Origin of the sequence: Couchioplanes caeruleus (assembly GCF_003751945.1) — a bacterium.
GTDB lineage: Bacteria > Actinomycetota > Actinomycetes > Mycobacteriales > Micromonosporaceae > Actinoplanes > Actinoplanes caeruleus.
Genome location: NZ_RJKL01000001.1, coordinates 6215872 through 6326787, shown reverse-complemented (window position 1 = coordinate 6326787; position 110916 = coordinate 6215872). Strand labels below are relative to the sequence as shown.

The following is a 110916-nucleotide window of genomic DNA, read 5'->3' as shown; positions in this document are numbered from 1 at the left end:
CGGTTGCGGCGCGGTGATGCGCGGCGCCGGGTCGGCGGTCGGGGTCGGGGCCGGGATCCGAACGAGGTTCGGGACGGCCGGGACGGATACGGATGCGGTGTGCGTGTGGGTGACGGTGGCCAGCAGAGCACCAGCCGACATGACCATCAGCCCGTCGACAGCGAGCGGGCCGAGCACACACACGACAGGCTCTTCGCCGTAGAAGTCGAGCAGCCCGGACAGGTGCCGGTACGACACCAGCGCAGCCACGACGGCGACAGGCAGCATGCCCGCCCAGCGCAGCAGTTGCCAGACATGCCCGAACGGCCAGGCGACCCGGGTCAGGATCTCGGTGGTCACGAACAACGCGACCGGCCAGAACACGGCACCGATCACGGCACCGAGGTTCGGGCTCCACCCGTCGGTCGCACTCGCAGGTGGGACGTAGGAGTGGGCGATGTTCGCCGCGATCGACACCGTGCCACCGAGGGCGGCACCGATGTAGGCCCAGCCGCGGCCGGTAATGGTCATGATGACCGTGTCCGGCGTCGGTCGGCCAGGTCGTTACGCAGCAGGGTGAACCCGACGATCATCGGGTTGCTGAGGTGGTGCGTGGTGCGGGCCCACTCCTGGACGTCCTTGACCTCGTCCATGGTGGTGATCCGCCGGGAGAGGTGGACCTCGATCTGCATGGTGCGCAGGCCCCGCGGTTCCATCGACATGATGGCGACGAAGTAGTGGAACGGCCGAGCCGGATCGCTCTGCCCGGTCGTCTGGGAGTGGTTGGTGCTGGTGTGGGAGTGGTGGTTGGTCATGGCGCTGGGTCCTTTCCAGAGAGGTCGAACAGTGCTGCGGGTCGGTCCGGAATCAGCGCGGTGAAGACCGCCTGCCGGACCGCCGTTGCCCGAGGGGATCGGGGCTTGGTGGTGAGCAGGTCGGCGAACTGGACAGGGGACAGTCGTGCCACCGCGTCGTCGTCTTCGTGGCGGCGCCGGCGCAGGATCGGCCGGACGGTGGCGGTGGTGGGGCAATCACTAACCCCGTCGGGGTAGCGGTAGCCGCAGCCCGGACACACGCTGGCGGCCGGACTACCGGGGTGATGGTCGACGAACACCTGCACCAGGGTCGCCACGCTGACGCCCAGACCGGTCTCCAAGAGCCGGCGGTCCAGGGCGCCGCGGTCGGTTCGGTCGCCGTAGCGCATCTGCGCGGCCTGCTTGGACACGCCAAGCCGGTCGGCGATCTCGGACCACGAGTAGGAATACGGAGCCATACGCAGCCCGGCCACGGCCAGGCGGGTCACCGCGTCGACCTCGCTCGACAACTGGGCAAGTGAGCGCAGCGCCTCGACGTCGCCTGCGGCGACGCGGCGGGCATAGGCCCGCAGAATCCGGCGCACGAACGCGTCGAACTCGGCGTTCTCCACCGCACGCTTCGACCGCTTACGCGGTTTCGGCGTCAAGGCAGGCTTGACGGTGTTCTTGTCCATCAGGCCTCGCCGCCGTCGGCCGAGCAGAACGCGCAGCCGTCGGTGTTGCCGTCACTACAGCGCGCGCAGATCGCAGCCTCAGCGCAGAAGCACCCGGCCTGACACGCCGGACAGTCGGACAGCGCACCCGGCTGGTGCGGGTAGTGGATGTGCTCAACCTGTTGCGGCTTGTCAGCCGTCTCGGCCCAAATGCCGCAGGGCGTGAGCAGCTGCGCCAGCGCAGCCATGTCGGCGTTGCGAGCGTCGATGACGCGCAGGGCGTCGATGAGTTCCTCGGCGGGGCGGGCCGCGGCCTTGCGCAGTTGGTCCGTGACCATTGCGACGGTGCGGCCCTGGGCGTCGTTGAACTCGTACGCTTGCGAGCCGTCCTCGACCAGCAGATAGCGGTCCAGGTGCAGCACGGCCTCTTCGAAGTCGAGGAAGCCGGGATCGTCGAAATGCTGCGCCGGGGCTTCGACCGGGAAGCCATAGCAGGCCATACCGATCGCCCCGACCATGCACGCCGCAGGCGTGAACGACGCGGCAGTGCTGTCGTAGTAGGCGCCCTGGATCCAGCCGTGCCGCTCCAGATACAGCGCTGCGGAGCGCAGCACCGACGCAGCGGTACCGGGAGCCTCCGCGGTGTCGGCCAGGGCTTGCAGCCCGGCGTCGGTGACAACGTAGCCGTCCTCGGAGCTGGCCTGCCGGTGGCACCAGGCGGTGAAGCCGTCGGCGGTGGGCACCCGATCGTGGTCGAGTTCGTTCTCCGCGTAGTACTCGGCTGCGGCCTCGGACTCTCGCAGGTCGAAGAACCTACGATCGATCGCCGTTTCGGGCTTGCCGTCGAAACGGCGGGTGGGTGCAGGGCAGGCTCCGCCCTGGGGTTGGGTAGCGTGCATGATGCTGGCTCCTCTCCAACGGGATGGGTCAGTGCTTGAGGGCCAGCGGCACCGGATCTGCTTTCGTAGGGCCGTTTCCGGTGTCGCTGGCTTGCGTGAGTAGGGACAGAGACAGGTTCGGTGGCCACATGGCCGTCAGTGCCAGTGCTGCACGACGGTGATGCAGCGGTGACCGCCGACCGCGAGGGCGGCGATGATGGCGATCAGTACCGGCACGGCGAGGGCGCCGAGGCCGATGCCGGTCCACAGCAGCCAACCCGCCGCGATGAGCAGGCCGAGGACGGCGAGGCCGAGGACGGCGCCGAAGCCGAGCCAGAAGTGGCGGACCTTGCGGTCGCGTTCGGCGATGGCCTTCTGCCGGGCCTTCCACTGGGCGTAGAGGGCGTCGTGCTGGCGCTGCCGGGCGGCGAGCTGGGCCGGGTTCATCGGGTAGGCCAGCTCGGCCGGGGTGGACGGGTCGACGTAGTGGATGATCCGGGGCATGGGCGGCCGGGTGGCCGGGAGACGCTTGACCATGGATTGATCTCCTTCGATTGATGTGGATGGATTCCAGCCCGCACCGGTTGCGGGGTGGTCAGGGTGGCGCGCGTCAGGCCGCGGCGGGGACCGCCCGCAACGCGCGACGGTCGGCGGCGGTGACGGTGGCGCGCAAGGAAGCCGCGTGGGCGGCGATGGCCGCGCAGGTGCGGTCATCCAGGTAGGCGGTCTTCACGAGCTGCGGGCTGCCGCCTTCGGCGATGAGCAGCCCCGCGCCGGGGTTGTTAGGACTGATCGAGTTGGCCGACCAGTTCTTCTGCGCCCAGCCGTGCCCGAGGACGATGTCCGAGCTGCTGTCGTTGGTGCAGCGCCCGGCGAAGCGCCACGCGAACAGGTCCCGCAGCGACGTCGGGATGATGTCCGAGGATGGGCGTTGGGTGGCGGCGATGACGATGATGCCGACCGCCCGGCCCCGGGCGACCAGGTCGCGCAGCAGCGCGGCGAACTCTTCGCGCTGCTTCTTGTCCCCGGTCGTGGCTGAGTAGTAGGCGATCTCGTCGATCGCGACCACGTAGGGCAGGAACGCGTCCGGTACCCAGATGATCTCCCCGGTGATCGGTGAGAGGGTCTGGATCTTCTCGACGACCTTGCGGCGTTCGCAGTCGAGCAGGAACGCGTACCGGTTGTCCATCATCTTCTGCAACTTGGTCAGCAGGACCAGTGCTTGGACGATGTTCGGGCCGACGAACGCGTCGGCGCATTTGCGCCACTGGCCGAGTTCGACCTGCTTGCCGTCCAGCAGGATCAGCTTGCAGTTCAGGCACAGCGCCGCGTAGGCGACGAGTACGTTCAGCAGCGCCGACTTGCCCGCGCCGGGCTCGCCGCCGATCAGCAGGTTGCGCCAGATCAGCCGGATCAGTACCTGCATGCCGAACTCGTCGATCCCGATCGGGATCGGGTCGAAGATTGACAGGGGCAGGCCGGGCTTGACCGGCCCCAGTGTGGTGTTCGCAGCGAGGACGGGTGGCACAGCTCAGCCCTCAGGCCGCCGACGCCGAAGCCGGAGCGGCGATGCTCCAGGCGTCGTCCTGCGGCGCGTCGGGGATGAACCCATCGTTCTTGCTGCTGCGGTTCATCCGCTGCACCTTGGCCTGAGCAAAGCGCAGGCTCGGGCCGATCTCATCGACGTCCAGGCCGTACGCCGAGCGCTTCTCCTTGGTTTCTTTGTCCTCCCACCGCGACAGCTTCAGACGGCCGGTGACGATGACCCGGGTGCCCTTGGTCAGCGACTCGGCGATGTGCTCGGCCAGGTCGCGCCAGCCGGTGCAGGTCAGGAACAGCGGGTCGCCGTCCTTCCACTCGCCCGACTGACGGTCGAGGGTGCGCGGCGTGGACGCGATGGTGAACTTCACCATCGCGGTGCCATTCGGCAGGAACCGCAGTTCGGGGTCGGCGGTGAGGTTGCCGACCATGGTGATCGTGGTTTCGTTCGCCATCTCAGTTCTCCTTGTCGGTGATGGCTTGCCACTGCACTTGCGCAGGCACCCGGACGCGGGAGGTCATCGGCGACCACCACGCGGCGGTTCGGGTGCCGGGTCTTCGATGTCGGCCAGCTCAAGGCCGACCGGCGGCATCGCCGGCGACACCGGCACGTCCGCGTCGGTGTCGCGCAGGCTCGGGATCAGTAGCGCCAACGGCGACTCCACCCGCCCCGCCAGCGGATCCCGGCGGGCGATGTCGACCCGCAACAGCGCGGCGTACCGCTCCGACGCGGCCGTAATACGGACTTGCTTGGCGATACACGCCACCGCGATCAGCGGCGCCTTGCCCTCCAGGGCCTCCAGCGCAAGGCCGGGACGAAGCCACAGCCACACGCGCTCACCCGCAGGCGTCGGCCGCGCCCACAACAACAGCGGCAACGTCACCGGACGCGAACCACCGGAACGCGCGGCACTGCGTACAAGCGTGGCGAAGTACAACCGCAGCCGGTGACGCACCACCAGACACCACCACCACGCCCACACGAACCGGCGCACCCGGACCGGTGCCAGCACCCCAGCAGCGACCGCGAGCAGAACCGCCGAAGCGATCCACCAGGAACTCAAGTGCGCCAGCGCGACCCAGCCACCGACCACGACTACCGCAGCCGTGCTCTCGATCGACCACCACCACAGCACCCGCAGCACCGGCCAGACTCGCACCAACACCGCCGCGACTAACGCGCACACGAGACCGGTCAGCGCGCCCAGCACCACCGCTAGCAGCAGCGGGCAGAACACGCTCAACACCGCCGTCACCAACGCGTCTGACGCCAGACCCACGACCAGAGCCGCAGTTCCGGCACGCCGGGCATACCACTGCGACACCGGTGGCTCCACGATCGCTACCGCACCGACGGACGAACGGTCGAACAACCTCCCTTTCACGGTGCTCACCTCCTTCATCTAGTAACTGGACTATACCACTTACTGGATGGTGGACTATGCCACTTTGTTTAGAGCTCGGGTAGCAGGGTCTTCCGACATTTCAGGCCTCGATGGGGTACTCCTGTTCGAGGCTCCACACGCCTGGTGGGTAGACCGCCTCAGCGAACTCCAAGATCTGATCCGCCGAGTCGTACACCGTGTGCCGGTAGGCGAGGACCGCGGCCGGAGCGTCGCTTAGCTGAAGGAGCTCCGCTTCTTGAGTCGTCGCTAGCCGGGCAGAGACCTGGTCGCGGGCATATGACGCTTTCCTGCCTGTCGCCGACTCGACGTAGCGGACGCTTCCGATTCCCCCGAGCGAAGCCGGCTCTAACAGTCGAGGGGCATGCTCTGCCAAGGATGCAGGCCACCATGATGTCGAGATCTCCACCGGCCCGACGCCCTCGCGGGAGATCAGCCGGTGCCGCGTCATCACGCGGGCCGGTCGAGCCAGATTCAGTGCCTCTGCCACATGGCCGGGCGCGTCTACGATCCCCACGCCGAGGAGTTCCATCGACTCGTCTTGGGCGTATTGCGCGCCTTGAGCAAGGTAGCGGTGGTACCGATGCGAGGCACGCCGATGGGTGCGAACGTCGCGTACCCGTGTGCCTGATCCTTGCTGTGATTCGATGAGCCCTTCCCGCCGGAGGGTGTCCAGCGCGCGGGTCGCAGTGGGCCGAGCCACCTTCCAGACTTCGGCGATCTTGCGCTCGCTGTCCACCTCATCGCCCGGTTGAAGGTCACCTCGAAGGATCTGATCACGGATATGTCCCGCGATCTGGAGGTACTTCGGAAGAACGACTTTGATCTCAGGCACAGAAATACGCAATCTGGTAGATATCGCCTCTTGTATAGGCCACTGGCCACCTTCAGCTTAGCGCCGTACCGTGGGACCAGTGACTACGACACTGTCCGTCGCAGCAGGCGGCGGAGGCGACGCCCTGGCGGCATTGATCGCCGATCGTGTTCTGAACCCCGGGTCGTCCGAGCAGATAGTCGCCAGCTTCTCGTGGGACCGATACATCCTCGACCCGACACCGGGCCCTAGGACAATCCAAGACTTCGAGGGCCTGGTTCAGCACACCCGGCATGTCTGGGAAGTAACTGCGACAAGCCAACTGCGCACAGGCGGAATCTCTGGTCTAGCGATTCTCGCGCAACACACCGAGGGGCGATTCTTCCTCCTCGACCCCTCACGCGGCGCCGACGGCATCCGGGAGCAGCTCGCCGACCTGGCCGCGTTAGCGTCAGCCTCATCTGTGACCCTGGTCGACGTCGGCGGCGACATCGCCGCGAGCGGACTGGAACCAGAACTGTCCAGCCCGCTTGCCGACTCCCTAGCCCTGGCTGCGGTAGCCGGCCTTTCCCTTCCTGGACAGGTGGTCGTCGGCGGCCCGGGACTCGACGGAGAACTCTCTGGTGACTACGTACGCGCAAGGATGGCGAGAGCGGGCGCAACCAATCGCCGAGTAACCTCACCCGACGTCAAGGCGTACGTCTCCGTCCTCGACCGACACCCATCCGAGGCAACCGCCTTGCTCTCCGCGGCAGCACTCGGAATCGAAGGGCAAGCCGAGATCCGCGACAGCGCGGCACTTGTCCCACTCGACGCCGCCAGCGCTGATCTCCTACTAGCGGACTGCCGCGCTGTCCTCGCCATCAATCAGGTCGCCCAGGCGCTCGCCGGCTCCCGATCGTTCACCGAGGCAGAACACGCGACCCGAGAAATCTGCGGACGAACTGAACTCGACCACGAACGCCGCAAAGCCGCGACACTCACACGAACCGCCTACCGTGCACCCACCGCCACTGAACTTCAAGACCGGATAACTGCACATCGCCTCCGAGCGGTCGAACGCGGCGCCACACTCACAAGCCTCCGCAGGCTAGGCGAGGTAGCTGGGCTGCGCACCTACGAACCGAAGCTCATCCGAGCCGCAGCCGGCGACCTCGCCTACGACGACGTCCCGCTCTGCCGGTTATAGGACGCGCCCAGCCAACGCCTGGCAATCGACCGCAACCTCTTCGTGTCAAGGAACGATCATGGCGTTCTGAGCACGGCATCCGGCACTTCTGAACTGCGCGAACCGTCCATGAGCGTCCACGATCGTCCGACCCTCGGCGCCCGTTGTCACGCAGTTAGTCACCCGCGCCGTGGACTCAAGCTCACCGGTCAAGAGCCGGCCCGTGTCGTCATTCACGACGAGGACAACGACTGAGCCAGGCTCAGGCCAACTTCCGTACACGAGCCGAGCCCAGGGCGATCGCACTTGCGATAGCCATGATGAGCGATCCGGCTATAAAGGGTAGTGCGGAGTTGCCAAATTCGGCCGCGAACCCAGTAGCGAGTTGCGCAAGGGGTTGCAACGATAGGCCCGCAACAACTGTCAGAGCCATCACTCGGCCAAGAAGACGCGGCTCGGTGTAATCATGAATGACGCCTAAATACAACACCAAGGCTACGCCGTTCAGTGCAGCCATTAGCGCCAGTAGGGCCGTGGACACAACGATGTCCGTGAAGGCGATGGCGCCGAGCAAGGGAGCCTGGGCGAGCTGCAGCCAGCAGATCAGCAGGCCGCGTCTGCGTTTGATTGGAGGCACGACTGCCATGAGAACCAGGCCGAGGATTGAACCCGCGCCGAAACCACCGAGCAGGATGCCAAAATCGGCCGCGTTGCCCCTTTCGTGCGCCAGGATCGGCAGGCCCACGGCGAGCTGGCCTGCGGTGGCGAAGTCAATGACCATATCCATGACCACTAACACAGTTAAAGCACCGTGACGAGCGAGGTAACGAATTCCATCCCAAGCTTCACTCATGATCCGCTGGCCCGACGCGGCAATGCTGGCCGTCATGCGTGGTATGGCGAGGCAGGAGATGGCGGAGATGATGAACGAAACGGCGTTGATTATCAGCGCTGTGGAGGGACCGTAGGCAGCAACGATGAGAGTTCCGACCGGAGCTCCGATGAACATGGCGAGTTGGGGGTTGATCTGCATCAGAGAGTTAGCTGATTGCAGGTTGTTGCTATCGACCAGGCTCGTAACAACCGAGCGGCTAGCAGGCAAGAAGGCGCCGCCCGCCGTGCCGGCGATCGCTAGGACAATAGTGATCAGGGTGGTAGAGCCGTTGGTAGCGGCAAGTACTGCCAGCGCGGCGGCGGAGAGCGCACGGACGATATCAGACCAGAACATAACGCGGCGAGGGCTGTACCGGTCGGATATGACGCCGCCAAACAGCGCGGCTAGGGCGGAGGGCACGGCGAAAGCCACCACTACCTGGCTGAGCAGTAGAGGGTCGCCGTACTGGGACAGGATGATGTAGACGATCGCGATGCGCTGCAGTGGATCACCGAAGCAGCTAAGCGCCTGCCCGAACCAGACTGTGGAGAAGCGCCAGTTTCCGTGTAACGGTCCGGTTGCCTGCCTTAATCGGCCTGAAACCGATTGGGCCACACTCATACCGCTTGCTCCTTTTGGTGAGCCGATTCAATCGGCCGGGTAGTGTGCCAGCACGAGCAGACTCAAGGGCTTCGCATTACTATGCTGTGGGCCTGACTGGATGGATTTTTGCATGATCTCGCCGAGCTGGCCGATCAAGTCTTCGACCGTGCGGCGCTCGTCGGGGTTGAGCCAGGTACTTTCATGCAGAATCCTGATGTGCACATGCTGATTTGGATGTTGCGTGACTGCGGTTTGCAGGTCTTCTTCTGCAGCGACCAACGCCGATGAGGCCACTGCGGCCTGCTCTGGCATGGCGGAGAAGTCGGCGACCAACTTAAATCTCAGCGCCACTGCTGCGTAATACTTCTCAATAACGCTGCCGTGGGGGGCGGTATACACTAGTTTAATGAGACCCGCTCGCTCCAGTTCGCGAATGTGGTGATAGATGCGTGGAGGAGTTTCGCCCAACGCGTCGGCAACCTGCTTGTTTGTGCAGGGACGCTGCACTAGTACCCTCAGAATCTTCTGTCGGGTGGCATGAGAAAAGGCCGATATCTGTTCACTGGTAGTGATTTCAAGTTGCGCCTGAGGAACATAACTCTGTGCAGGCATAGCAGGCCCCTGGGATGTTGGTCGACTGAGGTCGGCCCCGATAAGGGGGACCTTATCAGGGTGTCGGATTGTCGTCTACCCCGGTATAGACAAACGGTTGACCAGTGCAAACCTTATGGACAGGGGATCCCGCCAGGGGCTTAGCACTCCGGCGGAAGGTCCGTCTCCGGTATCGGCGACACCAGCTAGTGCTTTACCAGACACTCGACCACCGACCGCGGATGGCGGCGGGCGCATCGGCGTAGTCCTGGCCAGCCAGCGGGCCATGAGTCCGTCCACGGCTTGTTGGGATCCCACACGTTGATCGCCAACAGCACAGCAGTTGCTCCCCGCTGTCATCCCAGTGCCGATCAGCCCGATTTCCAGCGCGAAGACGCTACTGCCCGAAGCCGGCTCGCCGAGCACCGCCCACGGTTGGCGCGGCAGAGCCCGGAATGCAGGCACGATCTCCCGAATGATCGTGCTGGCCTGTCCGGGCAGCGGGGCCTCGGTCTGCCCGCGTAGCGGAAACTGCCGGCAATCACGCCTAACGCGTCATCCAGCACCGTCTCCCCGCTGGCCGCCGATCAGCCCGTCGAAGACCAGGGCGTCCGCAGCGGCCGCCCTCCTGCACACCCTCCGGGTTGCCGCATTGTCTGTCGCCCTCGCGACAGGCCGTCCGATCGGAGGAGGCGTCGATCCTCAGGTCCTGCTGACTGACCTGTCACCACGTGTAGTCGAGTTTACTGCCAGCACGGATTGACGCCGAAAGCCCGGAAACATGCCACTCTCGCTAATTGATCAAGGCAAATACCCTGCTCACGGTATGGCTCGCAACGTGCTGCGGATGGTCGCACCATCCCCCTGAAGGCCCATCGCCAAGCGGCTCGAAAGTCGTTCAGATCGCGCCGTCGTCCTCATTCTCGAAACAGGGAGTAATCGCATTCCAGGCCCCGAACCTGAGCATGTAACTAGTCTTCACCCAAGGTGCTGGCGCATGCGCTTCCCTCGATGCGTTGACACCAACGAGAACGTCCTTATAAGGTTTTGCTTAGCGATCGGGACAAGCCGATCGGACAAAGGAAACCCTTTCACGGAGGTGCACCATGGCTGTTCTCAACAAGGCTGTCAAGGAAGCTCGGGTTGCCGAGAAGACCATCACTGCCTGGGCTTTCGCGTCCTGATTTCAAACCCGTGAAACCCTCCGCCCTGGGCTGCCTTTTGCCCGGGGCGGAGGGTTCGGTTTTACCATTCAACCGACCGGATAGCGAGAGAGTGGTGGCTGACAATCATGCCGGGAATTGATACCTACATCATCAAGACGGTTTCGTGGTGCAACCTGAACTGTTCCTACTGCTACTACTACAACGGCGCCGACACCTCCTTTATGAATCGTCCTAAATACATGGACCGCTCGGTGGTCGAAGCCGCGATTCCCAAGATGATTGATCATTGCCTACGTCGCGGTGTAGACAATATCGAAATCACCTTTCATGGCGGAGAGCCCCTCCTGCAGCCCAAGGAGGACTGCCGGTGGATGATGGAACAGTTCGATCGCGTTGACCAAGCAGGCATCCGAACCCTAAGAAAGATGCAAACCAACGGCGTTATGTTCGATGACGGGTGGGGGGAACTACTCTCGCAGTGGCGTACACGCCTCGGTTTCAGCATCGACGGCCCCAAGATTGCGCATGACCGCTTTCGCGTCGACCATGCCGGCAAAGGCAGCTACGATCGCGCCGTCCGAGGGCTCCAGAAGGCTCTGACCTGGGCTGATAAGGGTCTCCAGGTGGGCGTGGTAAGCGTCGTGGACCCCACGCTATCCGGAGACGTAGCCTACAAACACCTCCGCGAGCTCGGTGTTGGCAACCTCAATTTCCTCTTGCCCGAGGGAAACTATGCCCACCCGCCGTACGAGTTCACCTTCGACAACCCGGAAACGCCGTACGGGAGATTCTTCGCCGAGATCTTCGACGCGTGGGTCGCAGAGAACAACGATGAAGTACGTATCCGCTACTTCGTCGAAATCATGAAAGGAATGCTTGGCCAAGCCCCTTCGACCGACCAGGTCGGCAACGCGCCCGTACAGGTAGCCGTCATCGAGACGGACGGATCAATCGAACCGACCGACAACTTCAAGTCCTGCACCGACCGGCTTACCGACCTCGGCCTCTCCATCTTTCACAACTCCTTCGACGACCTCTACGAGCACGAATTCTTTCAATACTGCACCGACACATCCTCAATCCTGCCGAACGAGTGTCAAGCTTGTCCGTTTCTTGACAGCTGCGGCGCAGGGCGGATATCTACTCGATACAGCGAGGAAGACGGGTTCTCCCGTAAGACCATCTATTGTGCAGACCTGCTGTACCTCTATCGTCACGTACAAAACACACTCGTAGAGAACGGGCACCTATAGACACATGGACGTGAGCCGCACCTGCGGCAGCTCGAATCCTTGTATCCGGTGATCAATGAACCAGGGAAAGATGAGGAACAGCAGAGAAGATCGTGTTCGCTATATGGCGATTGTTGATGATATCCGTGTGGATATCAAATCGGGGCGCCTCAACGAGGGTGACCGCATACCGTCGCAGTCCCAACTGATGGCACGCTACACGGTCACCCGCCAGACAGTGCAAAAGGCCGTGGCGGCGCTTGTGGCCGAAGGACTCTTAATCACCAGGGTTGGCGCTGGAGCTTATGTGCGCGGATTCAATCCGATAGTCAGACATAATCTTGTCAGCCCCGACGATCCCCATGCGGTTCACACCAACAGCGACACCGAGACAACCCTCGATGTCGACCTTGACCTATCACCGCCGCCGACCGTGGTAGCCGCTTTGAGCCTGAACAACGGCGACCCAGCCCTTCGCCACCACCGCCGCGTTACGACCGACGGCCGCACCGTGCGCCTGGCTACAAGCTGGTACCCGCATGACCGCGGAGCCAGCGTCGTCGGGTCCTGCGCCTTCGCGGACCGCCACGCAGCGGATGGCAGGAACGCCGATCGACGTCACCAACCCGTGCGCAGCCGTGAGACCGTACGCTGCCGAATGCCAGATACCGCTGAGCGCGACGCCCTTAGCTTGAGCCCCGGCACACCAGTTGCCGAGATCACACGCCACACCTATGACGAAGCCGGCCGCTGCATTGAGGTGCACGAAATCGTGCTCGACGGATCAGCTCACCTACTCGTGTACGAACTACCGCTTGAGCCGCTTCGGGAGCCGACTTCCGACACTCAAACGGTTGGAGTCAATTGTGACCGTGGGTGACGCTGATCCATGGGCGCAGGCTCTGAGCACGAGAGTCAAGTGCTTGCGTTAGAACGCATGTTCGATTTGATCAAGATTGAGTGCAGAGCCGTGCTCGTCAGCGACAGCTCGAGCCTGTCAGGTCAATCACCTCCGCCCCTTGACGCTTGGGCTCGCGGAGGGAGTCAGAGTCATGGCGGGATGCCGGGCAGCAGCCACCGGCCGGGCTGGAGCTGAAGCCGTTGCACTTCGTCCTCCGACAGCAGCTCCGCCATGACGGAACGTTCGATGCGTTGACTGAAGTGGCCCGACCGCCAATACCACGCACTATCGCCGATGATCTCCACCTGAGGATCACTCCCGGGATTCCTCAACCACATCTTGAACCGCACGTCAGACCTCACCTCCTACTAGGCACACGCTCTTAGCGTATGACGCTAGCGAGCGTGCTTAGTTTCCGTGAAGTCGTCATGCGACCAGCAGGCACACGCCTAGCCTGCGATCATGGCCACCAAGAAGCTCCGGCTCGTTGGGGCACACGAAATCCGCATGATGCTCGGCGGGATCAGCCGCCAGCGCGTGTACCAGATCACCAGCCGCCGCGACTTCCCCACCCCGGTCGCCGAGCTGGCAATGGGCAATGTCTGGCGCACCGAGGACGTCGAAGCATGGATCGCGTCGCGACCCTCCCGGGCGGGCGCCGAGGACTAGCCGCGCGACACCTGTTCAGTCGACAGGCTCAGCGTTTCCGCACCCCGCCGGCCTGGTGATCGCTAGCGTCGCGGGGTGTTCAGACCACCGGTCGAGCCGATGCGAGCGGTGGGCGTCACCGAGTTACCCGAGCCCACAATGTGCCGCGGCGGGTGCGCATACGAACCGAAGTTCGACGGCTTCCGCAGCCTCGCCTTCATCGACGACTCGGGCATCTACCTACAGAGTCGCCAGGCCAAGAACCTCACCCCGTACTTCCCCGACATCGCCGCCGCACTGCATAAATCCGTCGCGCCCGGCACGGTCCTCGACGGCGAGCTGATCGTCTTTGACACGGTGACCGGCCGAACGTCATTTACGGATCTACTCGCCCGTGTCATCGCCGGCCACCAGCTCCTTCGGAGGGCCGCGGCCCGTCCCGCCACCTTGGTGGTGTTCGACGTGCTCGCCGACGCCGGAACCGATCTGACGGGTCAGCCGCTGCAGGAACGCCGCGCCCGGCTCGAACGACTGCTGGCCGCCGCGCCGCCCGCGGTCGCGCTGTGCCCCCACACCACCGACGTGGCAATGGCTCGGACCTGGTTCGACGAGCTCGCCGTAACCGGCGTCGAGGGCCTGGTCGTCAAGGACCTCGCCAGCCGCTACCAACCCGGCCGGCCCGGCTGATGGAAGTACAAACGCCGGACCACGGTCGAAGCCATCATCGCCGGCGTGACCGGCTCCATCGAGGCCCCCCGCACCCTGTTGCTCGGCCGCCTCGACGACCGCAACCGACTGCGCTACGCCGCTCAGACCACCCCGCTCAGGCCCAGCCAACGCCAGGAAGCCGCCCGACTCCTGATCCGGGCTGCCGACAATCACCCGTGGCCACACCCGCTGCCTCCCAGCTGGCTGGGCCAGCTCGACCAGCGCGAAGCGCAGCAGTACGTTCAGGTCCAACCGCTGCTCGTGGCCGAAATCGTCGTCGACCAGGCCTACGAACACGGACGATTCCGCCACGCCGTGCGACACCTGCGCGTCCGCGTCGACCTCCGCCCGGCCGGCGTCGAGCCCTGGCACCCACAACCACCGACCTAATACCTCGACATCGCCGGGCCGCTGACGACCAGTGATGTTGCTACCGTGCTGGCTATGGCGAACCGACGACGGTGGGGCAAAGCAGCGGCCGAAAAGATGTCGCCGGAGGAACGTCAGCAGGTAGAACACGACACCCGGCTGGCGATCTACCGGTTCCAGACCGACGCATACCGGAACCTGCGGTACAGCATCGCCACTGCGATCATCATCTTTGGCCTGTTCGTCGGTTCCGATGTCTTCCTCGGCAACGCCGACGGTGCGCGGCTCTGGCCATGCCTGGTCTTGTTGTTGTCCGCCGCCCTCAGCGCGGGCCACTTCGCGGCGTCCGGCACGCGGCCGCGGCTGGCTTTGCAGCTACTGCTGGCCGCGGTCCTCACGACCATCGTCGGCGTGATCCTCCTAGTCGCCGTCAGTAGCGGAGCCCGCTGATGGCGCTGACGGTGGAGCCGGCAGCGCTGACCGGATACGCGAAGCAGCTCGAAGGCGCGGCCGAGGACATGACCGCCATCAAGGGTTATGTGGCCACTCATGCCAAAGAGGTGACCGGTGGCGAACTGATCCAGATCGCCTCGGGCAGCCACCAGTAGGCGATCACCACGGTGAACGCCACGCTGACCCGCCTGGACGCAACCGTCCGCGCCTCTCATCCCGAGCTCACGGCAGCGGCTCGGTACTACCTCGCCACCGATCACCAAGCCGCGGCCGTCGTCGACGCGTCCCTGCCGACCGCGCTCGGGCAGTGCCAGACGCCGCTGGAGTACGAGTTCAACGCGATCGTGTGCAAACCGGTCCCGTTCACCGACCCGCGACAGGTGACCGATCGTCTCACCGCGCCACCGGAGCCGGAGAATCCGTCGAACTCGCTCGGGTTCATGGACTACCTCAGCCCGACCTCGTGGGCCATGAAGGGTTTCGACATCGTCCTGGGCTTCGACCCGATCAGCTGGCTCCAGGAACGGTTCTCCGGCGACTGGGAAGCCGTAGCGACGATGGCACCCGTTCTCAGCAACACCAGCGCCGCCCTGCACGACCTGGCCCTCAATATCCAATCCGGCGCCACCACGTTGCGCCCGCTGTGGCAGGGCAACGCCGGCGACGCCGCGTACGACTACTTCACCGACCTGTCCACCGGCATCGTCGCCCTGCAAGAGCCGCTGCAGCAGATGGCCACCGAATACACAGCCTTGGCCGACGCGGTCTGGGCAGCCGGTGAGGCCCTCGGCGGCATCATCAAAGGCATGGTCGACGCTGCCATCATCGCGGGCATCGCCGCCGCCGCGGGCACTGCCACGTCGTGGACCGGCGTGGGTGCCGTCGCCGGATACGGGGTCGCCGGCCTCGAAGTCGTCAACCTGCTCAACCTGTGGGGCAAGGCAACCGAGCTCTACCAGCTCGCCGGCGCGGCCGTCGCCGGCTTCCGAGCCAAACTCGGATCGGCGCTGAACGACCTCGACACCATCACCCTGCCTACCCTGCCCGGCGGTACCGGCTACCAGCACCCGGTAGCAGAGGTGGCCGCATGAACCCCGAAATCCTCGACATGGCCGGCGGCGACTCCTACCGCGCCCGCGCCATCGACCGGCTACTCGCCTCGATTGCCGACGGACCCAACGCCGTACTTCGCGAGATGGCGTCCGGCGTCCGCAAAGGCGACCTCTCGCTTCGAGACGCCGCCTCAAGCTCGATCTACAGCGAGGCTCTCGCAGATCAGTTCGACACCTTCTGGCAGCGATACCAGACACTCACAGCAGAGGAACAGCAAGACCTGCTCGCAGAAGGTCACCGGTTCATCGAGCAGTCAGAACCAACGGAGCCCGACGAAGCTGGCGGTATTACTCCGTGACGTCACACCACGGCCGTCCGACATAGTCGCCACCGGTTGTCACCCGCTTAGACACTCACGGCGCGGGCGTTCAGAGTCGGTTCGCGCTGCTTGACCTCTAGTCTCGTCTGGTGACTCCGTGGTGGGCAAACTTGATCAGTGTTGCGATCGGCGCGCTCGTTGGTGGTGGGGCAAGCCTGTGGGGTGTGAGGATCGTTCAGGATCGTACGGATGCACGTGAGCAGTATAGAATTGAGGTTGAAAACGAGAGAGAACGGCGCAAACTTGCCTCGGAGCGTCCGTCTAGGTTGCGGCCAGACCGCATCGCGAACCTTTACGAGATCGGCAACCTGCTGCACGATATTAATGCTTCCCTCGCGATTCTCTTTGGCCGCAGCGAGCATGATGATTCGTACGACTGGGACTCAGTAGCCGCCCGCGCAGCAAGTCACGCTTCAACGGCCCGCCTCATGGATATTCGCATTCGCTTGCTCTTCCAAGGTGACGAGCTGGTGGACGAATGGAACAGTTTGCATGCGGCCTTGCTGAGTTTAGAGGGCGCTGTGGAACACGGATATCAGTTGGTGCCGGCTAAGTGGTTCACCGAGGAGAACGAACGCCAAACCTGGGGCTTGATTGTTGACGCAGGCAGGAAAGTCGACGCTTCGGCCACCGATATCGACCGCGCTATCAGGAAGGCGATGTCGAAGATCGACAACGAGTAGACAGGACTGACGCATGCTTGAGGCCAACCCTCAAGGTAGGACCTCTTGCCCCCAAGCCCCTCTTGATCTTGGCTAAGCTGGCGCGTTTGCTGCACGAGCTTCGAAGGTCGGTCCGCCCGCGCCACGGACTCAAGCCGGGCACCCTCATACTCGCCTCATGCCAGGTGAAGTGTTCCGAGACGTAATCTTCCCGTTTGAGGACGATCGCTTCCCCCAACACCTCGGCGCGGTGATTCAACGCACCGTGCTCACGGGCCAAGAGCCGGCCCGTGTCGTCATTCACGACGAGGACAACGACTGGCTCGTCGGGGATGGAGTCAACGACCCGAACGACGGAGCGAGCGTCGTGGCCTGCATGAAGCATCTCGCGGATACCGACCCAACCGTCGCCGAACTCGCGAGTCTTCCACTCGGCCACATCGCAGAGCGCGACGAACCGCTCCATCCATGGACCATCAGCGTTCACCAGTGGCCCGACGAGTAGATCCCTCGCTTGTAAGTCCTGAGCGACTCGTCCGGCGCGGTCCGCCTGTGGTCGTGAGCTGGGACAGCCGTACGTGGCTGCCCCGCTCAAACCGCGCTCGTCCGGGCCGGTTGCTGTCATCGTTGCTGTCAGGGCTACCATCCGGCACTGACCGCAGGTACTCGGAGCCCGCTATGTGATACCTCTGCGTCGCACAGCCAGGCACCCAAGATCGAAGCTGCGACCGAGGGACTTGCTGGCTGCCTTGCAGCGTCCGGACTCAGTCGCGGCTCGCCCAGCCGCGGTTACGTGAGCGGTTGCCGGTCAACCCGTACCGTCGGAGGACGTGGCGTCCACGTGGCACTTCCTTGGGGCAGCAATCGAAGCAGACTGGCTGGAGGCATGGGCCGCCGCGGTTGGCTCGGTCGGCACGGTTGGCACTTTAATCTATGCCGCAAGGGGATTGAAGCGCGAACGAATCGCCCGTGAAGCCGATGTATCAAGACTTAGAAACGAACAGTTGAGCAAAGAGGAGGCTCAGGCCCGCACGGTCATTGTTCATCAGCCTGTGTGCAGTGGCATCCAATTTCAGAAGATCGACGAAGTTGTGGTGTCGATTAACAACTATGGCGACGCACCGATCTTGTCACTGACGGCTCGTATTTGGTGGGAAAATATGCCCTACGGCGAGGGCGATTGGCGGCAGCAGAAGTATCCGGACACCATTCGAGTCATTGAGGCCGGCGGCGACACGCGGCTCGCCTGGAGCGTCGAAATTCCGTGGCCGGAGGGCGTGTCCCTCGAGTCCATACAGCGAGGTATCAACTGCGAGGTGACGTACACCGACACGCACGGCCTCATGTGGACCCGCGGGGAGCAGGGCGACCTCCGGCGCGTCCACTAAGCCAGCGGTGGCGTAGTTGAGCCGGTGAGGCCGGCGCGTGTAAGACCCCCGTCGGACGAGGAGCGGTCCCGACCCCTTCGCCGCCGTTCACTCGGGCAGCTTCGCGCGCAACTGCCGGCACGTCCGGAGGATCTCGTCTCGGTTACCGGCCGCCTTGATCCAGGCAGGAAGTTTCTCGAGCAGGCTGGTGAAGGAGCGTTCCGGACCGCGCTCACGCTGCCGAGCACGGACATAGTCCTCGATAAGGTCGAGATGTTCGCCGTGATACGCCCACAGGGTCTTCCCTCCGCAGCAATTGGCCCGCAACCACAGCGGCTGCTGGAAGAACGGATCGATCGGACCTTCCCAGTACCACGGGCTGGATGAGGTCCATGAGTCGTAGTAGGCGCATCCGGTGCAGGTCAGCCGTCGGGGCCAGAACATCGAATATCGAGATCCGTCCGAGTGCGGCCGCACGATGGCAGGGCCAGCGCAACGAGGGCAAATGACGATGACGTCACCGGACGCGAGGGTGGCGAGGTGGGTCCGCGGGTCGCGAAACCGATGGCCGTCGGACGGCAGCGGCGCGGTCATCTCATCATCATCGCGGCCTACATGACCAACTCGGCGGAGTCACCCTCTACGCCGCGCCGGCTGGAGTCCTTCGTCCCGAACGAATGATCATGGAGGGTTTGCCGGCGGTGTGACCACTTCTGAGCTGCGCAGACGGTCCGTCGGAGTCCGTGGTCGTCCGGCGCTGTGCTCCTCGGTCGTCACCCATTTAGTCACTCACCCCTTGTCGCGGCCATCGCCTAGCCTGCCAAGCATGAAGGCGACGACCGTTGCGGCGTGGCTGGGACTTGCGGTCAGCATTCTCAGCCTCTGGCTTGGCGTGGTCCGTACTTGGTTGAAGGACCGAGCGGCTACTCCCCGGGTGCAGCTCGATCTGATTCGCGCTCAGCTCAAGTCAGGTCCGACCAACGAAGTTCGACTCCTAGTCACGAACCAGGGGCCAGCCGTCATGAAGCAGGTTAACGTTCAGGTGTTCGACGAAGACGGAAAATCTCTGGAACTGACTGAGCCCGACGTCTCGGCCTTATGGCCCAAGATGCCGGTACGGGAGCTGCATCCCAATCAGTCGCTGTATCTGACGCTTACTCGGTCGCTCGCGACGCGGGACGCTCGACAGGCACTCGTACGATGGCACGATCGACGCCGCGGCCAGCAGTCATCCATGATCCCGCTCTCCTACAACCGGATCTGACGCAGGTCGAACACCGTCAGCTTGGGAATCTCGTTGATCTGTGACGACTTCATGGTGTTTGGGTGCTTTTCTGGCAAAGGGGCTGTCTACGGATCATCGTCGTAGGTACCGCTGTTCACCCTTGGTACCTGGTCCATCGGGCACGTAGCAGACACGTTTGACGTTCCTCATCAGGAACTCCGTAGCTTCGGCGAAACCCCGTTCATGACGGTCGTAGCTACGTCATCATAGGTTGATGGATTCTCGATCGTCGAATCTCCGATGAGATGGCCGCTGAGCCGGACTGCCTTGCGCGCGGACTAGCCATCGGCGGTCTGCTTCTTGGGGTGGCTAACGCTGCCTGGAGTGTCTATAGCTGGCGACGTTCAGGTCCCTGGCTTCGCGTGGTGGCTACGCTCACTCTCAGGACTGGGAATCTCGCGGTCGAGATTAACAATGCCGGGCGGTCCGATATTGAGGTTAGAGCGATCACTCTTAAATGGCGGGGTGATCCGGCGTGGTCATTTGGATCTATTCAGATTTGGCCCAAGACGAGTAGTCAACAATTAGATAACACTCCGCGAACAATCAAAGCGGGGCATGCCGAGCCTCCGCTAATATTTAACGAGGTTCAGTTGCCAAGTGGTTTGGGTCAGGCGGCACTCGGGAGGCAAGCTGTCGTGGTGGTGTTGACGCCTCTAAAGAGCTACCGTGCCTTCGTTTTCACGGACCCGCGCCCTCTTCCCGGAAGCCCTTGATCGGCCGTTGGGTGTCAAGGAAGCCTTGACACCCAACCCTCGGGCCCCGATGTCGTGGAGTCGGTGACGGGTCCGGCGGCGTGCGACCTACGCGGGCAGGCCACCGGCCTGCCGCTTGACCCCCTGCCCGCATAGGGCCGCAGAGGCTCCGCCGCTCAAGAGCGGCCCGCTTGCGGGCCGTCGCGTGCGACGCGCAGCGCTCTTGACGGTGGAGGGGCGGCCCGGGACCATGCGCGCCGCCGGACCCGGCGCTCGACGGCCGCAACCGGCCTTGCGCCCTCCGGCGCGGCAGCTCGGCCGCGTCGCTCAGGTCCTGCCCCCGGTCGGCTATCGCCTTCTGTTTTCGCCAGCTCTGCTGTGTCTTGTCTGTCGGCGGCCCGTGGTTGTCCGCCCTACACGCCAGCCGACGGGCGGTCTTGCGTGGCCTGGCCGAGCGACAGCGGCAGACAGGCCACGCGCCCAGTCGACGGCGTGAGCGGCCCGTTTCGGGCCGCCTTGAAAGACGTACAGAAAGTTTGAACAACCAGCAGGCAGCAGGCAGTGTCCTCCGTCGGGTGACGCGCGACAGTCGTCTGCCACGTGATGCGCGACAGTCGTCTGCCACGTGATGCGCGACGGCAGAACGCGCCTTGTCGGCGGCATGTGAGTGCATCGACCGCGAGGCGGAGCCATCCCGAAGGCGTCACATGGTGCACAGGGAAACCGACTCCGATGCCAGGTCGGGTCGGCACCTCAGCCTTCCACCCGCCCGGCGCCTACGCGGCGAGGCGAGCCGCCGAACCCGCATCCACCGCCCGGGCGGCGCCACAGTTGCCGCACTCCAAGCGATACCGGCTGGGCCGGACGGGGAAAAGTGGGATGAAGAACGCGGTGAACTTCGTCGAAGTCCGGACAACGCTCTGAGGCGCCGTCACGCCGCAGATCTCGCCGACCAGCGTCACCGTGGAGAGCAACCGTTCCTTGGTACGGATGCCGACGAGAAGGAACATCTCAGCGGCCGAACGCGAAGCGGCGTGACTTCTTCTTCCGGCCGAACCGTCCCTGCAGGGTGTCGGCGCCCTGACGCAGCAGACGGGTCGCTCGGCTCGGCCCACGCCGCGCCTCCACCACGTCGCTGAGCTTGCGCGCGCCAGCCGCGGCGAGCGGCACGGCGACCGCCATCACCACAAACCGCCGGATCAGGTTGGGAATCATGTCGTGTGCTCCTTCATGGTCGACGCGTGATGGGCAGGGGTTTACCCAGCCCGTGCCGTGCCACGCATCAAAGATCGCGTCCCAGAGCAGGACCGCACCTTCGTTGCAGGGTTCTACAAGGCACCCGGCGACATCGCAGTGCCGGTAGGCGACCGTGGCCGCCGGGCGCGGCGACCGCGGATTCCTCGCCCCTACCGTCGAACCACACCGCAGCGGCTGGGCTCAGCACCGTAGGGGATCGACAGCATTACAGGTAACGCGGCCGTCGAAGAATGTCCTGAGGGGCGATCAGGCCACCCCCACGCGTTTATCGGCGGCATGTGAGTGCGTTCCAACCTCGGCGGAGCTTCCGACACTCGATACGCCATGCTCGTGGTGTGGATGTCATCTCCGTGAGCATCGAAGGCGACCGCGAGGCACTCGCTCTGCATCGGTTCCTTTTCGAGGCGAAGCTGGAACACCCCGGCAGCATCTACGCCGGCAGTCCGTACATCGCGTCGATCCAACGCCGCCTGGCGGACGCGCTCGAAGCCGCCGATCCGGGCTCCGGATGGGCGAGATGGCGGCTAGCGGAAGGGCACGAGGAACGAGTCGGCATCGTTCGACGTCACCTCTCGACCGCAGGCCCCTGGTGGAACGACTTGAACCGAGCAGAACGCGAGACCTACGTGAGAGACATCCTTGCACCGCTGAACCTATCGGCAGATCTGCTTGCCGAAGTCACCGCGACACACGGCGATTCGCTGCCGCGCGATGATGCCGCTGCACCCTAAGCGGGCCTGGTCGATGGGGGCGGAGACGAGCATCAGATGGATCGAGCCTCGTCGACCAGCCGGCGCGCGCTCGGCGACGGGATCATTGCGTTCGTCCGCGAAGACCGGGGTCCACCCCGAACTTCTCGATCATGAATCGCCAGAAGAGTGGAACCGCGTCAGCGACAGGCCTCTCGATCGCGTCGTTGTGACCCGTTACAGAGAGGTGCTCGATGCGTACCAAACCGTTGCCCGGCTCGCGGAGCGAGCCAGGAGCCCGTACGGCAACCACTCCGTAAGGTGGCTCAGGGATCGGAGTGGGCACCACGATCAAGTCGTGCATGGAAGTACAGGCTGCCAGCGCTTCGGTCTGATCCGAAGCGAGGACGCTCTTGACGATGTCCGACATATGTCGGAATTGGGAGTAGCGATCGGCCATGTCTCCAAGGAAGACGTCGATCTCGACCCACGGTCGCTGCCGGAAGGGATGTGGCCAACCGTGGGTCCTCATGCACCCGATGATCGCAGGTGACCACGCAGGTAGAAGGGTTAGTAACATCTTCAACCCGGCAGGAGTGTGTGCTCGGCACACCGGGACTGCGACCCTGAGCGTGACGCCACGGCGGAGCCGGCGCGCGCGATCGGCGGCTAGATCAGTGCGTCTGATCTTGTTCCGGACGTGGCTGCGGAAGGCATAGGTCATGGCGCGTTTGATTGGCGCCGAGGATAATCAGTGCTGCGGCCGAGTCCACGCAGGAAGGTTCAAGGAATGTCGATGACGTCGGGTGGCACGCCCGGCTCGCAGCTGGCTGCCGAGCTTGCCGCGATGGGCAACAACGTGTACGGCTTCATGCACAACGCCTCAGACCCGGAGTCGTTTGCGCGCGCTTTTGCGCGGCTGGGATGGCAGGCTCGCAGGTCGGCAGAGGGCGAGTATGAGGTCGAGAGTTCGTGGTGTCAGTTGAGCCTCTTCGATTCCGGCGGGATGCCGAAGTTCGCGGCGTGGTGGAGCCGACCCGCGTCGACGAGCTGGCGGACACCTTCCGCTCACTCGACGTTGACTATGAGATTGAGCTGTATGACGTCAAAGGGGAGCTTGTTCGAACGATTCTGCCTTGAGTACGGCAACCGATTCGCCGCAGATCAGCGCACTCTCATCGGCAGATTAAGGCGATGAAAACTGGCTGCCCGCCGAGGTCTAGGACGCCTGTCGCACGTCACCTGGCAGACGACTGTCGCGCATCACCCGACGAAGGACATCGCGCCGACGCGGCTGTGTCGGGCTCCAGTTGATGCGTTACGGATCCGGGTCAGATGATCCGTTACAGCTCCGGCTAGAACGATCGTTGTGGGCACGGTACTGGGTGCCGACACGGGCTGGGTCAGGAAACCCAGTCGGTTTCTCCGCCGGGGCCGACGGTGACGGGCTCGACGCCGGTCCCGGTCAGGCTCCAGGATTCGTACTGAGGGTGTGGGCCGACGTGCAGTTCGGCGCTGTCGTCGAAGGTGAGATGGAGGGCACCTTTGGCGCGGATCTCGACGGCAGTGACGGTCCGTCGGAAGAAGTCCAGGGCGGGTCCGAGGGCCGAGCCGGTGCCGGGGTCGAGTTCGTGCCATTCGCCGTCGCGGTCACACATCAGGAAGGGTGTCTCGATTGTGAGCTCGGCGTCGACCCGGTAGCCCTCGTCCGGATCGTGAGCCGAGAAGCCGAGGCGGACCTGATAGTCGAATGCGGTCCGGTCGACGTGGCAACCGATCAGCGCTGTGGGGACCTTCATGACACCTGTCCTGTGCTGTCGATCGGGGCTGCTCGACGACGCGGTAGTTCCGGTTTGCGGACCTTGAATCTAGCGATGTTCTTGCTGGTGGTGCGGGCGACTTCGGTGAGCAGTTCGCCGTCGTGGTAGATCCGCCAGGTGGTGTCGGCGGTCTCGATGGTGACGGTGCGCCCGGCGTGGACCATGCCGAAATGGATGCGTTGCCCGGCGACGGCCAAGGAGCCGCGGCAGCTGATCCGTCGCTCTACCCGCACCGGGCCAGCGGGAGGCTGGGGTGGCGGCCCGGCGGGCCGGGCGTCGCGGAGGCGGGCCAGTTCGGCCGGAGTGAGCGGGTTGGGCAGACTACGCAGCAAGACACCATCGTCGACGAGCTGCAGCAAGCCGTGGTCAAGGCGGACCGTGACCCGGCGGCCGGCGAAGTGGTAGCCGACGGGATGTTGCCGTCCGGCCAGGCCGACGGCGCCGACGGTGTTGACCGTGCGGTCGACCTCAATGGCCGTGCCCGGCTGAGTGTTGCCGGTGCGGATGGGTGGCGGCCCGGCGGGGCGGCCGTCGTCGTCCAGGAGCCGACGCAGGTGTGTAGTGGTGAGCCGGGACGGCACAGTCTTGAGCCGAACGCCGTTGACGAGCAGATGCACGATGGTGGTGTCAGCCCAGAAGGTGACCGTGCCGCCGGCGCGGTCCGGGCCGAGCCAGAACTGCTGCCCGCACACGGTCAGATTCCCCGACGACGGCACCAGCCGGGTGAACTCCACGGCCAGATCGACCGGGTTGACGCCGTCGACGCCCAATACCGGCGCGGCCGGAGGCAGCGTGACGGGTAGCCGTGATGGTGGTGCCTCGTCAGCGGTGCGGGGCACGAACCGGTCGGCCGGGAACGCCATGTTCAGCGACTGGTGCGGCCGGTTGGTGTTGTACTCGTGCCGGAACGCGTCGATCGCCGCCTGGGCGGTCGGCAGGTCAGGCCACACCTGCACGTGGTCGAGCAGTTCCCGTTGCAGGGTCTGGTGGAACCGTTCCACCTTGCCTGTCGTGGTTGGACTGCGCGGTTTGGTGTTGCGGGCCACGATGCCGTTCTCCCGGCAGATCCGCTCGAACATCACCTCGGCCGGGCGGGGCCGGGTGAACCGGCCGGTGAACTGCTTGCCGTTGTCGGTGAGGACCTCGTCCGGGAATCCGTACGCGCGCAATGCGTCCGTGAACGCCTGGCAGACGGCTCGGCCGGTGGCCCGGCGCACCACCGTGGCGATGACGCAGAACCGGGAATGATCGTCTACCCCGGTGACAATCTTGGTTTCCGAACCGTCGGCCAACCGGATGCCGTCGACGATGTCGAGCTGCCACAACTCCATCGGCACCGCCCGCTCCCACCGCCGGTAATCCTCCCGACGCCGACGACGAGGCACGGCGTCGACCAGACCATGCCGGACCAGCACCCGGTAGATCGTGCTCACCGATGGGATCGGCCCGGGGCAACCGGTGCGGCCCAACTCGAACGCGATGCGCCGCTGACCCCACCGTCGATGAGTCCGGCGCAACTCACAGATGGCTGCCTCCACCTCCGGGCTGGTCTGCGCCGGATGCGCATGCGGCCGGTGCGACCGGTCGGCAAGCCCGTCCAGTCCCTCGTCGCGATACCAGCCGATCCAGCGGTGCACCGCTTGCCGGGACACCCCGAACCGCTCGGCGACCTCGGTCACCGGCACCCCGGCCTGAACTTCGAGCACAGCGCGATACCGCTGCTCTGTCATGGTCAACTCCACCAGCACTCGGCGGAGTGTTACGCATCAACTGAAGCCACGGCGTAACGCATCAAGCGGAGTCAGACACGCCGACGCGGCTGTCTGGTGAGAATTTTCTATACGTCTTCAAGGCGCGGCTTCGGGCCGGCGCTCCCGCCTTCGGCTCCGCGCCGGCCCCGGCCGCGCCGACCCGAAGCTCTGCCCGACACGACGAAGCCCCAGTCGTTCCGCAGCAGGGCGACCGAGGCTCAAAATCCTCCAAATCAACTGTCCGCGCCCGGCGGTCGGCTGGCGCGGACGCCCCGCCACCGGCGCAGCCCTAGGCCATATGCCACGGCCGCCGCGCATCCAACGCCCGCCCAGACGATCGCGCGGAGTAGCTGCTCCTGAGCGGCGGACTCGCACACCTGCTGGAAGTCGGGACTGTACCGGAACGCTGATTGATTACGGGCGATCAGGGTCCCGCACGTGTCGAAGTCCCAGCCTTGGGCGAGGAACGGCCATGTCACGTAGATTGCGGCCGGACTCAGCAAGGCCACTCCGGCGGCGGAACGGCGCAGCCACTCTCCGGTCGATGCGGTCCGCGCGGACAACAGTGTGATCACCGCACCGAGCCCTGTACCGCCGCAAACCACGACGGCGGTGACCAAAGTGACGGCGGCGAGCTCCGTACCGGCATCGACGGGCCTGGTCGGGTCGGACACCAAGATTGCCACGACGCCGATCGCGGCGACCGCCAATGCCACGCCAGCGGCAGTGTCTCGACTGCGCGCGACCTTAAGCCCGTTCATGCATTCCTTCTCCGTGGTCGACCGGGTAATTGGCGCACTTCACGCCAAGCCTAGGTTCGGGCACGTAACCACGGACCTTTCTCGGGTACATGCCTCCGGCGGGCAGGGCCTCCGGCCCTACGACCCGGAGAAGGCCTCCGGCGGCCAGGGCTTCCAGCCCTGGACCCGGGCGACTCCGGGATGCCCGGCCCGGCACGCGACCCATCGCACACCGGAGGCAACCAGACCGCGCCCGGGTGGCGAAGGTCGTTCGTCCGGTAGGGCGCTCCACCTTCACCACCCGGGCGCGGCCCGGGAGGGCGGAGCCTGCGCGACGGGATGCCACTGCCGAACTCGGACACCTTCGCGGAAAACCTGAAGACCCGCGCATACTTCAAGATCAACCGGCCCAGCCAGGGCCCAACTACCGCCGTAAAGACACGGAAAACGATGGCAACGAGCGCGAACCGCATCGGCTGCTTAGCGCCGCGATTCGCGCCATGCGGGGAGGTCAGCGCATTCCGCCGCTTGGTTCGAGATGTACCACTGCACGCTGAGCAAGGTCCCCCAGCATTCCCCTGGTCCGGCCGGGCCACAGCGCCCTCCCGGCCAGTCGATTGCAACAGACCGCCACCAGTATGGTTTCGGCCGTGACCCTCGTGATCGACGAAGACAGCCGCCAGGTACGCCAGTTCGTCTGCCCATGCTGCAACACCGAGGCCGAGCGGACCTGGGCCAACATCTACGACGACAACACCGCCGTAGGTGTCTACTACGCCAGCTGCTACCACCACAACGGCGTTCACGAGACCTGGATCGACGCCATCCTCGGTACCTGGGGCGACAACCAGTTCGACGATCACATCACCTTCGGATGCCGCGTCGGACCCGTTGCGGGATCGTCCACACCCGCCGCGACGCTCGTCAACGGCGGGGCAGCGGCCCCCGACAGTCCGATCTTTGGCCAGAAACTCAGCCGCGAAGAGGGACTTTCCCACCCCCGGCTTGCAGAATTCTGGAAGGTCGTCGACACCATCCTCGAACACGACAACCTCGTACGCCACCATCTCTACGGGACAGGCAGCGAGCGCGGCTAGTAGCGGACGAACCGAACGCCGGTGCCGGGGTGCCGCTGGGAGAAATCTGGGAGACGATCTTACACAAAGCCGTCGCAGGCACTCCCCCAGACCAACGAGCACCAACGCCCTGAGCAGCAGGTACAGCCGAAGGCGCACGTCACCGATCGATCTTGACCTAGTTGACACGGAAGAGGTCACTGGTTCGATCCCAGTATCGCCCACCAGCTCAGGGCCATGATCCAACACGGGTCATGGCCTTTTTGCTGCCCGTACAGCAGCGGTCACCCATCCAGGCTCTCCCTCAGCCGTTTCAGCGCTTCCCGCGTCGCTTTCGACGATATCTGGGTGTAGATCTCCACCGTGATCGAGAACCGGGAGCGCCGCAGAATCCTCATCGCCACCCGAGGGAGAACATCAAGATCAGCCAACGGAGACCCCCAGGTACGCCGGGCATCGTGCGGTTGCCGGTCAGGCGACGGCTTCGGCGACGAGTTGGCCGTCGACGTAGGCGTACACCGGTTGCGGACGGAAGCCGGCGAACAGTAGCTGCCGGTGCTTCTCGATGCGGACGTGGTGCTGTTCCTGTTCGCCGACGACGAACTCCCACCGTTTGACGAGCTCGATCGACGAGACCCGCACGGTCCGGACGATGTTGACGCCATCAACGCGGATGGACAGCCCGCCCCAGAACTTGCTGAACGAGAAAACGACCTCGTGGCGTTCCGCCACACCGACCTCGAACGTCATCCGCACCCGCCCACTGTAGGCCCAGCACGGGCGAGCAGACGGTCGCGGAGGAACGCGGGCACCGTGGCGGCCGAACGCGGTCTTGGTACGGGTGTCATGTGTCGTTCTCGGTTGATATTCCGGCAGCGCGGAAGCTGCCACCTGCGCTGGACCGCCTCCAGGCCGATGCCCGCGCTGGTATGGCATACGTCAAGGACAACACCGTGCTCGCCTACGGTGACGGCCTGCTGAACAAGGCGAAGACCGGTCACGAGGCGATCGTCTCCGCCGTGAGCTACTTCCTCGAGGACATCGCCAAGTACCCCGCCAGGGAAGGCAGCATCGCCGTCGACCAGGCCCTGGACTACTACGAGCAGGCCGACCGAGGAGCCGCCGCGAAGCTCGACGACGCCGGCCGCGACATTTACATCGACCGCCACGAGTTCTCCAACTACTACCGCATGGGCGGCAACGCCTCCGGCTTTACCGACGCCTACGCCCGCCGGGACCGGTACAAGGCGCCGATCGCCGACTACGACAAGGCCGACCAGTTCCAGTACGCCCCCGCCCTGTGGGACGTGGCCAGTCCCACCTCCCTGGCCCGCGACGCCATCTGGGGCGCCACCAGGCTCGGCGCCAAGATGGGCATCTTCGACCGCGCCTACGACCCCTTCGAATCCTGGGTCAAACCCCTGGCCGGGGACTGGTCCGGCGTACGGGCCTGCGCCGACGTGTGGGACAACGTGGCGCTGTCACTGCAGGACATGTCCGGCAACATCAGCCGACACGCCCTGGGCGTCGACGGCGTCTGGCAGGGCAGGGCCGCCGATGCGCTGATCTCCCACTGCTGGCACAACGCGGCGTGGCGGCGTAGACCGAGCCGGTTCGGCGCCTTGCCCTGTTCTCTGCGACGCCGTGACGGCGACGGTGACCTCCTCAGTGCTGGAGCACGCCGAGCACGGCCTCGGTGAAGTTCGCACGGACGGCCTCGGGACCTTCCAGATGTCCGCTCACCATCGCACCGTCGCGGAGCATGAAGAGCGTTCCGGCGACGCGGTACGGGTCCGGATGACCGGCCTGAGCGAGGAACTCGGCCAGGGCCGTACGGAACCAGGCACGGTGCCCGGCGATCACGCGCGACACCGGATGGTCCGGGTCGGGATACTCGGCGGCGGCATTGATGAAGGCGCAGCCCCGGAACCCGGGTTCGCACATCTCCTCGGTGATCCCGGCGGCCAGGGCGCTCAGGATGGCTCGGGGATCGTTGCTGTCGGGGACCGCGGCCATGACCCGCGCCCGTACCTTGCGGTCGCGCTCGTCGAGGTACGCGGCGACGAGGTCGTCCTTGGACCGGAAGTGGTTGTAGAAGGTCGCCCGGGTGACGCCCGCCTCGGTGATGATCCGGTCGACGCCGACGGCGTGGATGCCCTCGGCGTAGAACACCCGCGCAGCGGCGTCGAGCAGTCGCTGCCGCGCGGGCGACGAGCGTCTATCGGGTGCGGTGGGTGCCTTCGCCATACCGGCCAAGGGTAGTGGACCTTCCGAAGCAACAGCGCCGGCCAAGGCAGTGGACCTTACGAAGCAACAGCGCCGGCCGGCGGCGTCAGCCGCCCGCGATGGCGGTCAGCACCTCCAGCCGATCGTCGGCGGCGGCGGAGCGGTCCAGTTCGTCGTTGCGAAGCTGCTCGCCGTTGAGGAACAGACTGTGGAAACGCTGCACCTGGCCGGTGGGGTCGAGCAGGACCAGACCGAGCGGCGGGTATTCCTGGACGAGCATGGACAGGGCGTCACGAACGGTGCCTGCGTCGTAAATGAGCGCGTCGCTGTGGCCGACGTAGTGCAACAGCGTGCCCGGCAGACGGATGTGCATGGGTTTCCTTCCGGCGATGGGTCGATGTCGGTCTCAGGTTCAGGCGGCTACTTCAGCCGGCTCGTCGGGTGCGTCGAAGGTTTCGAGCGCGAGGCCGTGCAGGCGACCGTCGCGACCCACCAGCCGGTGGGAGAACGCGATGGAGTCGTCGACGTGATGTACGGAGGCTGCGAAGGTCGCCTCGTCAAGGAGGAAGAACGGGCGCATCAGCTCGATCTCGATGCCTCGCACCGGATCGGTCAGTCCGGACCTGATGCGCGGGTTTCGACGGCCATGCTGCGCTACCAGCGTCTCCCGAGCGGCACCGAGCTGCGCGGGGATCTCCACGAAGCTCCATTGGTCGGCGACCTCGCACAGGCCGCGATGCATGACGACCGGGTTGGTGACTCCGGCGACCGCCGGATGCTTCGCCTCCAGGGTCTCGAGCGATTCCTGCAGGACGCGCGGCGGCGGCGGAGCGCCCTGTTCGTCGGAATGGAACAGGTCGTTCAGTACGTCGGGAATCCGCCCGGTCTCGGCGCCGAAACCGCGGTCGCTGTCGAGCCTGACGCAGCGGGCGTAGCTTTCCGCGCGGGCGATGGCGTGGTCGCCGTCGGTGACCTCGGAGGTGACGCGCAGGTAGCGGCCGGTCGTGTCGACCTGCACGCCGGTCGACGCGATGACCCGGTCGCCGTCGAGGAACCGGAAGGGGGCGAGGTAGTCGATCCGGATGCGGACGATCACGAAGCTGACCCCGAACCGCCGGATGAGCTGCGGAAAGCTGGCGAGATGCCGCGACGCCCATTTCGCCCAGTTGGCGAAGCCGATCGAGAGTACGCTGCGCGGCTGCATCTGCACCGGCGTGAAGAAGCTGGAGTCGTACAAGATCTCGGACTGCACAGTGCGCGGCATCGACACCGTCCTCCTGCGACCAGATAGATAGAACGTTCTGTCTACCCGAGCGTAGGCGACGGCGTCCACAATGGTCAACACCTTCATGTCGTGACGCGGTTCGACGAGATGAGAGTGGATCTGGCCCGTACTTATCGGGAAATGACGGCGGTCCGCACGCCGGGAGTCCGAGCTGCGGGTTCTGGACCCGCGCGATCATCCGTGATTGTCTCGGCGGCATGAGGTTTCGTGGGGAATTGCTGGCCACGGGTGGCAGCACGACCGGGTTCCGGGTGGACGACGGAGTGGTCGCCGAGCTGGGTGGGGGCGGCCGGCCCAAGGTGGTGGTATCCGTCGACGGCCACCAGTGGCGTGGCTCCATCGCGCGGATGGACGGGAGCTACTGGCTCGGCGTCAGCGCGGAGCGGCGCGCTCAGGCGGGTATCGCCGCGGGCGACGTCCTGGAGGTCGACGTGGAGCTGGACACGGCGGTCCGGGAGGTGGACGTTCCGGAAGACCTCGCCGCCGCGCTCGAGGCGTCACCCGAGGCGAAGGCCTTCTGGGCCGGGCTTTCCTACAGCAACCAGAACTGGCACGTTCTGCAGGTCACCGGGGCGAAGACGGCGCCGACCCGGGAGCGGCGGATCGCCCGGTCGGTGGCGATGCTCGCCGAGGGCCGAGCGCGTTAAGGCAGCCGGCTGAGGGTGGTGCCGATCAGTTTCTGCCAGTCCGCGGCGAACTGGGGGTTGGCGCTCGCGTCGGAGCGGCCGAGGCGGTAGATCGCGTACTGGTCGACGAGGACGACGTTGGCGCGGGTCAGGACGACAACCGCGACGTCGGCGGTGGCCGGGTGGGCCTTGTCGTACTGCTTGTGGCGGACGGTGACGAAGCCGGCCCAGGAGCCCTCCTCCAGCGACGACGTGTTTGCGGTCTCGGTGTAGGCGGGCTCCTGGCGGTCGCCGGTCTTGGCGGGCCGCTGCACGCTCTTCGGGCAGGCATCGGCGACCGCACGCAGCGTGGCAAGCGCCGTGGCGGCGGAGATGATGTCGTCGTAGACCAGGGCGTACTGGGTGAGGCTCTGCACGCCCTTGGTGCCCTCGTCGGAGAGCGGCGCGGAGGCGAGCGACGGCTTGCCCGGGATGATGGCGGGGTCGGTGTCGCCGCCGCAGACGCTCACCAGGGTCGCGGGTGGCGCCGACTCGGGTGGCGCCTTCCAGGTCGGGCCGATGTCGGCGGGCTTGAGCAGGGCGTTCTGCATCATGGAGACGGTGAGCTTCCCCCCGTCCGGCTCAGGGTCGCCGGACGAGCATCCGGCGAACCCCACGACGGCGAGGATCGCGACCATCCCACGAAGCATCCGGCCGAGCTCAAGCATTCGGCCATGATGGCAGACGTGGGGTGGTGACCGATGGTCATCACGGCCGCGTGGCGCGAGGATGTCGTTCACGGTTGTTCCAAAATATTGAATATCATCGAAATCTTCACGTGTTGTGATGCCCGCATGACGCGTGTCAGAGTCGCCATGGCGATGCTCATCCTGGTGTCCCTGCTGCCGGGCATGCCGGCCGCCGCCGCCACTCCCCTGTGCGCCTGGCCCCAGGAGGTCGGGGCGCAGGCCTCGAACGTCGCGCTGCCCGACAGCAACGCCCGGTACTGGGTGATGCCGTTCAAGGTGTACGCGGACCGCCAGATCACCATCACCGGCGCCTTCCCCGACACCCGGTACGCCTCCTTCGCCGTCTACGACGGTTTCCAGGGCACTTTCACCAGCAACGGCGTCTCCTCGGCGCGGGCCGACTACGAGATCACGCCGGATCCCGGCAGCGTCAACCCGTGGCAGGAGCCCGCCGTCGCGGGTGGGGCGTACACGCTGCGGGTGCGGACGGCCGTCGCGCCGGACCAGGTGAACGCGGTGCCGCTGGCCCCGCCCGGCACGCCCGACGGCGCGCTCGGCTTCCTCGTCTATCGCATCTACCTGCCCACCGGCGGGACCTCGTCGCCCGTCGTGCTGCCCACCCTCACGGTCACCGACGGTGGGCGGACGCGGACGCTGCCGCCCTGCCCGCGTACGGTCGCGGTCACCGCCCCCGACGGCCCGGTCGCGCCGCCGCGGTCCGCGCCGGACCTGGCCTTCGCCCGCACGACGGGCAACGACGAGCTCTTCCCCAACCCGGACAGCGGTTACCTCAGCACCTGGGTGACGCCGCCGGGCCCGGAGACCGTGGTCGTGGTGCGGGGCCGGGCCGCCTTGAGCCCCGACCAGCCGCACCCCCACCCGTGGCCGCAGCGCGGCGACGACATGCGCTACTGGTCACTCTGCACGAACCTGCGCTTCCCGTTCTTCCCCGTCGTGGTCAATCAGTTGCCGAGCGGGGAGACCGACCCGGGTTGCCGCCACGACGACGTCGCCGCGGTGGACGTGGGTGATGACTACACCTTCGTCATCGGTACGGAGAAACAGCGCGCCCATATCGAGGCCGTCCGGCGCGTGACGTTCGTACCCTTCTCGGTGACCGAACCCCGCGCTCGGCATCTGGTGCTGCTGCGCAACATGATGCCGGCGCCGGGCTTCCACCGGTCGGTGCTGGACGTTCCGCCGGACGGGCGTCCCGGCACGGCGGCGGCGGTGATGGGCGACTACTACCCGCGCGCGCATCTCTGCCCGCTGTCCACCCTCGACACCTGCGCGTTCGAAGCCGGACGGCGATCAAGGCCCCGATCGTCCTAGGGTTGAGGGATGCGTCACTACTCGGTCGAGCTGGCGCCGCCGAACGGCGGACGGTCCGGGACCGTCGCCGTGTACGGGCACTGGGGCAAACCCGTCCTCGTCTTCCCCACGGAGAACGGGGATGCGTGGGAGTTCTCCCGCACCGGCATGGTCGGCGCCGTCGAGCAGCTTGTCGAGGCCGGGCGGGTCAAGCTGTACTGCGTCGACTCGTTCGACGCCGAGACCTGGTCGGCGCACCACCTGCCGCTGGAGGAGCGGGCCTGGCGGCACGCCGCCTACGAGGACTGGGTGATCCAGGCGGTGGTGCCGCACATCCGGGCCGACACCGGGCCGGCCGACATCGCCACGGCCGGATGCTCGCTGGGAGCCTTCCATGCCCTGAACTTCGCCTTCAAACGGGCCGATCTGTTCCCGCTGGCCCTGTGCCTCTCCGGCAACTACGACCCGGGCTCATGGCAGGGCTGGGGCGAGCGGGGCGACGCGGTCTACTTCAACAGTCCGGTGGACTACGTCGCCCGCCTGCACGGAGACCATCTGGACTGGCTGCGGCAGCGGCTGTCGCTGGTGCTCGTGTGCGGCCAGGGCCAGTGGGAGGACACCACCGGCGCGCTGGAGTCGACACGGCGGATGGGCACGTTGCTCACCGGCAAGGGCATCCGGCACGAGCTGGACCTCTGGGGCCCGGACGTACCGCACGACTGGCCGTCATGGCGTGACCAGCTCGCCCATCACCTGCCCCGGATGAGCTGAGCCCGCGGGGCGACGTACGTGAAGGTGGCTTCCGCGGACGTGCCGCCCGGGGTGGTGATCCGCACCGCCACCGCGCCGGCCGCGTGGGGCGCGAGGGTGAGCCTGAGCTGGGTCGCCGAGATCTTCGTGAAACGGACTCTCCTGCCGTCGACGGTGACCGTGGCGCCGGTGAGGTCCTTGCCGGTCACCACGACCGGCGTCGCCTTGTTCGTCGGGCCGGTTCTCGGCGTCAGCGCGGTGACGGTGGGCGCCGGCGGGTTCCGGTAGGTGAACTGGCCGGCGCGGGTGCTCAGGCCGTACTTGTCGTTGACGGCGACCTCGTAGCTGCCGACCGGCATCGCCGGCGCGACGAAGGTGAGCGACGTCGGGGTCACCGACTTGGCGGCGACGATCGTCGTGCCGATCCTGACGGTGGTGACACCGGTCAGGTCGGTGCCGCTGAGCCTGACCGTCGCGCCGCCGAAGACGAGCGCACTGCCGGGACTGAGCCCGGTGACCGCCGGGACCGGGGGCAGGTACGTGAACTTGGTGGCACTGCTCACGGCGCTGTTGCCGGCGTCACCGGTCACCTGCACGTCGACGGTGCCGGGGGCGTTCTGGGGCGGGACGCGGACGTACAGCTTGAGGCCGTCCGGGGTTTCCCACTTGGTGAAGCCCGCGGCCCAGTCGCCGAAGCGGACCGCGGTGGTGCGTTCGAGGCCGCTGCCACTGATGCTGAGCAGGGTGCCTGCCGTGCCATCGGTCACGGACAGGGCGGTCACGGTCGGCGCCGGCACCACCGGGGCGGACGGGTCCGCCGGGGTGGCCGGGGTGGTGATGCCGTAGACGGCGTGCGCGCTGATCGCCTGCTCGTTGACGAACGCCCAGGACAGTTTGACGTCGCCGCGGTTGCCCCAGTCCTGACCCCACGAGTTGCGGACGTGAATGCCCTGGGCGTCGTAGCCGAATACCGCCATCTGGTGGTAGCCCCGGATGCCGCCCCTCGTCGAGGTGTAGAGGGAGTGACTGCGCAGCCTTGTGAAGTCCTGGTAGATCGGCACGCCGAGGGTGACCGGAGCGCCGGCGGCGAGCGCCTCCTTGATCGACGCCTGCGCGGCGACGCCCTGGTTCGCGCCGTTGAAGAGCATCCGGTAGCCGCTGATGCGGTACTTCTTGGCGTTCTCGATCTGCGCCCTGGTCGGGGCGATGTTCCATCTGGTGGTGCCCTGCCAGTAGTCCGCCTGGGTGTCGATGCCGTTGGCCCGGGCGTCGGCCAGCACGAAATCCGGGTACAGGCCCGTGTGGGGGGCGCCGCCCTTGGCGACGTTGCGCAGGTAGAGGAAGAGCGGGGCATAGGGGGCGCCGCTGCCGCCCGTACGGTTCGCGTAGTAGCCCATGATGCTGTAGCCGATGGACCAGGCGACACACGAGCCGACCTGCCCCTGGCTTCGTGCCGGCGGCGCGTACCGCCGCAGGTCGACGCTCGCCGGCAGCGCGGCGAGGGCCCCACCGCGGACGGTGGCCGGGACGCGGGTGGGGCTGAGCAGAAGCCCCCCGACGTACGGGAGCTCGCCGCCACGCGGGGCGGCCGAGGCGGGGGTAGCGGTGATCGCGGCAGGGGCGGCAGCCAATACGGCCACGGCCACCAGGAGCCACCCACGGCGCAGCGCACGGGTCGTCAAGCGCATCCGGGGGTCCTTCCTCAGTGCGATGCGAGCACCTCCCATCGGCAAGCTTGCGGAAATCTTGAGGCGGATCGGACCGCCGGCGGAGGCGAGGCCGGCCCCGCGTAGGGTCGGGCCATGATCACCGAACCGCTCCTGACCCACCGGGACGAGAGCGGCTGCGACGTTCCGCTGCTGGTCTGGCGCCTGGCCGAGCCGGTGCTCGCGATCTCGTCGGCGGTGCTGGGCGGGGGGATCGGGCCCTGCCGGTGGCTGGTCAACGCGACCGTACCGATGTCCTACGACCGCGACGACCCGGCCGACCACCTGTCCGAGATCGCCGCCGGGCTGGGGCTGGCCGGTCCCGGCGTCGGCCTGCTCACCGGCGTCGACGTCGCCGACGTGGTCACCGCGGACGACGATGGGGTCCGGCTCTGGGCCACGGTCGGCCTCGGCGCGCCCATCCAGGCCGCCGCGCCCACCGCGGAGGCGGCACCGCACGCCGGGACGGTCAACATCGTGGCCTGGGTGCCGCGGCGGCTGAGCCACGGCGCCCTGGTGAACGCGGTAGCCACCCTCACCGAGGCCAAGACCCAGGCGATCCGCGAGCTCGGCCTGGCCGCCACCGGCACGGCCACCGACGCGGTCGCCGTGCTCTGCCCACCGGCGGGTCCCGAGGCGGAGTACGCCGGCCCGCGCTCGCAGTGGGGCCGGCTCCTGGCCCGCGCCGCCCATCGCGCCGTCCTCTCCGGCGGCGCCGCCAACCTGGCCGGCACGGCGTCGTGGTCCGAGCGCCGAGCGGGTACGCGCACCGATCCGTAGCGGAAGCCCCTTGCCCGTCCGGGCGCAACGGGACGAGGACGGCTTGCACGGTCTTCACCGAGTTCGTCGCGTGGCTCGCCAGCGTCCTCACCGCGCGAGGGGTGCCGCCGGGCAGCGTGCAGCCCGTGCTGGCCCACCTCCAGGACGTGCTCGGCTACCGCATCCGCACGCGGCGCATCCTCGCCGCCGGGCAGCACGCGCTCGGGGCCGCGCTGCGCAACTCCCCTGCGCCCCCGCTGCGGTGGGAGCGCGTCAGTGGTGATGGCCGATGCGGCCGAGAGTCTCCACCGGGGTCGCGCCGGGACGGGTCCACTGCGGCACCGGCCGGCTGGCCGGACCCCAGGTCGCGGTCCCGTCGGCGTCCGAGCGCCAGTACCAGCACGCGTCACGCCCCTCGGGCCAGCCCTCGGGGTTGTCCTCCCACGCCTCGCCGCGGCCGTAGGGCGTGAGGTCGAGCAGAGCCAGTGACCCGTTGGCCGGCTCGTTGCCACGGCCCGTCGTGGCGTAGGTGAGGAACACGCGGTCGGCGTCGCGCAGGAAGCAGGTGAGGTAACCCATGTCGCCGCCGACCGGCGCGTCGACGTCGCGCACCGAATACCAGGGCTGGGTGTAGCCCATGAATTCGACGTAGGAGGCCACCTCCTCCCACCGGCCCGTGGTCAGGAAGGCGAACGAGACGCCGCGGGCGTGGAGATAGACGGCGTCCTTCACGTGCCACGCCGTGGTGGTGCAGCCCTCGCACTGCCCCTGGTGCGGTGCGCCGTCGTACCACATGTGCTTGTAGACCACGAGCTCGTCGCGGCCCTGGAACAGGTCCAGAAACGGAACCGGGCCGTCGGCGCCGACGACCACGACCGTCCCGTCGAACTCCACCATCGGCAGCCGGCGGCGCGCCGCCGCGAGAGCGTCGCCTGCGCGGGTGTGGGCCTTCTCGCGAACCAGAAGCCTGTCGCGGGCAGCCTGCCAGGTGGCCAGGTCAACAACGGGCGGCCGGCCGGGCAACGCGGCGCCCGGTCCGTTCGGCGTGGTCGTCATGGTGTCCTCCCTGCTCTTCGTGCTCGGCCTCCTCCGCACTCCCTGTGCCGGAACCATGTCTTGCGAACGGGATCAGGCCCGGGGGCATCAAGCGGCGTCGGCGCGCCGCAGGGTGGTGACGTCGGGCAGGGATGGTCCGCGCTCCGGGATGGTGTCGGCGCGGGCCGGGTCGGTGCGCCACAGGCTGCCGTTCGCTGCGCCGTGGACGGTGGCGATCATCGATGTGAACGCGGTGCGGATCTGGAAGTCCGCCTGCTCCGGCGGCAGGTCGGAGAGCTCCACCAGCAGCGACGCGCTGCCCAGGATGCCGTACCCATTGCGCGCGATGCCCTCGTAGTCGCCGCCCGGATAGCGGGTCACGTTGGCGCCGGCCACGGACGTCAGCACGTCGAAGTTGCGGACGGCCACCTGCCGCGAGCGCGTCACCGCCGCCTCGCCGGCGAGCGTCGTGGTCGGCCACAGGATCGAGGCCGTGGTCTCGCGGCCGTCGGGCTGCAGGTATCGGCCCTGCATGTGGTAGTCGACCACGATCGCCGGGTGGGTGGCGTGCCACCGGCGCAGGATCGCCCGCGCCTCGGGGACGGGGATGTCCTCGATCGGCGTCAGCGGATTGTGGAAGCGGTTGATGTCGTAGCCGACGCCGGGCTCGGAATATTCGCCGCCGGCGCTCGGATCGTGGTTGTAGCGCTGGTTGCGCACGGCACCGTCGGGATTGACCTGCACGACGATGTCGAGGGTCACCCGGGAGCGCAGCCACCGGTGCCACGCGCTGTCGGGCACGCCGAGCGCCCACAGGGCGCGCACCGCGGCGGGGGTGCCCAGCGGCTCGTCGCCGTGCTGCTGGGTGAGGTAGAGCAGGCGGACGCCGCCGGTGCCGACGCTGGCGAGCGGGAGCGGGCGCTGCTCGTTGCTGCTCCCGACGGTGCCGAGCCGGACCCGTCCGTCGCTGGCACGGGCGACGCGGGTCAGCGCGCGGGCCACCTCCTCGGGCATGGGCCGGTCCGGGATGAGACCGGCGGGCGCGCTCGCGGCGAGACTCGCCACGGACGGTGCCTGCGGCGCGCCCGGCGCGGCGCTCGCGCTCGGCGGCGTCAGCAGACCGGCGCCGATGACCACGGCACCCACGACGGCACACAGCCTCGACCTCATCCGATCCCCCTTGATCGACATCGACGATGGGCTATGTACCAACCTAGGGCAGGCGGGGCCGGGCAACCATGACTTTCCGATGACGAACCGGCCGTCCAAGGCGGCTCAATTCCCCGGCCGGCGCGCCGATATGGGTAGTGGGGAGGAAAGGCCACGACGGGAAGAAAGAGTCTGATGCTTTCTCTTCTGGGACGCCTGCGGGTAGGCGCACGTCTCGTGGTATGCCTCGGCACGGTGACGGCCCTGTTCCTCGCCGCCGGAATCGTGGGTCTCATCGCGTTGCGCGCGCAGGACCGGGCGGTGGCACACATGAAAGACATGCTGCTGCTGAGCCGCGCCGTCCAGGAGATCAAGTACTTCAACTCCGACGTGAGCGGCTGGCAGGTCGCGTACGCGTGGGAGGCCGCCCTCGGTGACCCGAAGGAGGCGGTCAAGCCCGACGCGGTGAGCCGGGCCGGTTACCTCGAGGTCGTCGGGCGGCTGCGTACCCATCTCTCGAGCGTCGACACCTCGGCCATGACCGCGGAGGAGGCGAAGACCTTCGAGGCGCTCCGCACCGACTGGGACGCGTTCCTCAAGATGGACGACAGCATCGCCGCGATGTTCGCCGAGGGCACCCCGGCGTCGGTGAGCAAGGCCAACGAGACCATCGGCGGCGCCTCCTGGGACATCTACTTCCGGATCCTGGAGAGCACGAAGGTGCTCATCGACAGCGCGCAGTCCCGCAGCGACGCCGCCGCCGCCGCTGCTACGGCCGCGTCCCGGACCGCCCAGATCCAGCTCAGCGTCGGCATGGCCGTGGCGCTGCTGCTGGCGGTACCCCTGGTGTGGGCGACCCGGCGCAGCATCGTCGCGCCGCTCACCGCGGCGGTGGCCACGCTCAAAGCCGTCGCGGGCCGGGACCTGACGCGGCGGGTCGACACCGCGGGCATGGGCGGCGAGCTGCGCGACATGGGTACGGCGGTCAACGAGGCCGCCGACACCCTGGGCGGGGCCGTCGCCCAGATCAAGTCCGACGCCGCCCAGCTCTCGCAGGCCTCCCAGGCGCTGCGCGCGGGTGCGGGCCTGATGGTCACCGGATCGGACGAGGCCGCAACCGGAGTCGCCAACGCGGCGTCCGCGGCGGAAGAGGTCAGCACCAACAGTCAGACCGTTGCCGCCGCGACGGAGGAGATGGAGGTGTCGATCCAGGAGATCGGGCACAGCGCCTCCCAGGCGGCGACGGTGTCCGGCGAGGCGCTGAACGCGGCGAGCGTCGCCGGCGAGCGGGTCCGCCAGCTCACCAGCTCGTCGTCGGAGATCGGCGCGGTCGTGAAGGTGATCAACGCCATCGCCCAGCAGACGAACCTGCTCGCCCTCAACGCCACCATCGAGGCCGCCCGCGCGGGCGAGCTCGGCAAGGGCTTCGCCGTGGTCGCCGGCGAGGTCAAGGACCTCGCTCAGGAGACCGCCCGGGCCACCGAGGACATCAGCAACCGGGTCCGCGCCATCCAGGAGGACAGCACCGGCGCCGCCGAGGTCATCGGCACGTTCCAGGGCGTCATCGAGCGGATCAACGAGTACGTGACCACGATCGCCAGCGCCGTCGACGAGCAGAGCGCCACGACGGCCGAGATGAGCCGCAACGTGTCCCAGACCGCCACCGGCTCGGCGCAGATCGCCGAACACGTGACCATGGTCGCCACCACGGTCCAGAACACCCACCACGCCGTGACCGCGAGCAGCACCACCATCGACGAGCTCACCCACATGGCCGAGCAGATGAACCGTACGGCGACGACCTTCAAGGTCTGACGGCGGAGACCGCTATGCCACGACCGCTGTGGCCGCCGACTCGACGGCGGCGCGGAGGCACTGGGCGAGGCCGATCGCCTGGACGACGGAGAGCACCGGCGCGCGCAGCTCGAACGCGAGGCTCTGCCGTGCCGCCATCAGCCCGCCGCGGTTGCTGAGCTCGGCGACCGGCGTGCCGGCCTCGTCGGTCAGGGTGAACTGCCGTGCCGTCCAGCTCCCCTTGGTGGTCAGCACCCTCCCGTCCGGCAGCGACACGACGCCGGGACCGGTCGGGCCGGTCCAGCCACTGAACTTCAGGGAGAGCAGGAACTGCGACTGCGGGCCCATCAGCTCGTACTTGTTGCCCCAGAAACCGGCCTGCGCGCCGGTGGCGAGCAGCGACGCTTCGGTGGCGGCCCGGATCTCGAAGCGCTGACGCAGCGTCCACGCCTCGCGGTGGATGGTGGCGACAGGCGTGCCGTCGGCGGTCGTGACGGTGGAGGTCGTGCCGAGGAAGGAGGCGTCCGGCAGCAGAAGGACGCCGGCGAAGGGCGCGTACATTCGTCTATCTTCGCCAGCGCGCGCAAGCCTGTCAGACCCGGGCGTCGAGCCATCCGCAGTCGGAGCAGACGTCGAAGCCGCGGAACTGGGCGAGGCGGCGGCGGGCGCAGACCGGGCACATCACCCGGTAGCGGTCGCGGTGGTTGCCGGTCCGGCCCGCCGGGTGCACGACGGTGAAGAACATCCGGCGCTGCCAGACTCCGTCACCCGCGTCCACCGCCACCACCCCGGACCGGCGCCGCACATCGGCGCGGACCAGCACCCGCGTGGCCGCGCCCAGCGCGGGCGGCACGAGCAGCAGCGGTGCCACGTCCGCGGGCCGGGTGTCCTCGATGCCGGAGATGACCGACGCATCCCGACGGATGCCCTCGGTGCCGAGCGGGCCCGAGGGGCCGAGCGGGCCGGGCGGGCCGGACGGGCCCGGACGGGCGAGCGGCAGGTCCAGGCACCAGGAGGGGCGGGGTCCGAGATCGGACTGGCCCAGCCGGGTCCGGAAGAGCACCCAGAGGCCGAGGGTCTCCGAACCGATCAGGCCGATCTTCACGTCGGCGCCGCGTTCGTCATTGAGGCCCTTCACCCGCGGACCCCACTTCGTCACCCGCTGTGCCGCCGCGACCGCGATGCCGATGCCGGGATACAGCACGTCCGCGACGGCCACGGTGAACCGCCACAGCGCGCCCCGGGCGACGCCACCGGCGATCGGCTCGCAACCGGCGGCGGCCCACTCGGAGACCCGTCGCTGCTGGGGGCGGTCCGACAACTGCGGTCGCCGCGGCAGCGGGATCCCGCCGGGCGGGTCGAACCAGGACGGTCGCTCGTTCGGGATGTCACGGTGGCCGGAGCGCATTGACACATGCTGACACCGCGCCCATGCCGCGGCCACCCGCCGCGATCTGGGCCGACCCCCGAAATATCGCTTCCGAGCTGGGCATTCTCCGAAATTGTCACGGGCGGCGGGTACTCCTTCCGGGGTAACCCGCCGCCCGCTGCCGAGGTCAGAAGCCGCCGGTGTAGAGCAGCCGGTTCGGCGAGCCGGAGCCGGGGTTCGTGACCGCACCCGTGGTCGCCGCGCTCACGATCGCCGAGTGCACCGCCGCCGCCGTAGCGGTCGGGTTGGTAGCCAGATAGAGGGCGGCCGCCCCGGCGACATGCGGTGCCGCCATCGAGGTGCCGCTGATCGTGCTGGAGGCGGTGTCGTTCGTGGCCCACGCCGAGGTGATACCGATGCCCGGCGCGAAGAGGTCGACGCAGGTGCCGCGGTTGGCCCAGTTCGCCTTGCGGTCGTTGGTGTCCACGGCGGACACCGTGAGGGCGGTCGGGACCCGGGCCGGCGACTGGGTGCACGCGTCCAGGGCGATGAGGCCGAACAGCCCGTTGCCGGCGGCGATCGAGTAGGTCACGCCGGAGGCGATCGACCGGCTCACCGCGTTGTCGAGGGCGGTGTCGGCGCCGCCGCCGAGGCTCATGTTGGCCACCGCGGGCTTCTGCGCGTTGGCGGTCACCCAGTCGATGCCGGCGACGACCTGGGCGGTCGTGCCGCTGCCCTGGCAGTTCAGCACGCGGACCGCGACGAGCTGCACGCTCTTGGCGACGCCGTACGCGGTGCCGCCCACCGTGCCCGCCACGTGCGTGCCGTGGCCGTGGCAGTCGTCGGCCGTGCCGCCGTCGACGGCGTCGAACCCGCTCGTCGCCCGGCCGCCGAAGTCACGGTGGGTCGTGCGGATGCCGGTGTCCACGATGTACGCGTGCACGTTCGCCGCGCCGGTCGAGTAGGTGTACGCCTGGTTCAGCGGCCGGCTGCGCTGGTCGATGCGGTCCAGCCCGTACGACGGCGGGTTGGTCTGGGTGTCGCTCGCCCGGTGGATCACGTCGTGCTGCACGTAGAGGACCTCGGGATCGGCGGCCATGCGCCGCGCCTGCTGAGGGCTCATCGTCGCGGCGAAGCCGCGCAGGGCGTGCGAGTACGTCTGCCGTACCGTGCCGCCGTGCCGGTTCGCGAGGCTCTTCGCCCGCCCGGCGACCGCCGACCGGTCCTCCTTGAGAACCACGACGTAGCTGTGGGGGACGACCTCGGCGCCGGACGCGGCGAGGACGGGCTTCTCGGCGGGCGCCGCGGTAGCGGGTGCCGACAGGCCGAGGGTGGTCAGGGCGACGGCCGCAGTTGCCGCGATCGTCCACCGCACCGATGTCTGCATGAACGCCTCCCGATGTGACGGGTTGACTGCGTTCCGTGAAACTAACAGCTACATCGATAGTTGAAAATGTTTCGAGACAACCGACTTTTCAGTCGGTCTCGGCCGGGCCCTCGAGGCCGGCGCGCTCGTCGCGCTCCGCCCATTCCAGCAAGGTACGCAGGTCATGGGCCTTGTCGTCGATCGCGGCGTGCAGGTCACCCCGCTCCGCAAAGCGCGCCGGAACCGTGACGATCGTGAAGTCATCGGGGTCGACTTCGTCAATCTCGTCCCACCGGATCGGCGTGGAGACCGTGCCGCGCTGGTTGCCGCGCACCGAGTACGCGCTCGCGATGGTGTGGTCCCGGGCGTTCTGGTTGTAGTCGACGAAGAGTTTGGCGGGGTCACGGTCCTTGCGCCACCAGGTCGTCGTCACCTCGTCCGGGGCGCGGCGCTCCACCTCCCGGGCGAACGCGAGCGCCGCCCGGCGGACGTCGCCGAAGCCGTACTCCGGCTTGACGCGGACGTAGACGTGCAGCCCCCGCCCGCCGGAGGTCTTCGGGAAACCGGTGATCCCCAGCTCGTCGAGCACCTCGTGGGCGACGTGCGCGACCCGGCGTACGGTGGCGAAGTCGCAGTCCGGCATCGGATCGAGATCGATGCGCCACTCGTCGGGCTTCTCGGTGTCGGCGCGCCGCGAGTTCCACGGGTGGAACTCGACCGTCGACATCTGCACCGCCCAGATCACCTCGCCGAGCCGGGTCACGCACAGCTCGTCGGCGTGCCGGTTGTAGCGGGGAAAGGTGACCCGGACGGTCTGCAGCCACGGCGGGGCGCCGTGCGGCACCCGCTTCTGGTGCACCTTCTCGCCGGCCAGCCCGTCCGGGAAACGGTGCAGCATGCACGGGCGTTCCCGCAGCGCCCGGACGATGCCGTCGCCGACGCTCAGGTAGTAGTGGACGAGGTCGAGCTTGGTCAGGCCGAGCTCCGGGAAGTACACGCGGCCGGGATTCGAGATCCGTACCGTGTGCTCCCCCGCCTCGACCTCCACCGCGGGCGGCTTCGTGGCCATGGATCACAACGTAGCGGCTCAGGCCTCCGCGCGGTGACGGCCCACGTGAACCAGATGGCGCTGCTCCGGGATCGCCGCATTACGGCCGCCGCCAAGGTGCTTGATCTCGTACATCGCGTGGTCCGCGGCGCGCAGCGCCTGGTCGGGATCGTCCGCCGCGTTCGCGACGTGGACGCCGACGCTCGCGCCGATGACCACCTCGCTGCCCTGGACGTAGAACGGGCGCTCGACCGCCAGGCGTACCCGGGCGCTCATCGCGTCTGCGTCCTCACGGTTGGTGATGCCGGGCATGAGCACCACGAACTCGTCGCCGCCGACCCGGGACAGGACGTCCTGCTCGCGGACGCAGGAGCCGAGCCGGTCGGCGACCTGGCGCAGCAGCTCGTCGCCGGCCTCGTGACCGTGGGCGTCGTTGACCGGCTTGAAGCCGTCCAGGTCGACGAAGAGCACCGCCACCGGCTCCTGCCGCAGCGACGAGCCGAGGGCGTCCTGCATGCGGCGGCGGTTGGGCAGCCCGGTGAGCGCGTCGTGCTGCGCCTCGTGGGCGAGCCGCTCCTGGAAGGCGCGGGTCTCGGAGACGTCGCGGGCGTTGATGACGATGCCGTTCAGGGCCGGGTTGTGCATCTGGTTGGAGGCGGTGAACTCGAACCAGGTGGCGTTGCCGGCAGCGTTGAGGACGCGCGTCTGCAGACGCAGCACGCTGTCCTTGTCGTCGAACAGCCGACCGAAGGCCTCCATCATCCGCGGCCGGTCCTCGGGGTGGACCAGCTCGAAGACGCTGCTGCCCTGCAGAGAACCCGGCGGGAAGTGCAGCACCGACGCCGCGCTCGGGCTGGAGTACGAGAGCCGCCCGTCCGCGTCGAGCACGGCCACCATGTCGGGCGCGTGCTGGAACAGGGCCTGGAACTTCTCGTCGGCCCGCCGGCGCTGGACCTGGGTGCGGTAGCCGAGGATGGAGATGCCCACCGCGCCGATCAGCAGCATCGCGAGCAGGGTCAGGTTGATCGTCTGGCTGCGGCGGTGGACCGCGCCGTCGAAGGAGGCGGTCGTCTGCGTCCGCACGTACGACCAGCCGCCCGGCAGGACGTCCCCGGTGACCACGATGGCGATCATCTCGACGCCGTCGAGCTCGTACTCGGCGAAGGCGCCGCCGGTCGCGTTCGCCCGGGCCGCCGCCACGATCGCCGGATCGACCTGGCTGCCGATCCTGCGCGGGTCGCTGCTGATGCCGGTCACGCCGACAGGATCGACGATCAGCGTCGTGTGCGCCGCCGACTTCAGCTTCGACGTGTACGCCTGAAGCGTCGTGTCGGCGAGCTTCTGGTAGCCGATGAGCAGCGCCACGGGTGCGCCCTCGACCGCGATCGGCACCGCGACGGCCTGAACCGCGACGGGCACGCCCTTGGCGTCGGTGACGCTCATGACCGGCGAGAAGCCGGGCTTGCCGGCGAGCAACTGATCGCGCATCACCCCGTAGCCGGGGTCGTCGGCATCGGGCAGCGGATTGCGGCGGGTGGCGTTGAGCAGCTTGCCGTCGAGGGAGGTGAGCGCCGCGCCGTACGGGAACAGCGCGGACTTCTTGACGTACGCTTCGAGGATCTTGCGATCGGCGGCCTGACCCGGCGCCAGGGTGAAGGGGCGACCCGAGGCGAACTCGCTGAGCTCCTTGGCGGAGAGAAGTTGCATCGACCCGGCCAGGGTGGCGTTGTTGACCGCCAGCGCCTGTGAGTCGGCGCGGTGCACCGTGTCGGCCGCACGCAGCGCCGAACGGTTCACCAGCACGCCGACGATGCCGACGGCCACCAGCAGCAGCACGCTGACGACCACGGCGATCCAGTTGCGCAGCCGCATCGAATGCCTCCTCGCCGGAGAACATCGGGTGCGGCGAGGCCGACTTGAAGGGTTTCCGCCGAGCAGGTTTCCGTCCGGTAGCAGAGTCACCGCGGCCCCATCGGCCCCTGCGGCACCACCTCAGCCGCGCCGGCCGCGCCAGGGCGGCGGGCGGCCCTGCAGCCACCACTGCAGCGACCTGGTGACCTGCGGCAGGACGAGATAGGTCATGAGTGGGGTCAGGCACAGCGTCATCGCCAGCGTGCGGACGACCAGATGCTGACCCGCCAGCGCCGGCATGAGCGTGACCGACGACAGCAGACTCAGCGGGAAGAAGCCGATCCAGATCGTGACGGCCTGCTTCCACCGCGGCGGCGCGGCGGGCGGCGGGGTCAGCTCGTCCACCGAGAGCTCCCGCGGCGGGTCGAACCAGCCCTCGATGCCCGTACGCTTCTCCACCCGGGTGTGCTCGACCATGCCCTGCGCCGACGACAGCCACCACCGGCGCTGCGGCGAGTCCTCCCACGCGTGCAGCGCGTCCGCGTCGGCGAACCGGTAGAGCATGTGCCAGTCCGTCGAGCCCACCACCGGCCGGACCCAGCCGACCCCGAGGAAGCCCGGGAAGTGCTCGGCCAGCGTCACGCCTGCCCGCACCCACGCGAGCATCTCGGCGTTGCGCGACGGGTCGGCTTTCCGCGTGATCGCCACGGTGACGGTCTCCATGCCCCCATCCTCGGCCCCCGGCCCGCCTCGAGGGCGGCGATCGGGACATCCGGGGAGTAAATTCCGCGGACATGATTCGAAAGCTTTCGATGGCCACCCTCGCCCTGGCCGCCCTCGCCGGTAGCAGCGGCTTCAGCACCGGCGTCCCGGCGCCGACGTGGCGGCTCTCCGAGACGGGCGTCACCGCCCGCTTCCGCGGCCTGGCCCCGGTCAGCGACTCGGTGGCCTGGGTGGCGGGTTCCGGCGGGACCGTTATGCGCACGGTCGACGGCGCCCGCACCTGGCAGCGCGTCGACCCGCCGGGCACGGCCGACCTGCAGTTCCGCGACATCGAGGCCTTCGACGCGGACCACGCGGTGGCCCTGACCATCGGCGAGGGCGAGCAGTCCCGCCTGTACGCGACCGACGACGGCGGCACCACCTGGACCGAGACCTTCCGCAACGACGACCCGGCGGCGTTCTACGACTGTGTGACCTTCCTCGACCGCCACCACGGCCTGGCCCTGTCGGATCCGGTCGGCGGAAAGTTCCGGATCCTGGCGACAGCCGACGGCGGCCGCACCTGGCAGGTGCGCTCCGGCACGGGCATGCCGGATGCGCTGCCCGGTGAGTTCGCCTTCGCGGCGAGCGGCACCTGCCTGGTCACCGCGGACCGGCGGGGCGCGGGGCGCGCCTGGTTCGCCACGGGCGGCGCCGAGCGCGCCCGCGTCTTCGCGACGGCCGACGGCGGACACACCTGGCAGGTCACCGACGGCGGCATCCCGAGCGGGCCCAGCGCGGGCGTCTACAGCCTGGCGTTCCGCGACCCCCGGCACGGCGTCGCGGTCGGCGGTGACTACGCCGCGCCGGACACCGCGCCGGACGCGGCGGCGACCACCCGCGACGGCGGCCGGACCTGGGCTTCGGCCCGCGAGGAGCCCGGCGAATACCGCTCGGGAGCGGCCTGGGCCCGCGGCGCGACGGTGCTCGCGGTGGGTCCGACCGGCAGCGACATCAGCCGCGACGGCGGGCGCACGTGGACGGAGTTCGACCAGGGGAGCTTCGATGCGGTGCGGTGCGCCGGCGGGGCGTGCTGGGCGTCCGGCGAACAAGGCCGGGTGGCCCGCCTGCACCTCGGTGGTCGGGGTACCGGGGTGGGGTTGTCCCTACCACTGTTCGGGGGCCTGCACTCCTGACGCAGGGCCCGCGTCCCGGAAGCCTTGAGGCATGACGACGACGATCGAACGGCCGGCGACGACGGCCGGCAGCGACTTCGCAGTGCTCGCCCGGCGGATCGGCCGGGCGGGCCTCCTCGACCGCAAGCCCGGCTACTACGCCGTACGCCTCAGCGTCGTGGGCCTCATGCTCATCGGCGGCTGGACCGCGTTCTTCCTGGTCGGCGCCTCCTGGTGGACGCTGGCCGTGGCCGCCTTCCTCGCGGTGACCTTCGCCCAGGTGGCCCTGGTCGCCCACGACCTCGCGCACCGGCAGGTCTTCCGCACCGCCGGGCCGAGCGCCCGCGCCGGAAGGATCGCCGGCAACCTCGCCGTCGGCATGAGCTACGGCTACTGGATGGACAAGCACACCCGGCACCACGCCAACCCGAACCACGACGACCTCGACCCGGACGTCGCCCCGGCGGTCCTGGTGTGGTCGGCCGAGGCGGCGGCGGCCCGCCGGGGACGCTTCGACCGGTGGCTCACCCGCCACCAGGCTTGGCTGTTCTTTCCCCTGCTCACGCTGCTCGGCCTGAGCCTCAGGAAGGACAGCATCAAGGCCTTGCGTACGGGCACCGTCAAGCACCGCGCCCTCGAGGGTGCCCTGATGGGAGCGCACGTCGCCGGCTATCTGTGCGCCCTGGTGCTCGTGCTGAGCCCTCTGCAGGCGCTGGCGTTCGTCGCGGTGCACCAGGCCCTCTTCGGCGTCTACCTGGGCATGACGTTCGCACCCAACCACAAGGGGATGCCCCACCCCACCGGCGACGAGGACTTCCTGCGCAAGCAGGTGCTGACGTCCCGCAACGTCCGCGGCGGACGCCTCACGGACATGGCACTCGGCGGCCTGAACTATCAGATCGAGCACCACCTCTTCCCGGCGATGCCGACGCCGAACCTGCGCCGAGCCCAGCCGATCGTGCAGGCGTACTGCGCGGAGATCGGCGTCCCCTACGAGATGACGAGCCTGGCAAGGTCGTACGGCATCGCACTCCGCCACCTGCACGAGGTCGGCGCACCCCTACGCCCCTGAGCCGAGACTCATCTCCAAGGGGTTCGATCCATGGAGTAGAGCGGCGATGGTGGTGTGGCATGGCAGGACGTGGCGGTCCTGTCGTAGCCCGGCTCCGCGCGGCGCCCGGTCCGCAGAACGATCCTGCCGCCGGGTTGACCTCAACTCACCTTGAACTCCTACGGTCCGAACATGACGATCAGGGAATACCCCCGGGAGCAACTCGCCGCCCAGCCCATCGGCTACTGGACCGGCGTCGCCAACGAGCTCATCATCGGGAGCATCCGCGCCGCCCTCGGCGAGGAAGAACTCACCCAACCGCACTGGTGGATCCTCAACCACGTCGCCGGCGCCCCCGGCGAGTGGACCCGCGCCGCCCTCACCGCCAGGCTTTCCCCGTTCGACAGGCAGGGCCTCGACTTCGAGGTCATCTACGCCGACCTGACCGCTCGCGGATGGGTCACGCAGGCCGACGGCCGCCTCGCCCTCACCGAGGCCGGAGAGGCCGGTCGCCGACGCGCGGCAGCCCGTAGTCAGAAGGTCCACCAGCGGACACACGGCGGCATCGAGACCGATGAGTACGTTGCCGGCCTGAACGTCCTGCGAAGGATGATCAGTAACCTCGGCGGCAACAGCGACCTTCCCTAGGCGGCATCTTCAAACGATCATGGGCCGACATGATCCGGCTTGCTCCGCTCAGCGGGTCAGGTCGTGCCTGCGGTGGACCATCTTCTCGACGACCGTTGCCGGCAGGACCCGGCGCAGGGCGAAGACCAGCGAAGCGTTGCTGCCCACGGCATAGAGCGGCTTCGGCCGCGGTGCCTCGATCGCCTTGACGACGGCCTGGGCGACGCGGTCCGCGGAGATCCCGGCACGCTCGTTGCGGTCGAGGGCGGCCAGCATCGTCTCGAAATCGCGGCGATGCGGGGAGTCCGCGGCCACGTACCGGGTGCGGCGCTCGCTGATGCCAGTGTTGATCGATCCGGGTTCCACAGTGGTCACCCAGACCCCGAAGGGAGAGCACTCGTGGCGCGCCCCGTCGCTGAAGCCCTTCAGTGCCGCCTTCGTCGCGACGTACGAGGAGCGGTAGGCGAGGGGAAACGACGCGAGCATCGAACCCACCATGACAACCCGGCCGCGGCGCCGCTCCCGCATGCCCGGCAGGGCGAGCTGAGCCAGCCGCACCGGGCCGAGAACGTTGACTTGGAACAGCCGTCGCAGGGCGTCGCCGGGCAGCTCCTCGAACGGGCCGGACTGGCTCTCCCCGGCGTTGTTGACCAGGACGTCGACCCCGGACAGCCGATCGGCCAGAGCCTCGATCGACTCCTCCGAGGTCAGGTCGAGCGCCAGGTAGTCGACGCCGGCGGCCCGCTGCTCCGGCGCAAGGGTCTCCGGGCTGCGGCTGGTCCCCCACACCCGATAACCATGCGCCACCAACAGGGCCGCCGTGGCCCGGCCGATGCCCGACGATGCCCCGGTGACCAACGCGGTGCGTTCCATCGACGCACCATACCGGTCCAGTCCCCGACCGACGCCCGGGCGATCACCCGCACGCGGTCTCAGCCCATCCGCCGACGACCGTCACCGGCCGCGGCACGGGAGCCGGCTCCGCCACCAGATCGCGGCCCGCCGGCCGCCGGCCCACCGATATGCAGGCGCCGGCCGCCGGCCACCAATGTGCAGGCGGCGGACGGGCTTCCGCCTGAGCCGTGCGGCGTCAGGGGGTGGCTAGTGCCTCTCGGGCGGCGGCGGCCAGGTGGATGCGGTCGATGCCCTGGGTCTGGAGTGCTCGGGCGACGGTGCCGCGGCCCTGTTCGCAGACGGCGATGACGATGTGGGCGGCGCGCAGCAGTGACGGCTTGGTTTCCTTCGACAGCGTGACCGCTCGCTGGAACGCCTGCTGTCCGGATGCGGTCATGCGGTAGGGGCCGGCCGGGGTGTCCGCGCCGGGCAGGTCGTCGAGCCCGTCGCCGACGGTGAGGCCGAGGTGGTCGAGTGCGTCCCGGTGGGTCCGGTCGACGGCCGTCCGGAAGTCACCGGGATCCACCCCGAGGTGCGTGAAGGCCGCGGCGGCCGTGCCGTCGGGCAGTGCGAGGGCGGACAGCAGCAGGTGTTCCGGGCCGGGCAGGTCGTCGCCGCTGCGCACGGCCTCGGCTCCGGCGCGGGTGAGCAGAGTCTTGATGGTCCGAACGTCCTTCAGGGCATGCAGCAGTGCCACGGGATGGTTCCCTTCGGTTCAGGACGCGAACGCGTCGGCTTACGCCCCCTTCTTGGGCGCCAGCTTCTTGTGGGCGGCCTGGGCGCTCACGCCCAGCGCCTGACCGATCTGGGCCCAGGTCCATCCGTCGCGCAGCGCGTGCGCGACGGCGGCGCGTTCGAGCTGGTTGGCCAGTCGCCGCAGGGCCACGACGGCGGCCAGAGCTGCCTCGGGGTCGTCCGGCTCCGGGACCTCCACACGATCGATCACGTCGTCAACTTTAGTTGATAGCGATCTCCCCGTCAACAAAAGTTGATGACCCCTCGGCCGGGCCGGTACGACACCCGGCCGGATGGAGCGGTGCGATACCCGGCCGGCCGGGGCGGTAACGTGCCAGCGTGCTGCCTTTGACGCTTGCTGAGATTGCCGCCGCGGTCGGTGGGACCCTGCACGATGCCGACCCGCAGGCCCAGGTGACCGGCCTCTGCACGTTCGACTCGCGGGTCGTCGAGCCGGGCGGCCTGTACGTCGCCCTGCCCGGCGCGCGGGTCGACGGCCACGATTTCGCCGTTCAGGCGATCGAGGCCGGAGCCGTCGTGGTGCTCGCGGCGCGGCCGCTGGGGGTTCCCGCCATCGTCGTCGAGGACACGCTGGCGGCGTACGGCCGGCTGGCCACGGCCATCGTCGCGCGGGTGCCGAGCCTCGGCGTCGTCGGCGTGACCGGGTCCGTCGGCAAGACCACGACCAAGGATCTGATCGGACAGGTGCTGTCCAGCCTCGGCCCGACGACCGCGCCGCCCGGCAATCGCAACAGTGAGAGCGGCATGCCGGAGAACGTTTCGCGCGTCACCGCGGACTCACGGTTCCTGGTGCTGGAGATGGGTGCGCGCCACGTCGGCGACATCGCGTACCTGACGTCGCTCGTACGCCCGCATGTCGGTGTCGTCCTCAATGTGGGGACCGCCCACCTCGGGGAGTTCGGCAGCCGTGAGGCCATCGCCAAGGCCAAGGGTGAGCTGGTGGAGGCGCTCGCGGCGGACGGGGCGGCCGTCCTCAACGCCGACGATCCCATGGTGGCGGCGATGGCGGGCCGGACCGCCGCCGAGGTCGTCACCTTCGGTCTCGGCGCCGAGGCGACGGTCCGGGCGGAGTCGGTCGAGGTCGACGGGACCGGGCGGGCGTCGTTCACGCTGCGCACGCCCGCCGGTGCGGCGAAGGTGGCGCTGCGCCTGGTCGGCGAGCATCTCGTGCCGAACGCTCTCGCCGCCGCCGCGGTGGCACTGCACTTCACCGACGACCTCGCGCTGATCGCCCAGGCGCTGTCCACGGCCGCGCCGGTGTCGGAGGGACGGATGCAGGTGGTGGAGAGTCCCGCCGGGTTCACGGTGATCAACGACGCCTACAACGCCGGCCCGGTCTCCATGACCGCCGCCCTGCGGACGCTGACCAAGCTGGCGGCCGGGCGCCGGGCGGTCGCGGTGCTCGGCCAGATGAACGAACTGGGCGAGACGTCGACCGCCGACCACGTCGGCGTCGGCGCCGTCGCCGCCGAGGTGGGCGTCGACTGGCTGCTGACGGTCGGCAACGACGACGCGGCGCAGCTCGGCCGGGCCGCCGCCGAGCGCGGCGTGGCCACGCGGCACGTCCCCGACCGGGACGCCGCCCGCGAGGCCCTCGCCGAACAGCTTGCGCCCGGCGACGTGGTGCTGTTCAAGGGCTCCAACAGCGTCGGCCTGATGGCCCTCGCCACCACCCTGGCCGCCGGCACCGACCTGACCACCGACTGACACACGCCACGACGCCGCGCGGCGGACAGCACGCGGGACCCGGCCCCCCACGCCGCGACGGTCAGGGAGCGCCGAGGTCGTCGAGGGCCTTGGCGGCGCCGCGGTGCAGGGGCACGGGGGCCGTCTGGCGGGCCTTGCCCGGAGCGATCTCCTTGGCGGCGGCGTTGGCCTGGGCGAGCTGCGGCTGCTTCTCGAAGAGCGTCCTGGTGAGGACGCAGGCCACGTCGGCGTCGAGGTTGTCGCGGACCAGTAGGAGGTTCGGCACCACGACGGTCGCCACGTCGGCGGGCGTGCGGTACGTCGCCGCGGGGATCGTGCCCTGCTCGTACACGGAATTGATCTTCTTGAGGGCGGGCAGGACCGGGGTGATGTCGAGGAACTGCACCTTGTCGCCCGCGGTGGTCAGCAGATCGGTGATGCCCGGGGTGGGCAGGCCGCCGGACCAGAACATCGCGTCGATGGAGCCGTCCTTCATCCCGTCGACGGTCTTCGTCAGGTCGAGGCGCTGGGCCTGGACGTCCTTGGCGGGGTCGAGTCCGGCCGAGGTCAGCACTCGCTGGGCGATGACCTCGGTGCCGGACTTGGGCGAGCCGGTCGAGACCCGCTTGCCCCGCATCCCGGCCACGTCGGTGATGCCGGCCGCCTTGCGCACGATGACCTGCGTGTAGTTGGTGTGGATGCGGGCCAGGGCCTGCACGGGCTGGGCGGCGGTGAAGCTGTTCGTGCCGCTGACCGCGTCGGCGGCGCTGTCCGCCAGCGAGAAGGCCACGTCGAACTCGCCGGCCACGAGCTGCTGGATGTTCTGCACGGAGGCGCCGGTCTCGGAGGCGGTCGCGCGCACCGTGCCGCCGCCGGCGTTGATCTGCTCCGCATAGGCGTTGCCCAGCGCGAAGTACACACCGGTGGCGTTGCCGGTCGCGATGCCGATCCGGGTGTCGGAGCCGACATCGCAGGTGACGGCGCCGCCGGTGTCCGTACCGGCCGCGTCCTGCTTGCCGCCACAGCCGGCGAGCGCGAGCACGCCGACGGCGGTCAGTGCGAGTGTCTTCCTCATGAGACTGCCTCCCTGATAGTTCGCCGACCCGAACGGCGGTGCTGCACGAAAGCGATGCCTGCGGCCAGGGCAAGAGCCGCCAGCCCGGCCACGATCGTCGGTGGTGCCAGATACAGCAGGAGCAGAGCGGCGAGGCCACCGAGGACGCGGCTGGGCAGGCCCGCCGGACCGATCCCGGGCACCCAGGCGCCGGTCGCCACCGCCAGCCCGGCCACGGCGAGCAGCGCGACGGCGGTCGCCCCCGCGACGCCCGCGACCGGGCCGCGGGCGAGCAGATACTCCCCCGGTCCGGTGAGGACGAAGGCGGCCGGCACGAGGAAGGCGGGCAGCGCGTACTTCAGGGCCTGCCACATCGTCGGCACCGTGCGGCCTCCGGTGATCGCGCTCGCACCGACCGCCGCCAGCGCGGTCGGCGGCGTGACCTCGGAGAGCACCGAGTAGTAGAAGACGAACATCGCGGCCGCCGGCGCGGGGACGCCGAGCTGGAGCAGTGCGGGCCCGATGATCACCCAGCCGATGATGAAGCTCGCCGTCACCGGCACGGCCAGGCCGAGCAGGGCGAGCGCGACCGCGGCCAGCAGGACCGTGAGCGCGAGCACCGCAGCCGGATCGTCGGTGAGCGCGCGGGCGCCGCTCACCAGCAGCGACGCGAGCTGGGCGCCGAGGCCGGTCTTCGTGGTGGTCGCGGTGATGATGCCGGCCGCGGTGCAGACGGCGACCACCGGCAGCACTCCCCGCACACCCGCCGACAGTGCGGTGAACACCCGCCGCGGAGTGAGCCAGGCGCGACGGTCGAGGAAGGAGAGCGCCGCGGCCAGAGCGGTGGCATAGACCACGGCGCGCGTCGCGCTCTGCCCGAGCGCCAGGAGCACCACGATGAGTACGAGCGACGAGAAGTGATAGCCGAACCTGCCGAGCAGCCGGAGCGCACTTGTCGCGGGCGCGTCCACGGCGCGTACCCCGAACCGTCGCACGTCGATCTCGACCGCGAGCAGGATGCCCGCGTAGTAGAGGACCGTGGGGATCATCGCCCAGCCCAGGACGGTCAGGTAGGAGACGTGGAGATATTCGGCGACGATGAAGGCCGCCGCGCCCAGCGTCGGCGGGGAGAGGATCGCGCCGACGCCGGCCGCGGCCAGCATCCCGCCGGCCTGCTCCCTCGGATAGCCGGCTCGACGCAGCATCGGCCAGGTCACGGCGCCGACGCTGACGGCGGTCGCGGTCCCGGACCCGGACACCGTGCCGAGCAGGAAGCCCGCGGCGACCGCGGTGCGCCCGGCGGCGCCGCGCGACTTGCGGAACGCGGCGACGGAGAGGTCGACGAAGAAGCGGCTCGCCCCGGAGAGGTCGAGGACGGCACCGTAGATCGTGAAGAGCACGATGTACGTGGCGGCGACGTCCAGCGGGGTGCCGTAGAACCCGCTGCCCGAGTTGAACAGCGCGTCGGCGATCTGCGCGAAGTCCAGTCCTGAGTGGGCGACGGCCCAGGTCTGCGGCAGCAGACCGCCGTAGTACCCGTACGCGAGGAAGGCCAGACAGACGATCGGCAGGGCGAGTCCGGTCGTGCGCCGGCAGGCCTCGACGACCAGGGCGAGCAGGATGGCGCCGGCGATGACGTCGGGGGTGTCGAGGAGGCCCTGGCGGTCGAGGAAGGCGTCGTAGCCACCGGTCAGCGGGTTGAGCGGGTAGAGGCACACCAGCAGCGTGACGGCGGAGAGGATCCAGTCGGCGACCGTGGGCCGGTCTGGCGAGGACCACCGCGGCCGAGGGCGTGAGAGGCCGCTGCGATAGGCGAGGAAGGTCAGCGGGAGCGTGCCGGACAGAAAGACGATCAGATAGAACTGGCTGCCCTGGGCGAGCGGCCGGAAGACCTGCCAGAGCACCAGGAGTGCGACCGCGAAGGCCACGCCGGCGACGACGAGGCCGGCCGGACCGCGGAGGGTGCGCGCGGGGCGTTCCTCGTCGTCGTAGTGGACCGCGGGCGGATCGTCCGCGGCCGCGCCGAGCCCGCGCGCGTCCAGGGTGGACACCGGGTCGGCGGGCGCCGCCCGGTCGGTCGGACATCGACCATCGGCCACGGATGGACGCTACTATGCAGGCGGTCGGTAGCGACCCGGCACGCGCACGGCCGTGGAAAAACCCACCGCGCCATCACGTCACAAATCGGACATAAGCAGTTTCCGGTACGGGGCCGATGCGTTGATTGGGGTTATGGTGCAACGCTCATCGCTGCAGGATATTCGCGAGCAGACCTACAAGGCGCGGGACGCGTGGTGGACGGTGCTGCTCGTCGATCCGGTGGCAGCCCGGCTGGTGCGGCTCGTCTCGCCGTACCGATGGATCACGCCGAACCTGCTCACGGGCCTGGCCACGCTGCTGGGCTTCGGCGCGGCCGCGTGCTTCCTGATGCAGGATCGCTGGTGGCTGGTCGCGGGCGCGCTCCTGTTCCACGTCAGCTTCGTGGTCGACTGCATGGACGGCAAGATCGCGAGACTCCACGGCACAGGATCGATGTTCGGCGCCTGGTTCGACTTCATGTTCGACCGCCTCCGCGCCTTCCTCTGCGCGGTCGCACTGTTCGGCGGCCAGTACGCGAGGACCGGCTCGAAGGCGTACCTGTGGGCGCTGATCGCGGTGACCTTCCTGGACCTCTTCCGCTACGTGAACGCGCACCAGATGGGTCGCATCCGGCAGACGATGCGGGAGCAGCTCGCGGAGGCCCGCGGATTCGCGCCGGCACCCGTCGTCGAGGACCCCACGGTCGTGCCGCACGGGCCCCGCGCCCGCCTGCGGCACTCGCTGCAGTCCCGTCGGATCCGTACGCACCTGATCAGCGGCATCGAGTTCGAGATGGCGGTGTTCATCATCGGCCCGCTGACCGGCTGGGTGCTCCAGACCTCCGCGGTCGTCGGCGCCCTGCTGCTCTTCTTCGAGCTGTGGCTGATCGTGCGCCTCTGGCAGGCGACCCGCGCGTTCCCGGTGGCCCTGGCCAAGGCACACGCGTCGGCGGCGGTGGCGGCGTCCGCATCCCGGCAGCGGTCCGACGAGCCGGAGCGGGAGTTCACCGCGACGACCCCGCAGTAGACGGGCGCACCCGGCGACAGTGCCGGTTCTTGCATCGTTCGACGTCAATATCGTGGCCGTTCACGTCACTCCACTGTAATGCCGTGGGTGCAGACCACGAACCTGATCGCCAACGGCGGTGCAGAGAGCGACCCCGGCGGCACCGGCCAGCCGTCGGCCGTCACCGGGTGGACGGTCCTGGAGGGCGCGGCCGCCGTCGTCGCGTACGGCACCCCGGGATATCCGGCGCCGGGCGGTCCCGGGCCCGCCGACCGCGGCCGCAACTTCCTCAGCGGCGGCACCTCGGCCCGGACCCGCCTGACGCAGCTCGTGACCCTGCCGGGCACGGCGCAGATCGACGCCGGCACGACGCGCTTCGACTTCGCCGGATGGCTCGGCGGCTATGCGGAGCAGGACGACGGGGTCCGGCTCTCGCTGGAGTTCCTCTCCGCGGCGGGTACGCCGCTGGGCCTCTGCGTCCTCGGCCCGGTCACCGCGACCGACCGCGGCCGCGCCACCGGACTGCTGCGGCGCGCCGGGGCCGGGACGGTGCCGCCGAGCAGCCGTACCGCACGGGTGCTGCTGCTCTTCACCCGCGACGGCGGCACGTTCAACGACGGCTACGCCGATTCCCTCAGCCTCAGCCTGACGGCGGGAGGATCGTGATGCGGGTCGGTCGTCGTACCCTGCTGCGGGCCGCGCTCGGCGCGGGTGCGCTGAGCGCCTGGCCGCTGGCCGAGGGTCTGGGACCGCGCGCCGCCCACGCCGCCGCGGCCGCGCTCGGCGCGTCCTGGGACGCAGGCCCCTTCACGCTCGGGGTCGCGTCGGGCGATCCGCTGCCCGCAAGCGTTCTGTTGTGGACCCGGCTGGCCCCGGAGCCGCTGGCCGACGTGCAGCCGCTGCCGGACATCGTGCAGGTGGACTGGGCCGTCGCCACCGACGCGGCGATGACCGCCGTCGTGGCCTCCGGATCCGTGGCCGCCTCCGCACTGCTCGGCCACAGCGTCCACGTGGTGGCCGGCGGGCTGCAGCCGGGCCGGCGCTATTACTACCGGTTCACCGCGCTCGGCAAGGCCAGCCGGGTGGGCCGCACGAAGACCGCACCGACCGGCGCGGTGAGCCTGGTCCGGTTCGCCTCGCTCAACTGCCAGAACTACCAGTCCGGGGAATACCCCGGCATGCGGGACCTCGCCGCCGACAACAACCTCGACTTCGTGGTCCACCTCGGCGACTACGTGTACGAGGGATCCGAACTCGGTGTCGCCACGAGCCTGAACGACTACCGCAAGCTGCACGCGCTCTACAAGGGCGACCCGCTGCTGCGCGGCCTGCACGCCGCCCACCCGTTCTACCTCACCTGGGACGACCACGAGGTGGTCAACGACTACTCCGGCTCGCGCGGCGCGGCCACGTTCGTCGCCCGGCGGGCCGCGGCCTATCAGGGCTGGTACGAGCATATGCCGCTGCGACTCGAGGGCTCCGACACCGCACTGCCCGACCCGCAGATCTACCGCAGTCGGCAGTGGGGAGACCTGCTCGAGCTGGTCGTGCTGGACGTGCGGCAATACCGCTCGGCGCAGAACCTGGCGGACGGCACCATTCTGGGTACGGCACAGAAGGCCTGGCTGAAGCAGCGGATCAGCCGGCGCGGCACCGGCTGGCAGTGCTGGATCAACTCGATCTTCCTCGGCCAGCAGCGGACCCAGCAGGGCGGCTTCATGTTCACCGACCAGTGGGACGGCTTCCGCGCCGAGCGCGCCGAGATCCTGGGCCACGTGCGCGGCGCCGGGGGACCCGACTTCGTCACCATCACCGGCGACTGGCACAGCGCCTTCGTCCAGGACATCACGCCGGACTTCGACAATCCGGGCGCACCGGTCATCGGCACCGAGTTCGTGGCACACTCCGCGACCTCGAGCGCCTACTCGCCGAGCTGGAATGCCACCAACGGCCCGATTCTCGGCGCCGCCAATCCGCATCTGCAGTACTTCGAGGGCAACCGCTACGGCCACGACCTGTACGAGGTGACCCCGCACCGGTGGACCACCCGGATGCGGGTCGTGGCCGATCGCGGCGATCCGGCGGCCACGGTGAGCACTCTGACGAGCTGGCACGTGGACCGCGGGCGGGCAGGCGCATACGAGGACCCGGCCACCCAGGGCTCCCCCGCCCAGTACCGCCGCTCAGATGAGACAGTTTCGCCTCTGGTGTAACACCGCCCGACGTGGTGGAGTGTGTCACATGACCGACTACGACATCATCGTCGTGGGCAGCGGCTTCGGCGGCAGCGTCACGGCACTGCGCCTGTCCGAGAAGGGGTACCGCGTCGGCGTGCTCGAGGCCGGCCGGCGCTACACCCCCCAGACGCTGCCGAAGACCTCGTGGGACCTGCGCGCGTTCCTCTGGGCGCCGGCCCTGGGCCTGCGGGGCATCCAGCGGATCACCCTGCTCAAGGACATCGTCGTGCTCTCCGCGGCGGGGGTCGGCGGCGGCTCGCTGGTGTACGCCAACACGCTCTACCAGCCGCCGGCGCCGTTCTTCGACGACGAGCACTGGTCGGGCATCACCGACTGGAAGGGCGAACTGCAGCCCCACTACGACCAGGCGTCGCGGATGCTCGGCGTGACCACCCAGCCGTCGACGACCCCGTCGGACCGGGTGGTGGAGGCGGTCGCCAAGGAGATGGGCGTCGGTCACACGTTCCGCCGTACGCCGGTCGGAGTCTTCTTCGGAGAGCCGGGCAAGACCGTGCCGGACCCGTTCTTCGGCGGCGCCGGGCCGGCCCGCACCGGGTGCACGGAGTGCGGAGACTGCATGATCGGATGCCGTACGGGCGCGAAGAACCGCCTCGACCTCAACTACCTCTACCTGGCCGAGAAGCTCGGCGCGACGGTACACCCGGACACCGAGGTGACGGCGCTGCGCCCGGTCGAGGGCGGTTGGCGGGTCGAGACGAAGAAGCGCGTCTTCACCGCGCAGCAGGTTGTGCTCTCCGCGGGCGCGCTCGGCACCCAGCGGCTGCTGCACAAGATGCGCGACACGGGTGTGCTGCCGAAGCTGTCGCGGCGGCTGGGCGCGCTGACCCGGACCAATTCGGAGGCGCTGCTGGGCGCACAGACCCGGCGCGTGCCCCCGGAGCCCTTCTCCCAGGGTGTCGCGATCACGTCGTCCTTCCACCCGGACGAGGTCACGCACATCGAGCCCGTCCGCTACGGCCCGGGCAGCAACGCGATGGGCATGCTCACCACGCTGCTGGTGGACGGCGGCGGCCGGGTGCCACGACCGCTGCGTTTCCTGGGGCAGGCGCTGCGGCATCCGCGGATGCTGCTGCAGACGATGTCCAACCGGCGGTGGAGTGACCGCACCATCATCGCGCTGGTCATGCAGACCCTGGACAACTCGCTCACGGTACGCCGGACCCGACGCGGCCGGCTCACCACCGGCCCGGGCCACGGTCCCGCGAACCCGACGTGGATCCCGGTGGGCCACGAGGCCGTACGCCGGATGGCGAAGGAGATCGGCGGGCAGCCGGGCGGCGCGCTCGGTGACATCTTCGACATCCCGATGACCGCGCACATCCTCGGCGGCGTGACCATCAGCGAGTCGCCGGAGACCGGCGTGGTCGACCCCTATCAGCGGGTTCACGGCTATCCGGGGCTGCACGTGGCGGACGGTTCGGTGATTCCGGCGAACCTCGGGGTGAATCCGTCGTTGACCATCACCGCGCTCGCCGAGCGGGCGATGTCGTTCTGGCCCAACAAGGGCGAGCCGGACCCGCGCCCCGGGCTGGGATCGGCATACGAGCGGATCGCGCCGGTGGCGCCGCGCACGCCGGCCGTGCCGCCACACGCCCCGGCGGCGCTGCGCCTGACGCCGGCCGCCCGAGCAACGCCGGCGACCCCCGCCACGCAAGCGACCCCCGCTACGCCCGCCGCGCAAGCGACTCCCGCCGCGCAAGCGACCCCCGCCGGGTCTGGCGCGAAAGCCGCGCCGGCGAGAGTGGTGCCGAGTCAGAGGGTGCCGGAGGCGACCACGCCGGCCGCCCCGCCGCAGGGCTGACGGCGGCGGGGCGGGGCTGAGCGGCCACACGGACTGAGCGCGGGGCGGTCAGGTCTTCGTGCAGGCCGCGCCGTTGAGGGTGAACGCGGCGGGTGTGGCGAACCCGCCGTTGTGACTGCCCTGGAAGCCGAACGACGTGCGGCCGCCCGCCGGGATGCGGCCGTTGTAGCCCAGATCCCGGGCGGTGACCGCACCGCTGTCACCGGCGACCGCGGCGTTCCAGGCGTGCGTGATGCGCTGGCCCGTGGGGAGCGTGAAGCCGAGCGTCCAGCCGTCGACCGGGCCGGCGACGGCGACGGTCACCGTGGCCACGAATCCGGTGTCCCACGTGTCCGCCGCGTACGTCACCCGGCAGGAGGCGGGCTCCGGCGGGGTGCTTCCGCCGTTCACTTCCGCGGAGAAGTCGGTGACCGCGAGCCCGACGCCGCCGATCCACGGCTCGAATCCGGCCTGGACGCTGGTGAGGTACCAGGCGTCGGTGACGGCGCCGCGGCGCTTCACGTCGTCGATGAAGTTGAGCACGCTGAAGGTCCAGCTCGTGATCGGCGCCGGGGCCACGTACGAGATGACCTCGTTGGCGCCGTTGTTTCCGCGCCAGACCTCCCAGGCACGGCCGCCGATCGTGGCGGTGCCGACCGCCGCGCCGACCGGCTGGACGGGGCCCTGGCGGTGGAACCAGATCATGATCTCCATCGCGTTGACGCCGTCGCGCCGGGGCGTGGGGTCGAGCCAGATGTCGTACGCGGCGTCGTACGTCGCCCCGCTCTCGTAGTGGTAGGAGACTGCACTGGTCACGCTGCTGATCGCGGCTAGCTGCAGCGGCAGATTCGTGCCGGGCGAACAGTTCGCGTAATGACAGCCGTAGTAGACCGCCGGGTACGAGACCGGTGCACCGCCGGTGTCGCCGGTCCCGCGTTGACTGGTGATGACGAATCCGCTGTCGGTGACATTGATGCACTGTTCGGCGGCGCTGCCCCAGCGGTTGTTCATCACCACGTATCGGCCGCCGAGGGTGGTGGATCCGAACTGCTCGCAGATCTGCGTGTCCGCCTGGGCGGACCCGGCGAAGGCGAATGTGGTCAGGCTCGCGGCGGCGAAGAGGACAGCGGCGGCGAGGACGCGGACGGCGCGTCTCATGAAAGCTCCTTCGGGGGATCCTCCGGGGAAGAGGGAGGGGGTTTGGGAGCGCTCCCACCCACCGTACAACATATCGACGGAACGGTGAAGTGTTGCGGTGGAGTTTCGCCGTACGCGTCGAGGTGAGGCGGGGTGCGCCCGGCGTCCGCCGTGGAATTCTCGGCGCGATATCGCCGATTGGCGATCGCGACATGCGCGCCGACAATTTGCTTCGACGCGAGCGAACCGACAGAATGAATAGGCGAATTACTCGAGACAATGGCACCGCTGTAGGAGCGACCTCATCATGGCCAAGCAGGTAATCACCCTTCTGACCGACGACCTCGACGGCAGCGAGGCCGATCGTACGGTCGAATTCGGACTGGACGGGGTGAACTACACCATCGACCTGTCGGAGAAGAACGCCGGCAAACTGCGCAAGGCCCTGGACCCGTATCTGTCGGTCGCCACGCGCGTGGGGCGCAGCGGCGCCGAGGCGCGGGTCGCCCGGCGCGGCGGCGCACCGGCCAGCACCGGCCGGGCGACCCGCGATCAGAACCAGGCCATTCGCGAGTGGGCGGGCAAGAACGGATACGAAGTCTCGGAGCGCGGGCGCATCCCGAGCTCCATCGTCGAGGCGTACCACGCCAAGCGATAGGTTCTTCCCGGCAGCGAAACGGCGTCGCCACACGGCGGCGCCGTTTCTTGTTCGCGAAGACCCGCCGGAGGACGAATGCGCGTCATCATCGTGACCGGAGCATCGAGCGGAATCGGCCGCGCGACCGCGCTGCGGCTCGGTCGCCCCGGAACCACCCTGGTGCTCGCCGCCCGCCGCGCCGACGAGCTCGCCGCCGTGGCCGCCGCCATCGAGACCCACGGCGGCGCCGCCCTCGCCGTCCCCACCGACCTGCGGGAACCGGATGCGATCGAGGCGCTGGTGCGGCAGGCCCTCGCGGTCACCGGCACGATCGGCGGGCTCGTCAACAACGCGGGCCTGAGCGGGCCGGAGACCGTCCTGCTCGACGACCCGAGCCTGACCGCCATGGTCGACGTCAACCTGCTCGCCCCGATCCGTCTCATGCGGGCGGTCGTGCCGCCGATGCGCGCGGCCGGCGGCGGCGCGATCGTCAACATCGGATCGGTCGCCGGCGAGATCGGCATCGGCGGCGTCTACTCGGCGACGAAGTTCGCGCTGCGCGGCATGACCGACTCCGTCCGGCGCGAGCTGGCCGGCACCGGCATCGGCGTGACGCTGATCGAGCCCGGCCGGATCGGCACCGAGATGAACGCCCGCCACGCCGGCCGCCTGCCCGGGCCGGAGATCGTGGCGGCCTCCGTCGAGCGGGCGCTGCGCAGGCCGCGGCGGCGCATCGTGGTGCCGCGGCGCTACCGCATCGCCATGGCCGCCTCCGCCGCCCTGCCCTGGGTCACCGACCGCGCCTTTGCGGGCAAGGCGGCTCCCCGTTCCCAGGACAGGCCCTAGATCTGCGGCAGCAGCTTGTCGAGGCGTACGGGTAGGTCACGGACCCGGACGCCCGTGGCGTGCCAGACGGCGTTGACGATCGCCGCCGGGGAGCCGACGATGCCGATCTCGCCGATGCCCTTGCTGCCCATCGGGTTGAGGTCGTCGTCCGCCTCGTCGAGCCACGCCGCGTCGATCCACTCCACGTCGGCGTGCACCGGCACGTGGTAACCCGCGAAATCATGGTTGACCCACTCCCCCATAGCCGGATCCAGGACGCCCTCCTCGTGCAGCGCCATGCCCATGCCCATCGTCATGCCGCCGATGAACTGGCTGCGGGCGGTGCGGGGGTTGAGGATGCGGCCGGCCGCGTACATGCCGAAGAGCCGGGAGACCCGCACCTCACCGGAGTCGGCGTCGACGCGGACCTCGGCGAAGTGCGCGCCGTACGCGTGCTTGCCCTCCGTGTCCTGCCGCTCCACCAGCTCGGTGGTGTCGAAGGTCGCCTCGTCGCGGCCGGAGTCGCGCAGCTCGCGGCAGGCGCCGGTGACGGCCCAGCCCCACGACGCGCTGCCCGACGAACCGCCCGCCACCGAGGCCCTCGGCAGCGTGCTGTCGCCGATGCGCACCCGTACCCGCTCCGGCGGCAGGCGCAGTTCGTCGGCGGCGATCTGGGTGAGGATCGTCCGCGCGCCGGTGCCGAGGTCGGCGGCGGCGATCGACACCTCCACGGCGCCGTCCGGCTCCCGCCGCACCCGGGCGACCGACGGCATCACCGAGGACGGGTAGGTGGCACCCGCCACCCCGGTCCCGATCCACCAGGAGCCCTCCCGCCGGCGGCGCGGGCGGGGATCGCGGCCCTCCCAGCCGAAGCGCTGCGCGCCCTCGCGCAGGCAGGCGAGGTAGTTGCGGCTGGTGAACGGCACACCGCTCTCCGGCTCGGCCCGCGGCTCGTTGCGGATGCGCAGCTCGATCGGGTCCATGCCGAGCTCGGCGGCGAGCTCGTCCATGGCGCACTCCAGGCCCACCGAGCCGGGCGCCTCCCCCGGCGCCCGCATCCAGCGCGGCGTCGGCATGTCGAGGCGGACCAGGTGGTGGCCGGTACGCCGGTTCGCCGACGCGTACATGTGCCGGCTCACGACGGTGGTCTGTTCGGCGTACTCGAAGATCCGCGACGTCTGCTCGACGGCCTGGTGGTCGATCGCGGTGAGGGTGCCGTCGCGATCGGCGGCCAGCCGGATGCGTTGCAGCGTGGGCGTGCGGTATCCGACCATGCTGAACATCGCCTGCCGGGTCAGCGCGAGCCTGACCGGGCGGTCGGCGACCCGCGCGGCCATCGCGGCGAGCACGGCGTTGGGCCGGGCCGTGCCCTTGGAGCCGAATCCGCCGCCGACGTGCTCGGTGATGACGTGCACGCGCTCGGCGCCCAGGCCGAAGACGGCGCCGACGGCGGCCGCGACGCCGGGCGGGTGCTGGTTGGAGTCGTGGAGGACGAGGTCGCCGCCCGTCCACAGCGCGGTCGTCGCGTGCGGTTCCATCGGGTTGTTGTGCAGCGCCGGCGTCGCGTAGCGGACGTCCACGGTGACCGGTGCGGCGGCGAACGCGGCCTCGACGTCGCCGGTCTGCGTCACCGCCGGGGAGTCCGGGTCGACCTCCTCCGGCGTGTAGAGCTCCGGGTGGTCCTCGCGCAGCAGCGCGTCGTGCGGCTCGACGTCGATCTCCAGGCGCACGACCTGGGCGGCACGGCGGGCGGCCTCCAGCGTACGGGCGACGACGAGCGCGACCGCCTGCCCGCGGTAGCTGATCCGCTCGGACTGCAGCACGGCCAGCTCGGGGTCGTCCGGCTGCTCCAGGCGCGGCGCGTTGCCGTGCCACAACACGGCCAGCACGTCGTCGGCCTCGGCGGTCGGGTCGACGACGACCGAGGTGAGGGTGCCGCGCGGGACGGGCGACTGCACGACCCAGGCGTACGCGACGTCCTCGAGCGGGTATTCGACGGCGTACCTCGCCGTACCCGTGACCTTGGCCGGGCCCTCGATGCGGGCCAGCGGCCGGCCCACCGCGCGCGGCGCCGTGGTCGTCATGCGCCCTCTCCCGTCAGCCGGGCCAGGGTGGCCGAGACCAGATTGCGGATCAGCGGCACCTTGTAGGCGTTGTCGCGCAGGCAGACCGCCGCGGCCAGCTCCGCGTCGGCGGCGGCCAGGAACTCCTGCCGCGTGGCCGGGCGCCCGCGCAGGGCCTGCTCGGCCGCGTACGCCCGCCAGGGCCGGTGGGCGACCGCACCGAACGCGAGCCGGACGTCGGTCACGACGCCGTCCTCGGCGGCGACGGCCGCCGCGACCGAGCCGACGGCGAAGGCGAAGGAGGCCCGATCCCTTGCCTTCCGGTACGCCGACACGCGCGCGAAGGACAGCGGCGGCAGATCCACGGCCGTGATCAGCTCGCCGGGGCGCAGCACCGTGTCGTCCTGCGGGGTGTCGCCGGGCAGGCGGTGCAGCTCGGTCACCGGCACGCCCCGCTCGCCGGCCGGGCCCGTGATCCGTACGGTCGCGTCCAGGGCCGCGAGCGCCACCGCCATGTCGGAGGGATGCGTGGCGATGCAGTGCTCCGACGCGCCCAGAATGGCAAGGTTGCGATGGTCGCCCTCGCGGGCCGGGCAGCCGCTGCCCGGCGCGTGCTTGTTGCACGGCTTGGTCATGTCCATGAAGTAGGCGCAGCGGGTGCGCTGCAGCAGGTTGCCACCCGTGGTGGCCATGTTGCGCAACTGGCCCGAGGCGCCCGCGAGCAGTGCCTGGCTCAGCACCGGACAGTCGCGGCGGACGAGCGGGTGTGCCGCCAGGTCGCTGTTGCGGACCCCGGCGCCGATCCGCAGGCCGCCGCCGGGCAGCTCGGTCACGTCACGCAGCGGCAGCCGGTTGATGTCGACCAGCGCGTCCGGAGTGGCGACGCCCAGCTTCATCAGGTCGACCAGATTGGTGCCACCGGCCAGGAACGTGGCGCCCTCGGTGCAGGCGGCCAGCGCGGATTCCACGTCGGTCGCGGGGGTGTAGGCGAAGGTCTTCACCGGCCGGCCGCCTCCGCGATCGCCGGGACCATGTTCGCGTACGCGCCGCAGCGGCACAGGTTGCCGCTCATCCGCTCCCGGATCTCCGCGTCGTCGAGCGTCACCTCGCCGTCCGCGGTGACGGCGCTGGGCCAGCCGCGGGCGACCTCGTCGAGCATGCCGGCGGCCGAGCAGATCTGCCCCGGGGTGCAGTAGCCGCACTGGTAGCCGTCGTGCTCGAGAAAGGCCCGCTGCAACGGATGCGGCTCCGCCTCGGTGCCGAGGCCCTCGACCGTGGTCACCCGGGCGTCCTGCTGGCTGATCGCCAGCACGAGACAACTGTTGACCCGCCGCCCGTCCAGCAACACGGTGCAGGCGCCGCACTGGCCGTGGTCGCAGCCCTTCTTCGCCCCGGTCAGACCGAGTTGCTCGCGCAGCGCGTCCAGCAGGGTGGTCCGGGGATCGATCTCGAGGGTGTGCTCCACACCGTTGACGACCAGATTCATGACCGACGCGTACCCGGCCCCGCCGGGTTCAACCCGCGCTTCGCCGGGTACGCCGAAGACATGCGAGTGGTGATCGTCGGAGCGAGCGGCAATGCCGGCACGGCCCTGCTGCGCAGGTTGCGCCACGAGCCCGGGATGGACCTGGCCGGGGTGGTCCGGCGGCCGCCGGGCACCACGGCCGCGCCCTACGACGCGGTCGAGTGGCACTCCTGCGACATCGGCGCTCCGGAGGCGCCCGGACGCCTGACCGAGCTGTTCCAGGGCGCCGACGCGGTCGTGCATCTTGCCTGGCAGATCCAGCCCAGCCACGACCAGGGCCGGCTCTACCGCACCAATGTGACGGGTAGCCGGGCCGTGGTCGAGGCCGTGCTCCGCGCGGGCGTCCCGGCCCTGGTCTACGCGTCGTCGGTCGGCGTGTACACGTCCGGTCCCAAGGACGCGTACGTGACCGAGGCGTACCCGAGAACGGGGGTGCGGGGCTCCTCCTACAGTCGGCACAAGGTTCTGGTAGAGACACTGCTGGACCGCGTCGAGTCGGACCATCCCCCGCTGCGCATCGTCCGGCTCCGGCCGGGCCTGATCTTCCAGCGCGACGTCGGCACCGAGATCGGCCGCTACTTCGCCGGCCCGCTGCTGCCGGCCCGCCTGCTCCGGTACGGCCGCATCCCGCTCGTGCCGTCCCACCCGGCGCTGCGGGTTCAGGCGGTGCACGCCGACGACCTGGCCGACGCGTACGCCCGCGCGCTGACGTCCGACGTGCGAGGCGCCTTCAACGTGGCCGCGGGACCGGTGCTGGACCCGTCGGTGGCCGCCCGGGCGTTCCACGGCCGCGAGGTGCCGGTGCCGGGCTTCCTGCTGCGTGCCGCGGCCGACCTGAGCTGGCGGCTGCGCCTGCAACCGGTCGACGTGGGCTGGGTCCGTCTCGGCCTCAAGGCGCCGTTGATGTCGTGCGAGCGGATCGCGGCGGAGCTGGGCTGGCGTCCCCTGACCGACGCGGTGCACTCGCTGAAGGAACTGGTCGAGGGCCTGGCCGAGCGGGCTCACACGGACAGCCCGCCGCTCTCCGGCGCCCCGGACCTGCCTGGCCGGATGGGCGGGTTGCTGCGCGGGCGCCTGCCGGGCGCCGGCAACCCGTACTGATCACGAGACCTCGCGACGGTACGTGCTCAGGGTCAGGCCGAGCACCGAGCGGAACTCTTTGGCGAGATGTGCGTGGTCGCTGTACCCCAGGTCGGCGGCCACGTCGGCCAGCGTCACCGTCGGATCCGTCCGCAGCCGCGCCGCCGCCTCCTGCAATCGCCGGCGGCGGACCATCGCCAGCGGCGGCAGGCCGACGTAGCGCACGGCAAGGCGTTGCAACGTACGCACGGAGACGGACAGCCGGGTGGCGACGTCCTCGACCGTGCGGATGTCCGGATCGGCGTCGATGAGCTCGGTCATCGCGTTGGCCAGCAGCGCATCGGCCGACGGCGGGGCGGTGACCGCGGCGAGCCACGCCGCGAAGGCGTCCACCGCGCTCCGATGCCGATGGGGCATGGTCGCGCTCACCTGGCGCACGAGTTCGGGGGCGTCCACGGTGACGGAGGTGTCTCGCAATGCCGCCGGGTCCGCGGTGAAGTGCGGCACCGCCGCGGGGCGCAGCAGTGCACCCACGGCCCAGCCGGTGCCGGCGAGATCACGGTGGGAGGCGCGGGTGGTGGGCCCGGAGAGCTCGGCCGCACCCGCCTCGACGACCAGGTTGCAGGCGGGATAGGCGATGACGTGCTGGCGTGAGGTGCGACCGGGCTGGATGTCCCACTGCGGGATCCAGAACCAGCGCACCAAATGGTCGACGGCTGCCGGGGCGCTCAGGCGGTCGAAGGTGGGCAGCCGGGCCGGATACAGCACACCGCGGGGCGGCGCGCCCTGTCGCGAATCTTCAAGCTCGTCGCCATGCGGCACACCTAGCATCGTGCCCTATGACAGAGAGCATTCCCGCGGCCGACGGCGAGCACACCACGAACGGCACCCCGCACGGCGCCACCAGCTTGACGCCGTTCCTGGCCATCGCGGAAGCGCGCGGCGCGATCGACTTCTATCGGAAGATCTTCGGGGCACGGCTGGTGGACGTGACGGAGATGGGCGGGGTCGTGGCCCACGCGGTGCTGGACTTCGGCAACGGGCTGCTGCAGCTCGGCGAGCCGATGCCCGACTACGGCCTGGTTCCGGCGCCCGAGGGCGACCAGGACTGCTACTCGATCGGCCTGTACTGCCCGGACGTCGACGCCGTGGTCGCGCGGGCGGTGGCGGCGGGCGCGACGGTACGGGAGGCACCGGCGACATTCGTGTCCGGGGACCGCTTCGCGAGCATCCGGGACCCCTTCGGGGTGCGCTGGTCCGTCATGACCCGCGTCGAGGACCTGTCCGAGCAGGAGAGTGCACGCCGCGTGGCCGAGTGGGCCAAGAGCCAGAGCCCCGCGTAGGACCGGGGGGCGCCCGCTCCGGCCGGCGGGACGGCCGGCCGGAGCGGCGCTCGTCGTCGTCCTATCGGCCGGTCGGTACGGTGATCGGCGGGAGCCGCTTCGCGAGGTCGGCGACGTCCTTGCGGATGGCGGGCATCAGGGGATAGAGCTGATCACCCGGGCACAGGGTGGCGCCGGCATCCGGGTTGGCGCGGTGCCAGTCCTGGTGGGTGGTGATGGTGGCGATGGTCGCCTTCTTACCGGAGATCGGGTTGACGTACTCGGTGGTGGCGAGCGGGTCCAGCTCGGTGGTGGCGGCCAGCCGGGCCAGGATCACCTTCAGCGACCGCAGGGCGGCCGCGGTGGGCGGCGCCTTCATGAAGTTCCCGAGCATGCAGATGCCGACGTTGCCGGCGTTGAAGCCGCCGACGTGGGCACCGTTGACCGCCAGGGGCAGGCGGTCGGCGCCCGGCGCCGGGCCGAAGACCGGAACGGTGTCCGGGTCGGAGTAGGCGCCCTCGTACACCCGCCCGTCCGCGTCGATCAGCAACTGGTAGCCGATGTCACCGAAGTCCTGCGTCACGGCCTGGGCGTAGTAGATGCCTCGGACGTGCGCGATCGGGTCCGCGACCGGGGCGTCCTCGCCGCTGTGGTGCACGGTCAGAGTCTGCACCTTGAAGAACGCGAGCGTCAGCTTCGGGGTGCCGTCCGGATTGAACCGGTACGACTCGTCGGCACCCCACGCCGCCCGGCTGAGGTACTGCGGACACATCTGCCTCGGCACCGCCATCGGCAGCCGGGTCTGCGGCGCGGCGACCGTACGCTTCGGACCGTCCATGGTGTTGATCTCGACCACCGACACGCCGTCGCCGCGGACCTCGTAGTCCAGGACCCCGGCGGCCGGGATCAGCGTGCGCGGCTGAGCCGCCGCGCCGTCCCGCCCGCCCGGACATCCGGACGGCGTGCGCCACGGCTGCCAGCCGGCCCGGGTACGGACCCGCACCGACGCGGCGCCGGCCACGGACAGATGGGTGAGGGAGAGTTCCGGAGCGATCGGGACGCCGGAGGGAACGACGCCTCTCCTCGCTGACAACGTTGTTGGCACGCTTGCACCGGCGGCCGCCGCGGCGGCAGGTCGCGCGGCGGCCAGTGACAGCGGTGCCGCTACGGCCAGGCCGGTGGCGCCCTGCAGCAGGGATCTACGGGAAATCATGTCCACCGACGCTAGCGGTCACGGGCGCTCCACCGCTGCCCGGGAACCGGGTTATGACTTCGAGCGCAGCGGGATGGCATACCTTCGGGCAGGACCGGGCGCTGTGCTACCGCGCACCCTCACTCAGGGTAGGTTGCCCAGGACGATGCGCTCGGAGGTGAGGAGATACTCGCGGAGCATCTCCGCGGCCCGGGACGCGTCGCCGGCCTCGTACATCGCGGTGATGTCGGCGTTCATCGACACGAACGGGCGGTGCAGGGCCTCCACGTCCGGCGCCGCGGCGAAGGCCAGGCGCAGTTCCGCCGTGAGCTGGCGCATCCAGGCGTCCAGGCGGGGACTGCCGGCGAGCGCCACGATCTGCTCGTGGAAGTGCATGTTGGCCGTGCCCACGGCCCGCCAGTCGCCGGCCTCGGCGGCCCGGGCGGCCTCGTCGATCGCGGCGCGCATGCCCGCCGCGCGCGGCGGCCGGGTCGGCGCCTGGGCGAGCGACGAGCATTCGAGCAGGGCCCGGACGCGGTAGATGTCGGCTATCTGCGCCGGGCTCAGGGTGGCGACGAAGACGCCGCGATGCGGCCGGCGGACGAGCAGGCCCTCCTCGACGAGCGTGGAGAACGCCTCGCGCAGGGTGTTACGGGAGACGCCGAGCGGCCCGGTCAGCGATGCCTCGGCGAGGCGGGTTCCCGGCGCCAACTCGCCGTTGATCATCGAGTTGCGCAGTTGCTCCACCGCGCGGGCGGCGGAACCCGCCTTCTCCACCGTCGTCACATATCCCAGTCAACCAGCCCGGCGGTCACTGCGGCGCGCGGGTGAAGCGGATCGTGGCGCCGGGGCGCAACTGGGCCGCGCGGTCCGCCGCCTCCGGGGTCAGCACCGCGATCACCGGATAGCCGCCGGTCACCGGATGGTCCGCCTGGAAGATGATCGGCCTGCCGTCCGGCGGCACCTGCACCGCGCCGCGGACGACGCCCTCGCTGGGCAGCTCGGCGGTCCGCGACCGGATCAGCGCGGGGCCGTCGAGCCGCAGGCCGATCGCATTGCCGGCCGGGGAGACGGTGTACTCGGCGCCGAGGAACGTCGCGATCGCCTCGGTGGTGAACCAGTCGTCGCGCGGGCCGAGATCCACCTCGAGCGGTCCCTCGGCGGTCGGGGGCGGCGCACCGGGTGAGGACACCGGGTCGGCCGGCGGCGCACCGATCGGCAGGACGTCACCCGGCGCCGGCCGCTCGGGACCCACACCCGCGAGCTGGTCGGTCGAGCGCGAGCCCAGCACCGGCGCGACGTCGATGCCGCCGCGCACCGCCAGGTAGCTGCGCAGCCCGCGCCTCGGCACGGTCACCGCGACGACGGCTCCCGCCGGCACAGGCACGGGCCGGTCGTCCCCGGCCGCGGTCCCGTCCACGGTGAGCACCGCGTCCGTGCCGGTCAGCGCGACGACGGCCGGCTCGTCGAAGGAGACCCGCAGCCCGCCGAGCGTGCACTCCAGGACGGCGGCGCCCGGCGGGTTGCCGGCCAGGGCGTTGGCTCGCGCGTACGCGCCCCGGTCCACCGCCCCCGACGGCGCCACGCCCTGGTACGCGTGGCCCGGGCGACCGGCGTCCTTGATCACCGTCATCGGCCCGGTCCGCAGCACCGTCATCCGCACCGCGGCACCGCCCTGAACGTCACCCGTACGCCGGGCACGAGCAGCGCCGGTTCCGCGCGCGACAGATCCCACATGCGGGCGGTCGTGCTGCCGATGAGCTGCCAGCCGCCGGGACTGTCGTTCGGATAGACGCCGGAGAACCGGCCGGCGAGCCCCACCGACCCGGCCGGGATCCGGGTCCGCGGCGAGGTGCGCCGCGGCACGTCGAGCGTCGGGTCGTCCCCGGTCAGATAGCCGAAGCCGGGCGCGAAGCCGGAGAAGGCGACCGTCCACCGGGCGCCGGTGTGGCGGGCCACCACCTCGTCGGCGGTGATGCCCAGGCGCTCGGCCACCTCGGCCAGGTCGGGGCCGTCGTAGACCACCGGGATCCGCACGGTGCCGGAGTCCGCGCGGCCGGCGTCGCCGGGCCGCAGGGCCGCGGTCGCCTCCCGGACCGCGGCCGGCGAGGTGACCGCCGGGTCGAGCCGGATCAGCACCGTGCGGGCCGCCGGCACCAGGTCGACGACCCCGGGCAGCGCAGCGTCGCGCAGGGCCGCGTACAGGGCGAGGGCCGCGTCGAGATCGTCCACCTCGGCGAGCACGGCCTCCCGCCCGCAGCGCAGGAATCTCGTCATGGCTCGTATTCCCTCGTGCGGAGCCCGGATGCGGTCATTGCCCGGCTCCGGCGAAGGCGCTGATCCGTACGCCGGCCGCGGTGAGCCCGTCGTGCACCGCCCGGGCCATGCCGACCGCGCCCGGCGAGTCGCCGTGCACGCAGATCGAGTCGGCTTCGATCTTGATGACGGACCCGTCGGCCGCGACCAGGGTGCGGTCGGTGACCAGGCGGACCATCCGCTCGGCGACCTCGGCCGGGTCGTGCAGCAGCGCGCCCGGCGAGCTGCGCGGCACCAGCGTGCCGTCGGCCTGGTATCCCCGGTCGGCGAACGCCTCGCGGACCGTGCGCAGCCCGGCGTCCTCGGCCAGCCGCAGGAGGACCGAGCCGGGCAGGCCCAGCACCGGCAGGTCGGGGTCGTACCGCCGGACCGCGTCGACGACGGCGGCGGCCTGCTGTTCGTGGTGCACGACCGTGTTGTAGAGCGCGCCGTGCGGCTTGACGTAGAGCACCCGGTCCCCGGCGGCGCGGGCCAGCCCGTCGAGCGCGCCGATCTGGTAGATCAGGTCGGCGACCAGGTCCTCGGTCTCGTAGTCGATGAAGCGCCGGCCGAAACCCGGCAGGTCCCGGTATCCCACCTGGGCACCGATGACCACGCCGCGCGCGACCGCCCGCTCGCAGGTGGCGAGCAGCGTACGCGGATCGCCGGCGTGGAACCCGCAGGCGAGGTTGGCGCTGCTGACGATCTCCAGCATCGCCGCGTCGTCGCCGAGGCACCAGGCGCCGAAGCCCTCGCCGAGGTCGCTGTTGAGGTCCATGTCTTCTCCCGGGGTCAGCCGGCCAGGTAGTCGAAGATCGCGCGGGCCGATACGGCACCCATATACCAGGTGAGGGCGGCGACGACGGCGCCCAGCCCGAGCAGCCAGGCCGGGTACGCGTAGCCCTTCAACAGTTCACGGCGGCGCCAGGCCGCGTAGAGCAGGATGGTGAACCCGATCGGCAGAATCAGCCCGTTGAAGCCGCCGGCGAAGACCAGCAGTGCCGCCGGCGCGGTGCCGAGCAGCAGGTAGATCACCGTACTGACGGCGATGAACGCCACCGTCGCCCACGATCGGGGCCGGCCCTCGGCGAGGGCGGGCGAGAAGGCGTTGAGGAACGACACGGAGGTGAACGCCGCACCGACCACCGAGGTGATGGCCGCCGCCCAGAGCACGACGCCGAACGCCCGCCGGCCGAACTCGCCCGCCGCCGACTCGAACGCCTGCGCCGTGGCGTTGCCGCCGGTGTCGAGGACGACGCCGCCGGCCACGACGCCGAGGACCGCCAGGAAGAGCAGGTAGCGCATCAGGCCCGTGACGGCGATGCCGGTCAGCGCGCCGCGGGTCACCTCTCGGACGTGCTCGGGGCCGGTCGTCCCGCTGTCCAGCAGCCGGTGGGCGCCGGAGTAGGTGATGTAGCCGCCGACGGTGCCTCCGATGATCGTGACGATGGCCGCGAAGTCGATGTCGTCGGGCAGGACGGTCTGCGTGAGCGCCTCGCCGATCGGGGGCTGGGAGACGATGCTGACGTAGAGGGTCAGCGAGATCATGACGAGGCCGAGCACGATCAGCAGCCGGTCCATCGCCATTCCGGCGCGCTTCACGGTGAAGATGACGATCGCGAGCAGCGCGCTGAGGGCGCCGCCGAGCTTGGGGTCCAGGCCCAGCGCGGCGTTCAGCCCCAGGCCGGATCCGGCCACGTTGCCGATGTTGAAGACCAGGCCGCCGAGGATGACCAGGGCGGCGAGAAGGTGCCCGGCGCCGGGGACGACCGCGTGGGCGATCTCGTGTGCCCGCTTGCCGCTGACCGAGATGATCCGCCAGGTGTTCATCTGGACGACGAAGTCCACCAGGATCGACATCAGGATGCCGAAGGCGAACGCGGCGCCCAGCTTCGCCGTGAAGGTGGTGGTCTGGGTGATGAAACCGGGGCCGATGGCGCTGGTCGCCATGAGGAAGATCGCCCCGACGAGGGCGGTCCGGCGGGAACGGGTACGCGTGTCCGTCGTCATGGGCGCTCCTGAATCGAATGATGGAGGCACCGTCGACGGTAGGGATTGTTCAACGATCACACAAGGGTTGTTCAACAATCTGGATTATGCGGAGGCGAGCACCTGCCACACGCTCGTCCGGCGCACCGGCACCCCTTCCAGTTCCGGATTCACGGGAATGTCGTACTCGGCCCGGCGCACCAGGCCCTCGACCGGCAGGTACGCCCGCCCCGGATCCCCCACCAGCACCAGCGCGCCCCGGCCGGCGGCACCCCGCAGGAACGGCAGCACCCGCCCGGCCATCTCCCGGCTGTAGAAGACGTCCCCGGCGAGCACCACGCCCGCCGGGTCGTACCCGCCGCCCAGCAGGTCGCCCTCGACCGGCTCGACCCGTACGCCGTTGGCCACCGCGTTCGCCTGCGCCGCGGCCAGCGAGAAGGGGTCGATGTCGTTCGCGGTCACCGGCCGGCCCCCGGCGCGGGCCGCCGCGACCGCCACCAGCCCCGAACCGGTCGCCAGGTCGAGCACCGCCCGCCCGGCGACCAGGTCGGGATCGTCCAGCACGTGCCGGGCGAGCGCCTGGCCGCCCGCCCAGGCGAAGGCCCAGAACGGGGGCGGCTGCTCCGCGCCGCCCGCCTCGGTGCGCTCCCACAGCGCGATCGGGTCGTCCGCCTGGTGCAGCAGGATCTCGGGCAGCATCGGTACGGGCGCAAGCCGTGTGTGCGAACGCACGAAGTCGACAGGAGTGGACACCCCGCGATTCTGCTCAGTTGCCGGAACGCGAAACCGATCAGGGTGCCAGAGTCGCCCAGTGCTCACCGAAGGGGAGGAAGCATGCCGGCACGCTTGGCGGCCGTCCTCTTCGGCACAGCGATGGCCGGTCTCGGCGTCGTATTCGCGCTCGAACCCGGCTGGCGTACACCCGTACGGCTGATCGCCGGTGTCGGCGCCGTGCTCGCCCTGAGCTTCGGCCTCCGCCAGCATCGTCCGTCCCACCGTGGCCCGTGGCAGCTCCTCGGCGCCGCGGTCGTGCTGTCGGTGGTCGGCTCGGTCGCGTACACGGCCGGCACCGGCCATTCCCTGCCGGGTACGGTGGGCACGGCCATCCTGTTGATCTTCTACCCGGTGCTGGCCGTCGCGCTGTTCCTGTTCGTGCGGCGCCGCACCCGCGGCCGGCGCGACCGCGGCGGGCTGCTGGACGCGCTCACCCTCACCTGCGGCGTCGGCCTGCTCGCCTGGACCTTCGTCATCGGCCCCCGGGTACGCGACGCCGGCCTCTCGGACGCCGACCGCTGGATCGCCGTCGCCTTCCCGGTCGGCGGCCTGCTCTGTCTCGGCATGCTGGCCCGCCTGCTGATCGCGTCCGGACGCCGCCTGAGCGTATCCGGCTGGCTGGCCGGCGGCGTCCTCGCGATGCTGGCCGCCGACGTCGTCACCGATCTCACGGCGCTGCACCACGACCTCACCAACCTGGGCGTCTTCGGCCGGATCCCGCTGTACGCCGGGATCGGCATCGCCGCCCTGCACCCCTCGATGACCGAGCTGACCCGCGAGGCGGGAGAGCCTCCGGCCGAGCTGGGCCGCGTGCGGCTCGCCCTGCTCGCCCTCGCCTCCCTGGTCGCCCCCGCCGTCCTGGTCTTCCAGGTCGGCGTGGACGGCCGGGTGCCCGACCTGACCGTGATCGCCGGGCTCAGCGCGTGCACGTTCCTGCTGGTCCTGACCCGGATGGCCGGCATCATGGCGAGCCACCGGCTGGCGCTGGCGCGCGAGCGCGGCCTGCGCGAGGCCTCCGCCGCGCTGGTCTCGGCGGCCGACGCGGACGAGGTCGCCGGCGCCGTCCGCAAGGCGGTCGAGCAACTGCTGCCCGCCGACGTGCCGCACCGGGTGGTGCTCGCCATGGCTTACACCGAGCCGGAGCAACTGGTCTCTCCCGAGGCCGCCGCCCAGTCCGCCCAGGACCGCGCCGCCGGCACCTCGGCGCGCCTGGTCGCCACCCGGGACGTCGACTGGGCGGTGGCCGTCCGCATGACCCAGTTCAACATGGTCCTGCGCTGCCCCCTGGTGCTGGCGGACCGCCCGACCGGCGACCCGCTGGTCGGCGTCCTGCACGTCGGCGCCCCGACGGGTTCGCTGCTCGGCCTGCAACGTGCCCTGGAGGTGCTCGCCACGCAGGTCGCCCTGGCGCTCGAGCGGATCGCCCTGAGCGAGGAGGTCATCCGGCGCAACAGCGAGGCCTACTTCCGCACGCTCGTGCTGAACACCTCCGACGTCATCCTGATCGTCGACGACGAGGACCGGGTCCGGTACGCGAGCCCGTCCGCGGTGCACGTGCTCGGCGCGGACCCGGTCGGCGTCCGGCTGCCCGACATCATCCATCCCGGCGACCGTCTCCGGCTGGCCGACGTACTCGCCGGGGTGCGCAAGGGGGCGACGACCCCGGAGGGACTCGACTTCCGGGCGGTCGGGCGGCGGCGTACCGAGGTCATGCTCGAGATGCACTGCCGCGACCTGCGCACCGACCAGACCGTCGCCGGGCTGGTGGTGACCCTGCGCGACGTCACCGAGCGGCGCCAGCTCGAGCGCGAGCTCACCCACCAGGCGTTCCACGACGCGCTGACCGGCCTGGCCAACCGGGTGCTCTTCGCCGACCGGCTCCAGCATGCGCTGGCCCGCGGCGCGCGGGACGGCTCGGTGGTCGGCGTCCTCTTCATCGACCTCGACGACTTCAAGATCGTCAACGACACCCTCGGGCACGCCGTCGGCGACCAGCTCCTGCTCGCGGTGGCGGAGCGCATCGCCGGGGCCCTGCGCGCCGACGACACCGCGGCCCGACTCGGCGGCGACGAGTTCGCTGCGCTGGTGGAGAACGTGCAGGACCCCGGCGCGGTCGAGGAGACCGCCACCCGGATCCTGGCCGCCCTCGCCCATCCCATCGTCATCGACGGCGAGCCGTTGCAGGCCGTCGCCAGCATCGGCATCACCACGACCCCGGAGGCCGACAACGCCGACGAGCTGCTGCGCCAGGCGGACCTCGCGCTGTACGTCGCGAAGGGCGCCGGCAAGAACCAGTGGCGGCGCTACCAGAGCCACCTGCACGACGCGATGGTCGCCCGGCTCGAACTGCGCTCGGCGCTGGACCACGCCGTCAACGAGGGCAGCTTCCTGCTGCAGTACCAGCCGATCGTGGACCTGGCCTCGGACGAGGCGGTCGGCTTCGAGGCGCTGGTGCGCTGGCACCACCCGGCCCGCGGCGTCATCGCGCCCGACCAGTTCATCGAGGTCGCCGAGGAGAGCGGCCTGATCGTCCCGATGGGTCGGTGGGTGCTCGACCAGGCGCTGCACACGGTGGCGCAGTGGCGTCGCATCCTGCCGCGCACGCGCCAGCCGTACGTCAGCGTCAACGTGTCCGTCCGCCAGTTCCGCGAGGCCGGCTTCGTCGAGCAGGTCCGGGCGTCGCTGGACTTCGCGGGCGTACCCCCGCAGGCGCTCATGCTCGAGATCACCGAGACCCTCCTCATGGGAGACGACGAGCAGATCTGGTCGGACCTGGCCGTCCTGCGCGACATGGGCGTGCGGATCGCCATCGACGACTTCGGCACGGGCTACTCCTCGCTGGGCTACCTGCGCCAGCGGCCGATCGACGTACTGAAGATCGACAAGATGTTCATCGACGACATGGTGGGCGACGACCAGCAGTTCGCGCTGGTACGCGGCATCGTGAGCCTCGCACAGACGCTGAACCTGACCGTGGTCGCCGAGGGCATCGAGGAGGCGACGCACCGGGAGATCCTGGCGCAGCTCGGCTGTCCCCTCGGCCAGGGCTATTACTACTCGGCCCCGCTGGACGCCACGGAGGCCCTGACGTGGCTGCGCAACCCGCAGCCGATCGCCGCCTAGCCGGGCTCAGCGGGCCTGCAGCGCCCAGGCCCGGACGCCGCCGACGATGCCGGCGGTGTTGGGCACCACCACCACGTCGTCGCCCATCCGGGCGAGCTGCGTCGCGGTGATCAGCCGCGAGTTCCCGCCGCCCAGGTAGAGGCGGTCCCACAGGAAGACCGGGCGCAGTCCCTCGACGACGTTGCGGACCCGCCGGGACCAGAGCGCGTCGCCGAGCCGGCGGCGCTCGTGCTCGCCGATGTAGGTGTCGTAGCTCATCCCCCACCGCACCGGCGCCTGCGACATCTCCAGGTGCGGCGCGAGGGTGCCGCCGTCGAACAGCGCGCAGCCCAGGCCCGTCCCCAGGGTCAGGATCAGCTCGCAGCCGGTGCCCGCGACCACCCCGGCGCCGTGCACCTCGGCGTCGTTGAGCACCAGCGTGGGCAGCCCGAACGCCTCGGCCAGCGCGGTGCGCGCGTCGAAGCCGTACCACGCTTCGACCAGCTCCGGATCCACCCTGGTGCGGGGCCCGCTGCGGGTGATGTAGTGCGGCGTGGCCACCACGACGCCGTGACGCAGCATCCCCGGCATGCCGACGGTGACCCGGTCGGCGGTCGGCAGCCGCTCCCCCAGCCCGACCAGCGTCTTGACGAAAAGATCCGGAGGCAACGGGTACGGCGTGGGCACCCGCAGCGGCTGGGCCCGCATCGTGCCCGCCTCGTCGAGCACCGACCCCTTGATGCCCCCGCCGCCGCAGTCGATCGTCAACGTGAATGCCACACGTGCAGTCTGACAGTTCATATTGCGTTCAGAAGCGCGCGAAGCCGCGGATCGGCATCCGCGGGCCGAACTTGGGAGCGGCGATGCCGCCGGCCGCGAGCAGCTCGCAGACCCGGCCGCGGTGACCGGCGAACGGCTCCAACAGCTCCAGCATCCGGGCGTCGGTGCCGCGCGCCTCTCCCGCCAGCGCCCACGCCACCGTGTTCGGGATGTGGAAGTCGCCGACGCTGACCGCGTCCGGGTCGCCGTACGCGGTGCGGACCACCTCGGCCGCGGTCCACGGCCCGATTCCCGCGATCGCGGTCAGCCGGCGGGTCGCCTCGACGCTGTCCTCGCAGCGCTCCAGCCGGGCCGCCTCGACGGCACAGCGAAGCAAGGCCTGGGTGCGCCGCTGCTCCACCCCGAAGGGATGGAAGGTCCAGTACGGCGTCGCCGCCACCGCGTCCGGGTCGGGCGGCAGCACCAGCCCGGCGGGCCCGGGCGCCGGCTCACCGAAGTGCCGGACGAGCGCACGGTACGCCCGGTGCGCCTCGATGCCGGTGACCTTCTGCTCCAGTACCGCCCGGATCAGGCGATGGAAGAGCCGGCCGGTGGCGGGGAACCGTACCCCGGAGAAGGTCTTCGCCAGCCGCGCAACCAGCGGGTGACGCGCCGCAAGGGCCGGGAAGTCGCCGAGGTCGTCGCGCAACCCGGCGATCGCGTCGGCCCGCTCGACGATCCAGCCCGCGCCGGGCCCGTGCCCGGTCGCGGTCAATTCCGCGCCCATCCGGGCGAGATGCAAGGACGCGGGCCCCTCGGGCGTACGCGCGGAGAGCCAGAAATCCCCGTCGGCGAGCCTGCCGCAGGGATCGTGCCGGACGACGACCAGCGACCGCAGGGTGCCGGAGAAGGCGTAGCCGTCCGGCGGCCGCAGCCGGCGCGTCACCGTCGTCGTCACCCGCGCCACTATACGTTCGCCCACCGCCCCGCCCACCTGGTCACAGGGTCGGTCATGCCGGCCGTCCGGCAACTGTTCGCGAGTGTCCTCGCCGCGGAAGGGCTTGGGGAAGGGCACCGACATCCGCGGCTTGGCGCGCACCCCGGGCCGACCCGGACGACGCGCAGGCTTGCCCCGCACCCGGGCCGACCCGGACGACGCGCACGGACGGGCCGGTGCGACCGAGGTCACGCCGGCCCGTTCGTCGGGGCGGTCAGGAGGGGAGGCCGCCCACCTGCTGGTTGACCCAGTTGCGGATCGACGAGAGGTCGCCGTAGATGGACGGGCCGGTCGCGCAGACCGGGCTGCCATTGCCCGAGCGGCTCGTCACGCCGATCAGCGCCCAGCGGCCGTTGATCGTGCGCACCTGCGGTCCGCCGGAGTCGCCGTAGCAGGCGCCGGCGTTGCCGTTGGTGTTGTTGGTGCAGATCTCGTACGCCGCGTCGATGCCGGTGCAGCGGCTGTCCGACACGATCGACGTGTCGAGTTCGTTCGCGACGTTCGGCGTGGGGCCGCAGCCGCGGGTCGGGCAGGTCTGGCCCCAGCCGATGATCCGGGTCGCCGTGCCGACCGCGCCCGAGGACGTCGGGATCGGCGCGGGGGCGTGGGTGACGGACGACGTCAGCTCGAGCAGCTTGACGTCGATCCGCGAGTGGCTCACCGCGCGCCGCACGGAGACGACCGTGCCGCCGCTGGTGCGGTCGATGCTGCCGACGCGCACCGAGCTGGGCGTCGGGCAGTGCCTGGCGGTGACGGCCCAGTTGGCCTTGATCAGGGAGCCGGAACAGCCCGACACGTACACCATGAACGAGTAGTTCTGGGTGGCGGGCCGGCCGTTGACGATGCGGGGACTGACGGGGTCGGGGACGGGTGACGCGATGGCGACGGCCGGCGTGAGCAGACCGACGGCGGTGGCGGTGACCGTGAGGAGTGTCCGGGCGAGGGTACGCATGCGGTCGTCCTGTCTGTGCCGTTGGGGGTGACGGCGGGCGGGTTGCCCGTAACAACTGTATCGAGATAGTTACATTCTTCGATACATATCGAACGGGGCCTACCGCGAAGGTGATGGGGACTTTGGTCCCGCGGAGGCGGTGAGTTCGGCCCACGCGCCGGACGGCGGGAAAGACGAGGGTGAGGGTGTCCGACCGGCTTCGTCTTCCTCTGGGCGTTCCTGGACAAGACCCTGGGCCTGGGGTACGCGACCCCGACGGCGAAGGCCTGGATCCACGGCGGCTCGCCCACCCGGGGCTTCCTCGGCTCGCTCGAGGCCGGCCCGCTGCGACCGGCGTTTCACGCGATGGCGGGCGCCTGGTGGGCCGACTGGCTCTTCATGCTCGGCATGCTCGCCGTCGGCGTGGCCCTGATCGTCTGCGCCGCGGCCTACGCCGGACACAGCTTGGGTTTGGGCCGCCGTTGGGCCGGGATTGCGTTCGTCCGCAGGAACCGCTGGCTGATCTGACGCACCGCATGCCGATGGCCCTGACCGCGCTCCCGGTCAGGGCCATCGGTGAGGTGGGCGGACTGGGTCCGCGTCACCCGGTGGCGGAGCTGATAGCTCGGCTCGAGTGGTATCGCGCCTCCTTTCGTCAGCCGATTCCTTGTTCGAGCCGCCTGCCGCGTGCCGTCCTCAGGGGGGTGGACGACGACCGGTCTCCGACGGGGGGTCCCGGCGGGGCGGCACCTGGAGAGGTGGCGCGGCCCCGCGGGGTTCGGTTCCCGGGTGCGGTAGGGCTCCGTACCTAGTTGTCGTTGCTCTTAACGGCCGTCGTTGTTCTGGCCGTCGTTGTCGTTCTGGCCGTCGTTGTTCTGGCCGTCGTTGTCGTTCTGGCCGTCGTTGTTCTGGCCGTCGTTGTCGTTCTGACCGTCGTTGTTCTGACCGTCGTTGTTCTGACCGTCGTTGTTCTGACCGTCGTTGTTGTTGCCGACCTGGATGCGCACCGCGTCGAAGGCCGGGGTCTGGTTGGCGCGCTCCATCATCGGGATGCGGTGCGAGCCGTCACCGGCCCACGAGGCGCACTGGGCGAGACCCTCGTCGGGCAGGCCCGGGACCTGGATGGTCACGACGTCGGGAGCGGCTCCACCCTGGTTGTCCTCGGTGGCCACGAAGAACGCCGGCGCGGGCTCCGGGTTCGGAGCGGCGTTGGTGTTGTCCAGCATCCGGCAGGCGGTGTGGAAGTGACCGCGGACGAGGCCGCCCTGCAGCACCGAGGACTCCACGTAGTAGCCGCCCTGACCGGCCGCGAGGAAGCGGTCGCGGATCAGGTTGCGGGTGCTCACCTTCAGTGTGAACGCCTGGCCCTCCTGGACCTGCTGCGGCGCCTCGGTGATCAGCAGCGACGGGTTGTTCCCGGCGGCGCCGACCTCACCGAACTCGGTGGAGACGCAGCGGTTGCCGTTCTGGAAACCGTCGTGCGGCTGGAGCTGGCTGGTCTGGCAGCTATTGGTCAGAACGCCGAGGCCGGCACCGGGCGGCGGGTTGCCACCGTTGTTGCCGTCGTTGTTCTGGCCGTCGTTGTTGCCATCGTTGTTCTGGCCGTCGTTGTCCTGACCGTCGTTGTTCTGACCGTCGTTGTCCTGACCGTCCTGTTGCTGACCGTCCTGTTGCTGACCGTCCTGCTGCTGACCGTCCTGCTGCTGACCGTCCTGCTGCTGATCACCCTCGGCATTGGTGTTGTTGCCTGTGTTGGTGTTGTTGCCGGTGTTCTGCGTGACCCACTGGCGACAGCGGGCCCGCATCTGCTCGGTGGTCGGCACGTTGCCGCCGCCGTCGTCGGCGTGCTGGGTGACCCGGCCCTTGTCGGTGGTGTAAGAGCCCTTCCGGGTCTCGGTCGAGAGCTGTGACTTCTTCGGCGCCTGGAGGTTATTGCATGCGGCCAGAGCGCGCTGGGTCGAACGCTTCGTGCTCGCGTCGGACACCTGCGTGACGGTGACGATGCCGCCGAAGGCAACCAGGGTGGCTACCGCGGCGATGATCCGGCGCCGACCGGTGAACCACTTGGACTTGCTGGATTCGCGCCGGTACTGCGACCTTCGCATTGCTGACACCTTTCTCTGTCCACACGTGGCGGGCGGTGGAGCCGCCGGGGTGTTGCCTACGCCTGGTCGGCTGGCCAGGTCGATTACCGTCCGCGCGCTACCGCGGCCGGAAGATACGCATCGTGGTGACCACGCCGGCCACGAGGGCTCCGGCGAGGACGATGAGGATGACGGAGGTGCTGACCCCGGGCACGCCACCCGAGCTGCTGGCGGCGGCGACCATCGCGGTGTCCACGGCCGGCCCACCCGCGCCGGCCGGCGCGGGGGCCGTCGGCAGCGCGCCGTAGTCGACGATGCCGCTGCTCTCCAGCAGGGTCATGTGCGTCATGACGAACTGGTTGGTCTGCTGCGCCAGCTTGCGGACCTCGTCGTTGCGGGTGCTGGCCCGGATCGTCGCGATCGCCGGGAAGATCTTGCCGTGCGCCGCCCGGAGCCGGTCGATGTAGAGCTGGTCGAACTGCTCCGGCGCCGGAGCGTTGTTCATCTCGTTGAGCCAGCCCTGCTGTTCGTTGTTGGGCAGGTTCGGCAGGGCGATGCCGAGCTTCTTGGCGACCGCCATGTCGAGCTTGTCGAGGACCACGTGCTGCGCGGAGATCGACTTGCCGATCTCCTGGATCCGCGGGTCCTTGGACTTCTGGACGGCCATGTTGCCCGCGGGAATCTCCCACAGTCCGGCGAGCCGGACCTTGATGACGAAGTCCCGGTCCGCCAGCGAGACGCTGCCCTTGCCCTGGGCGTTCATGCTCGGCGGAACCGGCACCGGACCCGGCTCGGCCGCCCGGGCTGTGCCGGCGGGGGCCAGCAGGAACGCCAGGGTCGTGACCAGAGCGCCCACCAGCCAGCGCTGCGGCCGGCGGGAGGAACGGGCGGCGATCATCTTTTGACACCTCCGACGAGGACGGAAACGTTTCTGAGAAATTCCTGTGACCTGCGAGAAACGCTAGGAGCAGGTCTTGGCTGTCGCAATGGAAAACGAACTACTTACGCTCGACTTAAAGAGAACTTGAGGCCGTGGAATCCGCCGGCGCCGCGGCCGGCCGCCGCCAATGAAAGACGTCGACCGGCCACGATTTCACTCAGTAGCTGTAGTCGGACCCACCGCTGCCCTCGGGGCTGTCGTCCTCGGCCCCGGCGCCGTCCGACGGCGGCGCGACGGGCTTCGAGACGGCCGGCAGGCAGGTCAGGTTCTTCTTGCCCTCGGGCGTGATCACGAACCAGGTGCCGGCCACGTTCTGGCCCTTCCACTGGCCCGGCTCCTTGTCACCGATGTAGGTGTAGAGCGGCCACTTGTCGAGGGTCAGTTGCAGCGTGCCGTCCTTGCGCTTGACCGTGCCGACGAGCTTCGCGTCCACGCCGTCGAGCTTGGGCTTCTCGCCCTTGTTGATCAGGGCGGGCGGCCAGACCTTCGCGCAGTCGTCGTTGCAGTTGGACACGGCCTTCGGGTCGACCTTGTCCTTGTCGAAGCGGTACAGCACGAAGCCGTCCTGGTTCTGGACGGTCTCGCCCATGCGCTTGATCGCGGCCGCCTTGAGCTCGCTGGTGACCTCGTCCTCGCTGAGCTCGGCGCCCTCGCCGCCCTCACCGCCCTCTTCGGACTCTTCGTCCTCGGGTTCCGCGCCCGGCGTCGCCTCCGCCTCGGGGACGGCTTCGGCGGTCGCCCCGGCCTCGACGGCGTTGGCCGCCGGCTGGGCGCCGTAGTCGCTGCTGTTGTATCCCGCAGGGGCGCACCCGGTCAGCGCGAACGCCGCCGCGATCGCCGCGCTGACGACGACCAACTTCCGCTTCTCCGGTACCACGAGAGCCCTCCCAGTTTCGTCCATCTCCGTGTTCCGCGCTGTAGTACGAGAGGACGGCCGCCGGGGTTGAAGAATCGAGGCAATCAATTTCCCCGATTTTTGTTTGAACCCTTCGCGCTCCCCGTACGTGATTGAGTGGCCCTCACCGCGAATTCATTGCATTGCGTGAGCCGCTCATAGGCGTACGGTGAAAAGCAGCAAGCCCGGCCGCGACGCGACCGGGCTTGCGAGGTAGGGAATCGTCAGGGAACGCGAACCAGCGTCTCCCACCCGCCCTTGCCGTCGGAGGCCTGCACCTGGATGTGCGCGATGTCGGCGCGCGGGAGCGCCGTCACGGACTGCAGCAGCAGCGGCTCCGGCTGGGCGGGTGTGCCCCAGCCCTTATCTCCCACGTTCCAGGTCGACAGCTCCTCGATCCCGCCGTTGGTGCGGACCGCGACGGCCCGGCACAGCAGCGGACCCTTGATGTTGCCGACGGCGTAGGAGACCTGGGTACCCCAGTCCTTCGGCTCGAGACCCACCAACGCCTTGACACCACTGCGGGCGTCCGTGGCGGTGAAGGTCTCGCCGGCGAGCGGCGTGCCGCCGATGCTGATGTCCTTGGCCACCGGCAGCGGGTCGAGCACCTTGCTCGAGCGCGGCTGGGACTTCTGCGCCTCCGGCTGGGGCGCCTGCTCCGGGGCGAGCCACTGGCCGCCGGCGAAGAGCGCGCCGATGGACAGCATCGCGAAGACCACGACCGCGGCCGCCAGCGAGTAGAGCCGCCGGCTGTTGGCCCGGCGCCGCTCCCGCTTCACCTCGCCGATCATCGACTTCAGCATCAGGCCGTCGCGGCGCGACTGCTCGGTCGCGACCAGCGCGTCCGCGTCGACGTCCGAGAGGATGTCGACCACCGGCAGCAACGACTCGAGCTCGATCGCGCAGGCCGGGCAGTCGATCAGATGGTCCTCGAAACGGGCGGCATCGCGCTCGTCGAGTACGCCGAGGGCGTACGCGGCGACGTCGAAGTGCTGTTCCTGCGTCATTACTCAGTCACCCCCCGCTGCTGCAGAGCCGTACGCAGGGCCCGCAAGGCGTAGTACACACGCGATTTGGCCGTACCCAGAGGCAGGCCGAGCACGTCCGCGGCCTCCGGAACGGTCCGGCCGCGGAAGTAGGTCTCGACAAGGATCTCCCGATGCGACTGGCTCAGAGTACGCAAGGCATCGGTCACGGTCATCAACTGGAGGACCCGATCCGTATCGTCGGCCGTGCTGGGGAAGCTCTCCAGTTCGCGGTCGTACGTTTCCGGCGGGCGGGCGCTGGCGCTGCGATGGTCGTCGATCGCGATCCGCCGGGCCACCGTGACCAGCCAGGGCCGCAGCGACTGCTGGCCCTGGGCGCCGAGGCGGTGCGCGTTGCGCCACGCCCGCAGCAGCGTCTCCTGGACGATGTCCTCGGCGCGCTGCCGGTCTCCGCCGGTGAGCCGCAGCACGAACATCAGCAGCGGGCCGGCGTGCTCCTCGTACAGCATCCGGACCAGCGTGTCCTCGTGATTCGCGGTCGCCGACCCGGCCTCGTGGCGGGCCTGCCGCGGCGTCACGGCGTCATCATTCTCCGCACTACGGCCTCCGTCGAGCGCCTGCCACCGGCCTCCGGATCGCTGCTGCGTCATGACGCGCACCCCGTCCGGCGCGAGCCGCTCCATGACCGTCGCATGCATCGATTCCTCCTGCCGGTGCTTACCCCGTCGCCTGTCATACGCGCGGGGTGGCCCGCCGGGATCAAAGCGATGGGGAAAATTTCCCGGCGAGGGCGGGGAGGCGATGCATCGACGTGCAGTCGCAAGAGGTTCCTCCGGTTCCAAGCGCATTGGGCACGCTCGACCGCCCGCGGAAAGCGGGAGGCCAGGGCGCGCGTGGGTCGCAACATCCATCCATAGGCGCCGATATACGCCCAGTGGCACGCGAATAATACTCAGCAGGCCGGTTCCGTCGACAGACGCACAGTGCGTACTCGAGACGCTCGGCTGATGCGCCGTCGGCGCGCCGTGAAACGCAACTTACTCAGCGTGACTGAGGAGCCGATTTTGCTCTACGCTCGGTAGCGTGACCGCAACGGTGAGCGGGTCCGGCAAGGATCGCCGAAAGGCATGAACCGGTCATCGGGTGCGGGCCGCGGCCAGGGTCAGGGCGCGGTGCAGCACCCGGGCGTCACCCAGCAGCCCGCGCAATCGGCGTTCCAGGCCCGCGATCGGGACCAGATTCTGCGGGGCCCTCGGATCCTTGTACGCCGACGACGCGAACCGCGGCAGCGTCGCCCCGGACAGCCCGGCGAGCTCGACGGCCTGCGCGGGCGTCAGATCCGGCGAGCACTCCACCCGGACGATGCCCGACCACGGCGCCCCCGAGGCGCCGGGCAGGCGCAGATACCACGACCAGCCGCCCCAGACCGTGCCGAGCGCGAAGACCGGCGTCCGCTGGCCGGGGCGCAGCCCGGTCACGACCGGGGTGAGCTGGGCCGGCAGATACTGCTTCTGCTGGGTCTTCACGTACCCGATGGTGCGCGGCAACTGGCGGCGGTTGCGCAGCGGACCGTCGACCACGAGCAGGTCGGCGCCGTCCGAGCCGTGACTGCGGGCCTCCCCCGAAATGTCGATCTCCAGGGCGGTCAGCGGCGCCTGAACGGCCGCCGGCAGCTTGCTCGCCTCGCCGGTGCCGCTGACCCGGTGCACCTCGTAGCGCACCGAGCCGGCCTGCACGTCTTCCGCCGACGGGCTCGCGGTGAACAGACCCCGGGCCACCCGTGCCCCCGCCAACTCGGCCACTCCCCGGCGCAGGTCGCAGCGGACGACGCCGGCCGCGTACGAGGCGGCGAGGCCGGCATAGGACAGCCCGTCCTCCTCGGCCGTCCAGAGCCCGGCGTCGTTACGGCGCACGCCGTCGACGAGGAACACCACGTCGGGGCAGCGCACACCCGCCGGCACGTCGATCGGGGCCCACTGCGCGGCGGGCACCTCGACGTCCGTGTCGACCTGCGCGCTGCTCGGCGAGGCCGGCCCGTCGGCGGCGCCCCCGCCCTCGAACGACGCCCCGTACGCAGGATCCCAGGCGTCGACGAACATCCTCACAAGCCGACCCTCTCCACGTGCGCGGTGCGCGCGTCCTTGTGCACCTCGAACCGGACCGGCACCCGCTCGGCCAGGGCGTGCACATGCGTGACGACGCCGACCATCCGGTCGCCGCGGGCGGCCAGGTTCTCCAGGGTCGCCGCCACCACGTCGAGCGTCGCCGCGTCGAGCGTGCCGAAGCCCTCGTCCAGCACGATCGACTCGAGGCTCGCCGCCGTCGTCGACATCCCGGCCAGTTGCTCGGACAGGGCAAGGGCCAGCGCCAGCGACGCCTGGAACGTCTCGCCGCCCGACAGGGTCCGCACCGCCCGGCGCAGCCCGGCGTCGTGGTGGTCGACGACGAAGAATTCGCCCTTGTCGTGCATCAGGTCGTACTGGCCGCCGGTGAGCTCGCGAAGGATCCGCGAGGCGCCGTCCACGAGCAGGTCGAGTGCCTCCTCCAGGAGCCAGCGCTCGAAGTTGTTGGCCCGCAGGTGCCCGGCGAGGGACTTGGCTACCCGGCCGTCGCGCACCAGGCCCGCCCGCTGTTCGGCATACTCGCGGGCCTGTTCGCGGCGGTCGGCGAGGCGCTGCCAGGCCGCCTCGGCCCGCTCGGCGGCGACCGCCGCCGCGCGGATCAGGTCGGCGTCCGTACCACCCGCGGGGGCCGGCAGGCCCCGGTCGGTGAAGAGGCCGGCGACGGCCGCGCGGGTCTGCCGGGTCTCGTCCTGCGCGGCCTCGAGGGCGGCGGCCGCCTCGTCGCGGGCCACCTCGCGGCGGCGCGCCGACTCCCGCGCCCACTCGACCAGGGCCGTCCAGGCGCCCGCGAGATCGTCCCGGTCGGCCGGAGGCGGCCCGAACCGGGCCACGAGATCACGGACGTGGTCGAACGAACGCCACGCCGTACGCTGCCGCTCCTCGGCGGCGGCGACCGCCGCCTGGGCCCCGCGGTGTGTCTCCCGGGCGGAGCGCACCTCCGCGCCGGCCTCGTCGAGCCGGCGCTGGAGCTTGGTCAGCTCCGCCAGCCGGGCCCGCAGCGCCTCGACGCCGGGCGAGTCGGCGAGTCCCGCCGTCACCTCGGCGAGGCGGGCCTTGTGCTGCTCGAACTGGGCCCGCTTGCGGTCCAGGCCGCGCTCCAGCTCCCGGGCGACGGCGTCGCGCTGCTTCCAGGCCGTCGACGCCACGTCCGCCGCCGCGCGCGCCGCCTTGCCCTGACGCTCGGCCGCCTCCACCGCCGAGCCCTCCGGCATCGGCGGCACGGTCGTCACCGGCTGGGCGCACACCGGGCAGTCGTGCCCGGCGCTGAGATGCGACCGCAGGGCGGCGGCGCGGTCCATGGCCTGTGCCGTGGTGTAGTCCAGCCGGGCCTGTTCGAGAAGCTGCTCGGCGCCGAGATGCGCCGAGCGGGCCAGCTCCGCCGCGGCGACCGCGTCCCTGTGCTCGACCTCGGCGACCGACACCTCGCCGGCGAACCACTCCGCCTGGCCGGTCAGCCGGTCGCACTCGACGTGGCGGTCCAGGAGCAGCCCCAGCGAGCCCGCGTCGCCCGCCGCCGCCAGCTCTCCGCGTACCTTCTCCTCGCGCTCCTCGGCGGCCCGCACGGCCGTCGCCGCGTCCTCGGCCGCGACCCGGGCGGTGGCCGCGGCCTCGGCGATCCGTGCGCTGCCCTCCGGCGCCGCGACCCGTGCCAGCACGGCGAGCTCCGCCGCGACGGCGTCGCGGGCGGCGGCCAGCTCGGCCTCGCGCTCTCGCGCGGCCCGCAGCCGCGGCATGGCGGCCTCGACCTCGCCGGTCAGTTCGCGCATCGCGTCCCGCCGGGCCGCCGCGGCGTCGACCGCCTCGTCGTCGGCGTCGGCGAGGGCGGCCAGGGCCTGGTCGACCACGGCGAGCTGGGCCTCCGCCCGGGTCGCCCGGGTGGACGCGCGGGTCTGCACCTCCTCGTAGACGTGCAGACCGAGCAGGTTGACCAGGATCTGCTGCCGGGTGGCGGGCTTGGCGTGCAGGAAGTCGGCGAACTGGCCCTGCGGCAGCACGACGCAGCTAGTGAACTGCTCGTACGGCAGGCCGACCGCCTCCACGATCGCCCGGTCCATCTCCGCCGGGGTGCCGGCCAGCACGTCACCGAGGTCGTCGAGGCTCATGCCGGTGTCGAGCCGGGTGACGTCGAAGCCCGGCGGCATGAGCTGCAGTCCCGCGCCCGCGGTCTTGACGTTGCCGCGGCCGTCGCGGCGCACCACCCGGGTCGCGACATACCGCGAGCCGGCGGACTCGAACACCAGCCGCACCCGGGCCTCGGTCGCCGACGGGGCGAGCGCGTTGCCGATGCCGCGGCTGCCGCCCCACCTCGGCACCGTGCCGTAGAGGGCGAAGCAGATGCCGTCGAGCACGGTGGATTTGCCGGAGCCGGTCGGGCCGACCAGGGCGAAGTAGTCGGCGTCGGTGAAGTCGACGGTGGTCTCGTCGCGGAACACCGTGAACCCGGCCATGTCGAGCCGCAAAGGCCTCATTGCTGCGTGCTCACCTCGTCATACAGCTCGTCGAAGAGTTCGCGGACGCCTTCCTCGGCGTTGCCGCGGCTGTCCAGGTAGTCGCCGAAGAGCTCGCGCGGCGAGCGGCCGGCGCGCTGGGCCATCCGTTCACCGGCCTTGTCGGGCACCATGTCGGGGTCGATGCGCACCTCGAGCGCCTGGGGAAGCAACTCCTGCACGTCCTCGCGCAGCCCGACCCGCGGCGTCTCCCGGACGTAGACGCGCAGCCACGCATCCGGAAGGTTCACCGTGGCGAGCTGCTCCAGACTGCCCCGGACCGTCCGCAGGGTGCGCGCCGAGGTCACCGGCACGTCGCGGACCCGTGCGGCCTTGTCGGTGGAGACGTCGACGATCGCGACCGAGCAGACGTTCTCCTCCTCGCCGAAGTCGACGGCGAGCGGGCTGCCGCTGTAACGCACCGGGCAGGGGCCGATGACCCGCTGCGCGCGGTGCAGGTGACCCAGGGCGACGTAGTGGGCGTTCGGCGGGAAGACCGTGGCCGGGACCGCGTAGCCCATCACCGTGTGCGCCTCCCGCTCGCCGCCGCCGGCGCTGGCGCCGACGACGGTGAGGTGGGCGGTGAGCAGGTTGATCACGCCGGGCTCGGCGAAGCCCTCGGCCAGGCGGGCGATCAGGCGGGCGACGTGGTCGGCGTACGTCTGGGTGGCCTCGGCCGCGGTCAGCTCGTACATCTCCACGGCGCGGACCGCGTAGCGCTGGGACAGGAACGGCAGGGCGGCGAGCTGCCACCGCTCGCCGGTCGCCGTCTCGCCCCGGATGATCAGGTCGTCCGGTTTGTCGCGGACGGAGCCGCGCAGCTCGATGCCCGCCGCGTCGGCCCACGGCCGCAGCGCGTCCAGCGCGGGCCCGTTGTCGTGGTTGCCGCCGATCGCCACCACTCGCGCACCCGTCTGCCGCAGCGCCGACAGCGCCCGGGTCACCACCCGGGTCGAATCCGGCGAGGGCGCGGCCGTGTCGTAGAGGTCGCCGGCGATGACGACCAGGTCCGGCCGCTCCGCCCGGGCGATCTCCACGACCTGGGCGAGCACCCGGATGTGCTCGTCGAGCCGGGCCCGTCCCTTGAGGACCTTTCCGACATGCCAGTCGGACGTGTGCAGGATGCGCATCGCCGAACCTTAGAACGGAATGTCGTCGTCGTGTGGACTGGGCACCGGTTTTCCGCCGCGGTCGAGTGCGGCGCCGCCACGGCCGCCGACGACGGTGAACGGATCGACACTCTGCACGATCGAGCGCTGGGTGCCCACCGGCGGTGGCCCGGACTCCGACTTGCGGGTGGCCCAGGCCGGGAACGGGAACTCCACGCAGAGCGGCACCGGGATGTCGGGCTGGTTGACGAACATCGTGCCCGGCCGGGCCAGCAGGGCGCGCTGGCGCATGGCCGGGGGCAGGAAGCCGTACTCCGGGCGGGAGGCCTCGGCCGGGTCAAGGCGGCCGACGACCCTGATCGCCGAGTTCGTCACGATCCGGCGCTCGACCTCGCTGGCGGTCTGCTGCGCGCCGATGAGGATGACGCCGAGCGAGCGGCCCCGCTCGGCGATGTCGAGCAGCACCTCCTTGATCGGCGACGATCCCTCGCGCGGGGCGTACTTGTTGAGCTCGTCGAGGACGACGAACAGCAGCGGCCGTCCGGTGCCCGACTTCTCCTTGTCGTCGAACTCCGTCTTGAGCGTCACGCCGACCACGAAGCGCTGCGCGCGGTCGGGAAGGTTGTGCAGGTCGACGACGGTGACCTGGGCGCTCTCCGCGGTCTTGATCCGGTGCGGGCGGCGGGCCGCGAGGTCGCCGCGGATGAGCCGGGACAGGTCGCGCTTGCTGCCGATCAGCCGCCGGGCGAACGCGTTGACCGTGCCCATGTTGACCGCGCTGCCCGCCCACATCGACCGGGTCTCGTCGTCGGTGAGCTGGTCGACGATGTGGTCGACCAGGTCGCCGTAGCCGCCCAGGCGGCGGCCGTCGATGCTGATCCCGCCCTCGGCCGGCACGGCATGGCGGGCCAGATGGGCGGTCACCGAGTGGACCACCATCGTGTACTGCTGACGCTCGTCGTCGGCGTCGGCGAACACGTACGGCAGGAGCCGGTCGGCGCAGAACTCCTCGAGCGTCCAGTAGAAGCTGTCGACCCCGGTCAGCCGGCTGCTGACGTCGGGGGCGCCGGACGAGTCGTTGGCCCGGGGCGGCGCATAGACCCGGACGTCCGGGAACGCCGTCGCGGGCAGCTCGAGCAGCTTGTACGCCGCGGTGGTCGGCTCGTCGAGCTTGGTGTTGGCGTGGTCGAGGAAGAGCAGGTCCTCACCCTTGACGTTGAAGATCAGCGCCCGGGCGTTGGCACCGTCGGCGCCGAGCGCGCCGGACCGGAACACCGAGTAGAGCAGGAACGTCGCGAAGCTCGTCTTGGTCGCCACGCCGGAAATGCCGGAGATGGACACATGCGCGCCCCGGGTGCCGTCGAGGAAGTCGGCATTGAGGAACACGGGCACGCCGTCGCGGCCGGTGCCCATCGGGACCCGGCGTTCCATCCGGTCGAAGTGCAGCGCCGCGTCACGGGCCGCCCCGGAGGCCCGGTGCACGATCGCGCCCGGGGCCGGCGGCACGTAGAGCTCGGGGTCGACCCGGGTGGTGGTGACCTCGGCCGCCTCCTGGACCAGGGCGGGCAGCGTGCCCTCGGCGATCGCGAACACGTCCGAGTCGAACTGCGCGCCCTCGTGCCGGGCCCGGACCTGGGTGACCACGCCGGCGATCGTCACCGGCTCGCGGTCGGGCAGGTCGCGACGGGTCACGACCACGTCGTCGAGCTGCAGGTAGCTGCCCGGCGTCACCGCCGTCCAGAACTGCAACGGGGTGGCGTCGGCGGTGCCCAGGACCCGCCCGACCGGTTCGCTTGCTTCGCTCGCTTCGACAGACACGCCGATCATGTTGCACCAGAGGTACGACACTTGTCGGACCGCGTGTCCCCCGTCAGTGGCTGCGGACGTACCGGAGGAAGAGCATGTCGTCGTCGGACAGGACGCTGCGCAGGGCCATCCGCCGCGGCGGATGACCGTCCGGGCCGGCCGCGATCCGGCCCGCGCCACCGCCGGTGAGCAGCGGAGACACGGTGAGGCAGACCTCGTCGACCAGGTCGGCCGCGATCAGCGCCCCGAAGAGCCGGGGCCCGCCCTCGCACAGGATCTGGGTCGCGCCGCGCCGGTGCAACTCCGCGACCATCGCCGCCAGGTCCACCGCATCGTCACCGAGGGTGAGGATCTCGGCGACCTTTGCCAGCCCCGGCGGCGGCGCCTGGCCCGCGCCCGTCACGACCAGCGGCCGGATCGGCGCGTCGGCGAAGACGAGCTGGGCGGGGTCGAGGTCCAGCGAGCCCGAGACGACCACCATGAGCGGAAACTCGGGCAGTCCCCGTGCCCGGCGCCAGGCGCGACCCGCCTCGTCGAGGCGCAACGCGTCGTAGTTCTCCGTGCGGACCGTGCCCGCCGCGACGACCAGGGCGTCGCAGGTCATCCGCAGCAGGTCGAAGATCTGCTTGTCGCCCGGCCCGCCCAGCGCGCTCGACCTGCCGTCGATCGTCACGGCGCCGTCGACGGCGGCGACGAAGTTGACCCGCAGCGTCGGCTCCGCGCGGCGCGGGTAGCGCTCCAGCAGGTCTTCGAGGATCATGGCGAGGCCGGCCCGGTGACCGGCGGCGTCGGTACGACGGGCCGGTGCTGGCAGTCACACCAGGACCCACCCCTGCAGTCCTTGTGCCGTTGCTCGCGACACGCGCGGCAGATCATGCCGCCACCCTATGCGCTCCGGCCGCCCTAGGGCGGGCGGCTATCGTCCGGCTGGAGAATAATGCGCTCATGACGAGGCAGCCCGCCCGCTCCCCGGGCCGCCCGACGCTCGACGCCGTGGCGGCGCGCGCCGGGGTGGGCCGGGGCACCGCGTCCCGCGTCCTGAACGGATCCTCCCAGGTCAGCCCGCAGGCCAGGGCGGCCGTCGAGGCGGCGATCATCGAGCTGGGCTACGTGCCCAACCGCGCCGCGCGCTCCCTGGTGACCCAACGGACGGACTCGGTCGCCCTGGTCGTGTCGGAGTCGCAGGAGCGCGTCTTCGGCGAACCGTTCTTCGCCGGGGTGCTGCGCGGCATCAACGCGGCCCTGCTGGAGACGCCGCTGCAACTGTGGCTGGCCATGGTGGCCTCGCCCGCGCAGCGCGAACGCGTCGAAGCCCACCTGACCAGCCAGCACGTCGACGGCGTGCTGCTGCTCTCGCTGCACGACGAGGATCCGCTGCCGAAGCTGCTGCGCGAGCGGGGGATGCCGTTCGTGCTCGGCGGCAGGCCGTCCGAGCCGCACGACGACGACTACTTCGTCGACGTCGACAACGCGGCCGGCGCCCGCAAGGCCGTCGAGTATCTGATCGCCGGCGGCGCCGGCCGGGTCGCGACCGTCGCCGGCCCCCAGGACATGGAGGTCGGCCGCGCCCGGCTCGCCGGTTACCGCACCGCCGTGCCCGGCGCCGGGCTCATCGCGTACGGCGACTTCACCGAGGACGGCGGCGCGGCCGCGATGCGCGCCCTGCTGGCCCGCGAGCCCGGCCTCGACGCCGTCTTCGCCGCCTCCGACCTGATGGCGAGCGGCGCCCTGCGCGCCCTGCGCGAGGCGGGCCGACGGGTGCCGCAGGACGTGCGGGTCGTCGGCTTCGAGGACGCGCCGTCCGCCCGGCAGTGCGAGCCGCCGCTCTCGACCGTGCACCAGCCCGTCGAGGAGATGGGCCGGCGCATGGCGGAGTTGCTGGTCAGCCGGATCCGTCAGGAACCCGTCGAGAATTCCCACGTTCTGCTCGACACCCATCTGGTCCGTCGCGCCTCCGCCTGAGCCGTCCTACCCTCCAGGGGTGCGTCGACGGGCGGGACGCGCGACGGCGGGACACGTGCTTTGACGGCCGGGACACAGCGGTGCAACAGTCGCGAAACGCCGTTAGGGCAGGCTGAAGGCCACATGACGACGGCACCGCCGTGCCAGGTCGCAGACGGGAGGAGTCGCATGTTGTTGCGGGTACGGGTCACTCTGCCGGACCGCCCGGGTGCCCTCGGCCAGGTGGCGCGCACACTCGGTGTCGCCGGTGCCGACATCGTCCAGGTGGTGGTGCTGGAGCGCCTCGGGGGCCGGGCCGTCGACGACTTCACGGTCGTCTGGCCGGGCGCGTCCCGTGTCGAGCGGCTCCTCGCCGGCCTCGCCGCCATCCCCGGGGTGCAGGTCGACGGCGTCTGGAAGGCGATCGGCGCGCCGGTCTCCGGCGGCCACGACGCCGAGCTGCTGGCTCAGATCGCCGCGAATCCGGTGGAGGGGCTCGCGACCCTGGTGGACGCCGTGCCGGCCCTGCTCGCCGCCGACTGGGCCGCCGCCGCGATGGTGCCGGCCGACTGGGCCGCCCGCACGGCCGCGCCCCGTGTGCCCGCCGACGAGCCGTCGCTGCGCCTGCCGCACGGCAGCGAGCCGACGCCTGCGTGCGCGAGCTGGCGCGCCCCCTCCCCGCTGCACCTGCCGGAGATCACCCCGCTGCGGGCCCGCCCGATGACCGGCACCGACGGCACCCGGTATGCGGTGGCGCCGTTCGGCCGCGCCGGCCTGGTGCTCGTGGTCGCCCGCTCGGATTCCGACGACCTGCCCGCCGCCGCTTTCCACGTCACCGAGGTCGATCGGATCTCGCAGCTCGTCCGCGCCGCCGCGGTGATCCTCGGCGACCGCCTCGACCTGGCCGGTGTCCCGCCGGTCGCGCTCGACCGCACCTAGCCTTCGTCAGCGCACCAGCTCGGCGGCCAGCAGATCCATGAGCAGGCCGTCGTGCCAGGTGCCGTCGGCGCCGCACTCGTACTGGCGCATGATCCCGACGGGCTTGAACCCCACCTTCGCGTAGCAGCGGATCGCCGCCTCGTTGTCGGCCGCCGGGTCGATCACCAGCCGGTGGAACCTCTCGTGGTCGACCAGGTGGACGGCGAGGGTCCGCACCGCGTCCGTGCCGACGCCGCGGCCGTGCACCGACGGGTCGAGGAAGATGTCCATGCTCGCGTGCCGGTACTCCGGGTCCTCCTCGGCGGCCCACTGGATCGCGCCCACTACCCGGCCGTCCAGGCAGACGGCCAGGTAGTGCAGGCCCTTCTCGGCGATCGCTTCGCGGATCTCGCCGGCGAGGTCGCCGCCACCCCAGCGGGCCATGACCTGCGGCGTGGCCCGCACGGCGGCCAGCGCGGGCACATCATCCTCGGTCGCCGGCCGCAGCGTCACCAACCTGCCGCGCAGCACCTCAGGAATGGCGGACGCCGTGCTCGACGCAGGTGGCCGTCCAGCCGGTCGGGACGACCTGCACCTTCATCCGGCGCCGACAGTCGGGGCAGTAGCGCGGGGGCTCCAGCCGCCGGGCGGCGGCGCAGGCACGGTGGTCGCCCCGATCGGCCTCCTCACCGCACCGGTCGCACCACACCAGGACCGTCACAGGGTCGCCGACAGCGCCTTGACGGGCATCTTGAGCTCCTGAAGGAGCTCGATGTCCGCCGTGGCCGGACGGCCCAGCGTGGTCAGGTAGTTGCCCACGATCACCGCGTTGATGCCACCGAGCAGGCCCTCCTTGGTGCCGAGGTCGCCCAGGGTGATCTCGCGGCCACCCGCGTACCGGAGGATGGTCTTCGGCATCGCCAGGCGGAACGCCGCGATCGCGCGCAGCGCGTCCTTGCCCTCCACCACCGGGCGGTCACCCAGCGGGGTGCCCGGGCGCGGGTTGAGGAAGTTCAGCGGGACCTCGTGCGGATCCAGCGCGGCGAGCTGCGCCGCGAACTCGGCGCGCTGCTCGATCGTCTCGCCGAGGCCCAGGATGCCGCCGCAGCAGACCTCCATGCCCGAGTCGCGGACCATCGACAGCGTGCTCCAGCGCTCTTCCCACGAGTGGGTGGTGACCACATTGGGGAAGTAGGACTTGCAGGTCTCCAGATTGTGGTTGTAGCGGTGCACGCCCATCTCGACGAGCTCGTCGACCTGCTCCTGGCTGAGCATGCCGAGACTCGCCGCGACCTGGATGTCGACCGCCTCCTTGATCGCGGCGACGCCCTCGCGCATCTGGGTCATCAGCCGCTTGTCCGGCCCGCGCACCGCGGCCACGATGCAGAACTCCGTGGCGCCGGTCGCGGCGGTCTGCTTGGCCGCCTCGACCAGCGACGGAATGTCCAGCCACACCGAGCGCACGGGCGAGGTGAACAGGCCCGACTGCGAGCAGAAGTGGCAGTCCTCGGGGCAGCCGCCGGTCTTCAGGGACACGATGCCCTCGACCTCGACCTCGGGACCACACCACTTCATGCGTACGTCGTGAGCAAGTTGGAGCAACTCGGGCAGGTCCTCGTCGGGAAGGCGCAACACCGCGAGGATGCCCGCCTCGTCGAGCCCGACACCGTCAGCTAGCACCTGGGCCCGGGCCCGGTCGAGGATCTCTGGCATGCCCGTACCCTACAAGGCATTCCGGCCCACGGGGATGCCGGTGGTAAGTGATAGTTTCCCCGACGAAACGGTCGGATCAGTGATTGCGGGGGCGCACGTGACGGGCTGGCAGGAGGCGCTGGAGCGCCAGGCCCGCGTGCGGGCGAAGGCCGGGCTCACCCGCACGCTGCGGCCGCGCGCCGCCGGCGACACCGTCGTCGACCTGGCCGGCAACGACTATCTCGGCCTGGCGGTCCACCCCGAGGTGGTGGGTGCGGCGGTCGAGGCACTGCGGGCGTACGGGCTGGGCGCCACCGGTTCGCGTCTCGTCCGCGGCTCCACCATGCCCCATGCCGACCTCGAGTCGGATCTCGCACAGTGGCTGGGTTTTCCGCGGGCGCTGGTCTACTCGTCGGGCTTCCTGGCCAACCTCGGCGCGGTCCGCGCGCTCGCCGAACCGGGCACGCTGTTGGTCTCCGACCGTTACAACCACGCGTCCCTGATCGACGGCTGCCGCGGCTCGGGCGCCGAGGTGGTCGTCGCCCCGCACGCCGACCCGTCCGCGCTGGCGACCATCCTCGCGGCCCGTCCCGGACGCCCCGCCGTGTTCGTCACCGAGTCGGTCTTCTCCGTCGACGGCGACCTCGCCCCGCTCGCCGCCCTGCACGAGGTGACCTCCGCGTACGGCGCGCTGATGCTGGTCGACGACGCCCACGCGCTCGGCCTGCTCGGCGACCGGGGCGCGGGCGGCGTGGCGGCGGCGGGCCTGGCGGGCGCCCCCGACGTGGTCGTCACGGCCACGCTCTCCAAGTCCCTGGGCGGTGCGGGCGGCGTCGTCGCAGGCCCCGAGCCGCTGATCCGGCACCTCGTCGACACGGGCCGCACGTTCATCTACGACACGGCGCCGCCTCCCGCGGTCGTCGCCGGGGTCCACGCGGCCCTGCGCATCGCCCGCGACGCCGACGACCGGCGGGCGATCCTGCGGGAGCGCGCCGCCCTCACCGTACGCCGGCTGCGCGCGGCCGGCTTCGAGGTCTCCGCACCGGCGGCGGGTGTGCTGTCGGTGCTGGCTCCGGGGCCGGAGGCGGCCCTGGCCTGGGCGGCGGACTGCCGCGACCGGGACATCGCGGTGGGCTGCTTCCGGCCGCCCTCCACACCGGACGGCTCCTCCCGCCTGCGACTGACGCTGAACGCGGGTATCTCGGCGGCGGACTTCGACCGCGCCCTGGACGTGATCGTGGAGTGCGCACCATGACGACCGGCGACCAGACCGCTCCCCCGCAGTCCCCCGAGGAGGAGCCCCGCCCGGTCCCGCCCGCGACCATCCCGCCCGCGCCCGGCATACCGAATTCTCCCGCGGACCCCGGTTCTCTTCCGGAGGCGCCCGTCTCGCCCGGCGTGGGGCCCGCCGATCCCGCCGACGCCGATGTGGCCGCGCTCACCGCTCCCGCGCCCGCGTCCGAGGTTCGCGCCCGGCCCGCGCAGTCCGGGGAGTGGCGGGGCATCGTGCTCATCACCGGCACGGACACCGACGTCGGCAAGACCGTCGTCACGGCCGCCGTCGCCGCGGCCGCGCAGGCCGCCGGATTGCGGGTGGCGGTGGTCAAACCGGGGCAGACGGGCACCGCCCTCGGCGACCCCACCGACATCGACCGGGTCACCCACCTCGCCGCCCCGCACACCTGCCGCACGCTGCGGTCGTACCCGGAGCCGCTGGCCCCGCTGGCCGCGGCGCGGATCGCCGGCATGGCGCCGCTGGAGCTCTACGAGGTGGTCGACGCCGTCCGGTCCGAGTCGGCCCAGCACGACCTCGTGCTCGTCGAGGGGGCCGGCGGCCTGCTGGTCCCGATGGGCGTACGGCCCTCCGGCGAGGCGTGGACCCTGGCCGACCTGGCGACCACGCTGGGCGTGCAGACGATCGTGGTGGCGCGCGCCGGGCTCGGCACGCTCAACCACACGGCGCTCACCCTGGAGGCGCTCGACCGCCGTGGCGTACCGGCCAAGGTCGTCCTCGGCGCCTGGCCGGCGGAGCCCGAGCTGGTCCACTGGGCCAACCTGACGGAGCTGGTCCCCCACCTCGTCGGCGCCCTGCCGGACGGCGCGGGCCAGATGGAACCGGGCGTCTTCCAGCGTTCGGCGCCGGGCTGGCTCACCCCGGCGCTCTACGGCGTCCTGGACGACTGGCGGGTCTGGGCCGACGAGATCAGCTGAGCCGTCGCGGGGGGTTTTCCGCCCGGCGCCACCCGGCGGTCACCGTCTGTCGCTAGCGTGTGGGTCTCATGATCCATACGCCGAGGAGCGGTATCTGTCGTGGATGGCATAGGCGGGCAGCTCGTGCTCGTGCTGGTGCTCGTACTCGTGAACGCGGCCTTCTCCGGCAGTGAGATGGCCCTGGTGTCACTGCGTGACAGCCAGGTGCACAAGTTGGAGCGCACCTCGCGGTCCGGGCGGGTGCTCGCCCGGCTGACCCGCGACCCCAACCGGTTCCTGGCGACGATCCAGATCGGCATCACGCTGGCCGGCTTCCTCGCCTCGGCGGCCGCCGCGGTGTCCCTGTCCGAGCCTTTGATCGAGCCGCTGGGATTCCTCGGTGCCGCCGCCCGGCCGACCGCCATCGTGCTGGTCACGATCGTGCTGACCTTCGTCACCCTGGTGATCGGGGAGCTCGCGCCGAAGCGGATCGCGATGCAGCGTACGGAAGGATGGGCCCTGCTGGTCGCCCGCCCGCTGGACCTGCTCTCGACGGTCTCCCGTCCGGCGGTGTGGCTGCTGAGCAAGTCCACCGACCTGGCCGTGCGGCTGGCCGGCGGCGACCCCCGGGCGCAGCGCGAGGAGGTCAGCACCGAGGAGATCCGCGACATGGTCGCCGCGCAGCAGGACTTCTCCGCCGAACAGCGCACGATCATCTCGGGAGCCTTCGAGATCGCCGACCGCATCCTGCGGGAGATCCTCGTCCCGCGCCGCGACGTGGTCTCCCTCGCCACCGGCCTGCGCTGCCGCGACGCCCTCGACCGGCTCATCGCCGGCGGCCACACCCGGGCGCCGGTGGTCGGCCCGGCCGGGCTCGACGACGTCATCGGCGTGGTACATCTGCGCGACCTCGTCGGCACCGAGGGCCCGGTCGACGCGGTCGCCCGGCCGGGCCTCTTCCTTCCCGAGACGCTGCGCGTCTCCGACGCCCTGCGCCAGATGCGCGCGGAACGCCAGCAACTGGCCATGGTCGTCGACGAGCGCGGAGCCATCGACGGCATCGTGACCATGGAGGACCTGGTCGAGGAGATCGTCGGCGAGATCTACGACGAAACCGACCGCGACGTCCAGGCCGTCGTCAAGGAGCCGGACGGCGCCCTGCTGATGGCGGGCTCCTTCCCGATTCACGACCTGCCGGACATCGGCTTCGACGGCAACGGCCAGGACGAGGGCGACTACACGACGGTCGCGGGAATGCTGCTGGCCGCCCTCGGCCACATCCCCACCGCGCCGGGCGAAATCGTCACCCTCCCGGAATTCACGGCCGAGGTCGTCGAGGTGACCGGCCGCGCCATCACCCGCATCCGCCTCCGCCCCCTGTCCCGCACCGACGACTGAGCCGGTCTCCGCGATCTGCGAGGGTGTCAGGCGTCCTTCTTCACCAGCTTGCCGCGTTGGCCGGTGGGGACGCCCCATTCCCTCATCACGTCGTAGACGTCACCCTCGTGGCATTCGATAGCGACGAACTGGCCCTTGCCCCAGGCCGAGACATCGGGGATGTCGAGGCTGGCGTTGCCGAGCCGCACCCCGATCTCCGCATCGGCAGGGAAGGACGAAAGCTGTTTCAGCAGGTCATCACGCTTCACCGGACGAGCTTCCCTTCTCCCGAACGTCTTTGCCGACGCCAACTTTAGTATCATCAATACTAAGGTCACAAGCGTCGTCCGACCCGAGTGTGCCGGGTGCCCCAAGCACAGAGAATCAGGGAGCATTGTCGGAGCCACACAGGAAGGGGGTCCGCCGTGAGTGAACTACGCTCCAGCAGCTCCGACCGCTACACCGCGCCGCAGCAGCGGGACGCCTGGGCCGTCGACGCCGCGGCGCAGGGAAAACTCGGCACGCAACGCCTGCTCGCCGTCGAGACCGGGCCGCCCGCGGATGAAGTGCGTGACGCGCTCCAGTTGCCGCCGGGCGCGCAGGTCGTGGTTCGGCGCCGGCTGATCCTTGCCGACGGCGAGCCGGTCGAGATCGCTGCCTCGTACTATCCGGCCAGCATTGCCGCCGACACCCCGCTGGCCGAGAACAAGAAGGTTCGCGGGGGCGCGGTACGCATCCTTGTCGAAGCGGGCTATCGGCTGGATGAATCCGTCGAGCGGGTGACCGCCGAACGGCCGACCCGCGAGGATGTGGCCCTCCTCGACATCGCCGAAGACGAACCACTGATCGTCATCCGCCGTGTCAGCGCACCGACAGGTCGCGAGCCGGTGGAGTATGCCGTCAACCGCATGGTCGGCAACCGGGTGGAACCGCTCGAATACCGGATGCGGAACACGCGACAGTGAGCCCACGGTCCAGCCTCCCGGACGACGGCGTCCGGCAAAGACAGCAGCAGATCGCCGCGAATCTTCGAGCCCTCATCCTGTCCGGCGACCTCCGTGCCGGCGACCGCGTGCCGTCCACGGCCGATCTCATGGCCCAGTACGGCGTCACCGACAAGACGGTGCAGCGGGCGCTCGCGATTCTCAAAGCGGAGCGTTTCGTGGAGGGCCAGAAGGGCCGCGGTGTGTTCGTTACCGCCCAGGTCCCGGTTGTCGTCCGAGCCAGCCACTACCCCCACACGGCACCTGATCAGCCTCACCCGTGGATCACCGACAACGCCTCACGCGGACGACGAGGCAGTGTCGAGCTCCTTCACGTGGGCGAGGTGCCCGCTCCCCTGCAAGTGGCAGCGGCATTCGGCCTCGAGGTGGGCGCGCCTGTCGTGGTGCGGCACCAACTGCTCAGTTTGGACGGTGAGCCAGCCGAGTTGGTGTGGTCGTACTACTCCCTGGACGTCGCGCGGGGAACCCGGCTGGCGGAAGCTCGTAAGATCCGCGGTGGAACGCCGGGCGTACTCGCCGAACTTGGTCACCCGCTGCGCCACGCGGTTGATCAAGTGTCGGCGCGCCTGGCAACGGTCGAGGAGTTCACGGCGCTCAGACTGCCGGGAGACAACCCGGTGCTCCGGCAGTTTCGGGTGGTCTTCAGCGACAACGACCGGCCGATCGAGGTGACGGTTATGGTGAAGGCCGGCCAACACTTCGAAATCCAGTACTCGTTGCCTGAGCCGGAGTAGCCGGTCCGGCGCCTACCCACGGCGTTCGGGCGGCCTCGGTGACGGCGGTGCGCGAAGTTCTTCCACCGGGTCCAGTGGGATCGTCACGGTGTCGCCCCCGGCCACCGTCACCGGCGATCCATAGTGCTCGAAAGTCAGGTCCGCGCCGGTGACCGCGTAGGTGACCTCGCCACCTGTCACCGTGACCCGAAGCCTGCTGTCCCGCCAGCGCAGACAGAAGCTCAGCCGGGGCAGGCAGCTCGGCAGCCGGGGCGCGAACGACAGGCGGCCGCCGTGGTCGCGCAGACCGCCGAAGCCCTGCACCAGCGCGATCCACACGCCCGCGCACGCGGCGATGTGCAGGCCGTCCCCGCTGGCCTCGCCGCCGGAGCGCAGGTCCAGCAGGGCCGCTTCCGCGAGGTAGTCGTAGGCCAGCCGGAGGTGCCCGGTCTCCGCCGCCAGGACCGCCTGGGCCGGGGCCGACAGCGACGAGTCGCGGACCGTGCGGGCCTCGTAGTACACGAAGTTGCGGCGCTTCTCCTCGGGCGTGAAGGCGTCCCCGCGCAGCATCATGGCCAGCACCAGGTCGGCCTGCTTCACCACCTGGCGGCGGTAGAGGTCGAGGTACGGAAAGTTCAGCATGAGCGGGTAGTCGTCGTCCTTGGTGGCGTCGAAGTCCCACTCCTGCAGGCGCGTGAAGCCGCTGTGCTGCTCGTGGACTCCGCGGCGGGGGGCGTACGGAACGAACAGCCGCCGCGCCGCCGCCCGCCAGGCGCCGATCTCCTCGGCGGTGACCCCGGCGATGCCGAGCCGCTCGGCGACGGAGGCGGCGCCGAGCAGGTTGTGCTGCGCCATCAGGTTGGTGAAGACGTTGTCGTCCACCAGCGCGGTGTACTCGTCCGGGCCGGTCACCCCGTCGATGTGGTGGACCCCCTCGTCGTCGGCGTGGGTCACCCGGCACCACAGGCGGGCGGTCTCCACCAGGATCTCCGCGCCCGCCTCGCGCAGGAACTCTTCGTCGCCGCTGGCCGCGACGTAGCGCAGCACCGCGGCGGCGATGTCCGCGTTGACGTGCAGGGCCGCCGTTCCGGCCGGCCAGTAGCCCGAGCATTCCGCGCCGCTGATCGTCCGCCACGGGTACGCCGCCCCGGCCAGCCGCAGCTCCCGGGCGCGCTCGCGGGCCGCGCCCAGCGTCGCGTGCCGCCAGCGCAGGGCAAGGCCCACACATGCCGGATGGGTGTACGTCAGGACGGGCAGCACGAAGGTCTCCGTGTCCCACAACACGTGGCCGTCGTAGCCGTTGCCGGTGAGCCCCTTGGCGGCGATCGGGTGCGGGCCCGCCTGGGCGCCGGCCTGGAGCACGTGGAAGAGCCCGAACCGCACGCCCTGCTGCACCTCGGGATCGCCGTCCAGCTCGACATCCGCCGTCTCCCAGAACTCGTCCAGGTATTCCCGCTGCCGCGCCAGCAGCTCGTCGAAGCCCCACCGTACGGCCTCGTCGCGGGCGGCGAGCGCGATGTCCACAGGGGTCTGCACGCCCCACGCATACGCGAGAAACTTCTCCAGCCGCAGCGGCTCGCCGGGGGCCAGCGTGGTGCTGACCACGGCCCGGATGCGGTCCGGTTCGGACGAGGTGAAGACGGGAGGGCCGGCATGGGCGACGGCCGAGGCGACCTCGATGCCGCTGCGACGGGTGCGGTGCAGCAGCACGTCGGGCGAATGCGACAACAACCTCAGCGGCGAGTGCAGGGTCGCCGAGGCGCGCGGGTCGTCGCGCTGGTCCGGCTGCTCCTCGTTGGCGATCAGGTCCGACTCGATCCGGATTCGCACCGGGCGGTCCAGCGCCTCCACCTCGTAGCGGATGGCCGCCACCGCCGGGAAGGGAAAGGAGACGACGCGGGTGCTGCGCACCCGGATCGCGGCCCCCGACTCGGAGACCCACTCGACGTCGCGGTGCAGCGTGCCTGCGCGCAGGTCGAGGCAGCGCTCATGCCGGCGTACCGTCCCGGTGCGCAGGTCGAAACGCTCGTCGTCGACGGTCAGCACGATGGGCTTGCCGTTGGGCGCGTCGACGACGGTCTCGGTGCGCTCCGGGAAGCCGTATCCCGCCTCGGGATATTCGAGGTCCCGCCGCTCGTGCAACGAGTTGAGGAAGGTGCCGGGCATGCCGCACGGCCCCTCGTCCAGGTTGCCGCGCAGCCCGATGTGCCCGTTGGCGAGGGCGAAGATCGACTCCGTGTGGCGCAGCGCCGACGTGCTCAGCGCGTCACCGGAGAGCGCGGTCTCGCGGACGGCCCACGGCTCGGCGGGTCCCAGCTCACTCACCGGCGAGCTCCCGGGCACGCTTCTCCAGGTCCGCCATCCGCAGGTCGGGGCGTCCGCCGGGGTGTCCGACGGTCACCCCCGACGCGGCCACCGCCCAGCGGGCCGCGGTGGAAGGGTCGTCGCCCCGCAGCAGCGACGCCGTCAGCGCCGCGGTGAAGGCGTCCCCGCCCCCGGTCGTGTCGGCGACCCGTTCGTCGGTGAGCGGCAGCCGTAGGTGCCCGTCCCGCCACACGAAGAGGTTGCCGTCCCCGGTTCCGAGTGCCACCATCCGTGGTCCCTTCTCGAGCATGCTTCGCGCCTTCTCCACCGTCGGTGCGCCGCCGAGCAGCAACTCCGCCTCCTGATCATCGGCCCGCAGCACGTCGGCCGCGGCGAGCAGCTCGTCCCGGCACTGCCGCGGCGCGCCGTCCAGCACGACCAGCCGGCCCGCGTCGTGCCCGATCCGGGCGGCAGCCAGCGTGGCCGCGGGTGGTTGCTGCAACTGCACGAGTACGGCGTCGGCACCGCCCCACACGTGCCGGGCCGCCGCCACATCGTGCTCGGTGAGCAGCACCGCCTCACTGAGATGCTGGATGTACCGCCACCGCCCGCCGGCGTCGAGCAGCTCCACGATCAACCCGGTGAGCGCGCCCCGGCGGCGGACGACCGCGCTCACGTCGATGCCGTCGCGCCGCGCCTGGTCGAGCAGCACGTCGCCGATGACGTCGTCGCCGGCCACGGCCACGAGCCGGGGCCGTACGCCGAGCTGAGCGAGCCCCACCGCCTGGTTGGCGCCCTTGCCGCCGAGCTGCTCCCGCCGCTCGGTCGCATCGCAAGCGCTCTCGGCCCCGGGGACCGCATCGACGGACAGGACGAGATCCCGCGCGAGTTGCCCCACGACGACCACTACCGGTGTGTTCACAACGATCTAGTACCCGACAGTTTGTGCGACATTCCCCCGTCCGGCGTACCGACCGGGGGATTCGGCCGTTCACAGCATTGCGGCCGCCCCGGGGCGTCTCATTAGGCTCATAGTGACCGCGAGCGATCAATGCGTGAGGGGTACACCCGTGACGAACAGCAGCCCGGTTTCTGGCGGCGCCTACGAGTATCTGGACAACGTCAGCCCCGAGGAGCAGCGACGGCTGGAGGCCGTCCGCCGCTACCGCCTGGTGGACCAGCCGGCCGAGGATACCTACGACCGCATCGCCTACGTGGCGGGCGCCATCTTCGACACCCCGATCGCCACGGTGTCCCTGGTGGAACAGGACCGCGTGTGGCTTGCCGCCTGCCAGGGCATCAGCGGCGTCCGCGAGGTGGGCAAGGAGCCCGGCCTCTGCGCCTCGGTCATCGCCCAGGACGACGTCTACGTCATCAACAACGCGGCGGTCGACCCCCGCACTCTGGAACATCCTCTGGTCCGCGGCGAACTCGGCCTCCGCTTCTACGCGGCGGCCCCGATCCGCACCCACGACGGCTACCGCCTCGGCACGGTCAACGTGATCGACAACAGGCCCCGCGAGGCGACGCAGCGCCAGCTCAAGGCCCTGGAACACCTCGCCGCCATGGTCTCCGACGAGCTGGAACTGCGCCTGATGGTGATTCGCAGCGCCGCCGCCGAACAACGCATGCGGGACACCGTGAGCTGAGCTCCGCGAGGGGTTCAGGCGTCCGTCTGCCGGACGCTGTCGCGGACGGTGGCCCAGACGACCTTGCCGCCGCGGTGGTTCCGGGCTCCCCAGGCACTCGCCGCGACGTTCACCACGCGCAGGCCGTGCCCCCGGGCGAGCAGGGGCTCCCCGGGCTCGTGCGATGAAGGGGCCAGGAGAACCGGCAACCGGGGGTCGTCATCCTGAACGGCGAGGTACAACCCCGTCCCGCGACGGGACACCGTGAGCCGCAGGGGCGTCCCGGCGTGTTCGACGCCGTTGGCGACCAGTTCGGACACCACCGCGACGGCCCGATGCCGCAACGGCGCCAGGCGCCAGTCGAGGCAGGCCCGGGTGACCAGATCGCGCGCACGGGTGGGCGAATGCGGCTCGGGCGCCAGGGTGAGCTGCAACCGATCGGGCGGCGCCAGCCCGCCGACCCGCGCCGCACGGGCCTCCGGCATGCTGGCGAACATCGACAGGAAGCGGAGTGCTCCGACCCTGCGCAGCCGGGTGGCGAGCATGGCGGCCGGTGGGATGCACAAGGCCAGCCGCACGTGGGGGTGCCGGAGGTTGGCGGCCCGATGAGCGGCCAGCCACAACGGCGCGCTGCGCCCGTCCGGGTCACCGAGGTCACGCAGGTCGGCGAGCAGCACGGTCGGGTGCTCGGCCAGACATTTATGAATCGCGGAGCGCAGGTCGATGGCGAGAGCGGCGTTCCATCGGCCGTGAACCACCATCTCCAGCGACTCGCTTTCGGCATGCCCGGTGATCTCCACCGTCGACCCCTCGAACGTGTCGCTCAGGTGTGGCAAAGCTCTGTCCATGTTTCACCTTCCGGACATCTTGTTCCTTGCCCCGCCTTCATGACTCCGCAACGACCCTGGTGCGGACGCGCTGGACATGGCCTCACGCCATCATGCAGGGCGGCCCGGCCTTACCACTGTTGCATCATTTGCTCTGTAGCAACAGATTCGTGATTGAGCGAAATTGTTTTTCGGGAAAATCCGTGATCGGTGTCACGCACCCGTTTCACCGGATTCTCCCGGTCGCAACCTTTCGTTACGCAACGATTCTGGAGTCGTGAAGATCGTGGCGCGCTTGGGAATTCGCAGGTTGGGGTATCGGCGGGAGATGCGGACTCCTCGGAGAGTGGCTGTGGTCGCTCATCAGCGCAAGACCCTCGGCGGCGGGCTCGACGAGCTGCGACGGCGGATCACCGACGAGGGTGTCGACGAGTTGTTCTGGTACGAGGTGCCGAAGAGCAAGAAGGCACCCAAGCAGGTGCGGCGAGCCCTCGGCGAGAAGCCCGACCTGCTGATCGTCTGGGGTGGCGACGGCATGGTGCAGCGGACCCTCGACACGATCGCCGGCATCCGCAAGAACGGGAAGAAGGGCGGCGCGCAGGTTCCGGTCGGGATCATTCCCGCGGGTACGGCGAACATGCTCGCCGGGAATCTCGGTGTGCCCGACGACCTTGCCGGGGCCGTGCACACCGCCTTTCACGGACGGCGGCACCGGCTCGATCTCGGAGTGCTGAACGGGGAGCATTTCGCGGTCATGGCCGGCATCGGGTTCGACGGCGCGATGATCCATGATGCGGACGGCACGCTGAAGGACCGGCTGGGCAAGCTGTCCTACGTGTGGACCGGGCTGCGCCATCTCGACGATGCCGCGCCGCGGGCCCGCGTCACAGTGGACGGCACCGAGTGGTTCACCGACGAAGCGACCTGTGTGCTCATCGGCAATGTCAGCATGATCACCGGGGGCATCACGGCGTTCGACGATGCCAAGCCCGACGACGGGTGGCTGGATGTCGGAGTCGCCACCGCGCGCGGTGCGGTGCAGTGGGCGCGCACGATGGGGCAGATGGCGGTCGGGCGGTCCGCGGACTCGCCATTCGTGCACATGACCCGGGCCCGCCGGATCGACGTCAAACTGCGCGAGCCGTTGATGTACGAGCTGGACGGCGGTTCCCGCAAGGCGGTGAAGAAGATCCGGGTCGAGGTGGCGCCGGCCGCTGTCAAGGTCTGTGTGCCGAGGCAGGGATCGGATAGCTGACACTTCCGTCCGTACCCGCAAACGCTTTTTATGGTGTTTTAACGCCTTCTATCCCCTGGTAACGGGCAGGCAGCGCCCCCAGACTAGGTCCGTCCGGCACTGCTACGCCTCTCCAGGGGGTTCGTGTGACGTACCACCAGAGTTCCGCAGCGAGCGTCGCCACGGTGATGGCCGCCGCCACCGTGATCATGATCGGCTACCGGGTCGGGCGGGCCCACGCGGCTTGGCGGGATCTGCGCGCGACGAAGCGCGACGTCCCCGCCAAGCGGAAGATCGCTTGGAGCCACACCCGGCCACTGCTCCTGGGCACCCTGTTCGCCCTGGCCACCTTCTTCGCCACCCTTTTCGCCGCCGCCTACGACGCCGGCCGCT

The 110916-nt window shown here is 69.9% G+C and carries 115 protein-coding genes and 2 pseudogenes (2 of these 117 cut by a window edge); 46 read left to right on the top strand and 71 right to left on the bottom strand.

Going from position 1 to position 110916, the window contains the following annotated elements; all coding sequences use genetic code 11:
- The 9 genes from EDD30_RS38465 to EDD30_RS28435 form a co-directional block, all read right to left on the bottom strand.
- Positions 1-510: the 5' portion of a hypothetical protein gene (locus EDD30_RS38465; RefSeq protein ID WP_071807529.1), read on the bottom strand. The gene continues 498 nt to the left of window position 1, outside the view; the window shows 510 of its 1008 coding nt (coding positions 1-510); it begins with the start codon at positions 508-510; its stop codon lies off the left edge, out of view.
- Positions 507-794 (bottom strand): hypothetical protein, encoded by a 288-nt coding sequence (locus EDD30_RS28470; protein ID WP_071807530.1) that lies wholly within the window; start codon positions 792-794, stop codon positions 507-509. Before EDD30_RS28470 ends, EDD30_RS38465 begins: the two co-directional genes overlap by 4 nt.
- A complete protein-coding gene (locus EDD30_RS41820) occupies positions 791-1468 on the bottom strand; it encodes a hypothetical protein (RefSeq protein ID WP_071807531.1) in 678 nt (225 codons plus the stop codon). The genes EDD30_RS28470 and EDD30_RS41820 overlap by 4 nt, the downstream gene beginning before the upstream one ends.
- Positions 1468-2346, bottom strand: coding sequence for a DUF6197 family protein (locus EDD30_RS28460; RefSeq protein WP_071807532.1), 879 nt, complete (start codon positions 2344-2346; stop codon positions 1468-1470). The genes EDD30_RS41820 and EDD30_RS28460 overlap by 1 nt, the downstream gene beginning before the upstream one ends.
- A 135-nt stretch (positions 2347-2481) precedes the next feature.
- Positions 2482-2862 carry a hypothetical protein gene (locus EDD30_RS28455; RefSeq protein WP_123678553.1) on the bottom strand — a complete coding sequence of 127 codons (381 nt, stop codon included), beginning with the start codon at positions 2860-2862 and terminating at the stop codon, positions 2482-2484.
- Between the two features lie 73 nt (positions 2863-2935).
- Entirely contained in the window at positions 2936-3853 is a 918-nt protein-coding gene (locus EDD30_RS28450; RefSeq protein ID WP_123678552.1) for an FtsK/SpoIIIE domain-containing protein, read from the bottom strand.
- Positions 3854-3863: 10 nt separating this feature from the next.
- Complete coding sequence (locus EDD30_RS28445; RefSeq protein ID WP_071808608.1) at positions 3864-4319, bottom strand: single-stranded DNA-binding protein; 456 nt, start codon at positions 4317-4319, stop codon at positions 3864-3866.
- Between the two features lie 63 nt (positions 4320-4382).
- Entirely contained in the window at positions 4383-5267 is an 885-nt protein-coding gene (locus EDD30_RS28440; RefSeq protein WP_071808609.1) for a hypothetical protein, read from the bottom strand.
- Positions 5268-5349: 82 nt separating this feature from the next.
- Complete coding sequence (locus EDD30_RS28435; RefSeq protein ID WP_071808610.1) at positions 5350-6102, bottom strand: GntR family transcriptional regulator; 753 nt, start codon at positions 6100-6102, stop codon at positions 5350-5352.
- Positions 6103-6181: 79 nt separating this feature from the next.
- Between EDD30_RS28435 and EDD30_RS28430 the strand changes: the two genes are divergently transcribed.
- Entirely contained in the window at positions 6182-7270 is a 1089-nt protein-coding gene (locus EDD30_RS28430; RefSeq protein ID WP_170047624.1) for a DUF1152 domain-containing protein, read from the top strand.
- A gap of 241 nt (positions 7271-7511) precedes the next feature.
- Here EDD30_RS28430 and EDD30_RS28425 read toward each other — a convergent pair whose 3' ends face one another.
- Both EDD30_RS28425 and EDD30_RS28420 read right to left on the bottom strand, forming a co-directional pair.
- Entirely contained in the window at positions 7512-8744 is a 1233-nt protein-coding gene (locus EDD30_RS28425; protein WP_071808611.1) for an MFS transporter, read from the bottom strand.
- 27 nt (positions 8745-8771) lie between these two features.
- Positions 8772-9338, bottom strand: a complete 567-nt coding sequence (locus EDD30_RS28420) for an ArsR/SmtB family transcription factor (protein WP_071808612.1) — start codon at positions 9336-9338, stop codon at positions 8772-8774.
- Positions 9339-10608: 1270 nt separating this feature from the next.
- Between EDD30_RS28420 and EDD30_RS28415 the strand changes: the two genes are divergently transcribed.
- Positions 10609-11736, top strand: a complete 1128-nt coding sequence (locus EDD30_RS28415; RefSeq protein WP_071808613.1) for a radical SAM protein — start codon at positions 10609-10611, stop codon at positions 11734-11736.
- Between the two features lie 55 nt (positions 11737-11791).
- Positions 11792-12595, top strand: a complete 804-nt coding sequence (locus tag EDD30_RS28410) for a GntR family transcriptional regulator (protein ID WP_084557302.1) — start codon at positions 11792-11794, stop codon at positions 12593-12595.
- A 170-nt stretch (positions 12596-12765) separates the two neighbouring features.
- Here EDD30_RS28410 and EDD30_RS39360 read toward each other — a convergent pair whose 3' ends face one another.
- A complete protein-coding gene (locus tag EDD30_RS39360) occupies positions 12766-12921 on the bottom strand; it encodes a hypothetical protein (protein WP_170047626.1) in 156 nt (51 codons plus the stop codon).
- A 157-nt stretch (positions 12922-13078) separates the two neighbouring features.
- On the opposite strand from EDD30_RS39360, the gene EDD30_RS28405 reads away from it, so the two are divergent.
- From EDD30_RS28405 to EDD30_RS38460, 10 genes are all read left to right on the top strand, one after another.
- Positions 13079-13285 (top strand): helix-turn-helix transcriptional regulator, encoded by a 207-nt coding sequence (locus EDD30_RS28405; RefSeq protein WP_071808616.1) that lies wholly within the window; start codon positions 13079-13081, stop codon positions 13283-13285.
- 75 nt (positions 13286-13360) lie between these two features.
- On the top strand, positions 13361-13951 hold the full coding sequence (locus tag EDD30_RS40950) for an ATP-dependent DNA ligase (RefSeq protein ID WP_244945429.1): 591 nt from the start codon (positions 13361-13363) through the stop codon (positions 13949-13951).
- A 45-nt stretch (positions 13952-13996) separates the two neighbouring features.
- Positions 13997-14362 (top strand): hypothetical protein, encoded by a 366-nt coding sequence (locus EDD30_RS40945; RefSeq protein ID WP_244945428.1) that lies wholly within the window; start codon positions 13997-13999, stop codon positions 14360-14362.
- A gap of 54 nt (positions 14363-14416) precedes the next feature.
- On the top strand, positions 14417-14791 hold the full coding sequence (locus tag EDD30_RS28395; RefSeq protein WP_143162970.1) for a hypothetical protein: 375 nt from the start codon (positions 14417-14419) through the stop codon (positions 14789-14791).
- On the top strand, positions 14791-14949 hold the full coding sequence (locus tag EDD30_RS39355; RefSeq protein WP_170047628.1) for a hypothetical protein: 159 nt from the start codon (positions 14791-14793) through the stop codon (positions 14947-14949). Before EDD30_RS28395 ends, EDD30_RS39355 begins: the two co-directional genes overlap by 1 nt.
- Positions 14950-14961: 12 nt before the next feature.
- Positions 14962-15885, top strand: a complete 924-nt coding sequence (locus EDD30_RS28390) for a WXG100 family type VII secretion target (protein WP_071808618.1) — start codon at positions 14962-14964, stop codon at positions 15883-15885.
- A complete protein-coding gene (locus EDD30_RS28385; protein ID WP_071808619.1) occupies positions 15882-16205 on the top strand; it encodes a hypothetical protein in 324 nt (107 codons plus the stop codon). Before EDD30_RS28390 ends, EDD30_RS28385 begins: the two co-directional genes overlap by 4 nt.
- A 110-nt stretch (positions 16206-16315) precedes the next feature.
- A complete protein-coding gene (locus EDD30_RS28380; protein WP_143162971.1) occupies positions 16316-16909 on the top strand; it encodes a hypothetical protein in 594 nt (197 codons plus the stop codon).
- Between the two features lie 157 nt (positions 16910-17066).
- The gene (locus tag EDD30_RS28375; RefSeq protein WP_143162972.1) at positions 17067-17393 is read left to right on the top strand and encodes a hypothetical protein; all 327 of its coding nucleotides are present in this window, start codon (positions 17067-17069) and stop codon (positions 17391-17393) included.
- 325 nt (positions 17394-17718) lie between these two features.
- On the top strand, positions 17719-18276 hold the full coding sequence (locus tag EDD30_RS38460) for a hypothetical protein (protein WP_143162973.1): 558 nt from the start codon (positions 17719-17721) through the stop codon (positions 18274-18276).
- Between the two features lie 87 nt (positions 18277-18363).
- Here EDD30_RS38460 and EDD30_RS28365 read toward each other — a convergent pair whose 3' ends face one another.
- Entirely contained in the window at positions 18364-18849 is a 486-nt protein-coding gene (locus EDD30_RS28365) for a hypothetical protein (RefSeq protein WP_071808623.1), read from the bottom strand.
- Positions 18850-19081: 232 nt separating this feature from the next.
- On the opposite strand from EDD30_RS28365, the gene EDD30_RS38455 reads away from it, so the two are divergent.
- A complete protein-coding gene (locus EDD30_RS38455) occupies positions 19082-19519 on the top strand; it encodes a hypothetical protein (RefSeq protein ID WP_143162974.1) in 438 nt (145 codons plus the stop codon).
- A 1492-nt stretch (positions 19520-21011) separates the two neighbouring features.
- On the opposite strand, the gene EDD30_RS28360 is transcribed toward EDD30_RS38455, so the two are convergent.
- Both EDD30_RS28360 and EDD30_RS28355 read right to left on the bottom strand, forming a co-directional pair.
- Complete coding sequence (locus tag EDD30_RS28360) at positions 21012-21245, bottom strand: zinc ribbon domain-containing protein (RefSeq protein WP_071808624.1); 234 nt, start codon at positions 21243-21245, stop codon at positions 21012-21014.
- Position 21246: 1 nt separating this feature from the next.
- Complete coding sequence (locus EDD30_RS28355; RefSeq protein WP_071808625.1) at positions 21247-21450, bottom strand: hypothetical protein; 204 nt, start codon at positions 21448-21450, stop codon at positions 21247-21249.
- A 377-nt stretch (positions 21451-21827) separates the two neighbouring features.
- On the opposite strand from EDD30_RS28355, the gene EDD30_RS28350 reads away from it, so the two are divergent.
- The gene (locus EDD30_RS28350) at positions 21828-22223 is read left to right on the top strand and encodes a hypothetical protein (RefSeq protein ID WP_071808626.1); all 396 of its coding nucleotides are present in this window, start codon (positions 21828-21830) and stop codon (positions 22221-22223) included.
- Between the two features lie 82 nt (positions 22224-22305).
- On the opposite strand, the gene EDD30_RS38450 is transcribed toward EDD30_RS28350, so the two are convergent.
- The 4 genes from EDD30_RS38450 to EDD30_RS28330 form a co-directional block, all read right to left on the bottom strand.
- Positions 22306-22641, bottom strand: a complete 336-nt coding sequence (locus EDD30_RS38450) for a hypothetical protein (protein WP_143162975.1) — start codon at positions 22639-22641, stop codon at positions 22306-22308.
- A 943-nt stretch (positions 22642-23584) separates the two neighbouring features.
- A complete protein-coding gene (locus tag EDD30_RS28340) occupies positions 23585-23980 on the bottom strand; it encodes a DUF6188 family protein (RefSeq protein WP_071808628.1) in 396 nt (131 codons plus the stop codon).
- Complete coding sequence (locus tag EDD30_RS28335; RefSeq protein WP_084557337.1) at positions 23977-25737, bottom strand: IS481 family transposase; 1761 nt, start codon at positions 25735-25737, stop codon at positions 23977-23979. The genes EDD30_RS28340 and EDD30_RS28335 overlap by 4 nt, the downstream gene beginning before the upstream one ends.
- A gap of 248 nt (positions 25738-25985) precedes the next feature.
- On the bottom strand, positions 25986-26513 hold the full coding sequence (locus tag EDD30_RS28330; protein ID WP_071808630.1) for a hypothetical protein: 528 nt from the start codon (positions 26511-26513) through the stop codon (positions 25986-25988).
- A gap of 629 nt (positions 26514-27142) precedes the next feature.
- On the opposite strand from EDD30_RS28330, the gene EDD30_RS28325 reads away from it, so the two are divergent.
- Positions 27143-27589, top strand: coding sequence for a hypothetical protein (locus EDD30_RS28325; protein WP_071808661.1), 447 nt, complete (start codon positions 27143-27145; stop codon positions 27587-27589).
- 263 nt (positions 27590-27852) lie between these two features.
- On the opposite strand, the pseudogene EDD30_RS41580 reads toward EDD30_RS28325, so the two are convergent.
- Both EDD30_RS41580 and EDD30_RS28315 read right to left on the bottom strand, forming a co-directional pair.
- A pseudogene (locus EDD30_RS41580) lies at positions 27853-28029 on the bottom strand (site-specific integrase); the annotation flags it as partial.
- Between the two features lie 10 nt (positions 28030-28039).
- Complete coding sequence (locus EDD30_RS28315; RefSeq protein WP_211277985.1) at positions 28040-28318, bottom strand: hypothetical protein; 279 nt, start codon at positions 28316-28318, stop codon at positions 28040-28042.
- 179 nt (positions 28319-28497) lie between these two features.
- On the opposite strand from EDD30_RS28315, the gene EDD30_RS28310 reads away from it, so the two are divergent.
- Complete coding sequence (locus EDD30_RS28310) at positions 28498-29268, top strand: hypothetical protein (protein WP_071808632.1); 771 nt, start codon at positions 28498-28500, stop codon at positions 29266-29268.
- Here EDD30_RS28310 and EDD30_RS28305 read toward each other — a convergent pair.
- From EDD30_RS28305 to EDD30_RS28295, 3 genes are all read right to left on the bottom strand, one after another.
- Positions 29234-29815, bottom strand: a complete 582-nt coding sequence (locus EDD30_RS28305) for a TetR/AcrR family transcriptional regulator (RefSeq protein WP_071808633.1) — start codon at positions 29813-29815, stop codon at positions 29234-29236. The two genes, EDD30_RS28310 and EDD30_RS28305, sit on opposite strands and share 35 nt — an antisense overlap.
- Before the next feature lie 85 nt (positions 29816-29900).
- A complete protein-coding gene (locus tag EDD30_RS28300; protein ID WP_071808634.1) occupies positions 29901-30167 on the bottom strand; it encodes a MoaD/ThiS family protein in 267 nt (88 codons plus the stop codon).
- Positions 30168-30206: 39 nt separating this feature from the next.
- Positions 30207-31058: an acyl-CoA thioesterase family protein gene (locus EDD30_RS28295; RefSeq protein ID WP_071808635.1), complete on the bottom strand. Its 852-nt coding sequence runs from the start codon at positions 31056-31058 to the stop codon at positions 30207-30209.
- Positions 31059-31276: 218 nt separating this feature from the next.
- Between EDD30_RS28295 and EDD30_RS28290 the strand changes: the two genes are divergently transcribed.
- Positions 31277-31726, top strand: coding sequence for a YdeI/OmpD-associated family protein (locus EDD30_RS28290; RefSeq protein ID WP_071808636.1), 450 nt, complete (start codon positions 31277-31279; stop codon positions 31724-31726).
- Here the strand turns inward: EDD30_RS28290 and EDD30_RS28285 are convergent.
- Positions 31723-32412, bottom strand: a complete 690-nt coding sequence (locus EDD30_RS28285; RefSeq protein ID WP_071808637.1) for a hypothetical protein — start codon at positions 32410-32412, stop codon at positions 31723-31725. The two genes, EDD30_RS28290 and EDD30_RS28285, sit on opposite strands and share 4 nt — an antisense overlap.
- A gap of 126 nt (positions 32413-32538) precedes the next feature.
- Here EDD30_RS28285 and EDD30_RS28280 point away from each other — a divergent pair, with 126 nt between their 5' ends.
- A complete protein-coding gene (locus tag EDD30_RS28280; protein ID WP_143162976.1) occupies positions 32539-33765 on the top strand; it encodes a hypothetical protein in 1227 nt (408 codons plus the stop codon).
- 9 nt (positions 33766-33774) lie between these two features.
- A complete protein-coding gene (locus EDD30_RS28275) occupies positions 33775-34515 on the top strand; it encodes an esterase family protein (RefSeq protein WP_071808639.1) in 741 nt (246 codons plus the stop codon).
- Here the strand turns inward: EDD30_RS28275 and EDD30_RS28270 are convergent.
- Positions 34494-36182 carry an IPT/TIG domain-containing protein gene (locus tag EDD30_RS28270; RefSeq protein ID WP_071808640.1) on the bottom strand — a complete coding sequence of 563 codons (1689 nt, stop codon included), beginning with the start codon at positions 36180-36182 and terminating at the stop codon, positions 34494-34496. The genes EDD30_RS28275 and EDD30_RS28270 overlap by 22 nt on opposite strands.
- A 114-nt stretch (positions 36183-36296) precedes the next feature.
- On the opposite strand from EDD30_RS28270, the gene EDD30_RS28265 reads away from it, so the two are divergent.
- Positions 36297-36980: an adenosylcobinamide amidohydrolase gene (locus EDD30_RS28265; protein WP_071808641.1), complete on the top strand. Its 684-nt coding sequence runs from the start codon at positions 36297-36299 to the stop codon at positions 36978-36980.
- 252 nt (positions 36981-37232) lie between these two features.
- Here the strand turns inward: EDD30_RS28265 and EDD30_RS28260 are convergent, their stop codons facing one another.
- Together EDD30_RS28260 and EDD30_RS28255 are read right to left on the bottom strand one after the other, a co-directional pair.
- The gene (locus tag EDD30_RS28260) at positions 37233-38015 is read right to left on the bottom strand and encodes a DUF899 domain-containing protein (RefSeq protein WP_071808642.1); all 783 of its coding nucleotides are present in this window, start codon (positions 38013-38015) and stop codon (positions 37233-37235) included.
- Between the two features lie 87 nt (positions 38016-38102).
- A complete protein-coding gene (locus EDD30_RS28255) occupies positions 38103-39164 on the bottom strand; it encodes a M14 family zinc carboxypeptidase (RefSeq protein ID WP_211277981.1) in 1062 nt (353 codons plus the stop codon).
- Positions 39165-39338: 174 nt separating this feature from the next.
- On the opposite strand from EDD30_RS28255, the gene EDD30_RS28250 reads away from it, so the two are divergent.
- Positions 39339-40958, top strand: a complete 1620-nt coding sequence (locus EDD30_RS28250) for a methyl-accepting chemotaxis protein (protein WP_071808643.1) — start codon at positions 39339-39341, stop codon at positions 40956-40958.
- Positions 40959-40970: 12 nt separating this feature from the next.
- Here EDD30_RS28250 and EDD30_RS28245 read toward each other — a convergent pair whose 3' ends face one another.
- From EDD30_RS28245 to EDD30_RS28220, 6 genes are all read right to left on the bottom strand, one after another.
- Positions 40971-41498: an LURP-one-related/scramblase family protein gene (locus EDD30_RS28245; protein WP_071808644.1), complete on the bottom strand. Its 528-nt coding sequence runs from the start codon at positions 41496-41498 to the stop codon at positions 40971-40973.
- 31 nt (positions 41499-41529) lie between these two features.
- Positions 41530-42345 (bottom strand): hypothetical protein, encoded by an 816-nt coding sequence (locus EDD30_RS28240; RefSeq protein WP_071808645.1) that lies wholly within the window; start codon positions 42343-42345, stop codon positions 41530-41532.
- Positions 42346-42493: 148 nt separating this feature from the next.
- Positions 42494-43693: a S8 family peptidase gene (locus EDD30_RS28235; protein WP_071808646.1), complete on the bottom strand. Its 1200-nt coding sequence runs from the start codon at positions 43691-43693 to the stop codon at positions 42494-42496.
- Positions 43694-43781: 88 nt separating this feature from the next.
- Positions 43782-44741, bottom strand: a complete 960-nt coding sequence (ligD, locus tag EDD30_RS28230; protein WP_071808647.1) for a non-homologous end-joining DNA ligase — start codon at positions 44739-44741, stop codon at positions 43782-43784.
- Between the two features lie 18 nt (positions 44742-44759).
- Positions 44760-46592, bottom strand: a complete 1833-nt coding sequence (locus EDD30_RS28225) for a sensor domain-containing diguanylate cyclase (protein WP_071808648.1) — start codon at positions 46590-46592, stop codon at positions 44760-44762.
- Positions 46593-46712: 120 nt separating this feature from the next.
- The gene (locus EDD30_RS28220; protein ID WP_071808649.1) at positions 46713-47294 is read right to left on the bottom strand and encodes an antibiotic biosynthesis monooxygenase; all 582 of its coding nucleotides are present in this window, start codon (positions 47292-47294) and stop codon (positions 46713-46715) included.
- A 71-nt stretch (positions 47295-47365) separates the two neighbouring features.
- Between EDD30_RS28220 and EDD30_RS28215 the strand changes: the two genes are divergently transcribed.
- From EDD30_RS28215 to EDD30_RS28205, 3 genes are all read left to right on the top strand, one after another.
- On the top strand, positions 47366-48469 hold the full coding sequence (locus EDD30_RS28215) for a WD40/YVTN/BNR-like repeat-containing protein (protein ID WP_244945427.1): 1104 nt from the start codon (positions 47366-47368) through the stop codon (positions 48467-48469).
- A gap of 31 nt (positions 48470-48500) precedes the next feature.
- Positions 48501-49520, top strand: a complete 1020-nt coding sequence (locus EDD30_RS28210; RefSeq protein WP_071808651.1) for a fatty acid desaturase family protein — start codon at positions 48501-48503, stop codon at positions 49518-49520.
- 171 nt (positions 49521-49691) lie between these two features.
- Positions 49692-50147 (top strand): MarR family transcriptional regulator, encoded by a 456-nt coding sequence (locus EDD30_RS28205; RefSeq protein WP_071808663.1) that lies wholly within the window; start codon positions 49692-49694, stop codon positions 50145-50147.
- Positions 50148-50195: 48 nt separating this feature from the next.
- Here the strand turns inward: EDD30_RS28205 and EDD30_RS28200 are convergent, their stop codons facing one another.
- The 3 genes from EDD30_RS28200 to EDD30_RS28190 all read right to left on the bottom strand — a co-directional run bounded on the left by EDD30_RS28200 (position 50196) and on the right by EDD30_RS28190 (position 51966).
- Positions 50196-50999, bottom strand: a complete 804-nt coding sequence (locus EDD30_RS28200; protein ID WP_071808652.1) for an SDR family oxidoreductase — start codon at positions 50997-50999, stop codon at positions 50196-50198.
- A gap of 217 nt (positions 51000-51216) precedes the next feature.
- Positions 51217-51717 carry a Clp protease N-terminal domain-containing protein gene (locus EDD30_RS28195; RefSeq protein WP_071808653.1) on the bottom strand — a complete coding sequence of 167 codons (501 nt, stop codon included), beginning with the start codon at positions 51715-51717 and terminating at the stop codon, positions 51217-51219.
- 39 nt (positions 51718-51756) lie between these two features.
- The gene (locus EDD30_RS28190; RefSeq protein WP_211277982.1) at positions 51757-51966 is read right to left on the bottom strand and encodes a helix-turn-helix domain-containing protein; all 210 of its coding nucleotides are present in this window, start codon (positions 51964-51966) and stop codon (positions 51757-51759) included.
- 128 nt (positions 51967-52094) lie between these two features.
- Here EDD30_RS28190 and EDD30_RS28185 point away from each other — a divergent pair, with 128 nt between their 5' ends.
- Positions 52095-53483, top strand: a complete 1389-nt coding sequence (locus tag EDD30_RS28185; RefSeq protein ID WP_071808654.1) for a UDP-N-acetylmuramoyl-tripeptide--D-alanyl-D-alanine ligase — start codon at positions 52095-52097, stop codon at positions 53481-53483.
- Positions 53484-53544: 61 nt separating this feature from the next.
- Here EDD30_RS28185 and EDD30_RS28180 read toward each other — a convergent pair whose 3' ends face one another.
- Both EDD30_RS28180 and EDD30_RS28175 read right to left on the bottom strand, forming a co-directional pair.
- The gene (locus EDD30_RS28180) at positions 53545-54537 is read right to left on the bottom strand and encodes a TAXI family TRAP transporter solute-binding subunit (protein ID WP_071808655.1); all 993 of its coding nucleotides are present in this window, start codon (positions 54535-54537) and stop codon (positions 53545-53547) included.
- Positions 54534-56615, bottom strand: a complete 2082-nt coding sequence (locus tag EDD30_RS28175) for a TRAP transporter permease (protein ID WP_342353748.1) — start codon at positions 56613-56615, stop codon at positions 54534-54536. Before EDD30_RS28175 ends, EDD30_RS28180 begins: the two co-directional genes overlap by 4 nt.
- Positions 56616-56748: 133 nt before the next feature.
- Here EDD30_RS28175 and EDD30_RS28170 point away from each other — a divergent pair, with 133 nt between their 5' ends.
- The 4 genes and pseudogenes from EDD30_RS28170 to EDD30_RS28155 form a co-directional block, all read left to right on the top strand.
- The gene (locus EDD30_RS28170; RefSeq protein WP_071808656.1) at positions 56749-57621 is read left to right on the top strand and encodes a CDP-alcohol phosphatidyltransferase family protein; all 873 of its coding nucleotides are present in this window, start codon (positions 56749-56751) and stop codon (positions 57619-57621) included.
- Between the two features lie 87 nt (positions 57622-57708).
- Positions 57709-58266 carry a hypothetical protein gene (locus EDD30_RS28165; protein WP_211277983.1) on the top strand — a complete coding sequence of 186 codons (558 nt, stop codon included), beginning with the start codon at positions 57709-57711 and terminating at the stop codon, positions 58264-58266.
- Positions 58266-59813, top strand: coding sequence for an alkaline phosphatase D family protein (locus EDD30_RS28160; RefSeq protein ID WP_071808658.1), 1548 nt, complete (start codon positions 58266-58268; stop codon positions 59811-59813). The genes EDD30_RS28165 and EDD30_RS28160 overlap by 1 nt, the downstream gene beginning before the upstream one ends.
- A 28-nt stretch (positions 59814-59841) precedes the next feature.
- Positions 59842-61467: pseudogene (locus EDD30_RS28155) on the top strand (GMC oxidoreductase); the annotation flags it as partial.
- Between the two features lie 240 nt (positions 61468-61707).
- Here EDD30_RS28155 and EDD30_RS28150 read toward each other — a convergent pair.
- A complete protein-coding gene (locus EDD30_RS28150) occupies positions 61708-62796 on the bottom strand; it encodes a glycoside hydrolase family 12 protein (RefSeq protein WP_123678549.1) in 1089 nt (362 codons plus the stop codon).
- A gap of 286 nt (positions 62797-63082) precedes the next feature.
- Here EDD30_RS28150 and EDD30_RS28145 point away from each other — a divergent pair, with 286 nt between their 5' ends.
- Complete coding sequence (locus EDD30_RS28145; protein ID WP_071805907.1) at positions 63083-63433, top strand: histone-like nucleoid-structuring protein Lsr2; 351 nt, start codon at positions 63083-63085, stop codon at positions 63431-63433.
- A 75-nt stretch (positions 63434-63508) separates the two neighbouring features.
- Entirely contained in the window at positions 63509-64258 is a 750-nt protein-coding gene (locus tag EDD30_RS28140) for an SDR family NAD(P)-dependent oxidoreductase (protein WP_071805908.1), read from the top strand.
- Here EDD30_RS28140 and EDD30_RS28135 read toward each other — a convergent pair.
- The 3 genes from EDD30_RS28135 to EDD30_RS28125 are packed head-to-tail and all read right to left on the bottom strand — an operon-like array spanning position 64255 to position 67786.
- Entirely contained in the window at positions 64255-66321 is a 2067-nt protein-coding gene (locus tag EDD30_RS28135; RefSeq protein WP_071805909.1) for a xanthine dehydrogenase family protein molybdopterin-binding subunit, read from the bottom strand. The two genes, EDD30_RS28140 and EDD30_RS28135, sit on opposite strands and share 4 nt — an antisense overlap.
- Positions 66318-67301 (bottom strand): FAD binding domain-containing protein, encoded by a 984-nt coding sequence (locus tag EDD30_RS28130; protein ID WP_071805929.1) that lies wholly within the window; start codon positions 67299-67301, stop codon positions 66318-66320. The genes EDD30_RS28135 and EDD30_RS28130 overlap by 4 nt, the downstream gene beginning before the upstream one ends.
- Entirely contained in the window at positions 67298-67786 is a 489-nt protein-coding gene (locus EDD30_RS28125; protein ID WP_071805910.1) for a 2Fe-2S iron-sulfur cluster-binding protein, read from the bottom strand. The genes EDD30_RS28130 and EDD30_RS28125 overlap by 4 nt, the downstream gene beginning before the upstream one ends.
- A gap of 60 nt (positions 67787-67846) precedes the next feature.
- Here EDD30_RS28125 and EDD30_RS28120 point away from each other — a divergent pair, with 60 nt between their 5' ends.
- Positions 67847-68926, top strand: a complete 1080-nt coding sequence (locus tag EDD30_RS28120) for an NAD-dependent epimerase/dehydratase family protein (protein ID WP_071805930.1) — start codon at positions 67847-67849, stop codon at positions 68924-68926.
- Here EDD30_RS28120 and EDD30_RS28115 read toward each other — a convergent pair whose 3' ends face one another.
- Positions 68927-69736, bottom strand: coding sequence for an AraC family transcriptional regulator (locus tag EDD30_RS28115; protein WP_084556436.1), 810 nt, complete (start codon positions 69734-69736; stop codon positions 68927-68929).
- An 8-nt stretch (positions 69737-69744) separates the two neighbouring features.
- On the opposite strand from EDD30_RS28115, the gene EDD30_RS28110 reads away from it, so the two are divergent.
- Positions 69745-70248, top strand: a complete 504-nt coding sequence (locus tag EDD30_RS28110; RefSeq protein WP_071805911.1) for a VOC family protein — start codon at positions 69745-69747, stop codon at positions 70246-70248.
- A gap of 61 nt (positions 70249-70309) precedes the next feature.
- Here EDD30_RS28110 and EDD30_RS28105 read toward each other — a convergent pair whose 3' ends face one another.
- From EDD30_RS28105 to EDD30_RS28075, 7 genes are all read right to left on the bottom strand, one after another.
- Positions 70310-71440 (bottom strand): peptidoglycan recognition protein family protein, encoded by a 1131-nt coding sequence (locus EDD30_RS28105; protein ID WP_123678548.1) that lies wholly within the window; start codon positions 71438-71440, stop codon positions 70310-70312.
- 123 nt (positions 71441-71563) lie between these two features.
- Positions 71564-72205, bottom strand: coding sequence for a GntR family transcriptional regulator (locus EDD30_RS28100; protein WP_071805913.1), 642 nt, complete (start codon positions 72203-72205; stop codon positions 71564-71566).
- A 25-nt stretch (positions 72206-72230) separates the two neighbouring features.
- Positions 72231-73076, bottom strand: a complete 846-nt coding sequence (locus tag EDD30_RS28095) for a 5-oxoprolinase subunit C family protein (protein ID WP_071805914.1) — start codon at positions 73074-73076, stop codon at positions 72231-72233.
- Positions 73073-73696 carry a 5-oxoprolinase subunit B family protein gene (locus EDD30_RS28090; RefSeq protein ID WP_071805915.1) on the bottom strand — a complete coding sequence of 208 codons (624 nt, stop codon included), beginning with the start codon at positions 73694-73696 and terminating at the stop codon, positions 73073-73075. The genes EDD30_RS28095 and EDD30_RS28090 overlap by 4 nt, the downstream gene beginning before the upstream one ends.
- A gap of 34 nt (positions 73697-73730) precedes the next feature.
- Positions 73731-74492: a LamB/YcsF family protein gene (locus tag EDD30_RS28085; RefSeq protein WP_071805916.1), complete on the bottom strand. Its 762-nt coding sequence runs from the start codon at positions 74490-74492 to the stop codon at positions 73731-73733.
- Between the two features lie 14 nt (positions 74493-74506).
- Positions 74507-75724, bottom strand: a complete 1218-nt coding sequence (locus tag EDD30_RS28080; protein ID WP_071805917.1) for an NRAMP family divalent metal transporter — start codon at positions 75722-75724, stop codon at positions 74507-74509.
- Positions 75725-75808: 84 nt separating this feature from the next.
- Positions 75809-76402 (bottom strand): class I SAM-dependent methyltransferase, encoded by a 594-nt coding sequence (locus EDD30_RS28075; RefSeq protein ID WP_071805918.1) that lies wholly within the window; start codon positions 76400-76402, stop codon positions 75809-75811.
- Between the two features lie 135 nt (positions 76403-76537).
- Here EDD30_RS28075 and EDD30_RS28070 point away from each other — a divergent pair, with 135 nt between their 5' ends.
- The gene (locus EDD30_RS28070; RefSeq protein ID WP_071805919.1) at positions 76538-79600 is read left to right on the top strand and encodes an EAL domain-containing protein; all 3063 of its coding nucleotides are present in this window, start codon (positions 76538-76540) and stop codon (positions 79598-79600) included.
- Between the two features lie 6 nt (positions 79601-79606).
- On the opposite strand, the gene EDD30_RS28065 is transcribed toward EDD30_RS28070, so the two are convergent.
- From EDD30_RS28065 to EDD30_RS28055, 3 genes are all read right to left on the bottom strand, one after another.
- Complete coding sequence (locus EDD30_RS28065) at positions 79607-80359, bottom strand: ROK family protein (RefSeq protein ID WP_123678547.1); 753 nt, start codon at positions 80357-80359, stop codon at positions 79607-79609.
- Positions 80360-80387: 28 nt separating this feature from the next.
- Positions 80388-81305: a DNA-3-methyladenine glycosylase family protein gene (locus EDD30_RS28060; RefSeq protein WP_394328264.1), complete on the bottom strand. Its 918-nt coding sequence runs from the start codon at positions 81303-81305 to the stop codon at positions 80388-80390.
- Positions 81306-81549: 244 nt separating this feature from the next.
- Complete coding sequence (locus tag EDD30_RS28055; protein ID WP_071805921.1) at positions 81550-82287, bottom strand: S1 family peptidase; 738 nt, start codon at positions 82285-82287, stop codon at positions 81550-81552.
- 345 nt (positions 82288-82632) lie between these two features.
- Between EDD30_RS28055 and EDD30_RS41815 the strand changes: the two genes are divergently transcribed.
- Complete coding sequence (locus EDD30_RS41815; protein WP_211277807.1) at positions 82633-82794, top strand: hypothetical protein; 162 nt, start codon at positions 82633-82635, stop codon at positions 82792-82794.
- A 296-nt stretch (positions 82795-83090) separates the two neighbouring features.
- On the opposite strand, the gene EDD30_RS28040 is transcribed toward EDD30_RS41815, so the two are convergent.
- The 10 genes from EDD30_RS28040 to EDD30_RS27995 form a co-directional block, all read right to left on the bottom strand.
- The gene (locus EDD30_RS28040) at positions 83091-84371 is read right to left on the bottom strand and encodes a Pecanex-like protein 1 (RefSeq protein WP_244945426.1); all 1281 of its coding nucleotides are present in this window, start codon (positions 84369-84371) and stop codon (positions 83091-83093) included.
- A gap of 97 nt (positions 84372-84468) precedes the next feature.
- Positions 84469-85248, bottom strand: coding sequence for a DUF4142 domain-containing protein (locus tag EDD30_RS28035; RefSeq protein WP_071805922.1), 780 nt, complete (start codon positions 85246-85248; stop codon positions 84469-84471).
- A 199-nt stretch (positions 85249-85447) separates the two neighbouring features.
- On the bottom strand, positions 85448-86146 hold the full coding sequence (locus tag EDD30_RS28030; RefSeq protein WP_244945425.1) for a COG4315 family predicted lipoprotein: 699 nt from the start codon (positions 86144-86146) through the stop codon (positions 85448-85450).
- Between the two features lie 263 nt (positions 86147-86409).
- Positions 86410-87192 carry an anti-sigma factor family protein gene (locus tag EDD30_RS28025; protein WP_071805924.1) on the bottom strand — a complete coding sequence of 261 codons (783 nt, stop codon included), beginning with the start codon at positions 87190-87192 and terminating at the stop codon, positions 86410-86412.
- The gene (locus EDD30_RS28020; RefSeq protein WP_211277808.1) at positions 87192-87869 is read right to left on the bottom strand and encodes a sigma-70 family RNA polymerase sigma factor; all 678 of its coding nucleotides are present in this window, start codon (positions 87867-87869) and stop codon (positions 87192-87194) included. Before EDD30_RS28020 ends, EDD30_RS28025 begins: the two co-directional genes overlap by 1 nt.
- Before the next feature lie 438 nt (positions 87870-88307).
- On the bottom strand, positions 88308-89270 hold the full coding sequence (locus EDD30_RS28015; protein ID WP_071805925.1) for a hypothetical protein: 963 nt from the start codon (positions 89268-89270) through the stop codon (positions 88308-88310).
- Between the two features lie 2 nt (positions 89271-89272).
- Positions 89273-91762 carry an AAA family ATPase gene (locus EDD30_RS28010; RefSeq protein ID WP_071805926.1) on the bottom strand — a complete coding sequence of 830 codons (2490 nt, stop codon included), beginning with the start codon at positions 91760-91762 and terminating at the stop codon, positions 89273-89275.
- Positions 91759-92910, bottom strand: a complete 1152-nt coding sequence (locus EDD30_RS28005) for an exonuclease SbcCD subunit D (RefSeq protein ID WP_071805927.1) — start codon at positions 92908-92910, stop codon at positions 91759-91761. The genes EDD30_RS28010 and EDD30_RS28005 overlap by 4 nt, the downstream gene beginning before the upstream one ends.
- 9 nt (positions 92911-92919) lie before the next feature.
- Complete coding sequence (locus EDD30_RS28000; protein WP_071805934.1) at positions 92920-94716, bottom strand: ATP-binding protein; 1797 nt, start codon at positions 94714-94716, stop codon at positions 92920-92922.
- Between the two features lie 43 nt (positions 94717-94759).
- A complete protein-coding gene (locus tag EDD30_RS27995) occupies positions 94760-95455 on the bottom strand; it encodes a pyrimidine reductase family protein (RefSeq protein ID WP_071805928.1) in 696 nt (231 codons plus the stop codon).
- A gap of 185 nt (positions 95456-95640) precedes the next feature.
- Between EDD30_RS27995 and EDD30_RS27990 the strand changes: the two genes are divergently transcribed.
- Both EDD30_RS27990 and EDD30_RS27985 read left to right on the top strand, forming a co-directional pair.
- Positions 95641-96657, top strand: coding sequence for a LacI family DNA-binding transcriptional regulator (locus EDD30_RS27990; protein WP_123678545.1), 1017 nt, complete (start codon positions 95641-95643; stop codon positions 96655-96657).
- 168 nt (positions 96658-96825) lie between these two features.
- Positions 96826-97575 carry an ACT domain-containing protein gene (locus EDD30_RS27985; protein WP_071806085.1) on the top strand — a complete coding sequence of 250 codons (750 nt, stop codon included), beginning with the start codon at positions 96826-96828 and terminating at the stop codon, positions 97573-97575.
- Positions 97576-97581: 6 nt separating this feature from the next.
- On the opposite strand, the gene EDD30_RS27980 is transcribed toward EDD30_RS27985, so the two are convergent.
- Genes EDD30_RS27980 through bioB form a run of 3 tightly spaced genes read right to left on the bottom strand, consistent with a single transcriptional unit; the run spans position 97582 to position 99267 of the window.
- The gene (locus EDD30_RS27980) at positions 97582-98085 is read right to left on the bottom strand and encodes a GNAT family N-acetyltransferase (protein ID WP_071806086.1); all 504 of its coding nucleotides are present in this window, start codon (positions 98083-98085) and stop codon (positions 97582-97584) included.
- A gap of 1 nt (position 98086) precedes the next feature.
- Complete coding sequence (gene bsaP / locus EDD30_RS27975) at positions 98087-98275, bottom strand: biotin synthase auxiliary protein BsaP (protein WP_071806087.1); 189 nt, start codon at positions 98273-98275, stop codon at positions 98087-98089.
- Complete coding sequence (gene bioB, locus EDD30_RS27970; protein WP_071806088.1) at positions 98272-99267, bottom strand: biotin synthase BioB; 996 nt, start codon at positions 99265-99267, stop codon at positions 98272-98274. Before bioB ends, bsaP begins: the two co-directional genes overlap by 4 nt.
- A 97-nt stretch (positions 99268-99364) precedes the next feature.
- Between bioB and EDD30_RS27965 the strand changes: the two genes are divergently transcribed.
- The 3 genes from EDD30_RS27965 to EDD30_RS27955 all read left to right on the top strand — a co-directional run bounded on the left by EDD30_RS27965 (position 99365) and on the right by EDD30_RS27955 (position 102834).
- On the top strand, positions 99365-100501 hold the full coding sequence (locus EDD30_RS27965; RefSeq protein WP_071806089.1) for an 8-amino-7-oxononanoate synthase: 1137 nt from the start codon (positions 99365-99367) through the stop codon (positions 100499-100501).
- Positions 100502-100749: 248 nt separating this feature from the next.
- The gene (bioD, locus tag EDD30_RS27960) at positions 100750-101457 is read left to right on the top strand and encodes a dethiobiotin synthase (protein ID WP_071806109.1); all 708 of its coding nucleotides are present in this window, start codon (positions 100750-100752) and stop codon (positions 101455-101457) included.
- 99 nt (positions 101458-101556) lie between these two features.
- Positions 101557-102834, top strand: a complete 1278-nt coding sequence (locus tag EDD30_RS27955) for a hemolysin family protein (RefSeq protein ID WP_211277822.1) — start codon at positions 101557-101559, stop codon at positions 102832-102834.
- Positions 102835-102860: 26 nt separating this feature from the next.
- On the opposite strand, the gene EDD30_RS27950 is transcribed toward EDD30_RS27955, so the two are convergent.
- Positions 102861-103082: a hypothetical protein gene (locus tag EDD30_RS27950; protein WP_071806090.1), complete on the bottom strand. Its 222-nt coding sequence runs from the start codon at positions 103080-103082 to the stop codon at positions 102861-102863.
- Between the two features lie 156 nt (positions 103083-103238).
- On the opposite strand from EDD30_RS27950, the gene EDD30_RS27945 reads away from it, so the two are divergent.
- Together EDD30_RS27945 and EDD30_RS27940 are read left to right on the top strand one after the other, a co-directional pair.
- A complete protein-coding gene (locus EDD30_RS27945; protein WP_071806091.1) occupies positions 103239-103778 on the top strand; it encodes a GntR family transcriptional regulator in 540 nt (179 codons plus the stop codon).
- Positions 103775-104551, top strand: coding sequence for a GntR family transcriptional regulator (locus EDD30_RS27940; protein ID WP_071806092.1), 777 nt, complete (start codon positions 103775-103777; stop codon positions 104549-104551). The genes EDD30_RS27945 and EDD30_RS27940 overlap by 4 nt, the downstream gene beginning before the upstream one ends.
- Before the next feature lie 12 nt (positions 104552-104563).
- On the opposite strand, the gene EDD30_RS27935 is transcribed toward EDD30_RS27940, so the two are convergent.
- Entirely contained in the window at positions 104564-106855 is a 2292-nt protein-coding gene (locus EDD30_RS27935; RefSeq protein WP_071806111.1) for a glycoside hydrolase family 65 protein, read from the bottom strand.
- Positions 106848-107756 carry a PfkB family carbohydrate kinase gene (locus EDD30_RS27930; protein ID WP_123678544.1) on the bottom strand — a complete coding sequence of 303 codons (909 nt, stop codon included), beginning with the start codon at positions 107754-107756 and terminating at the stop codon, positions 106848-106850. The genes EDD30_RS27935 and EDD30_RS27930 overlap by 8 nt, the downstream gene beginning before the upstream one ends.
- A gap of 148 nt (positions 107757-107904) precedes the next feature.
- Here EDD30_RS27930 and EDD30_RS27925 point away from each other — a divergent pair, with 148 nt between their 5' ends.
- Positions 107905-108483, top strand: coding sequence for a GAF domain-containing protein (locus EDD30_RS27925; protein ID WP_071806094.1), 579 nt, complete (start codon positions 107905-107907; stop codon positions 108481-108483).
- A 14-nt stretch (positions 108484-108497) separates the two neighbouring features.
- Here EDD30_RS27925 and EDD30_RS27920 read toward each other — a convergent pair whose 3' ends face one another.
- On the bottom strand, positions 108498-109310 hold the full coding sequence (locus EDD30_RS27920) for an ATP-binding protein (RefSeq protein WP_143162719.1): 813 nt from the start codon (positions 109308-109310) through the stop codon (positions 108498-108500).
- Positions 109311-109641: 331 nt separating this feature from the next.
- Between EDD30_RS27920 and EDD30_RS27915 the strand changes: the two genes are divergently transcribed.
- Positions 109642-110544, top strand: a complete 903-nt coding sequence (locus EDD30_RS27915; protein ID WP_244945423.1) for a diacylglycerol/lipid kinase family protein — start codon at positions 109642-109644, stop codon at positions 110542-110544.
- A gap of 125 nt (positions 110545-110669) precedes the next feature.
- Positions 110670-110916, top strand: partial view of a hypothetical protein gene (locus EDD30_RS27910; protein ID WP_071806097.1) — the 5' portion only. It continues 2 nt past the right edge of the window; 247 of the gene's 249 nt are visible here — the first part of the coding sequence; its start codon is at positions 110670-110672; the stop codon is cut by the window's right edge — 1 of its three bases falls inside, at position 110916.

Coding starts and splice junctions, on each gene's coding strand:
- EDD30_RS28135 (WP_071805909.1), bottom strand. CDS start 66,321: ATGACGACCACGGCGCCGCGCGCGGTGGGCCGGCCGCTGGCCCGCATC.
- EDD30_RS28305 (WP_071808633.1), bottom strand. CDS start 29,815: ATGGCGAAGGCACCCACCGCACCCGATAGACGCTCGTCGCCCGCGCGG.
- EDD30_RS28210 (WP_071808651.1), top strand. CDS start 48,501: ATGACGACGACGATCGAACGGCCGGCGACGACGGCCGGCAGCGACTTC.
- EDD30_RS28220 (WP_071808649.1), bottom strand. CDS start 47,294: ATGGAGACCGTCACCGTGGCGATCACGCGGAAAGCCGACCCGTCGCGC.
- EDD30_RS28020 (WP_211277808.1), bottom strand. CDS start 87,869: ATGCATGCGACGGTCATGGAGCGGCTCGCGCCGGACGGGGTGCGCGTC.
- EDD30_RS28410 (WP_084557302.1), top strand. CDS start 11,792: ATGAACCAGGGAAAGATGAGGAACAGCAGAGAAGATCGTGTTCGCTAT.
- EDD30_RS28420 (WP_071808612.1), bottom strand. CDS start 9,338: ATGCCTGCACAGAGTTATGTTCCTCAGGCGCAACTTGAAATCACTACC.
- EDD30_RS27995 (WP_071805928.1), bottom strand. CDS start 95,455: ATGATCCTCGAAGACCTGCTGGAGCGCTACCCGCGCCGCGCGGAGCCG.
- EDD30_RS28365 (WP_071808623.1), bottom strand. CDS start 18,849: ATGACCGCGCCGCTGCCGTCCGACGGCCATCGGTTTCGCGACCCGCGG.
- EDD30_RS28120 (WP_071805930.1), top strand. CDS start 67,847: ATGCGAGTGGTGATCGTCGGAGCGAGCGGCAATGCCGGCACGGCCCTG.
- EDD30_RS28280 (WP_143162976.1), top strand. CDS start 32,539: ATGACGCGTGTCAGAGTCGCCATGGCGATGCTCATCCTGGTGTCCCTG.
- EDD30_RS28005 (WP_071805927.1), bottom strand. CDS start 92,910: ATGCGCATCCTGCACACGTCCGACTGGCATGTCGGAAAGGTCCTCAAG.
- EDD30_RS28040 (WP_244945426.1), bottom strand. CDS start 84,371: ATGCGAAGGTCGCAGTACCGGCGCGAATCCAGCAAGTCCAAGTGGTTC.
- EDD30_RS28440 (WP_071808609.1), bottom strand. CDS start 5,267: ATGAAGGAGGTGAGCACCGTGAAAGGGAGGTTGTTCGACCGTTCGTCC.
- EDD30_RS28085 (WP_071805916.1), bottom strand. CDS start 74,492: ATGGACCTCAACAGCGACCTCGGCGAGGGCTTCGGCGCCTGGTGCCTC.
- EDD30_RS27985 (WP_071806085.1), top strand. CDS start 96,826: ATGTTGTTGCGGGTACGGGTCACTCTGCCGGACCGCCCGGGTGCCCTC.
- EDD30_RS28375 (WP_143162972.1), top strand. CDS start 17,067: ATGCCAGGTGAAGTGTTCCGAGACGTAATCTTCCCGTTTGAGGACGAT.
- EDD30_RS28115 (WP_084556436.1), bottom strand. CDS start 69,736: ATGCTAGGTGTGCCGCATGGCGACGAGCTTGAAGATTCGCGACAGGGC.
- EDD30_RS28250 (WP_071808643.1), top strand. CDS start 39,339: ATGCTTTCTCTTCTGGGACGCCTGCGGGTAGGCGCACGTCTCGTGGTA.
- EDD30_RS27990 (WP_123678545.1), top strand. CDS start 95,641: ATGACGAGGCAGCCCGCCCGCTCCCCGGGCCGCCCGACGCTCGACGCC.
- EDD30_RS28010 (WP_071805926.1), bottom strand. CDS start 91,762: ATGAGGCCTTTGCGGCTCGACATGGCCGGGTTCACGGTGTTCCGCGAC.
- EDD30_RS28445 (WP_071808608.1), bottom strand. CDS start 4,319: ATGGCGAACGAAACCACGATCACCATGGTCGGCAACCTCACCGCCGAC.
- EDD30_RS28090 (WP_071805915.1), bottom strand. CDS start 73,696: ATGACGAGATTCCTGCGCTGCGGGCGGGAGGCCGTGCTCGCCGAGGTG.
- EDD30_RS28015 (WP_071805925.1), bottom strand. CDS start 89,270: ATGTTCGTCGACGCCTGGGATCCTGCGTACGGGGCGTCGTTCGAGGGC.
- EDD30_RS28080 (WP_071805917.1), bottom strand. CDS start 75,724: ATGACGACGGACACGCGTACCCGTTCCCGCCGGACCGCCCTCGTCGGG.
- EDD30_RS28340 (WP_071808628.1), bottom strand. CDS start 23,980: ATGAAGGTCCCCACAGCGCTGATCGGTTGCCACGTCGACCGGACCGCA.
- EDD30_RS28275 (WP_071808639.1), top strand. CDS start 33,775: ATGCGTCACTACTCGGTCGAGCTGGCGCCGCCGAACGGCGGACGGTCC.
- EDD30_RS28160 (WP_071808658.1), top strand. CDS start 58,266: ATGCGGGTCGGTCGTCGTACCCTGCTGCGGGCCGCGCTCGGCGCGGGT.
- ligD (WP_071808647.1), bottom strand. CDS start 44,741: ATGGCCACGAAGCCGCCCGCGGTGGAGGTCGAGGCGGGGGAGCACACG.
- EDD30_RS28025 (WP_071805924.1), bottom strand. CDS start 87,192: ATGACGCAGGAACAGCACTTCGACGTCGCCGCGTACGCCCTCGGCGTA.
- EDD30_RS28035 (WP_071805922.1), bottom strand. CDS start 85,248: ATGATCGCCGCCCGTTCCTCCCGCCGGCCGCAGCGCTGGCTGGTGGGC.
- EDD30_RS28405 (WP_071808616.1), top strand. CDS start 13,079: ATGGCCACCAAGAAGCTCCGGCTCGTTGGGGCACACGAAATCCGCATG.
- EDD30_RS28170 (WP_071808656.1), top strand. CDS start 56,749: ATGGTGCAACGCTCATCGCTGCAGGATATTCGCGAGCAGACCTACAAG.
- EDD30_RS28330 (WP_071808630.1), bottom strand. CDS start 26,513: ATGAACGGGCTTAAGGTCGCGCGCAGTCGAGACACTGCCGCTGGCGTG.
- EDD30_RS28255 (WP_211277981.1), bottom strand. CDS start 39,164: ATGAGGTCGAGGCTGTGTGCCGTCGTGGGTGCCGTGGTCATCGGCGCC.
- EDD30_RS28285 (WP_071808637.1), bottom strand. CDS start 32,412: ATGCTTGAGCTCGGCCGGATGCTTCGTGGGATGGTCGCGATCCTCGCC.
- EDD30_RS28140 (WP_071805908.1), top strand. CDS start 63,509: ATGCGCGTCATCATCGTGACCGGAGCATCGAGCGGAATCGGCCGCGCG.
- EDD30_RS28415 (WP_071808613.1), top strand. CDS start 10,609: ATGCCGGGAATTGATACCTACATCATCAAGACGGTTTCGTGGTGCAAC.
- EDD30_RS28455 (WP_123678553.1), bottom strand. CDS start 2,862: ATGGTCAAGCGTCTCCCGGCCACCCGGCCGCCCATGCCCCGGATCATC.
- EDD30_RS28225 (WP_071808648.1), bottom strand. CDS start 46,592: ATGCGGCTGCGCAACTGGATCGCCGTGGTCGTCAGCGTGCTGCTGCTG.
- EDD30_RS28215 (WP_244945427.1), top strand. CDS start 47,366: ATGATTCGAAAGCTTTCGATGGCCACCCTCGCCCTGGCCGCCCTCGCC.
- EDD30_RS28470 (WP_071807530.1), bottom strand. CDS start 794: ATGACCAACCACCACTCCCACACCAGCACCAACCACTCCCAGACGACC.
- EDD30_RS28265 (WP_071808641.1), top strand. CDS start 36,297: ATGATCACCGAACCGCTCCTGACCCACCGGGACGAGAGCGGCTGCGAC.
- EDD30_RS28200 (WP_071808652.1), bottom strand. CDS start 50,999: ATGGAACGCACCGCGTTGGTCACCGGGGCATCGTCGGGCATCGGCCGG.
- EDD30_RS28105 (WP_123678548.1), bottom strand. CDS start 71,440: ATGATTTCCCGTAGATCCCTGCTGCAGGGCGCCACCGGCCTGGCCGTA.
- EDD30_RS28290 (WP_071808636.1), top strand. CDS start 31,277: ATGAGGTTTCGTGGGGAATTGCTGGCCACGGGTGGCAGCACGACCGGG.
- EDD30_RS28070 (WP_071805919.1), top strand. CDS start 76,538: ATGCCGGCACGCTTGGCGGCCGTCCTCTTCGGCACAGCGATGGCCGGT.
- EDD30_RS28385 (WP_071808619.1), top strand. CDS start 15,882: ATGAACCCCGAAATCCTCGACATGGCCGGCGGCGACTCCTACCGCGCC.
- EDD30_RS28315 (WP_211277985.1), bottom strand. CDS start 28,318: ATGACGTTCGAGGTCGGTGTGGCGGAACGCCACGAGGTCGTTTTCTCG.
- EDD30_RS28125 (WP_071805910.1), bottom strand. CDS start 67,786: ATGAATCTGGTCGTCAACGGTGTGGAGCACACCCTCGAGATCGATCCC.
- EDD30_RS28235 (WP_071808646.1), bottom strand. CDS start 43,693: ATGCAGACATCGGTGCGGTGGACGATCGCGGCAACTGCGGCCGTCGCC.
- EDD30_RS39355 (WP_170047628.1), top strand. CDS start 14,791: ATGGCGCTGACGGTGGAGCCGGCAGCGCTGACCGGATACGCGAAGCAG.
- EDD30_RS28395 (WP_143162970.1), top strand. CDS start 14,417: ATGGCGAACCGACGACGGTGGGGCAAAGCAGCGGCCGAAAAGATGTCG.
- EDD30_RS38450 (WP_143162975.1), bottom strand. CDS start 22,641: ATGGCCGATCGCTACTCCCAATTCCGACATATGTCGGACATCGTCAAG.
- bioB (WP_071806088.1), bottom strand. CDS start 99,267: ATGCCAGAGATCCTCGACCGGGCCCGGGCCCAGGTGCTAGCTGACGGT.
- EDD30_RS28260 (WP_071808642.1), bottom strand. CDS start 38,015: ATGACGACCACGCCGAACGGACCGGGCGCCGCGTTGCCCGGCCGGCCG.
- EDD30_RS28360 (WP_071808624.1), bottom strand. CDS start 21,245: ATGTTCCTTCTCGTCGGCATCCGTACCAAGGAACGGTTGCTCTCCACG.
- EDD30_RS28270 (WP_071808640.1), bottom strand. CDS start 36,182: ATGCGCTTGACGACCCGTGCGCTGCGCCGTGGGTGGCTCCTGGTGGCC.
- EDD30_RS28425 (WP_071808611.1), bottom strand. CDS start 8,744: ATGAGTGTGGCCCAATCGGTTTCAGGCCGATTAAGGCAGGCAACCGGA.
- EDD30_RS28300 (WP_071808634.1), bottom strand. CDS start 30,167: ATGCACATCCGTCTGCCGGGCACGCTGTTGCACTACGTCGGCCACAGC.
- EDD30_RS28310 (WP_071808632.1), top strand. CDS start 28,498: ATGGCATACGTCAAGGACAACACCGTGCTCGCCTACGGTGACGGCCTG.
- EDD30_RS27920 (WP_143162719.1), bottom strand. CDS start 109,310: ATGGACAGAGCTTTGCCACACCTGAGCGACACGTTCGAGGGGTCGACG.
- EDD30_RS28460 (WP_071807532.1), bottom strand. CDS start 2,346: ATGCACGCTACCCAACCCCAGGGCGGAGCCTGCCCTGCACCCACCCGC.
- EDD30_RS28145 (WP_071805907.1), top strand. CDS start 63,083: ATGGCCAAGCAGGTAATCACCCTTCTGACCGACGACCTCGACGGCAGC.
- EDD30_RS28355 (WP_071808625.1), bottom strand. CDS start 21,450: ATGATTCCCAACCTGATCCGGCGGTTTGTGGTGATGGCGGTCGCCGTG.
- EDD30_RS28240 (WP_071808645.1), bottom strand. CDS start 42,345: ATGCGCTCCGGCCACCGTGACATCCCGAACGAGCGACCGTCCTGGTTC.
- EDD30_RS28180 (WP_071808655.1), bottom strand. CDS start 54,537: ATGAGGAAGACACTCGCACTGACCGCCGTCGGCGTGCTCGCGCTCGCC.
- EDD30_RS41820 (WP_071807531.1), bottom strand. CDS start 1,468: ATGGACAAGAACACCGTCAAGCCTGCCTTGACGCCGAAACCGCGTAAG.
- EDD30_RS28095 (WP_071805914.1), bottom strand. CDS start 73,076: ATGACGGTGCTGCGGACCGGGCCGATGACGGTGATCAAGGACGCCGGT.
- EDD30_RS41815 (WP_211277807.1), top strand. CDS start 82,633: ATGGCGGGCGCCTGGTGGGCCGACTGGCTCTTCATGCTCGGCATGCTC.
- EDD30_RS28055 (WP_071805921.1), bottom strand. CDS start 82,287: ATGCGTACCCTCGCCCGGACACTCCTCACGGTCACCGCCACCGCCGTC.
- EDD30_RS28075 (WP_071805918.1), bottom strand. CDS start 76,402: ATGCTGCCCGAGATCCTGCTGCACCAGGCGGACGACCCGATCGCGCTG.
- EDD30_RS28295 (WP_071808635.1), bottom strand. CDS start 31,058: ATGCCGCGCACTGTGCAGTCCGAGATCTTGTACGACTCCAGCTTCTTC.
- EDD30_RS28150 (WP_123678549.1), bottom strand. CDS start 62,796: ATGAGACGCGCCGTCCGCGTCCTCGCCGCCGCTGTCCTCTTCGCCGCC.
- EDD30_RS28110 (WP_071805911.1), top strand. CDS start 69,745: ATGACAGAGAGCATTCCCGCGGCCGACGGCGAGCACACCACGAACGGC.
- EDD30_RS28245 (WP_071808644.1), bottom strand. CDS start 41,498: ATGTACGCGCCCTTCGCCGGCGTCCTTCTGCTGCCGGACGCCTCCTTC.
- EDD30_RS28000 (WP_071805934.1), bottom strand. CDS start 94,716: ATGATCGGCGTGTCTGTCGAAGCGAGCGAAGCAAGCGAACCGGTCGGG.
- EDD30_RS28205 (WP_071808663.1), top strand. CDS start 49,692: ATGACGATCAGGGAATACCCCCGGGAGCAACTCGCCGCCCAGCCCATC.
- EDD30_RS38455 (WP_143162974.1), top strand. CDS start 19,082: ATGAAGGCGACGACCGTTGCGGCGTGGCTGGGACTTGCGGTCAGCATT.